Source organism: Variovorax sp. PAMC 28711, assembly GCF_001577265.1.
Lineage (GTDB): Bacteria > Pseudomonadota > Gammaproteobacteria > Burkholderiales > Burkholderiaceae_C > Variovorax.
The window spans coordinates 2279258-2394600 of record NZ_CP014517.1 but is presented as its reverse complement, the minus strand read 5'-3'; the positions used below and the strand labels follow the sequence as shown (position 1 = coordinate 2394600).

Annotated in this window: 97 protein-coding genes and 1 pseudogene (2 of these 98 running past the window's edge); 46 read left to right on the top strand and 52 right to left on the bottom strand. The window is 68.1% G+C overall.

What is annotated here, in order from left to right; genetic code table 11:
• The 3 genes in view from AX767_RS11745 to AX767_RS11735 are tightly spaced (at most 5 nt apart) and all read right to left on the bottom strand, a layout consistent with a single transcriptional unit that may run on beyond the window.
• A protein-coding gene (locus AX767_RS11745) for an NAD(P)(+) transhydrogenase (Re/Si-specific) subunit beta (RefSeq protein ID WP_068631510.1) crosses the window boundary here: on the bottom strand, nt 1–1018 show its 5' portion. It extends 407 nt beyond the left edge of the window; the window shows 1018 of its 1425 coding nt (coding positions 1–1018); the start codon lies at nt 1016–1018; its stop codon lies beyond the left edge, outside the window.
• A complete protein-coding gene (locus AX767_RS11740; protein ID WP_068631509.1) occupies nt 1015–1344 on the bottom strand; it encodes an NAD(P) transhydrogenase subunit alpha in 330 nt (109 codons plus the stop codon). Before AX767_RS11740 ends, AX767_RS11745 begins: the two co-directional genes overlap by 4 nt.
• A 5-nt stretch (nt 1345–1349) precedes the next feature.
• Nucleotides 1350–2480 (bottom strand): Re/Si-specific NAD(P)(+) transhydrogenase subunit alpha, encoded by a 1131-nt coding sequence (locus AX767_RS11735; RefSeq protein WP_068631508.1) that lies wholly within the window; start codon nt 2478–2480, stop codon nt 1350–1352.
• Nucleotides 2481–2922: 442 nt separating this feature from the next.
• Here AX767_RS11735 and AX767_RS11730 point away from each other — a divergent pair, with 442 nt between their 5' ends.
• From AX767_RS11730 to AX767_RS11710, 5 genes are read left to right on the top strand one after another with little or no spacing between them, the layout of a single operon-like run.
• Nucleotides 2923–3651: a response regulator transcription factor gene (locus AX767_RS11730; protein WP_068631507.1), complete on the top strand. Its 729-nt coding sequence runs from the start codon at nt 2923–2925 to the stop codon at nt 3649–3651.
• 8 nt (nt 3652–3659) lie between these two features.
• Entirely contained in the window at nt 3660–5246 is a 1587-nt protein-coding gene (locus AX767_RS11725) for a FecR family protein (protein ID WP_168164825.1), read from the top strand.
• Entirely contained in the window at nt 5246–7657 is a 2412-nt protein-coding gene (locus AX767_RS11720) for a CHASE2 domain-containing protein (protein WP_068631505.1), read from the top strand. The genes AX767_RS11725 and AX767_RS11720 overlap by 1 nt, the downstream gene beginning before the upstream one ends.
• 7 nt (nt 7658–7664) lie before the next feature.
• Nucleotides 7665–8102, top strand: a complete 438-nt coding sequence (locus AX767_RS11715; RefSeq protein ID WP_068631504.1) for a DUF4019 domain-containing protein — start codon at nt 7665–7667, stop codon at nt 8100–8102.
• Between the two features lie 2 nt (nt 8103–8104).
• Complete coding sequence (locus AX767_RS11710; RefSeq protein ID WP_068631503.1) at nt 8105–8593, top strand: NUDIX hydrolase; 489 nt, start codon at nt 8105–8107, stop codon at nt 8591–8593.
• A 10-nt stretch (nt 8594–8603) separates the two neighbouring features.
• Here the strand turns inward: AX767_RS11710 and AX767_RS11705 are convergent, their stop codons facing one another.
• On the bottom strand, nt 8604–10310 hold the full coding sequence (locus AX767_RS11705) for a long-chain-fatty-acid--CoA ligase (RefSeq protein WP_068631502.1): 1707 nt from the start codon (nt 10308–10310) through the stop codon (nt 8604–8606).
• Nucleotides 10311–10425: 115 nt separating this feature from the next.
• Here AX767_RS11705 and mnmA point away from each other — a divergent pair, with 115 nt between their 5' ends.
• Entirely contained in the window at nt 10426–11544 is a 1119-nt protein-coding gene (gene mnmA, locus AX767_RS11700; RefSeq protein WP_068631501.1) for a tRNA 2-thiouridine(34) synthase MnmA, read from the top strand.
• Between the two features lie 99 nt (nt 11545–11643).
• Nucleotides 11644–12072, top strand: a complete 429-nt coding sequence (locus tag AX767_RS11695; RefSeq protein ID WP_068631500.1) for a CBS domain-containing protein — start codon at nt 11644–11646, stop codon at nt 12070–12072.
• 10 nt (nt 12073–12082) lie between these two features.
• Here the strand turns inward: AX767_RS11695 and AX767_RS11690 are convergent, their stop codons facing one another.
• Nucleotides 12083–13093 (bottom strand): LLM class flavin-dependent oxidoreductase, encoded by a 1011-nt coding sequence (locus tag AX767_RS11690; RefSeq protein ID WP_068633621.1) that lies wholly within the window; start codon nt 13091–13093, stop codon nt 12083–12085.
• A gap of 44 nt (nt 13094–13137) precedes the next feature.
• On the bottom strand, nt 13138–14769 hold the full coding sequence (locus AX767_RS11685; RefSeq protein WP_068631499.1) for an FxLYD domain-containing protein: 1632 nt from the start codon (nt 14767–14769) through the stop codon (nt 13138–13140).
• A 170-nt stretch (nt 14770–14939) separates the two neighbouring features.
• On the opposite strand from AX767_RS11685, the gene AX767_RS11680 reads away from it, so the two are divergent.
• A complete protein-coding gene (locus tag AX767_RS11680) occupies nt 14940–15776 on the top strand; it encodes an alpha/beta fold hydrolase (RefSeq protein ID WP_068631498.1) in 837 nt (278 codons plus the stop codon).
• Between the two features lie 36 nt (nt 15777–15812).
• On the opposite strand, the gene ssb is transcribed toward AX767_RS11680, so the two are convergent.
• Nucleotides 15813–16331 carry a single-stranded DNA-binding protein gene (gene ssb, locus AX767_RS11675; RefSeq protein WP_068631497.1) on the bottom strand — a complete coding sequence of 173 codons (519 nt, stop codon included), beginning with the start codon at nt 16329–16331 and terminating at the stop codon, nt 15813–15815.
• 110 nt (nt 16332–16441) lie between these two features.
• Between ssb and AX767_RS11670 the strand changes: the two genes are divergently transcribed.
• From AX767_RS11670 to AX767_RS11645, 6 genes are all read left to right on the top strand, one after another.
• Nucleotides 16442–17809: a chloride channel protein gene (locus tag AX767_RS11670; RefSeq protein WP_068631496.1), complete on the top strand. Its 1368-nt coding sequence runs from the start codon at nt 16442–16444 to the stop codon at nt 17807–17809.
• 49 nt (nt 17810–17858) lie between these two features.
• Nucleotides 17859–20900 carry an excinuclease ABC subunit UvrA gene (gene uvrA, locus AX767_RS11665; RefSeq protein ID WP_068631495.1) on the top strand — a complete coding sequence of 1014 codons (3042 nt, stop codon included), beginning with the start codon at nt 17859–17861 and terminating at the stop codon, nt 20898–20900.
• Nucleotides 20901–21079: 179 nt separating this feature from the next.
• Nucleotides 21080–22075, top strand: coding sequence for a taurine ABC transporter substrate-binding protein (gene tauA / locus AX767_RS11660; RefSeq protein ID WP_156481032.1), 996 nt, complete (start codon nt 21080–21082; stop codon nt 22073–22075).
• A gap of 34 nt (nt 22076–22109) precedes the next feature.
• The gene (locus tag AX767_RS11655; RefSeq protein WP_068631493.1) at nt 22110–22898 is read left to right on the top strand and encodes a taurine ABC transporter ATP-binding protein; all 789 of its coding nucleotides are present in this window, start codon (nt 22110–22112) and stop codon (nt 22896–22898) included.
• Entirely contained in the window at nt 22891–23745 is an 855-nt protein-coding gene (locus AX767_RS11650) for an ABC transporter permease subunit (protein ID WP_068631492.1), read from the top strand. Before AX767_RS11655 ends, AX767_RS11650 begins: the two co-directional genes overlap by 8 nt.
• A 98-nt stretch (nt 23746–23843) precedes the next feature.
• Entirely contained in the window at nt 23844–24923 is a 1080-nt protein-coding gene (locus AX767_RS11645; protein ID WP_068631491.1) for a sensor histidine kinase, read from the top strand.
• Between the two features lie 31 nt (nt 24924–24954).
• Here the strand turns inward: AX767_RS11645 and pdxR are convergent, their stop codons facing one another.
• Nucleotides 24955–26487, bottom strand: coding sequence for a MocR-like pyridoxine biosynthesis transcription factor PdxR (pdxR, locus tag AX767_RS11640; RefSeq protein WP_068633619.1), 1533 nt, complete (start codon nt 26485–26487; stop codon nt 24955–24957).
• 170 nt (nt 26488–26657) lie between these two features.
• Here pdxR and AX767_RS11635 point away from each other — a divergent pair, with 170 nt between their 5' ends.
• From AX767_RS11635 to AX767_RS11560, 16 genes and pseudogenes are all read left to right on the top strand, one after another.
• Nucleotides 26658–27056: a nuclear transport factor 2 family protein gene (locus AX767_RS11635; protein WP_082754996.1), complete on the top strand. Its 399-nt coding sequence runs from the start codon at nt 26658–26660 to the stop codon at nt 27054–27056.
• A 21-nt stretch (nt 27057–27077) separates the two neighbouring features.
• Nucleotides 27078–28478, top strand: coding sequence for an NAD(P)/FAD-dependent oxidoreductase (locus AX767_RS11630; protein ID WP_068631490.1), 1401 nt, complete (start codon nt 27078–27080; stop codon nt 28476–28478).
• Between the two features lie 101 nt (nt 28479–28579).
• Nucleotides 28580–30172 carry an ABC transporter substrate-binding protein gene (locus tag AX767_RS11625; RefSeq protein ID WP_068633615.1) on the top strand — a complete coding sequence of 531 codons (1593 nt, stop codon included), beginning with the start codon at nt 28580–28582 and terminating at the stop codon, nt 30170–30172.
• 9 nt (nt 30173–30181) lie between these two features.
• Nucleotides 30182–31156, top strand: a complete 975-nt coding sequence (locus AX767_RS11620) for an ABC transporter permease (RefSeq protein WP_068631489.1) — start codon at nt 30182–30184, stop codon at nt 31154–31156.
• A 1-nt stretch (nt 31157) separates the two neighbouring features.
• Nucleotides 31158–32042, top strand: a complete 885-nt coding sequence (locus AX767_RS11615; RefSeq protein WP_068631488.1) for an ABC transporter permease — start codon at nt 31158–31160, stop codon at nt 32040–32042.
• A gap of 1 nt (nt 32043) precedes the next feature.
• Nucleotides 32044–33060 carry an ABC transporter ATP-binding protein gene (locus tag AX767_RS11610; RefSeq protein WP_082754995.1) on the top strand — a complete coding sequence of 339 codons (1017 nt, stop codon included), beginning with the start codon at nt 32044–32046 and terminating at the stop codon, nt 33058–33060.
• Nucleotides 33057–34142 (top strand): ABC transporter ATP-binding protein, encoded by a 1086-nt coding sequence (locus AX767_RS11605; protein ID WP_068631486.1) that lies wholly within the window; start codon nt 33057–33059, stop codon nt 34140–34142. Before AX767_RS11610 ends, AX767_RS11605 begins: the two co-directional genes overlap by 4 nt.
• Nucleotides 34139–35593, top strand: a complete 1455-nt coding sequence (locus AX767_RS11600; RefSeq protein WP_068631485.1) for a M81 family metallopeptidase — start codon at nt 34139–34141, stop codon at nt 35591–35593. Before AX767_RS11605 ends, AX767_RS11600 begins: the two co-directional genes overlap by 4 nt.
• Before the next feature lie 4 nt (nt 35594–35597).
• Nucleotides 35598–37250 carry an amidohydrolase gene (locus AX767_RS11595; protein WP_068631484.1) on the top strand — a complete coding sequence of 551 codons (1653 nt, stop codon included), beginning with the start codon at nt 35598–35600 and terminating at the stop codon, nt 37248–37250.
• Complete coding sequence (locus tag AX767_RS11590) at nt 37247–38245, top strand: CobW family GTP-binding protein (protein ID WP_068631483.1); 999 nt, start codon at nt 37247–37249, stop codon at nt 38243–38245. The genes AX767_RS11595 and AX767_RS11590 overlap by 4 nt, the downstream gene beginning before the upstream one ends.
• A complete protein-coding gene (locus tag AX767_RS11585) occupies nt 38242–39192 on the top strand; it encodes an EamA family transporter (protein ID WP_068631482.1) in 951 nt (316 codons plus the stop codon). Before AX767_RS11590 ends, AX767_RS11585 begins: the two co-directional genes overlap by 4 nt.
• A gap of 160 nt (nt 39193–39352) precedes the next feature.
• Nucleotides 39353–40522 carry an ABC transporter substrate-binding protein gene (locus tag AX767_RS11580; RefSeq protein WP_068631481.1) on the top strand — a complete coding sequence of 390 codons (1170 nt, stop codon included), beginning with the start codon at nt 39353–39355 and terminating at the stop codon, nt 40520–40522.
• A 19-nt stretch (nt 40523–40541) separates the two neighbouring features.
• Nucleotides 40542–41462 (top strand): branched-chain amino acid ABC transporter permease, encoded by a 921-nt coding sequence (locus tag AX767_RS11575; protein WP_068631480.1) that lies wholly within the window; start codon nt 40542–40544, stop codon nt 41460–41462.
• Entirely contained in the window at nt 41459–42397 is a 939-nt protein-coding gene (locus AX767_RS11570; RefSeq protein ID WP_068631479.1) for a branched-chain amino acid ABC transporter permease, read from the top strand. Before AX767_RS11575 ends, AX767_RS11570 begins: the two co-directional genes overlap by 4 nt.
• The gene (locus AX767_RS11565; protein WP_068631478.1) at nt 42394–43149 is read left to right on the top strand and encodes an ABC transporter ATP-binding protein; all 756 of its coding nucleotides are present in this window, start codon (nt 42394–42396) and stop codon (nt 43147–43149) included. The genes AX767_RS11570 and AX767_RS11565 overlap by 4 nt, the downstream gene beginning before the upstream one ends.
• Before the next feature lie 86 nt (nt 43150–43235).
• Nucleotides 43236–43859 (top strand): annotated as a pseudogene (locus AX767_RS11560) (ABC transporter ATP-binding protein); the annotation flags it as partial.
• Between the two features lies 1 nt (nt 43860).
• On the opposite strand, the gene AX767_RS11555 reads toward AX767_RS11560, so the two are convergent.
• Nucleotides 43861–44736: an acyl-CoA thioesterase gene (locus tag AX767_RS11555; RefSeq protein ID WP_068631476.1), complete on the bottom strand. Its 876-nt coding sequence runs from the start codon at nt 44734–44736 to the stop codon at nt 43861–43863.
• A 101-nt stretch (nt 44737–44837) separates the two neighbouring features.
• On the opposite strand from AX767_RS11555, the gene AX767_RS21905 reads away from it, so the two are divergent.
• Nucleotides 44838–45740: a hypothetical protein gene (locus AX767_RS21905; protein WP_237288422.1), complete on the top strand. Its 903-nt coding sequence runs from the start codon at nt 44838–44840 to the stop codon at nt 45738–45740.
• Nucleotides 45741–45751: 11 nt separating this feature from the next.
• Here AX767_RS21905 and AX767_RS11545 read toward each other — a convergent pair whose 3' ends face one another.
• Both AX767_RS11545 and AX767_RS11540 read right to left on the bottom strand, forming a co-directional pair.
• Complete coding sequence (locus AX767_RS11545) at nt 45752–47128, bottom strand: FAD-dependent oxidoreductase (RefSeq protein ID WP_068631475.1); 1377 nt, start codon at nt 47126–47128, stop codon at nt 45752–45754.
• Nucleotides 47125–48105 (bottom strand): Bug family tripartite tricarboxylate transporter substrate binding protein, encoded by a 981-nt coding sequence (locus AX767_RS11540; RefSeq protein ID WP_068633611.1) that lies wholly within the window; start codon nt 48103–48105, stop codon nt 47125–47127. Before AX767_RS11540 ends, AX767_RS11545 begins: the two co-directional genes overlap by 4 nt.
• Before the next feature lie 90 nt (nt 48106–48195).
• Between AX767_RS11540 and AX767_RS11535 the strand changes: the two genes are divergently transcribed.
• A complete protein-coding gene (locus AX767_RS11535; RefSeq protein WP_068631474.1) occupies nt 48196–48648 on the top strand; it encodes an acyl-CoA thioesterase in 453 nt (150 codons plus the stop codon).
• Nucleotides 48649–48692: 44 nt separating this feature from the next.
• Nucleotides 48693–49040 (top strand): DUF4189 domain-containing protein, encoded by a 348-nt coding sequence (locus tag AX767_RS11530; protein ID WP_168164824.1) that lies wholly within the window; start codon nt 48693–48695, stop codon nt 49038–49040.
• Nucleotides 49041–49057: 17 nt separating this feature from the next.
• On the opposite strand, the gene fahA is transcribed toward AX767_RS11530, so the two are convergent.
• The 3 genes from fahA to hmgA are packed head-to-tail and all read right to left on the bottom strand — an operon-like array spanning nt 49058 to nt 52629.
• Entirely contained in the window at nt 49058–50335 is a 1278-nt protein-coding gene (gene fahA / locus AX767_RS11525) for a fumarylacetoacetase (RefSeq protein WP_068631472.1), read from the bottom strand.
• A 10-nt stretch (nt 50336–50345) separates the two neighbouring features.
• Complete coding sequence (locus tag AX767_RS11520) at nt 50346–51308, bottom strand: Bug family tripartite tricarboxylate transporter substrate binding protein (protein ID WP_068631470.1); 963 nt, start codon at nt 51306–51308, stop codon at nt 50346–50348.
• Between the two features lie 13 nt (nt 51309–51321).
• A complete protein-coding gene (hmgA, locus tag AX767_RS11515; protein WP_068631467.1) occupies nt 51322–52629 on the bottom strand; it encodes a homogentisate 1,2-dioxygenase in 1308 nt (435 codons plus the stop codon).
• A 94-nt stretch (nt 52630–52723) separates the two neighbouring features.
• Between hmgA and AX767_RS11510 the strand changes: the two genes are divergently transcribed.
• Entirely contained in the window at nt 52724–53527 is an 804-nt protein-coding gene (locus AX767_RS11510) for an IclR family transcriptional regulator (protein WP_068631465.1), read from the top strand.
• Here the strand turns inward: AX767_RS11510 and AX767_RS11505 are convergent.
• The 7 genes from AX767_RS11505 to AX767_RS11475 all read right to left on the bottom strand — a co-directional run bounded on the left by AX767_RS11505 (nt 53517) and on the right by AX767_RS11475 (nt 60844).
• Nucleotides 53517–54986: a DUF1501 domain-containing protein gene (locus AX767_RS11505; RefSeq protein WP_068631463.1), complete on the bottom strand. Its 1470-nt coding sequence runs from the start codon at nt 54984–54986 to the stop codon at nt 53517–53519. The genes AX767_RS11510 and AX767_RS11505 overlap by 11 nt on opposite strands.
• Nucleotides 54987–54996: 10 nt before the next feature.
• Entirely contained in the window at nt 54997–56844 is a 1848-nt protein-coding gene (locus AX767_RS11500) for a DUF1800 domain-containing protein (RefSeq protein WP_068631461.1), read from the bottom strand.
• A gap of 200 nt (nt 56845–57044) precedes the next feature.
• Nucleotides 57045–57869 (bottom strand): orotidine-5'-phosphate decarboxylase, encoded by an 825-nt coding sequence (pyrF, locus tag AX767_RS11495; protein ID WP_068631459.1) that lies wholly within the window; start codon nt 57867–57869, stop codon nt 57045–57047.
• 9 nt (nt 57870–57878) lie between these two features.
• On the bottom strand, nt 57879–58652 hold the full coding sequence (locus AX767_RS11490; protein ID WP_068631457.1) for a uracil-DNA glycosylase family protein: 774 nt from the start codon (nt 58650–58652) through the stop codon (nt 57879–57881).
• Nucleotides 58649–59149 (bottom strand): ribosomal protein S18-alanine N-acetyltransferase, encoded by a 501-nt coding sequence (gene rimI / locus AX767_RS11485; protein ID WP_068631454.1) that lies wholly within the window; start codon nt 59147–59149, stop codon nt 58649–58651. The genes AX767_RS11490 and rimI overlap by 4 nt, the downstream gene beginning before the upstream one ends.
• The gene (gene tsaB, locus AX767_RS11480; RefSeq protein ID WP_068631453.1) at nt 59146–59844 is read right to left on the bottom strand and encodes a tRNA (adenosine(37)-N6)-threonylcarbamoyltransferase complex dimerization subunit type 1 TsaB; all 699 of its coding nucleotides are present in this window, start codon (nt 59842–59844) and stop codon (nt 59146–59148) included. Before tsaB ends, rimI begins: the two co-directional genes overlap by 4 nt.
• On the bottom strand, nt 59837–60844 hold the full coding sequence (locus AX767_RS11475) for a DMT family transporter (RefSeq protein ID WP_068631451.1): 1008 nt from the start codon (nt 60842–60844) through the stop codon (nt 59837–59839). The genes tsaB and AX767_RS11475 overlap by 8 nt, the downstream gene beginning before the upstream one ends.
• A 32-nt stretch (nt 60845–60876) precedes the next feature.
• On the opposite strand from AX767_RS11475, the gene dacB reads away from it, so the two are divergent.
• Nucleotides 60877–62277, top strand: a complete 1401-nt coding sequence (gene dacB, locus AX767_RS11470) for a D-alanyl-D-alanine carboxypeptidase/D-alanyl-D-alanine endopeptidase (RefSeq protein ID WP_068631449.1) — start codon at nt 60877–60879, stop codon at nt 62275–62277.
• A gap of 16 nt (nt 62278–62293) precedes the next feature.
• Here dacB and AX767_RS11465 read toward each other — a convergent pair whose 3' ends face one another.
• The 3 genes from AX767_RS11465 to purE all read right to left on the bottom strand — a co-directional run bounded on the left by AX767_RS11465 (nt 62294) and on the right by purE (nt 65124).
• Nucleotides 62294–63292: an L-threonylcarbamoyladenylate synthase gene (locus tag AX767_RS11465; RefSeq protein WP_068631447.1), complete on the bottom strand. Its 999-nt coding sequence runs from the start codon at nt 63290–63292 to the stop codon at nt 62294–62296.
• A gap of 111 nt (nt 63293–63403) precedes the next feature.
• On the bottom strand, nt 63404–64513 hold the full coding sequence (locus AX767_RS11460; RefSeq protein ID WP_237288642.1) for a 5-(carboxyamino)imidazole ribonucleotide synthase: 1110 nt from the start codon (nt 64511–64513) through the stop codon (nt 63404–63406).
• A gap of 65 nt (nt 64514–64578) precedes the next feature.
• Nucleotides 64579–65124: a 5-(carboxyamino)imidazole ribonucleotide mutase gene (purE, locus tag AX767_RS11455; protein ID WP_068631443.1), complete on the bottom strand. Its 546-nt coding sequence runs from the start codon at nt 65122–65124 to the stop codon at nt 64579–64581.
• 48 nt (nt 65125–65172) lie between these two features.
• On the opposite strand from purE, the gene AX767_RS11450 reads away from it, so the two are divergent.
• On the top strand, nt 65173–66093 hold the full coding sequence (locus tag AX767_RS11450) for a tetratricopeptide repeat protein (protein ID WP_068631441.1): 921 nt from the start codon (nt 65173–65175) through the stop codon (nt 66091–66093).
• Nucleotides 66094–66101: 8 nt separating this feature from the next.
• A complete protein-coding gene (locus AX767_RS11445; RefSeq protein WP_068631439.1) occupies nt 66102–66557 on the top strand; it encodes an META domain-containing protein in 456 nt (151 codons plus the stop codon).
• Here AX767_RS11445 and AX767_RS11440 read toward each other — a convergent pair.
• The 10 genes from AX767_RS11440 to pyk all read right to left on the bottom strand — a co-directional run bounded on the left by AX767_RS11440 (nt 66549) and on the right by pyk (nt 79890).
• Nucleotides 66549–68003 carry a Dyp-type peroxidase gene (locus AX767_RS11440; protein WP_068631437.1) on the bottom strand — a complete coding sequence of 485 codons (1455 nt, stop codon included), beginning with the start codon at nt 68001–68003 and terminating at the stop codon, nt 66549–66551. The two genes, AX767_RS11445 and AX767_RS11440, sit on opposite strands and share 9 nt — an antisense overlap.
• Nucleotides 68000–69742, bottom strand: coding sequence for a hypothetical protein (locus tag AX767_RS11435; protein ID WP_068631435.1), 1743 nt, complete (start codon nt 69740–69742; stop codon nt 68000–68002). The genes AX767_RS11440 and AX767_RS11435 overlap by 4 nt, the downstream gene beginning before the upstream one ends.
• A 9-nt stretch (nt 69743–69751) precedes the next feature.
• On the bottom strand, nt 69752–70966 hold the full coding sequence (locus AX767_RS11430) for a cytochrome P450 (protein ID WP_068631433.1): 1215 nt from the start codon (nt 70964–70966) through the stop codon (nt 69752–69754).
• Nucleotides 70967–70973: 7 nt separating this feature from the next.
• The gene (locus tag AX767_RS11425; protein WP_082754992.1) at nt 70974–73973 is read right to left on the bottom strand and encodes an ATP-binding protein; all 3000 of its coding nucleotides are present in this window, start codon (nt 73971–73973) and stop codon (nt 70974–70976) included.
• Nucleotides 73974–74054: 81 nt separating this feature from the next.
• Nucleotides 74055–74705, bottom strand: coding sequence for a Crp/Fnr family transcriptional regulator (locus AX767_RS11420; RefSeq protein WP_068631429.1), 651 nt, complete (start codon nt 74703–74705; stop codon nt 74055–74057).
• Between the two features lie 33 nt (nt 74706–74738).
• A complete protein-coding gene (locus AX767_RS11415; RefSeq protein WP_068631427.1) occupies nt 74739–75359 on the bottom strand; it encodes a helix-turn-helix transcriptional regulator in 621 nt (206 codons plus the stop codon).
• A 117-nt stretch (nt 75360–75476) separates the two neighbouring features.
• The gene (locus AX767_RS11410; RefSeq protein ID WP_068631425.1) at nt 75477–76382 is read right to left on the bottom strand and encodes a phosphoribosylaminoimidazolesuccinocarboxamide synthase; all 906 of its coding nucleotides are present in this window, start codon (nt 76380–76382) and stop codon (nt 75477–75479) included.
• Between the two features lie 109 nt (nt 76383–76491).
• Complete coding sequence (locus AX767_RS11405) at nt 76492–77379, bottom strand: fructose bisphosphate aldolase (protein ID WP_335338829.1); 888 nt, start codon at nt 77377–77379, stop codon at nt 76492–76494.
• Between the two features lie 74 nt (nt 77380–77453).
• Complete coding sequence (locus tag AX767_RS11400; protein WP_068633609.1) at nt 77454–78353, bottom strand: alpha/beta hydrolase; 900 nt, start codon at nt 78351–78353, stop codon at nt 77454–77456.
• 88 nt (nt 78354–78441) lie between these two features.
• On the bottom strand, nt 78442–79890 hold the full coding sequence (gene pyk, locus AX767_RS11395) for a pyruvate kinase (RefSeq protein ID WP_068633607.1): 1449 nt from the start codon (nt 79888–79890) through the stop codon (nt 78442–78444).
• A 195-nt stretch (nt 79891–80085) separates the two neighbouring features.
• Between pyk and AX767_RS11390 the strand changes: the two genes are divergently transcribed.
• Nucleotides 80086–81183, top strand: coding sequence for a fatty acid desaturase (locus AX767_RS11390; protein ID WP_068631421.1), 1098 nt, complete (start codon nt 80086–80088; stop codon nt 81181–81183).
• Here the strand turns inward: AX767_RS11390 and AX767_RS11385 are convergent, their stop codons facing one another.
• Genes AX767_RS11385 through def form a run of 6 tightly spaced genes read right to left on the bottom strand, consistent with a single transcriptional unit; the run spans nt 81184 to nt 85435 of the window.
• Complete coding sequence (locus tag AX767_RS11385; RefSeq protein ID WP_068631419.1) at nt 81184–82377, bottom strand: phosphoglycerate kinase; 1194 nt, start codon at nt 82375–82377, stop codon at nt 81184–81186. It abuts the gene before it with no gap.
• Nucleotides 82378–82397: 20 nt separating this feature from the next.
• Complete coding sequence (locus tag AX767_RS11380; RefSeq protein ID WP_068631417.1) at nt 82398–82736, bottom strand: AzlD domain-containing protein; 339 nt, start codon at nt 82734–82736, stop codon at nt 82398–82400.
• Nucleotides 82733–83470 (bottom strand): AzlC family ABC transporter permease, encoded by a 738-nt coding sequence (locus AX767_RS11375; protein ID WP_068631415.1) that lies wholly within the window; start codon nt 83468–83470, stop codon nt 82733–82735. Before AX767_RS11375 ends, AX767_RS11380 begins: the two co-directional genes overlap by 4 nt.
• The gene (fmt, locus tag AX767_RS11370) at nt 83470–84420 is read right to left on the bottom strand and encodes a methionyl-tRNA formyltransferase (RefSeq protein ID WP_068631413.1); all 951 of its coding nucleotides are present in this window, start codon (nt 84418–84420) and stop codon (nt 83470–83472) included. The genes AX767_RS11375 and fmt overlap by 1 nt, the downstream gene beginning before the upstream one ends.
• A gap of 5 nt (nt 84421–84425) precedes the next feature.
• Entirely contained in the window at nt 84426–84917 is a 492-nt protein-coding gene (locus AX767_RS11365; RefSeq protein ID WP_068631411.1) for a hypothetical protein, read from the bottom strand.
• The gene (def, locus tag AX767_RS11360; protein WP_068631409.1) at nt 84914–85435 is read right to left on the bottom strand and encodes a peptide deformylase; all 522 of its coding nucleotides are present in this window, start codon (nt 85433–85435) and stop codon (nt 84914–84916) included. Before def ends, AX767_RS11365 begins: the two co-directional genes overlap by 4 nt.
• Nucleotides 85436–85597: 162 nt before the next feature.
• On the opposite strand from def, the gene AX767_RS11355 reads away from it, so the two are divergent.
• From AX767_RS11355 to AX767_RS11345, 3 genes are read left to right on the top strand one after another with little or no spacing between them, the layout of a single operon-like run.
• Complete coding sequence (locus AX767_RS11355; protein WP_068631407.1) at nt 85598–86809, top strand: LysM peptidoglycan-binding domain-containing protein; 1212 nt, start codon at nt 85598–85600, stop codon at nt 86807–86809.
• Between the two features lie 19 nt (nt 86810–86828).
• On the top strand, nt 86829–87965 hold the full coding sequence (gene dprA / locus AX767_RS11350) for a DNA-processing protein DprA (RefSeq protein ID WP_068631405.1): 1137 nt from the start codon (nt 86829–86831) through the stop codon (nt 87963–87965).
• Nucleotides 87966–88025: 60 nt separating this feature from the next.
• Nucleotides 88026–88544, top strand: coding sequence for a DUF494 family protein (locus AX767_RS11345; protein ID WP_068631403.1), 519 nt, complete (start codon nt 88026–88028; stop codon nt 88542–88544).
• 9 nt (nt 88545–88553) lie between these two features.
• On the opposite strand, the gene AX767_RS11340 is transcribed toward AX767_RS11345, so the two are convergent.
• The 5 genes from AX767_RS11340 to AX767_RS11320 all read right to left on the bottom strand — a co-directional run bounded on the left by AX767_RS11340 (nt 88554) and on the right by AX767_RS11320 (nt 98109).
• Nucleotides 88554–90989 carry a DUF1631 family protein gene (locus AX767_RS11340; RefSeq protein ID WP_068631401.1) on the bottom strand — a complete coding sequence of 812 codons (2436 nt, stop codon included), beginning with the start codon at nt 90987–90989 and terminating at the stop codon, nt 88554–88556.
• A 73-nt stretch (nt 90990–91062) separates the two neighbouring features.
• Nucleotides 91063–92016, bottom strand: coding sequence for a protein translocase subunit SecF (gene secF, locus AX767_RS11335; RefSeq protein WP_068631398.1), 954 nt, complete (start codon nt 92014–92016; stop codon nt 91063–91065).
• An 11-nt stretch (nt 92017–92027) separates the two neighbouring features.
• The gene (gene secD, locus AX767_RS11330; protein WP_068631396.1) at nt 92028–93917 is read right to left on the bottom strand and encodes a protein translocase subunit SecD; all 1890 of its coding nucleotides are present in this window, start codon (nt 93915–93917) and stop codon (nt 92028–92030) included.
• A gap of 67 nt (nt 93918–93984) precedes the next feature.
• Nucleotides 93985–94314 carry a preprotein translocase subunit YajC gene (gene yajC / locus AX767_RS11325; protein WP_068631393.1) on the bottom strand — a complete coding sequence of 110 codons (330 nt, stop codon included), beginning with the start codon at nt 94312–94314 and terminating at the stop codon, nt 93985–93987.
• Between the two features lie 186 nt (nt 94315–94500).
• Nucleotides 94501–98109, bottom strand: a complete 3609-nt coding sequence (locus tag AX767_RS11320) for an indolepyruvate ferredoxin oxidoreductase family protein (RefSeq protein ID WP_068633605.1) — start codon at nt 98107–98109, stop codon at nt 94501–94503.
• 181 nt (nt 98110–98290) lie between these two features.
• On the opposite strand from AX767_RS11320, the gene AX767_RS11315 reads away from it, so the two are divergent.
• Nucleotides 98291–98773, top strand: a complete 483-nt coding sequence (locus AX767_RS11315; protein ID WP_068631391.1) for an Lrp/AsnC family transcriptional regulator — start codon at nt 98291–98293, stop codon at nt 98771–98773.
• Between the two features lie 12 nt (nt 98774–98785).
• Nucleotides 98786–100408: an MFS transporter gene (locus AX767_RS11310; RefSeq protein ID WP_068631389.1), complete on the top strand. Its 1623-nt coding sequence runs from the start codon at nt 98786–98788 to the stop codon at nt 100406–100408.
• Between the two features lie 6 nt (nt 100409–100414).
• On the opposite strand, the gene ltnD is transcribed toward AX767_RS11310, so the two are convergent.
• The 4 genes from ltnD to mltA form a co-directional block, all read right to left on the bottom strand.
• Nucleotides 100415–101299 (bottom strand): L-threonate dehydrogenase, encoded by an 885-nt coding sequence (gene ltnD, locus AX767_RS11305; protein ID WP_068631387.1) that lies wholly within the window; start codon nt 101297–101299, stop codon nt 100415–100417.
• A gap of 61 nt (nt 101300–101360) precedes the next feature.
• Entirely contained in the window at nt 101361–103988 is a 2628-nt protein-coding gene (mdeB, locus tag AX767_RS11300; RefSeq protein ID WP_068631385.1) for an alpha-ketoglutarate dehydrogenase, read from the bottom strand.
• A 17-nt stretch (nt 103989–104005) separates the two neighbouring features.
• Nucleotides 104006–106081 carry a PhoX family protein gene (locus AX767_RS11295; protein WP_068631383.1) on the bottom strand — a complete coding sequence of 692 codons (2076 nt, stop codon included), beginning with the start codon at nt 106079–106081 and terminating at the stop codon, nt 104006–104008.
• Between the two features lie 96 nt (nt 106082–106177).
• Nucleotides 106178–107320: a murein transglycosylase A gene (mltA, locus tag AX767_RS11290; RefSeq protein WP_068631381.1), complete on the bottom strand. Its 1143-nt coding sequence runs from the start codon at nt 107318–107320 to the stop codon at nt 106178–106180.
• Here mltA and AX767_RS21595 point away from each other — a divergent pair.
• The 3 genes from AX767_RS21595 to AX767_RS11280 all read left to right on the top strand — a co-directional run bounded on the left by AX767_RS21595 (nt 107319) and on the right by AX767_RS11280 (nt 108937).
• Nucleotides 107319–107474: a hypothetical protein gene (locus tag AX767_RS21595; RefSeq protein WP_168164823.1), complete on the top strand. Its 156-nt coding sequence runs from the start codon at nt 107319–107321 to the stop codon at nt 107472–107474. The genes mltA and AX767_RS21595 overlap by 2 nt on opposite strands.
• Before the next feature lie 198 nt (nt 107475–107672).
• The gene (locus AX767_RS11285; protein WP_068631379.1) at nt 107673–108326 is read left to right on the top strand and encodes an OmpA family protein; all 654 of its coding nucleotides are present in this window, start codon (nt 107673–107675) and stop codon (nt 108324–108326) included.
• Between the two features lie 71 nt (nt 108327–108397).
• On the top strand, nt 108398–108937 hold the full coding sequence (locus AX767_RS11280; RefSeq protein WP_068631377.1) for an OmpA family protein: 540 nt from the start codon (nt 108398–108400) through the stop codon (nt 108935–108937).
• A gap of 21 nt (nt 108938–108958) precedes the next feature.
• On the opposite strand, the gene AX767_RS11275 is transcribed toward AX767_RS11280, so the two are convergent.
• The 3 genes from AX767_RS11275 to AX767_RS11265 all read right to left on the bottom strand — a co-directional run.
• A complete protein-coding gene (locus tag AX767_RS11275; protein ID WP_068631375.1) occupies nt 108959–109582 on the bottom strand; it encodes a response regulator transcription factor in 624 nt (207 codons plus the stop codon).
• 23 nt (nt 109583–109605) lie between these two features.
• Complete coding sequence (locus tag AX767_RS11270) at nt 109606–111561, bottom strand: two-component system sensor histidine kinase NtrB (protein ID WP_156481126.1); 1956 nt, start codon at nt 111559–111561, stop codon at nt 109606–109608.
• Nucleotides 111562–111634: 73 nt separating this feature from the next.
• Nucleotides 111635–115343, bottom strand: the 3' portion of a protein-coding gene (locus AX767_RS11265) for a YhdP family protein (protein ID WP_068631372.1). 341 nt of this gene lie beyond the right edge of the window; 3709 of the gene's 4050 nt are visible here — the last part of the coding sequence; its start codon lies off the right edge, out of view; its stop codon occupies nt 111635–111637.

The window sequence follows — 115343 nt, the reverse complement described above, 5'->3', positions numbered from 1 at the left end:
CCTTCACCGCATGCTGCGCGCGGGCGACCGCGAGGCCGTAGCCTGGCACGATCACCACGGTCTCGGCGTTGCCCAGCACGAAGGCCGCGTCGTCGGCGCTCCCGCTCTTGACCGGGCGCTGTTCCTTGGCGCCGGCCACGGCTGTGGTCGCATCGCCGCCGAAGCCGCCCAGGATCACGTTGAAGAACGAGCGGTTCATCGCCTTGCACATGATGTAGCTCAGGATCGCGCCCGAGCTGCCGACCAGCGAGCCCGCGATGATCAGCATCGCGTTGTTCAGCGAGAAGCCGATGCCCGCAGCCGCCCAGCCTGAGTAGCTGTTGAGCATCGACACCACCACCGGCATGTCGGCGCCGCCGATCGGGATGATGAGCAGCACGCCGAGCGCGAAGCCCAGCGCGATCACGAGGCAGATGTCCATCCAGCTTTGCGAGTGCCAGAAGCCGAAGACGAAGAACGCGGCCGCGAGGCCGAGCACCGCGTTGAGGATGTGCTGGCCCTTGAACTGCACCGGCGCGCCCTGGAACAGGCGGAACTTGTATTTGCCCGAGAGCTTGCCGAACGCGATGATCGAGCCGGTGAAGGTGACCGCGCCGATGAAGGCGCCGAGCGCGAGTTCGATGCGGTTGCCACCCGGGATCGGCTCGTTGTGCGCCGAGATCTGGAAGGCCCAGGGCTCGGCAACCGCCGCCACCGCGATGAACACAGCCGCCAGGCCGATCATGCTGTGCATGAAGGCGACCAGTTCCGGCATCTTGGTCATCTCGACGCGCTTGGCGGCGATGGTGCCGCCGGTGCCGCCCACGAGCAGGCCGAGCGCCACCCAGCCGAGGCCAGTGAAGTTGCCGCCCGAGAGTTCGACGATCAGCGCGGCCGTGGTGACGGCCGCGATCGCCATGCCGGCCATGCCGAACAGGTTGCCTCGGATCGAGGTGGTCGGATGGCTCAGGCCCTTGAGCGCCTGGATGAAGAAAACGCTGGCAATCAAATAGAGCAGCGTGACGACATTCATGCTCATTTGGCCGCCTCCTTCGCTGCGGCCGCCGGCGCCTTCTTCTCTTTCTTCCTGAACATCTCGAGCATGCGTCGCGTGACGAGGAAGCCGCCGAACACGTTGACCGCCGCCAGCGCCACGGCCAGCACGCCCATGGTCTTGCCGAGCGTGGTTTCGGTGAGCGCGGCGGCCAGCATGGCGCCGACGATGACGATCGCGGAGATCGCGTTGGTCACGGCCATGAGCGGCGTGTGCAGCGCAGGCGTGACGGTCCAGACCACGTGGTAGCCGACGTAGATCGCCAGCACGAAGATGATCAGGTTGATGACGGTATGGGAAACGGGATCCATGGTGCTTACTTCCTTGTGACTTGGCCGTCTTGCGTCATGCGGCACGCGGCCACGATGTCGTCCTCGAGGTCGATCTTGAGCGCGCCTTCCTTCGTCACGATGAGCTTGAGGAAGTCGAGCACGTTGCGTGCATAGAGCGCCGAGGCGTCGGCCGCCACCAGCCCCGCGAGGTTGGTTTCGCCGACGATCGTCACGCCGTGCTTCACCACCGTCCTGTCGGCTTCCGACAGCGGGCAGTTACCCCCCACGCCGTCGACGCCCTTGCCGGCCGCGATGTCGACGATCACCGAACCCGGCTTCATCGACTTGACCATGTCCTCGGTGATGAGCGTCGGCGCGGCACGACCCGGGATCAGCGCCGTGCTGATCACGATGTCCGCGAGGGCGACGCGTTTGGCGACCTCGACCTGCTGGCGCGCGAGCCAGCTCGGGGGCATCGGCTTGGCATAACCGCCGACGCCGACCGCGGCTTCCTTCTCCTCGGGCGTGTCGTACGAGACCTCGATGAACTTGCCGCCCAGCGACTCGATCTGCTCCTTGACGCTCGGGCGCACATCGCTCGCCTCGATCACGGCGCCCAGGCGCTTGGCGGTCGCGATGGCTTGCAGCCCGGCGACGCCGACGCCCAGGATCACCACGCGCGCGGCCTTCACCGTGCCGGCCGCGGTCATGAGCATCGGGAAGAAGCGCTGGTATTTGTCGGCCGCGATCATCACGGCCTTGTAGCCGGCGATGTTGGCCTGCGACGACAGCACGTCCATGCTCTGCGCGCGCGTGGTCCGCGGCGCGGCTTCGAGCGCAAAACCCGTCACGCCAGCGGTGGCCAGACGTTGCAGGCCAGCGGCGTCGAACGGATTGAGCATGCCGATGACCACGGTGCCGGGCTTCATCAGCACCGCTTCGGAGTCGCTGGGCGTGCGCACCTTCAGCACGATGTCGGCCGCGAAAGCGCCGCTGGCATCGGTGATCTCGGCGCCCGCCGCCTGGTAGGCGGCATCGGTGACGCTGGCCGCCACGCCTGCACCCGATTGCACACGCAAGGTGTGCCCCGATGCCAACAGCTTCTTGATCGTCTCGGGAGTGACGGCCACTCGTGTTTCGCCAGCCGCGGTTTCAGCAGGCACGCCTATCAGCATAGAAGTCTCCTCAGGGCAGAGGCCGCCTCGGGACGGGGGCCGTCTTGATTGCGGGCCGAGCTTACCGCAAGCGGCCGGCAATCCGTGTCGCGCAAATTCTCCGCGTCGTCCGGTCCGCAGTGCCCGCCGCGTCTGGGTAAGACGCTATCAAATTAATAGCAAATTGCGCGTGTGTTCGGCGTTTGCGGCGTGCGTGCGCGTCGCCACGACCAGCCAGCAGCCACGGCACGCCCGCCCGCCGCCGAGCGCAAGACCGCGCAAATGTCCTCGAACAAAAGTTACCGATCTATACTTAAGTGGGTCTTTCGCACAGTTAAAGACACTTGTTGACCTTAGTCGCGCAAATCCGTGCACTAGTTGACAGTTACGTGCTCGCCAGAGGATGGGCAGTTTTCGACTGCCCCCATAGACTCACGCTCTCGGTAATTAAAAAGGGGATGGAATGCGTATTGCCGCGCTTGACGACGAGACGGGCCAGCTCGAACTGATCCAGCACACCATGGGCGGTATCGGCCATGAATGTCACGGCTTCAGTGACGGCCGCTCGCTGCTGCGCGAACTGCGGCAGCAGACCTACGACCTTCTGATCCTCGACTGGAGCCTGCCCGACGTGCAGGGGCCGAATGTGGTCAAGTGGATTCGTCAGGACCTCAACAGCCGCCTTCCCATCCTTTTTGTGACGAACCGCCGTGAAGAAGCCGACATGGTCGAGGGATTGTCTGCCGGCGCCGACGACTTCATGGTGAAGCCGATCCGGATCGCCGAACTCGAGGCCCGCGTCAAGGCGCTGCTGCGGCGGGCGTACCCGTCACAACACGAGGCCGAGCTCGTCTTCGGGCCATACCACTTCTTCCCGCACTCACGCACCTTGCAGGTGAACGACGAAGTCGTCGAACTCAAGCACCGCGAATACGAACTGGCGCTGTTCCTCTTTCAGAACCTGGGCCGCCTGTTGTCGCGCGAACATTTGCGTGAAGCGGTCTGGGGACTGGGCGCCGAAACGCCCTCGCGCTCGCTCGACACCCATATTTCGCGCCTGCGCACCAAGCTTGAACTCCGACCCGCCAACGGCTTCCTGCTGTCGGCCATCTACGGCCTGGGCTACCGGCTCGAAGCCATCGAACCCGACACGCTGCTCGGGATGCCGGGCGCGACTGCCGCCGCCACATGATCGGCGGGATGCCACGGCGCAGCCTGTGCGTTGCGGTCGCGCTGTGCTGGGCCCTGGCCGCCTTCGGCGCCGGCGCGCAGCCCGCCGCCCAACCGAAATCGCGCGCCAAAGCCATCCCGCCTGTCACCGCACAGGTTGAATTCGTGCAGGGCGGCACGGTCACTCGCGCCCCCGATGCCCCCATCAAGAAAGGCCGCCGTGGCGCACCGCCTTCACCGCCGCCTGTCGCTGCCGCCTCCGCAGTGACCACCGGCACGGTGCTCACCGAAGGCGCGCGCATCGAAGTGCCGAACGACGGTTACCTGCGCCTTCGTCTTGCCGACGGCTCCATCGTCCGCGTGCTCGCGGGTTCCGACGTCGAACTGCGCAGGCTGCGGCGCAAAAAGGGCACCGACCATTACGAATCGATCATCGACGTGCGGCGCGGCAAGGTCGAGTCGGAAGTGGCGCCCCAGAAACCAGGTCGCGTCTTCGAGATCCATGCACCGGGCGCCGTCGCCAGCGTGCGTGGCACCCGCTTCGATGTGTCAGTCGACCCGGAAGGCCGCGTCGGCACTTCGGTGTCGGAAGGCAAGGTCTCGATGCAACCCAAATCGGCGAGCCGGCGCCAAGCCGCCCCCGCAACGCTGGTGCCTGCCGGCCAGGGCGTGGTGCTGGGCACGGACGGCCGACTCGGCCAGCGCAGGGCGCTGCCCGCAGCGCCCGACCTGTCCGGCATTCCGGCGCAACTCAACGACGCCAGCTTGCTGCTGCTCGACCTCGCCACGGTGTCCGACGCGGGCGGTGGCTACGAAGTGCGCGTGGGCCGGGACGACGCCCTGACGCAGGTCGTGCGCAACGGCATCTTCAAGAATGGCCGTGTCGAATTCATCGCGCTGGACGACGGGGCCTACACCCTGGGCGTGCGCGCGCTCGATCCCGAAGGCCTCGCCGGGCCGGAGGCGCGCCGCCCCCTCACCGTGCACGCGCGACCGGTGCCGCCGCTCTACCAAAGCCCGCAACCCGGCGCCCGCATCGTGAGCGACGGGGGACAACTGATCTGCTCGCAGACGGCCGGTGCCGAGTGGGCCCATGTGCAGGTGGCGCGCCAATCCGACTTTTCGCGACCCGACATCGACCAGCCGCGCCTCGAGGTGTGTCGACTCGGCCTCGCGGCATTGCCGCTGGGCGACTATTTCTGGCGGGTCGCCTCGGTGGCCCGCAGCGCGGACGGCAGCGTGCGCCACGGCCCGTTCGCCACGCCGCAGCGCTTCTCGGTGGTGGCCGCACCGACCGTGGGGCAGGTCGATGTGATGGATGGCAGCGAGAATCCGACGCTTTCCTGGGCCGCTGCCGCGGGCCAGACCTTTCGCGCGCAACTGGCGCGCGACGAGGCCTTCACGGCGCTCGTGCTCGAAGCCGACCTCGCCCAGCCGTCCTGGGCGCTCAAGGGCCTGCCGCGCGGCAACTACTTCGTGCGCCTGCAAGCCCGGGATGCCTCGGGGCTGGCCGGGCCGTTTTCGCCGCCGCGCAAGGTGCGCATCGGCGGCGTGGTGCAGACCTCGACCGGTGGCGGGTTGATCAGCAGCGATGGCGAGTTGATCAACCGACCCTGATGGCCGCCGTCCCGCCTCGCATCCCGCAGCCGAACGACGACCCGTTCGACCCGCTGCCGCGCAAGGGCTGGCGGCGGGTCCTGCGACGCCGCGGTCCGTGGGCCTTGCTGGCCACCGGGCTCATCGCGCTCGTGACCGCACTGGTGCTGACGCAATCGCTCCCGCGCGTGGACCGCATGCTGCAAGACAACGCGCGCGCGGCGATGGGTCAACCGCCTTCGGACAACATCGTGATCGTCGCGATCGACGAGAAGACGCTCGCCGCCGTGGGCCGCTGGCCGTGGCGGCGCGCCTTCCACGCCGAGGTGCTGCGCCGCATCAGCACGCAGTCGCCACGCTGCATCGGCATCGACCTGCTGATGAGCGAACCCGACGCCGATCATCCGGGCGACGACGCCGTGCTGACCGATGCCATCCTCGACAGCGGCTGCGTGGTGCTGCCGATGGCGTTGCAGACACGTGGCCTCCAGGCCCAGCAGGAACTGGTGCCGATGCCCGCGCTGGCCGCGGCGGCAACGGCCATCGGCCACGCGCACCTGTCGATCGACGAAGACGGCATCGCGCGCAGCGTCTACCTGCGGGAGGGCTTTGCCGGTCGCACCTGGCCGCACTTCACGCGGGCGCTGCTCGAAGCCGGTGAGAGCCGGGAAGATGCACTGCCGCAGCCCGCGCTGCCCGGCGGCCTGGGCGTGACCAGCGATCCGGCCCACCCGTGGTTGCGCAGCGAGCACGAACTGATCGTCTTCACCGAACACAAGCCGGTGAAGACCGTGTCGTACATCGACGTGCTGCAAGGCGATGTGCCGCCCGACACCTTCAAGGATCGCTACGTGCTGATCGGCGCTACGGCGGTGGGCCTGGGCGACGCCTACGCCACCTCGGCGCCCGACGCGCATGGCCTGATGCCGGGCGTGCAGATCTTTGCCGATGTGCTGCAAGGCCTGATGACCGACCGGCGCGTGTTGGTCGCGAGCCCCTGGCAAGACCTGGTCTTCAATCTCGCACCGCTCATCGTCGCGTTGCTCGGCCTGCTCTGGCTGCGGCCGGTGTGGGTGATCGCGCTGATCTGCGCGATGCTGGCGTTGCGCGTCGGCATCCACATCCTGCGGCCCTGGGTCGGCTTGCAGTTCGCGCCCGCCGCGGGCTTTGCCGGACTGATGCTCGTCTACCCGCTCTGGAGCCTGATGCGGCTGAGCGCCGCGGTGCGCTACCTGCGCTGGGGCACCGAGCAGCTGTCGCTCGACTTCGGCGGCATGGCATTGCCGAAAACGACGCGCTACGTCGGCGACTTCCTGGACCGCCAGATGGCCATCACCGCCGCGGCCGGCCAGCGCATGCGCGACCTGCACCGCTTCGTGCGCGACGGCCTCGACCACCTGCCCGACCCCACGATGATCCTGAACAACCGCGGCGGCGTGATCATCGCGAACCTGGCAGCGCAAGCCCATTGGCGAACCGACGCGCCCGGCCTCCTGGGCCAGGACGCGCACCACCTGCTCGCTGACATCAAATGGCGCACCACCGGCGCGCCGATGATGCCGCCCGGTGCGCTGCTCGGCGAGCTGGACCCGATCATGGGCGAAGGCGAAGACCAACAGAACCGTTCGCTGCTCATGCGCTGCGTGCCCTTCTTCGACGCGGGCAACCAGCACGCCGGATGGATGATCGCGCTAGTCGACATCACCAAGATGCGCCGCGCGCAAAGCCAGCGCGACGAGGCGCTGCGCTTCATCTCGCACGACATCCGCGAGCCCAGCGCGTCGATCCTCACCACGCTCGAACTGGCGCGCACGCGACCCGAGGCGTTCACGACCGAGCAGCTGTACGGCCGCATCGAGCGCCATGCGCAAACCGGGCTGGAACTGGCCGACGGCTTCGTGAACCTGGCGCGCGCCGAGGCCCAGGTGTTCCGCGCCGAGCCGCTCGATCTGGTCGACCTGCTGCAGCAAACCATCGACGACGCGTGGGCGACGGCGCGCAAACGCCAGGTGCGCGTGCTGCTCATCACCGAACTCGACGAGGCACTGTGCATTGCCGACCGCAGTCTCCTCACGCGCGCGCTGACCAACGTGCTGAGCAATGCGCTCAAATACTCGCCGGCCGGACTCGATCTGCGCTGCTTTGTCACGGACGGCGGCGCTGTGTGGCGCGTCGGCGTGCAGGACCAGGGGCCCGGCATTCCGCCGGAGCTACAGTCGCAACTGTTCCAGCCGTTTCACCGACTGCACCGCGACAGCCACCCGGAAGTCCACGGTGTCGGCCTCGGCTTGCTGCTGGTGCGCACGGCGACGCAGCGGCACGGCGGAACGATCGAGATCGACAGTGCGGCCGGCGCCGGCTGTACCGTGACGCTGGTGCTGCCCAAGCCGACCACCGCGGAACTCAAAGCTTTCATCAACGACACGGAGTGAAGAAGAAATGACCCGAACCCTGACCAAACTGCTGGTGGCCGGCGCCCTTTTGCTGAACGGCTGGCACCTCGCCGCGGCGCAGGACGTCGATCCGAGCGACATGGTGCGCGGCGGCTTGCAGGTGATCCAGATGATCGACCAGAACAAGATGGGCGAGCTCTGGGACGGCGCCGCGCCGGGGGCCAAGCGCCGCGTGACGCGGGTCGACTTCACCGCCCAGGTGGTCAAGGTGCGCACGCCGCTCGCCGCGGCACAGCAGCGCATCTGGGTCGCGATCAATCGCCAGGTGGTCACCGATGCCGATCCCGACCTGGCCGGCCAGTACGTGAGCGTCGAATACGAGACCCGCTTTGCCGGCAAGCCGAATGCCACGGTGCGCGAACTGGTCAGCTTCCACTACGACCGCGACGCCACCTGGCGCTTCTCCGGCTACGTGATTCGCTGACCATGGCCGAGCGCTGGAAGCCCAACGTCACGGTGGCTGCGGTCATTGAGCAGGATGGACGCTTCCTGCTCGTCGAAGAGCACACGAGCGACGGACTGATGCTCAACTCGCCGGCGGGCCATCTCGACCCGGGCGAGACGCCGGCCGAGGGCTGCGCCCGCGAGACGCTCGAAGAAACGGCGCACCACTTCACGCCGACTGCGCTGATCGGCGTCTACCTCGCGCGCTCGCCGCGCAAGACGCATGGCGAGAACGTCACCTACCTGCGCTTCGCTTTTGCCGGCATGCTCGGGGCTTTCGAACCCGACCGCGAGCTGGACGAAGGCATCGTCCGCACCGTGTGGATGACGGTCGACGAAGTGCGCGGCAGCGTCGCGCGCCATCGCAGCCCGTTGCTGCTCGAATGCATCGAGGACTATCTGGCCGGCCAGCGCTATCCGCTGGACCTCATCCACACCGATTCCTCGGTGGCAACGCTACAACAACGCTAGACGGTTCGGCTCAGGCCTCGGCCCGTTTGCGCGACTCCTCGTCGACCAGGTCTTTCTTGGACAGCTTGCCGACCGCCGTCTTCGGCAGCACGCTGCGCACTTCGAGGAAGCCGATCATCTCGTGCTTGCCCAGGCGGTCTTTCAGGAACGCCTTGAGCGTGTCGAGGGCGAGCGGCGCGGCACCGGCCTTCAGCACCACGAAGGCTTTCGGCGACTGCCCACGGTAGGCGTCGGGCACGCCGATCACGCAGACCTCGGCCACGTCCGGATGTTCGTAGATGGCCTCCTCGAGCACGCGCGGATAGACGTTGAAGCCGCCGCACAACAGCATGTCCTTGGTGCGGTCGACGATGTACAGAAAGCCGTCGGCATCGAATTTCGCGACGTCGCCGCTCTTGAAGTAGCCGTCGGGCGTGAACGACTCCGCGGTGGCCCGCGGGTTGTTCCAGTAGCCCTTCATCACGTTCAGCCCCTTCACGCAAAGCTCGCCCGGCTCGCCGGTCGCGACCTCCTGGCCGGAGCCGTCGAGCGCCAGCAGCTTGATGCGGATGCCCGGCAACGGCATGCCGCACGAGCCGGCCTTGCGGGCCCCGCGCGCCGGCGTGAAAGTGCCCGACGGCGAGGTCTCGGTCATGCCCCAGCCTTCGTTGAGATGGCAGCCGGTCAGGTCGAAGAAGCGCTGTTCCACCTCGACCGGCAGCGGCGCGCCGCCCGAACCGCAGAACTTCAGCGAACGCAGGTCGGTCTCGCCCACCTTCGGGTGCGACAGCATCGCCGTGTACATGGTCGGTACCCCGGGAAACACCGTGATCTTCGTGTCCGCGATTTCCTTGAACACCGCGTCGACATCGAACTTCGTGTGCAGCACCAGCGCTGCGCCGAGGCGCATGCCGAGCAGCATTGCCGCGCTCAGGGCGTAGATATGGAAGAGCGGCAGCACGACCAGAAAGCGCTCGACACCTTCTTCGAGCACCGGCGGCTCGCCCCGGGTCGATTCGACGTATTGCGCGCTCGCCGCACCGAGATTCGCGTGCGTCAGCATCGCGCCCTTGGGCAGGCCGGTGGTGCCGCCGGTGTACTGCAGCACGACGATTTCTTCCTTCAGGTCGCCGAGCGGATGGCGCTCGACGTGCTCTCCGTCGTTGTCGAGCAGTTGGGCAAAGGACATGTGTTTGTCGTCGGTCGGCACCGGCGCCAGCAGGCCCGCGCCTGCGAGGTGCGCGCGCACCGGGCCCGGAGCGCCGCTGTAGTCGGACAGGTTGCCGACGATGAGTTTCTGCAGCCGCGAGCCGGCCAGGATGCGGTCCATCTGCGGGTACATCGCGGCGAGATCGAGCGTGACGAGAAGGTCGGTCTGGCTGTCTTCCACCTTGTGCGAGAGCACGCGCTCCGCATCGAGCGGCGAATAGTTGACGACCACGCCGCCCGCCTTGATGACACCGAAGAACGCGATCGGGTACTGCGGCACGTTCGGCAGGAAGAGGCCGACGTGCACGCCCGGCTTCACCCCCAGCGCCTGGAAGCCCTGGGCGGCGCGGTCGCTCAGCTCGCCCAGCTCGCGGTAGGTGATGACGCGGCCCATGAACTCGATGCACGGCCGGTCCGGCCAGCGCGCGACGGCGTCATCCAGGAACTGCGAGACAGGCTTGAGCGCCAGTTCGGCGTCCCAGCACATGCCGGGGGGATAGGAACTCGTCCAGGGAGTCGCGGTGGGCATGGGGGTGTCTCCTGTGCTGGTGGATGCGTGACGCTCGACGACTTTAGCGTCGGGCGTCCGAGGGATTTCCCGCGTTCAGGCACCGGGTTGTCAGGCCGGGGACAATCACCAACTCATGAAAAAGCAGCGCATTGTGGTCGGTCTGAGTGGCGGAGTGGACTCCGCGGTGACGGCGCACCTGCTCAAGGAACAAGGGCACGAGGTCATCGGCATCTTCATGAAGAACTGGGAAGACGACGACGACAGCGAGTTCTGCAGCTCGAACATCGACTTCATCGATGCGGCCAGCGTGGCCGACGTGCTGGGCATCGAGATCGAGCATGTCAACTTCGCAGCCGACTACAAGGACCGCGTCTTCGCCGAATTCCTGCGCGAGTACCAGGCCGGCCGCACGCCGAACCCCGATGTGCTGTGCAACGCCGAGATCAAGTTCAAGGCCTTTCTCGACCACGCGATGCGCCTCGGCGCCGAGAAGATCGCCACCGGCCACTACGCACGCGTGCGGCTCAACGAGGCCACGCAAAAGCACGAGTTGCTCAAGGGCCTGGACCCATCGAAGGACCAGAGCTATTTCCTGCATCGACTGAACCAGGCGCAGTTGTCGAAGACGCTGTTCCCGGTCGGCGAACTGCACAAGACCGAGGTGCGGCGCATCGCCGACGCCATCGGCCTGCCGAATGCGAAAAAGAAGGATTCGACCGGCATCTGCTTCATCGGCGAGCGGCCGTTTCGCGAGTTCCTCAATCGCTACATCAGCAAGGCGCCGGGGCCGATCAAGGACGCGCGCGGCCGCGTCATCGGCGAGCACCAGGGCCTGAGCTTCTACACGCTCGGCCAGCGCCAAGGCCTGGGCATCGGCGGCGTGAAGGAGCGTGGCGCGCAACGCGGCGGCGGCGATCACTCGCCATGGTTCGTCGCGCGCAAGGACATCGCGGCGAACACGCTGTGGGTGGTGCAGGGGCACGACCATCCGTGGCTGCTGTCACACACGCTCGAAGCCGATGACACCAGCTGGGTCGCGGGCGACGCGCCTGCCGCGGGCGGCTACGGCGCCAAGGCGCGCTACCGGCAGGCCGACGCGGACTGCGCGCTGTCCGATGGCGCCGCGGGCCGGGTGCGCCTCGATTTTCCTGCGGCGCAATGGGCCGTGACGCCCGGCCAGTCGGCCGTGCTGTACGCGGGCGAGGTGTGCCTGGGTGGCGGCGTCATCGCCAGTGCCAGCGCCGCACCCTGACGGCGGGGCTTTTCTGACGACGCCATCGGCCTTGCCTATGATGGTCGGGCGCGGCGCTTGCATGCACCGCATCCAACCCTTCAGAGGAGTGCCCACGCCATGAAACCCGTCTCCGAATTGCTCAAGAACCGCGGCCCTGCGTTGTTCCACATTTCACCGGATGCCACCGTGTTCGAAGCGCTCCAGGTGCTGGAACGCCATGGCGTCGGCGCGCTGCTCGTGATGGTCGACCAGACGCTGACCGGCGTGGTGTCCGAGCGCGACTACACGCGCAAGGTGGCGCTGCAGGGCAAGAATTCGAAGGAGGTCAAGGTGGCGGAGATCATGACGGCCAACGTGATCACCGTCAGCCCCGCGACCCGCACCCGCGCCTGCATGACGCTCATGAGCCAGAAGCGGATTCGCCACCTGCCGGTGGTCGACGGCGACCAGGTGGTCGGCATGATCTCGATCCGCGACCTGATGGACGACATCATCGAAGGCCACGAGCAGACCATCGAACAGCTCACCAGCTACATCCAACAGTAGCGCGCGAAAACTACACGGTCGACAGCGCCGGCTGGCCCGCTTCGTCGCGGATGCCGGCCAGCAATTCGTAGGAGCGCAGCCGCGCCGCGTGGTCGAACACCTGTGAGGTGACCATCAATTCGTCGGCGCCCGTGCGCTCGACGAAGGCCCGCATGCCGGCGCGCACCGTCTCGACCGAGCCCACCGCCGAACACGACAGCACCGAGTCGAGCAGCGCGTTCTCCGCCGGACCGACCGTGCCGCGGTAGTTCTTGACCGGCGGCGGCAGTCGCCCGGGCCGGCCGCTGCGCAGGTTCACGAAAGCCTGCTGCCATGAGCTGGCGCGGAAGTTCGCCTCCGCGTCGGTGTCGGCTGCGAACACGTTGAAGCCGAGCATGACGTGCGGTTTCTGCAACTGCGCGGAGGGCTTGAAGGTTTCACGATAGATGCGGATCGCCTGCATCATCTGCTGCGGCGCGAAATGCGACGCGAAGGCGTAGGGCAAGCCCAGGTGCGCGGCGAGCTGCGCGCCGAAGGTGCTGGAGCCGAGGATCCAGATCGGCACTTCGAGCCCCCGGCCCGGCACCGCCATCACCGGCTGGCGCGGCGATTTCGACATGAAATCCATCAGCTCGACCACGTCCTGCGGGAACTGGTCCGAATCGGACTGCAGATCGCGCCGCAGCGCTTGCGCCGTGCGCTGATCGGAGCCCGGCGCGCGGCCGAGGCCGAGGTCGATACGGCCGGGGTAGAGCGATTCCAGCGTGCCGAACTGCTCGGCGATCACCAGCGGCGAATGGTTGGGCAGCATCACGCCACCGGCGCCGATGCGAATGGTCCGGGTGCCTGCGCCGACATACGACAGCAGCACGGCAGTCGCCGCGCTGGCGATGCCCGGCATGCCGTGGTGTTCAGCCAGCCAGTAGCGGGTGTAGCCGAACTTTTCGCCGTGCTGAGCGAGCGCGAGCGAGTTGCGAAACGATTGCGCGGCATCGCTGCCTTCGCAAACCGGGGACAGATCGAGGATGGAAAGAGGAACCATGTCCCGATCTTGGCCCGAACCGTCGATTTCCAAGGCCGAAAGGGCTATTCGGTCTGGTAGAGCGTGCCCACGCTGGCGAAATCGGCGCCGAGCTGCTCGATCTTCAACTCGAAGGCCGCGCGCTCATCGGGCGCCAGCACCGGCAGGTTTCTCACCTGGCGAAAACCCGTCAGCCTTCCGCTGCGATCGCGCAACGTGACCCAGAGCCGCGTGCGACGCACCACCGCCGTGCCGGTGTTGCGCACTTCGCCGCGCACCTCGACCATCCGCTGCGCAAAACCCTGCGCCGCCATCGGGACTGCGACGGTCGCGGGCAGGCGCCGCCCCGTGACCCGGATCTCGAGTGGCGCGCGCGCGCCCGGCAACGGGCGCCGGCCGACCGGCAGATCGCTGCCCAGGCGCTCGAAGCGGTCGGCATCGAGCAACACTGGATAGCGCTCGCCGGGGTAGAGGTACACCGGAGCGGCGATGCGCAAGACGCTGTCGGGCTCACGTCCCTCGAGCCGCGCGATCAGGGCCGTCGGGGCGACCAGGATCGATTGCCGGGCGTGGTTGACCAGCTCGGTCAGCACCATCGGGCGCCGGTCGCCGGCGCGCGCCACCATCCGCACTGCGGGCTCCAGCCGCGCGGTGTCGGCCCGCGTTTCGTCGTCGGCGAGCAGCGCCTCGACGGTCGCCGGTTGGTCGAGGGACAGCGCTTCGGGCGCCTCGTCGGTACGGACCACGCGATCGGGCGCCACCACGTCGACCGAATCGCCCGCCGGTGCTGGCACGCGGTAGCCGATCCGGTAGTCCCAGGCGGCAATCGCGGCGCCATTGCCGAAGCGTTCGATGCGCACGTCGATGGCAGCTTCTTCGCCTGGCTTGATCTCGCCCAATTGCGCGGTGCCGAAGCCGATCACCGCGCCCGTCGCGTCATAGACGGTGACCAGCACGTCGCACGACTCAACCGCCGTGTCGTCACGTCCGACGACACGGCCGACAAGGCGCACCACGTTGGCCTGCCGGACCAGCCGTGGCCGCGACAGCCGCAGCCGGGGGCCTGTCACATAGCGCTGCGCCACCTGGCGCCCTTCGGCCTGCACTTCCTGCCGCGTGCTGGTGGCGTCGCGCGGCAAATCGATCAGCACCGGCGCCGACTCGCCCGGTGCCAGCACGCCGCCGGCCACGCGTTCGCTGGCCTCGCCGATCCGGCGTTCGCCGCGAAAGAACACTGCGGTGACGAGCGGCGCTTCCACCGGCTCGCTCCCCTCGTTGCGCGCCATCGCCCACAGGCCGGGCCGAGCGGGGTGCTGACCCTTGTCGGTCACGACCATGCGCAACCCGTCCAGTTTCAGGCGATCGACCGACGCGCCCTGCTGCACCGCCTGCGATGGCCTGCCCGGCGCACGATGGGCGTCGAACCAGGCGTAGGAAAGCGCGGCGCCGACCAGCAACACGATCGTCGCGAGGATCGCGAAGTCGGCGAGGCGATCGCGGCGCTGCTGACGGGCCATCGCCAGTTGACGCGCCGCTTTCTGCTCGCGAAAGCGGAGGTCGAGTTGCAGACGAACGGCAGCCTCGTCGACCGTGGCGATCGAACGACAGTGTTTGCAGAGGTATTGGCGGGGTGCGATGCGCTTGAGCACATCGCCGCCGCACTCGCCGCAGCGGAGCGAATCAGGATCGAGGACCATCAGAGAGCCGTGAATCTACAGCGCGAATTCCCGACCCCCAAGGAAGGATTGCCGCAACTCGCGGTCTCAAACGTCAATGAAATGTGCGAGCGCTGGCGCGAACCCGACGAGGGCGCAAGTGCAATGAATGAGTGCAACACTGGACCTCCCAAACACAACGAGGAAGCTTCATGAGCACAGTCACCACCCACGACGGCGTCGAGATCTTCTACAAGGACTGGGGCCCGAGCGACGGCCAGCCCATCATGTTCCACCACGGCTGGCCGCTCTCGAGCGACGACTGGGACACGCAGATGCTGTTCTTCGTGCAGCAGGGCTATCGGGTGGTGGCGCATGACCGTCGCGGACATGGCCGGTCGGCCCAGGTGAGCGAGGGCCACGACATGGACCACTATGCCGCCGACGCCTTCGCGGTGGTCGAGGCGCTGGACCTGCGCAATGTCTTTCACGTCGGCCATTCGACTGGCGGTGGCGAAGTGGCACGCTATGTCGCCAAGCACGGTCAACCGAGCGGGCGCGCCGCCAAGGCCGTGCTGGTGAGCGCCGTGCCGCCGCTGATGCTCAAGACCGCCAGCAATCCCGAAGGCCTGCCGATGGAGGTGTTCGACGGCTTCCGTGCTGGCACCGGCGGCAATCGGGCGCAGACATTCCTCGATGTGGCCTCGGGCCCTTTCTATGGCTTCAATCGCGACGGTGCCAAGGTGTCCCAGGGCGTCATCCAGAACTGGTGGCGGCAGGGAATGATGGGCAGCGCCAAGGCGCACTACGACGGGATCAAGGCGTTTTCGGAGACCGACCAGACGGCCGACCTGCAGGCGATCACGGTGCCGACGCTCGTCATGCACGGCGATGACGACCAGATCGTGCCGATCGCGGATGCCGCCCTGAAGTCGATCAAGCTGCTGAAGAACGGCACGCTCAAGGTCTACAAGGGCTTCCCGCACGGCATGCTGACCACGCACGCCGACATCATCAACCCCGACCTGCTCGCGTTCTTCAAGAGCTGAACGTCGAACGGCTGCCGGCGCGCCGGCAGCCCTGCTTCAGAACGGAATGTCGTCGTCCATGTCGTCGAAGCCCGACGACGACTTGGCCGGCGCCTGGCGCGGGGCCGGCGCTGCGGCGCGGGGTGCCGCGGCAGGCGCGCGCGGGGCGTAGCCGCCGCCGCCACCGCCTTGCGAATAGCCGCCGTCGTCGTCACCGCCACCTTGCGGCCCGCCCATGCCCTGGCGGCTGCCCAGCATCTGCATCTGGTCGACACGGATGTCGGTGGCATATTTTTCGACGCCGTCCTTGTCCTGGTACTTGCGCGTGCGGATCTGGCCTTCGACATAGATCTGTGAACCCTTGCGCAGGTACTGTGCGGCAATCTCAGCGAGCCGGCCGTTGAACACGAGCCGGTGCCACTCGGTCGCTTCCTTCATCTCGCCGCTCTGCTTGTCCTTCCACTTGTCGGTGGTGGCCAGCGTGGCATTGCAGATCTGGTCTCCGCTCGGGAAGGTTCTGGTTTCTGGATCGCGGCCAAGGTTGCCGACGAGGATGACTTTGTTGACCGATGCCATGTGCACTGCCCCTGATAAAGGAATGGAAGGGAAGGAAAAAGAACCGACGATTATCCACGCCGGGTGCCAGCGGGGGCGGCAGGCGCCGCGGAACGTTCAGAATCACCGCGGTGAACCGCGAACCCGACTTCCTCCAGAACCTGCGCGCCGAACTCTCCAGCTTTCGCCTGTGGGTCGACCGCGCCATCGTGCTGGGCTACGCGGTGGCCGCCGGGCTCTTCGTGGTCGGCTTCACCATGGCCAGCGAATGGGCCTTCGCCCTTTTCCAGTCGCTGTACGGCAAGCATCCTTGGGCGGTGCTGCTCTGGACGCCGGCGCTCACGTCCGCCATCGTCTGGGTCACGCGCCGCTGGTTCCCTGGCGCCTCGGGCTCGGGCATCCCGCAGATCAAGGCGGCGCTCGACCCCGATCTGCCGCCGGAAAAGCGCGGACTCTTCGCGTCGCTTCGCCTTACGCTCGCCAAGATCGGCCTGGGCGTCGCGGGCTTCCTGGCCGGCCTCTCGATCGGCCGCGAAGGCCCTTCCGTGCAGGTGGCCGCCGGCGTGATGCAGCACGCCAAGCGCTGGCTGTCGCCGCACAGCACCATCGACACGCGCTCGCTGCTCGTGGCGGGCGGCGCCGCCGGCATCGCCGCGGCCTTCAACGCGCCGCTGGCGGGCGTGGTCTTCGCCATCGAGGAACTGTCGGGCCGGCTCGAGGCGCGTTCCAGCGGCGTGATCATCACGGGCATCGTGCTGGCCGGCCTGGTGGCGGTCTCGGCCTTCGGCAACCTGAGCTACTTCGGCGTGATCCATGTCACGCCGGTCGGCTGGAACCTGCTCGGCCCCGGGCTGCTGGTGGCACTGGCGAGCGGCGTGGCGGGCGGCATCTTCGCGCGACTGATGATCGCGTCGCTCACCGGCGCGCCGCAGCGGCTGAACCAGTGGCGGGCGCGCTACCCGGTGCGCTTCGCGGCCGCGGGCGGCCTGCTGATCGCCGTCATCGGCCTGGTGAGCGGCGGCGTCACCTTCGGTGCCGGGTCGGAGGCGGTCAAGCAGATGCTGGCCGGCCACGACGAGCTGACGCCGCTCTACACGCTGCTGAAGTTCATCGCGACCTGGCTCACCGCCTGGGTCGGGGTGCCCGGCGGCATCTTCGCGCCGTCGCTGTCGATCGGCGCGGGCATCGGCGACGGCATCGCGCATCTGGCGGGCGCCGACCTCGGCCCGGCGCTCATCGCCATGGGCATGGCCGGCTTCCTGGCGGCGGTGACGCAGGCGCCGCTCACGGCCTTCATCATCGTGATGGAAATGGTCGACGGCCATTCGATGGTGCTCAGCCTGATGGCCAGTGCCATGCTGGCGAGCCTGGTTTCGCGCATGATCAGCCGCCCCTTGTACGAGGCGCTGGCCGAGCACCTGGTGGGTGCCGCCATGGCGCAGACGCCTGCGACAAAGCCTGCTGCCGACAAAGTGCACCTGCCGCCCCCACCGCCCTGAAACGCCTGCGCGTCTATCATGTCCGGTTGCCCAGAACGGACTGCCCTCAGTGAATTCGCCCCCCGACGACGCCTACCTCGGCGCCCTGCTCGCGCAACAGCGCATCAGCATCCGCGGCGCACGCACGCACAACCTCAAGAACATCGACCTTGACATCCCGCGCAACAAGCTGGTGGTGATCACCGGGCTGTCGGGCTCGGGCAAGTCGAGCCTCGCGTTCGACACGCTGTATGCCGAGGGGCAGCGCCGCTATGTCGAAAGCCTGAGCGCGTATGCGCGGCAGTTCCTGCAGCTGATGGACAAGCCCGACGTCGACGTCATCGAAGGGCTGTCGCCCGCGATCAGCATCGAGCAGAAGGCGACCAGCCACAACCCGCGCTCGACCGTCGGCACCGTCACTGAAATCCACGACTACCTGCGCCTGCTCTACGCCCGCGCCGGCACGCCCTATTGCCCCGATCACCACCTGCCGCTGCAGGCGCAGACCGTCTCGCAGATGGTCGACGCGGTGCTGGCGATTCCCGACGAACCGCGCCTGCTGATCCTGGCGCCGGTGGCGCGCGAGAAGAAGGGCGAGTTCCTCGAACTCTTCGCGGAAATGCAGGCCGCCGGCTATGTGCGCTTCCGGGTCGATGGCGCCACCTACGAATACAACGACCTGCCCAAGCTCAAGAAGACCGAGAAGCACGACATCGACGTGGTGGTCGACCGGCTGCGCGCGCGGCCCGACATGCAACAGCGCCTGGCCGAAAGCTTCGAGGCCGCGCTGCGCCTGGCCGAAGGCCGCGCCATCGCGCTGGAGCTCGGACAAGAAGGCGTCGCCGACAAGGAACACCTCTACAACGCCAAGTTCGCCTGCCCGATCTGCCACTACTCGCTGGCCGAACTCGAGCCGCGCCTGTTTTCGTTCAACTCGCCGGTCGGCGCTTGCCCGAGCTGCGACGGCCTCGGGCATCGCGAGTTTTTCGACCCGACCCGCGTGGTGGCGTTTCCGTCGCTCTCGCTGGCGAGCGGCGCGATCAAGGGCTGGGACCGGCGCAACGGCTACTACTTCAGCATGCTGGAGAGCGTCGCCAAGCACTACAAGTTCAGCATCGACGCGCCGTTCGAGTCGCTTGACGTCCCGCTGCAGAACGCGATCCTGCAGGGCTCGGGCGAAGAAGAAATCAAGTTCAGCTACACGATGGAAAGCGGCCAGCAGGCCGGCAAGAAGCTCTCGCGCAAGCACCCCTTCGAAGGGATCATCCCGAACATGTCGCGGCGCTACCGCGAGACCGATTCGGTGCTGGTGCGCGAAGAGCTCGCGCGCTTTCGCAACATGCAGCCCTGCCCCGATTGCGGCGGCACGCGGCTGCGGCGCGAAGCGCGCAACGTGTTCCTGGTGAGCCAGCCGGGCGACGACGCGATCGAGCCGACGCGCACGCCGATCTTCGAGATCAGCCACGTCACGTTGCGCGAATGCCTGGCTTACTTCCAGACGCTGAAGCTGCGCGGCTCCAAGGCCGACATCGCCGACAAGATCGTTCGCGAGATCGGGCTGCGCCTGAAGTTCCTGAACGACGTCGGCCTCAACTACCTGAGCCTGGACCGCAGCGCCGAGACGTTGTCGGGCGGCGAGTCGCAGCGCATCCGGCTCGCGTCGCAGATCGGCTCGGGGCTGACCGGCGTGATGTACGTGCTCGACGAGCCGAGCATCGGCCTGCACCAGCGCGACAACGACCGGCTCATCAGCACGCTCAAGCATTTGCGCAACATTGGCAACAGCGTGATCGTGGTCGAGCACGACGAAGACATGATCGCGGCCGCGGACCACGTGATCGACATGGGCCCCGGCGCGGGTGTGCACGGCGGCCGCGTGATGGCGCAAGGCACCTACGCCGAAGTGCTGGCCAACCCGGAATCGCTGACCGGCCAGTACCTCTCGGGCGCAAAGAAGATCGAGGTGCCGAAGCACCGCACCGCGTGGTTGCCGGTGGTCGCCAGGCCGGCGTTCAACGAGGGAAAGAAGGCGACTCGCTTCGCACCGAGCCCGGCGGCCGAGCGCCGCGCGGCGCGCGAGGCGGCGCATCTCGCTTCGCAGAGTGACCTGCAGGAAATCCGCGTGATCGGCGCGACCGGCAACAACCTGCAGAACGTGAGCGTGGCGTTCCCGGTCGGCTTGCTCACTTGCGTGACCGGCGTTTCGGGCTCGGGCAAGTCGACGCTCGTGAACGACACGCTGTACGCGGCCGTCGCACGCACGCTGTACCGCGCGCACGAAGAGCCTGCGGCGCACGAAACGATCGAAGGCATCGAGTATTTCGACAAGGTCATCAACGTCGACCAGTCGCCCATCGGCCGCACGCCACGCAGCAACCCCGCGACCTACACCGGCCTCTTCACCCCGATCCGCGAGCTGATGGCCGAGACCAACACCGCACGCGAGCGCGGCTACGGCCCGGGCCGCTTCAGCTTCAACGTGGCCGGCGGCCGCTGCGAAGCGTGCCAGGGCGACGGCGTCGTCAAGGTCGAGATGCACTTCCTGCCCGACGTGTACGTGCCATGCGAGGTGTGCCACGGCCAGCGCTACAACCGCGAAACGCTCGAGGTGCAATACAAGGGCAAGAACATCGCGCAGATCCTCGACATGACGGTCGAGGTGGCGCACGAGTTTTTGAAGGCCGTGCCGACCATCGCACGCAAGCTGCACACGCTGCTCGACGTCGGCCTCAGCTACATCAAACTCGGCCAGTCGGCGACGACGCTTTCGGGCGGCGAGGCGCAGCGCGTGAAGCTCGCGCTCGAACTCAGCAAGCGCGACACCGGCCGCACCCTCTACATCCTCGACGAACCCACCACCGGCCTGCACTTCGCCGACATCGAGCTGCTGCTGAAGGTGCTGCACCAGCTGCGCGACGCGGGCAACACCATCGTGGTGATCGAGCACAACCTGGACGTCATCAAGACCGCCGACTGGCTCATCGACATGGGCCCCGAAGGCGGTGCCGGTGGCGGCATGGTGGTGGGCGAAGGCACGCCGGAAGACATCGCGGCGAACGAGGCGAGCCACACGGGCAAGTACCTGAAGCGGCTGCTGCCAGCGCCAGAATGATGCGCACCGCCTGAGTGCAAACGGCCGGCCACGCACCACAACGAAAGCATGCCGGCCGCCACTGGCCCCAACCACGGCGTGGCGCTGGTACTTACCGGGCGCGGCGCTTGCCTGCAGAGTCGGCATCAGCGCGGCATCTCGACGATGCCGCATTCCAGATGTCGATCTCAGGAGCTCCCATGAAATTCATCCAGTGTCTGTCGGTGGCCCTCGTGGCCTGCGTGTTGAGCGGCGGCGCCGCGGCGCAAACGAAAGAAGTGACCTTTGCGCACCAGGACATGCTGGTGCCGTTGCGCCTGGTCATGGAATCGGGCGAGGTCGAGAAGGCCACGGGCTACAAGATCAACTGGCGCATGTTCTCGGGTGGCGGCGACGTGATCCGCGCCATGGCATCGGGCGACGTGCAGATGGGCGAAGCCGGCTCCAGCCCGCTGACTGCGGCCGCGAGCCAGGGCCAGGACATCCAGCTCTTCTGGATCTCGGCCGACATCGCCGACGCCGAGGCGCTGGTCGCGCGCAACGGCTCGAACATCGCAAGCCTGAAGGATCTCAAGGGCAAGAAGGTCGCCACGCCTTTCGTGTCGACCGCGCACTACCAGCTGATGGCCGCGATGAAAATGGACGGCGTCGACGGCAAGAGCGTCAACGTGATGAACATGCGCCCGCCCGAGATCGCCGCCGCCTGGGAGCGCGGCGACATCGACGCCACCTTCATCTGGGATCCCGTTCTCTCCAAGATCAAGGGCAACGGCAAGGTCATCGCCACCTCCGGCAGCATCGGCAAACGCGGCGCGCCGACCTTCGAGGGCATCATCGTCAACAAGCAGTGGGCGGCTGCCAACGAACCGTTCATGGTGGCTTTCGTGAAGGCGCTGAACCGCGCCAACGACGAGTACAAGGCCTCGGGCAAGAGCTGGACGGCTGACTCCGTGCAGACAAAAGCGATGGCCAAGTGGACCAAGGCGAACCCGGCCGACGTCGGCCCGGCGATGGCGCTCTACACCTTCCCGACGCTGGCAGAACAGGTGTCGCCCGCCTGGCTCGGTGGCGGCGCCGCCAAGGCCATGGCCGCCACCGCGGCCTTCCTGAAAGAGCAGGGTCGCGTGCAGGAAGTGAAGCCCGACTACAGCGCGTTCGTGACCACCGCCTATGTGCAGAAGGCGATGGCGAAGTAGGCCCCGAGCAACCCCCGCGCAATCAAGGCACGCCATGCCCACGCTCGACATCCGCGACCTCGAGGTCCACTACGCCATCAAGGGCGGCTCGCTGCAGGCGCTGGCGCCTGTGAACCTCACGATGCACGACGGCGACTTCGTGGTCGCGCTCGGCGCCTCGGGCTGCGGCAAGAGCACGCTGCTCAACTGCATCGCCGGCTTCCTGCCGCCGTCGAGCGGGGATATCCTGCTCGACGGCCAGCCCATCGCCGGACCGGGTGCCGACCGCGGCGTGGTGTTCCAGAAGCACGCACTCATGCCATGGCTCAACGTGCGCGACAACGTGGCGCTCGGCCTCCGGCTTGCCGGGATGGACAAGCCGAAGCGCGAAGCCGTCTCCGACGCCAAGCTCGCGCTGGTGGGGCTGGAGAAGTACGGCGACCGCGCCGTCTACGAGCTGTCGGGCGGCATGCAGCAGCGCGTCGGCATCGCACGCGCGCTGGCCAGCGATCCGGCCCTGCTGCTGATGGACGAACCGATGGGCGCGCTCGATGCCTTCACGCGCGAGACAGTGCAGGAGATCCTCCTGCACGCCTGGCAGCAGTCGAACAAGATGGTGTTCTTCATCACGCATTCGGTGGAAGAGGCGCTGTTCCTCGGCACGCGACTGATCGTGATGAGCCCGAGCCCCGGCCGCATTTCGCATGTGTATGACGCCGTGCCGTTCTCGCGGCAATTCCTCGCGCACGGCGACGCGCGCAAGGTGAAGTCGGAACCCGAATTCATCCGCATGCGGGAAGAAGTGCTCGCCATCATTCACCAGCGGGAGGCCGCCCATGTCTGAACTTGCCATCGACGCCGGAACCCCGGTGGCGCCCGCCGTCGTGTCGACGCCGCCCAGGACCACGCGCTTCAAGGTGCCGGGCGAAGGCAACAGCGCGGGCATCAGCGTGATCACCGTGCTCGTGCTCATTGCCGTGTGGTTCGGCGTGACCAACCTCGGCTGGGTCAAGCCGATCTTCCTGCCCACCCCGCAGGCGGTGTTCCAGCAGTTCTACGAATACCTCACCGGCCAGGCCAACGACAAGCCGCTGTGGCAACACTTCCTGGCGAGCATGCTGCGCGTGTTCTCGGCCTTCGCGCTGGCCTGCGTGACCGCGATCCCGATCGGCATCGCGATGGGCATGAGCCGCGTGATGCGCGGCATCTTCGACCCGCCGCTGGAGTTCTACCGGCCCCTGCCGCCGCTGGCCTACCTGCCGCTGATCATCATCTGGTTCGGCATCGACGAAGTGCCCAAGGTGCTGCTGATCTTCTTGAGCTGCTTCGCACCGCTGGCGCTCGCCGCGCGCTCGGGCATGCGCAGCGCGTCGCAGGAGCAGATCAACGCCGCGTACTCGATGGGCGCGAGCTACCTGCAGGTGATTCGGCACGTCATCCTGCCCTCGGCCATGCCCGACATCCTGATCGGCATGCGCATCGCCATCGGCTTCGGCTGGACCACGCTGGTCGCCGCCGAGATGGTCGCCGCCAACGTCGGCCTGGGCCAGATGGTGCTGAACGCATCGAACTTTCTGCGCACCGACATCGTGATCATGGGGATCATCGTGATCGGCGTGGTGGCGTATCTGTTCGACTTGCTGATGCGGTCGGTGGAGCGGAAGGTGGTGCCTTGGAAGGGGCGGATGTAGTCGCCGGCACCTGCGCCGGTTCGCAAGCTGGCTAGACTCACCAGCGCGGGCGCCCGGCCCGAGTCCCCGCCCGACGCGGCGAACCGAGCCCAAGAACCATGCAGCTGTTGCCGACCGAGCAACCCACCGCCGCTGCGCAACAGCGCGATTACATCCTCGCGTTCGCCGCCGTGCTGGCCGCGCTGGGACTGCGCTACCTGCTGAACCCGCTCTTGGGGCAGCAGGGGCCCTACCTCATCCTCTCGCTCGCCATCGTGGTGGCTGCGTTCTATGGCGGCTTCGGGCCAGCGCTTTTCGCCACGGTGGTCAGCACCTCCATCGGCACCTACTTTTTCATCGGCGACGGCCACTGGCAAGACTTCTTCGAGACCCAGAACATCAGCCGGACCCTTCTGTTTCTGGTCATCGGACTGAGCATCGGCGTCATCGGCGGGCGCCTGCGCGCGTCGCGCCATGCACTGGCTGACAGCGTGCGCCAGCTGCGCGCCAGCAACCGCGCCAAGGACAACGCCATGGCCACGCTGGGCCACGAGATCCGCAACCCGCTGTCGGCCCTGCACACCGCGCAGGAAGTGCTGCGCCGCGCGCCCGACGATGCGAAGCGCGTGGTGTGGGCCAGCGAACTCATCGGGCGGCAAGTGCTGCAAATGAAGCGCATGGCCGACGACCTCGTCGACCTCTCCGGCGTGATGCGCGGCGAGTTCAAGATCGACTCACAGCCGATCGACCTGCGCAAGGTGCTCGCGCAGGCGCTGGAACAGAGCGGGCCGCTCATCGAGAAGAAGGGCCATCGACTGCACACCGACCTGGGCACGGAGCCGGTGGCGGTACTCGGCGACGCGACGCGCCTCGTGCAGGTGTTCGCGAACCTGATGAACAACGCGGCCAAGTACACCGACCCGGGCGGCGACGTGACGCTGGTCTTGCGCACCACCGCCGCACGCAAGGTGGCCGTGACCGTGAGCGATAACGGGATCGGGATGCAGTCGGAGTCGATCAACGACCTCTTCGAACCCTTCGTTCAGGCGCCGGGGGCGGCGTCGAATGCAGAGGGTGGGTTGGGCCTTGGGCTGGCGATCGTGAAGAAGATCGTGGAGCGGCATGGCGGCGACGTGTCGGCTGCGAGTGCGGGGCTTGGGATGGGAAGCGCCGTGACCGTGCTGCTGCCGTTGGCCTAAGGCCATCGCGAACGGCACCGGGCGAGGACCGTTACCCCCGCTCCCGCTCCCGCTCCATCCCCCTCACCGCATCCCGCAACGCCCGGATCCCCGGCTCGATCTGCCCCAAATCGATCGATGACAGCCGCAACCGGAAGTACGGGCACGGCCGCGGCGGGTTGGCGAAGAACACATCGCCGGGTTCGATCAGCACGCCGTGCTGGCGGGCGCGCAGCGACAGGGCTGCGCCGTCGAGCCAGTCGGGCGTTTTCACCCACACCGAGGCGCCGCCCTGGGCCGGCTGCGATTCGCATTCGGGCAGGTGCGCGGCCAGCGCCGCGGTGACAGCGTCCATGCGCTGGCGCAGCACCTGGTTCACGCGGCGCGCGTGCGAGTCGTGGTGCCCGAGCGAAAGAAACAGCGCGTACGCATGCTGCAGGAATGCGCTGGGGTGCCGCACCATCGCGTGGCGAAGCACACGCAGCTCTTCGATCAATTCCTTCTGCGCCACGATGTAGCCGAGCCGCAGCGCGGGCGACAGGCTCTTGCTGAGCGAGCCGATGTAGATGACGCGGCCGGTCTTGTCGAGGCTCTTGAGCGCGGGCGTCGGCTCGCCGGCGTAGAGGTTCTCGGCCTCGTAGTCGTCTTCGACGATCACGAAGTCCTGCAGCGCGGCCTTGCGCAGCAGCCATTGGCGGCGCTCCAGGCTCAGCGTGTGCGTGGTCGGGCTCTGGTGCGACGGCGTGACGAACACGTAGTCGAGGTCAGGCAAGGCATCGACCACCAGCCCTTCATGATCGACCGGGATGCCGATGAGCTGCGAGGTGCGCAACGAAAACGCATTGCGTACATGCGGGTAGCCAGGCTCCTCGAAGCCGACGCGCGTGCCGCGATCGAACAGCGCCTCGGCCACCAGGTAGCACGCATGCTGGGCGCCGACGGTCACCAGGATTTCTTCGGGTCGCGCGAACACGCCGCGCTTGGGCAACAGCCGCGTGCGGATCTGCTCGATCAGGTCGGGCATGTCGTCGGTCTCGAAGTCGGGCGTCCAGTTCGGCAACTGCGAGCGCGCGAGGCTGCGCACACAGCACTCGCGAAAGTCTTCGGTGGGAAAGAGCTGCGCGTCGTGCGTGCCGTAGACGAAGGGATACGCGAATTCGCGCCACTGGTCGGGCTTGGACAGCGTGGGCTGCTGTCGCAACGAGCGCAGCACGCGCTGTTGCCATTGCGGCGCTGCGCCGGTGGCGGCGCCCTCCGCGCTGAAGGGGTCGACGATGCGATCGGCTTGTGCAATCGACAGGGGCCGTGCACCGGATTGCACGAACACGCCCGAACGCGGGCGCGATTCGAGATAGCCCTCGTCGACCAGCTGCTGGTACACCGCGGTCACGGTGTTGCGGCTCAGGCCGAGCACCTGCGCCAGATCGCGCGACGACGGCAATGCGGCGCCAGCGGCGAGCCGACCGTCGAGGATCACCTGCACCACCTTGAGCCGCAAGCGCGACTGCAGCGGCAACCCGGTGTGGTGGTCGAGCGCGAAAAGTTGCGCCCACAGCGGCGTGGTCGAGGGCGGCTTCGCGCTCACCGATGCGCCTTCCACACGACGCCGCACGCACCCGAATCGGGCGTGCGGACATCGACGGTGCATGCGGTGAACGATCTGGCTTTCACGATGGGGCGGGACTGGCTCTATGGGTTGGGAAGGGCCGAGCTTAACCTTTGGTCAACCTCGAAACACCGCAGCTGGAGCCCTCTTTGAACCCCGTCGCCACCCCCGTCACCACCGCCGTGCTCGAAGCCTTTTCGGACGCATGGAACCGCCACGACCTGCCCGCGCTGATGTCCTTCATGCACGCGGATTGCGTGTTCGACACCGCCGCCGGCCCCGAGACTTTCGGCACGCGCCACACCGGCCACGAAGCCGTCGCCAAGGCCTTCGCCGCGGCCTGGACGAACTTTCCCGATGCGCAGTGGCGCGACGGCAAGCACCTCGTCATGGGCGAGCGCGGCATGTCGGAGTGGACCTTCACCGGCACCGCGCCCGACGGCACGCGCAGCGAGTCCGACGGCGTCGATCTCTTCACTTTCAAGGACGGAAAGATCCTCGTCAAGAACGTATTCCGCAAGGCCCGTCCGATGTTGCCGGCCGCCTGAACACACGCCAAGGAACCGGCCATGAGCATCAGCACGCCCCGCGAACTCTTCGCACCCTACGACCCGGCCTACGACCCGCTGGTGTCCGACGGCCCCGGCCACAACCGCGACTACGCACCGACCTACTGGGCCGCCACCGCCGGCCCCGCACCCGACGACGACGGCCCGGTGTCGGGCGACATCGATGCCGACGTGGTGATCATCGGCTCGGGCTTCACCGGCCTCGCGACGGCGCTGTTCCTGGCGGAAGAACACGGCATCAAGGCCGTGGTGCTCGAAGCCAACCGCGTGGCCTGGGGCTGCACCAGCCGCAACGGTGGCCAGGGCCAGAACGCCAGCGGCCGGCTCTACCGATCGCAGTGGATCGAGCGCTGGGGACTGCCGACGGCCAAGCGGCTCGACGCTGAAATCCGCTACGGCTTCGAGACCTTCAAGGCGCTCGTGGCCGATGCCGATTGCGACCCGCAGCCGGGCGGTCATCTCTACATCGCGCACCGCGAAAAGAAGATGGCCTTTCTCGAGAACGAAACGCGCGTGATGCGCGACCAGTTCGGCTACGACGCCCGCATGCTGAGCAACGACGAGGTGCGCGGCCAGTACTGCAACGACCAGGACGCGCACGGCGCCATGCACGAGGCCGAAGGCATCTGCGTGCATCCGCTCAAGCTGGCCTACAGCTACCTGAAGCGCGCGCGCGCCGGCGGCGCCAGCGTGCATCCGTCGAGCCCGGTGATCGGCTGGGAAACGAAGAACGGCGTGCACCACCTGAAGACGCCGGGCGGCACGGTGCGCGCCCGCGCAGTCGGCATCGCGACCGGCGCGTACACCGCACCCGGCCTGCACCCGACGCTCAAGAACCGGATGTTTCCGGTGCTGTCGAATTCGATCGTCACGCGGCCGCTCACCGATGCGGAACTGAAGGCGACCAACTTCCTCACGCACGAAGCCATCACCGACACGCGCACGCTGCGCTTCTATTACCGCCTCCTGCCCGACAAGCGCGTGCAGATCGGCAGCCGCAGCGCCATCACCGGGGCCGATGCGAGCCGCGACGCGCACTACAAGCTGCTGGTCGAGGGGCTGGAGCGCAAGTTCCCGCCGCTGAAGGGCATCCCCATCGACTACTCATGGTGGGGCTGGGTCGACGTGGCGCACGACATGATGCCGCGCATCGTGCAGCCCGACGCGAAGCAGAGCGTGTTCTATGCGCTGGGCTACGGCGGCAACGGCGTGTCGTTCTCGGCGCACGCGGGCAAGCGGCTGGCGCAACGCATCGCGGGCCATGACGACGTCGCTTTCGACCTGCCGATCTACGACAGCCCGCTGCAGTTTCCGCGGCAGGGCGAATGGGCCGCGCCGTTCCGCCGTTTCGGCCAGAGCATGTTGTACCGCTGGTACGCCCTGCGCGACGAAGTGCTCTGACGCACTGGCCCCATCGATTGCCACGCTCTGGCCCCATCTGCGGCCGCGCGATGGAACGCATCTTGCGAAACCGGTTTCAGTTCTTCAGGAGTACCTCAATGATTTCCAGCCTTCGCTTCAACCGCCGCGTCCTTTGCCTCGCGGCCTCGCTCGCCCTCACCGCAGGCGCCCTGCCGACGGCGGGCGCCCAGGAAATCAAAAAGGGCGGCACGCTCGTGATCGGCTCCACGCAGGCACCGCGCCACCTCAACGGTGCGGTGCAGTCGGGCTTGGCGACCGCGCTGCCGTCGACGCAGCTCTTCGCGAGCCCGCTGCGCTTCGACGACAAATGGAACCCGCAGCCGTACCTCGCCGAGAAGTGGACGCTGGCGCCCGACGGCAAGTCGCTCACGCTCAATCTCCGGAAGGACGCCGTCTTCCATGACGGCAAGCCGGTCACCTCGGCCGACGTCGCGTTCTCGATCATGGCGATCAAGGCCAACCATCCGTTCACCACCATGCTCGGCCCGGTCGAGAAGGTGGAAACGCCCGACCCCTACACCGCCATCATCCGCATGAGCGTGCCGCATCCGGCCATCGTGCTGGCCATGAGCCCGGCGCTGTGCCCGATCCTGCCCAAGCACATCTACGACGACGGCAAGGACCTGAAAACGCACCCGCGCAACGCCGAGAACGTGGTCGGCTCGGGCCCGTTCAAGCTGGTCGAGTTCAAGGCCGGACAGCGCATCGTTCTGGAAAAGTTCGACAAGTTCTTCCTCGCCGGCAAGCCCTACCTCGACAAGGTGATCTTCAGCATCAGCCCCGACGAGCAGGGCATGCTGCTGGGCCTGGAACGCGGTGACTTCCAGATGCTGCCGTACATGGCGAGCTCGGTGAACCTGCGCCGCGTGAAAGCGAACCCGAACCTCAACATCACCGACAAGGGCTACGACGGCATCGGCTCGATCAACTGGCTGGCGTTCAACCTCGAGCGCAAGCCGGTGTCGGACGTGCAGGTGCGCAAGGCCATCGCCACCGCGATCGACAAGAACTTCATCACCAAGGCGTTGATGGGCGGCTTCGCGACGCCGATCGACGGCCCCATCGTGCCGGGCAGCCCGTTCGCCGAGCCCGACCTCGTGAAGTACCCGCTCGACCTGAAGAAGGCGAACGAGATGCTCGACGCCGCCGGCTACAAGGCAGGCGCCGACGGCAGCCGCTTCAAGCTCACCATCGACTACATCCCCGGCACCGACGAGCAGCAGAAGAACGTGGCCGAGTACATGCGCTCGCAGCTCAAGAAGATCGGCATCACGGTCGAGGTGCGTGCCTCGGCCGACTTTCCGACCTGGGCCAAGCGCATCGCCGCGCACGACTTCGACATGACGATGGACACCGTCTTCAACTGGGGCGACCCGGTGATCGGCGTGCACCGCACCTACCTGTCGACCAACATCAAGCCGGTGATCTGGACCAACACGCAGTCGTACAACAACCCCAAGGTCGACGAGCTGCTCAACAGCGCCGGCCAGGTGCTCGACCCGGTCAAGCGCAAGGCCTACTACGCGACCTTCGAGAAAATCGTGACCGACGACGTGCCGATCGTCTTCATCAACGGTGCGCCGTACCACACGGTCAGCCTGAAGAAGGTGGCGAACGTGCCGACCACGATCTGGGGCCCGGCGTCGCCGCTGGACGAGGTCTGGTTCAAGTAAGCCGCGGCCATGAACGCCCTGCGCTTTATCGCCAACCGCCTGCTGCAGGCGTTGCTGCTCATCGCCGCGGTGGTGGTGCTCAACTTCGCGCTGGTGCATGCGGCACCGGGCGACCCGGTCGAGACGATCGCGGGCGCCAGCGGCGGCATGACCGAAGAGATGAAGGCCGAGCTGCGCCAGAGCTACGGGCTTAACCAGCCCTTGCCGGTGCAGCTCGGCGTGTACCTGGCCCGCGTCGCGCGGCTCGATCTCGGCTACTCGTACTTCTTCAACCTGCCGGTCTCGGGCCTCATCGGAGAGCGCATTCCGGCGACCTTGCTGCTGGTGCTGTGCTCGGTGGTGTGGGCCTTCCTCGCCGGCACCGCGCTCGGCGTGCTGGCGGCGCGCAAGCCCAACGGCTGGCTCTCGCAGGCCATCACGGTGCTGTCGATGGTCGGCTTCGCGGCGCCGGTGTTCTGGAGCGGGATGATGCTGGTGATCCTGTTCGGCTCGGTGTTCCCGATCTTCCCGATCTCCGACATGCGCGCAGTGGATTCGAGCGGCGGCGGCTGGCGCGACGTGCTCGACGTGGCGCATCACCTGGTGCTGCCCTCGGTCACGCTCGGCCTGGTCTACCTCGCGCAGTACAGCCGGCTCGCGCGCGCCAGCATGCTGGAAGTGATGGGCGCCGATTTCATCCGCACCGCACGCGCCAAGGGCCTGGCCGACCACGTCGTGCTCTACAAGCACGCGCTGCGCAACGCGGTGCTGCCGGTGATCACGGTGCTGGGCCTGCAGTTCGGCAACGTGATGGCCGGCGCGATCCTGGTCGAGACGGTGTTCAACTGGCCCGGCCTCGGCCGGCTCGCCTTCGAAGCCGTGCTGCGCCGCGACTACCCCACCGTGCTCGGCGTGCTGCTGTTCGCATCGGTGGTCGTGCTGGTGATGAACCAGCTCACCGACCTGGCCTACCGCCTGGTCGACCCGCGCATCAAGGCACGCTGACATGGCTGCAACGCTTCCCCTTTCCGTCGTCTTGCCCCCCAAGGCACCGTCGCCCATCGCCGAAGCGCTGCGCATGTTCGCGCGCAATCCGTCGGCCGTGGTCGGGCTGGTGCTGCTCGGCGTGATCGTGCTGCTGTCGGTGTTCGGCCCGATGCTCTATGTGGCCGACCCGTTCGAGATTCGGGCCGCGCCGCTCACGCCGCCCGGCACCTCCGAGGCCTGGTTCGGCACCGACTACCTCGGGCGCGACGTGCTCATTTCGCTGCTGTACGGCGGGCGCGCCACGCTGCTCGTCGGGGCCGTCGCGGCGCTGCTCTCGGTACTCATCGGCATCACGATCGGCGCCTTCGCGGGTTACTACGGCGGCCGCGTCGACGGCGTGCTGATGCGCGTGACCGAGTTCTTCCAGGTACTGCCGGCCCTGCTCTTCGCGATGGTCGTCGTCACGCTGTTCTCGCCCTCGCTGGTCACCGTCACGCTGTCGATCGGCCTGGTCAGCTGGCCCGGCACGGCGCGGCTGGCGCGCGGCGAATTCATGCGCTACCGCGACATGGAATTCGTGCGGGCCGAGCGCTCCATCGGTGCGGGCAACGCCCGCATCATCTGGAAGGTGATCCTGCCGAACGCCTTCGCGCCGCTCATCGTGTCGGCCACGCTGGCGATCGGCGCGGCGATTTTGTTCGAGGCCGGGCTCTCGTTCCTCGGCCTCGGCGACCCCAACCAGATGAGCTGGGGAATGATGATCGGCTCGAGCCGCCAGTACGTGCTGTCGTGCTGGTGGGCCGTGGTCTTCCCCGGTGCGGCGATCTTTCTCACGGTGCTCGCGGTCAGCCTCATCGGCGACGGCCTGAACGATGCACTCAACCCGAAACTCCGGGAGCGTTGACATGACCACCCTGCTCAAAGTCGAAGACCTGCAGGTCGAGTTCAAGACGCGACGCGGCCAGGCGCTGGTGCTGAACGGCGTCGACTTCACGCTCGAGGCCGGCGAGACGCTCTGCGTGGTCGGCGAGTCGGGCTGCGGCAAGAGCATGACGGCGCTTGCGCTGCTCGGGCTCATCCCGATGCCGCCGGGCCGCGTGCGCAGCGGGCGCATCCTGTTCCAGGACGAAGACCTGCTGCAGGCCACGCCCGAGCGCATGCGCGAAGTCCGCGGCAACCGCATTTCAATGATCTTCCAGGAGCCGATGACGTCGCTCAACCCGGTGTTCACGGTGGGCGACCAGATCGCCGAATCGCTGCGGCTGCACCGCGGCATGGACAAGAAGGCGGCGCGCGAACGCGCCATCGCGATGCTGCGCCAAGTGGGCATTCCGGCGCCCGAACGGCGCATCGACGAGTACCCGCACCAGCTCTCGGGCGGCATGCGCCAGCGCGTGATGATCGCGATCGCGCTGGCCTGCGAGCCCGACATCCTCATCGCGGACGAGCCGACCACGGCGCTCGACGTCACGGTGCAGGCGCAGATCTTCGACCTGCTGCGCGCGCTGCAGCGCGACAAGGGCACCGCCATCATGCTGATCACGCACGACATGGGCGCCGTCGCCGAAATGGCCGATCGCGTCATCGTGATGTACGCCGGCCGCGTGATCGAACAGGGCACCACCGACGAAGTCATCGGCGACCCGCAACACCCGTACACGCGCGGCCTCATCGCCTGCCTGCCGGAGCTCGGCAGCAGCCAGCTCGACGCGCGCGTCGAGCTGCAGGAAATCGCCGGCGTGGTGCCGTCGATCTGGGAGCTCGGCACCGGTTGCGCGTTCCGCCAGCGCTGCCCGCATGCGCACGCGCACTGCAACGAGCAACCGCCGCTGATGCGCGCGCACGACGGCAGCCGGCACGCCGCGGCCTGCTGGTTGCTGCAGGACATCCAGGCACCGCAACACGAGGCATTGGCCGCATGACCGCATTGACTTCGCCACCCGCACCGCTGGCACCGGTGCTGCTCACCGTCACCGATCTCAAGGTGCACTTCCCGCGCGCCGCGGGCCTGTTCAAGACGCCGGAGGTCGTGAAGGCGGTCGACGGCGTGTCCTTCGAAGTGCGGCGCGGCACCACGCTCGCCATCGTCGGCGAATCGGGCTCCGGCAAGACCACCAGCGCGCTGGCGGTGATGCGGCTCGCACCGATCACCGAAGGCAGCGTGCGGCTGGGCACCACCGACCTCAGCCTGCTGGGCGACGACGCCATGCGCGAAGCGCGGCGCCGCCTGCAGATCATTTTTCAGGATCCGTACTCGTCGCTCAATCCGCGGCAGCGCGTGGGCGATGCGGTGCGGGCGCCGCTCGACCTCATGAAGATCGGCACGAAGGACGAGCGCGCGGCCCGGGTCGACGAACTCTTCACCGCAGTCGGCCTGCGACCCGAGCAGAAAAACCTGTTCCCGCACCAGTTCTCGGGCGGCCAGCGCCAGCGCATCAACATCGCCCGCGCGCTCGCCACCAACCCGGAACTGGTGGTGTGCGACGAGCCGGTGTCGGCGCTGGACATCGCGATCCGCGCGCAGATCCTGAACCTGCTGGTCAAGCTGCAGCGCGAGCTCGGCCTCACCTATCTTTTCATCTCGCACGACATGGCCGTGGTCGAGCACATCTGCGACGAGATCGCGGTGATGTACCTCGGCCAGATCGTTGAGCGCGCGCCGCGCAAGGCCTTCTTCGGCCGGCCGCTGCATCCGTACAGCGTGGCGTTGATGTCGGCCGTGCCCGACGTGAAGGGCGGCCGCGCGCGCGCCGCGCAACGCATCCAGCTGACCGGCGATCCACCGAGCCCGATCTCGCCGCCGCCGGGCTGCCGCTTCGCCGGACGGTGTCCGGTGGCCGAGCCGGCCTGTGCCGAAGCGTTGCCGCCACTGGTGCAGGTGCAGCCCGGCCATTGGGTGCGCTGCCGTCGCGTCGAAGTGGTGGACGGCCAGCCGGTGGCGCCGCTGCGGCTGCCGACGATCGTGCCGATGTCCGCCACGCCACGCGAGGCGGTTGCCGCATGAACCAGCGCTTCGTCATCGCGCGCATGCAGCACGAGACGAACACGTTTTCGTCGCTGCCCACGACGTTGCAGAGCTTCATGCCGTCCGACCTGACACGCCGTGGCGGCAACTCTGCACTGGCGGCGTTCATCGACATCGCCGAGGCCGAGAACGCAGAAGCGGTGATCCCGATCGCGGTCACGGCGCTGCCGGGCGGCGTCGTCGAAGCGGCTGCCTTCGACCACATCGCAGAACGCATCCTGGCCGCCGTGTCGGCCGGATGCGATGCGCTGTTTCTCGATCTGCACGGCGCCATGGTCGCGGCGCACACCGACGACGGCGAAGGCGAACTGCTGCGCCGCATCCGTCGCATCGCACCCGACTTGCCGATCGCGGTGGCGCTCGATTTCCACACCAACCTGTCGGAAGACATCGTGCGCCACGCCACGGTCATCGCCGGCTACAAGACCTATCCGCACGTCGACATGTACGACACCGGGCGGCTGGCCGGACAGATCCTCGTACGCGCACTCAAAGGCGAGGTGAAACCGGTGATGGCCTGGGGCTGGAAGCCGATGCTCACCCACATGCTGCGGCAGGCGCCCGACGACGGCCCGACCGGCGAGATCGTCGCGCTCGCGCGGCAGGCGGAGGCCGACGGCAGCGTGCTCGCGGCCACGCTGCTCGGTGGTTTTCCGCTGGCCGACACGCGCTTCACGGGGCTCGGCGCCGTGGTCGTCGCCGATGCCAACCACGGCGCGGCGCAAGCACTGTGCGATCGCATGCTGGAGATCGCCTGGACCCGCCGCGAGGACTACGTGTACCGCGAAGAGCCGTTGGCGCAATCGATCGCCCGCGCCAAAGTCGCGGCAGATGCCGGCACGAAGCCGGTGCTGCTGATCGACCACAGCGACAACGCGGGCGCCGGCGGCGGGCAGGACGACATGACGGTGGTGCGCGAGATCCTCGCGCAGCAACTCGACGACGTGGTGGTCGCCGGCATCTTCGATCCGGTCGCCGTGCAGGCCATGGCCGAGGCCGGTGTCGGCGCAACGCTCACGCTGCCGATCGGCGGCCGCACGGATGTGCCGTCGATGGGGCTGGTCGGCCAGCCGCTGCAGCTCACCGGCGTGGTGCGGCATCTGGGCGACGGCGAGTACGTCACCGATGGGCCGATGTCGACCGGCGAGACGCGCGAGCTCGGACCCTCCGCGGTGCTGGACACCGGGCGGGTGCAGATCATCGTCAACTCCCGGCGCGGCGAACCGATCGACCTGGGCGTCTTCACGCACGCGGGGATCGATCCGCTTCGCAAGAAGGTGCTGATGATCAAGTCGCGCATTCATTACCGTGCGGCCTACCGGCCGCTGGTGGGCGAGATCATCGAGTGCGCGGGCAACGGCGCCTGCACCTCGAACTACGACCTGCTCCACTTCTCGAAACTTTCATCGCCGATGTACCCGATCGACTGACTCCATGACCGACACCACTGTTTTCCAGGCCCGCAAGATCCTCACCATGAACCCGATGCAGCCGGAGGCCACGCACGTCGCGGTGCGCGACGGCAAGGTGCTCGCAGTCGGCGACCTCGCACGCATGCAGGCCTGGGGCGCGTTCACGCTCGACACCCGCTTCGCCGACAGCGTGCTGATGCCGGGCCTGGTCGAAGGCCACTCGCACCTGATGGCCGGCGGGCTCTGGCAATTTCCGTTCGTGGGCTTCCATGCACGCACCGCGCCCGACGGCAAGGTCTGGACCGGCTGCACGAATTTCGAGACGGTGATCGAGCGACTCTGCGCCATCGAAGCCACGATGGACGACCCCGCCAAGCCGCTGCTCGCGTGGGGCTTCGATCCGATCTTCTTCGGCAGCGAGCGCATGACGGTGCAGCACCTCGACCAGGTGTCGACCACGCGCGCCATCGTGATCCTGCATGCGAGCCAGCACCTGATGAACGTGAACACCGCGGCGCTGGCGCAGGCCGGCATCACGCGCCACACCGAGATCGAGGGCATCGCGCATTTCCCCGATGGCGAACCCACCGGCGAGCTGCAGGAATTCGCGGCGATGTTCCCGATCACGCGGCTCACCGGCAACATCTTCCGCGTGGCCGGTGCGGGCGCCGAGAGCCTGCGCCTGTTCGGCCAGATGGCGCAGCACGCGGGCGTGACCACCGCGACCGACCTGGTCAACGACCTGTCGGACCACAGCCACGCCGGCCTCGCGGAAGTGACGGCCGAGCCCGACTTTCCGGTGCGTCTGGTGCCGGCCTACATCAGCATGGTCGAGGCGCTGAGCATCGACGCGGGCGCCGCGCGCATCCGCGATCGGCAGGCCAACGGCAGCAACGACAAGCTGCACTACGGCCTGGTGAAGATCGTGGTCGACGGCTCCATCCAGGGCTTCACCGCGCGCGTGCGCTGGCCGGGCTACTTCAACGGCGCGCCGAACGGCATCTGGATCCAGCCACCGGCGCAGCTGAAGGCGGCGATCGCGCAGTTCCATGCGGCCGGCTTCCAGCTGCACATCCACACCAACGGCGACGAAGCGACCGAGCTCGCGCTCGACGCGATCGAGGCCGCGCTCGAAGCGCACCCGCGCGCCGACCACCGCCACACGCTGCAGCACTGCCAGATGGCCGACGCCGCGCAGTTCGCGCGCATGGCCCGCCTGGGCATGTGCGTGAACCTGTTCGCCAACCACCTCTACTACTGGGGCGACGCGCACCGCGACCTCACCATGGGCCCCGACCGCGCGATGCGCATGGACGCGTGCGCCACCGCGCTCGCGCACGGCGTGCCGCTGGCGATCCATTCCGACGCGCCGATCACGCCGCTGGCGCCGCTGTTCACCGCGTGGTGCGCGGTGAACCGCCTGACCTCCACCGGCAAGAAGCTCGGCGATGCGGAATGCATCTCGGTGGCCGACGCGCTGCATGCGATCACCATGGGCGCCGCGTTCACGCTATCGATGGACCACCTGGTCGGCTCCATCGAAGTCGGCAAGTACGCCGACTTCTGCGTGCTCGGCCAGGACCCGCTGGCCGCGCCGCCCGAGGCGCTGAAGGACGTGCCGGTGCTCGGCACCGTGATCGGCGGCCGGGCGGTGCCCCTGCCGCAGACCGCATGACGGCCGGTCGCATCCCGCTGCTAGTGATCGGCGGCTTTCTCGGCAGCGGCAAGACCACGCTGCTGCAGGACATGCTGCAGAACAACGACGGTAGCCGCCTCGCGGTGCTGGTCAATGATTTCGGCGCGGTCAACATCGATGCGGCGCTGGTGCGCTCGCGCGGCGCCGACATGGTGAACCTGGCGAACGGCTGCGTCTGCTGCCAGACCGGCGGCGACCTGACCGACGCGCTGATCCGCGTGATCGAGCGCACGCCGCGGCCCGACGCGATCGTGATCGAGGCCAGCGGCGTGTCCGACCCGTGGCGCATCGCGCAGGTCGGCCTGGCCGATCCGGCGCTCGCGCTCGATGGCGTGGTGGTGGTGGTCGATGCGGCTTCCGTGCGCGCGCACGCCGACGACCCGCTGCTGGCCGACACGGTGCAGCGGCAACTGCGCGCCGCCGACCTGCTGGTGCTGAACCAGTGCGACCGCGTCGACGGCCCCGCGCTGCAAGCGGTGCGCGACTGGCTCGACGCGCAACTGCCCGGCACGCCGCGCTTCGAGACCTCGTTCGGGCGCGTACCCGCCGCCCTGCTCGGCGGCCCGTTGCCGGCGCCCACGCCGGGCCACGACGGCGCATCGGCCTGCGGCCCGCACTGCACGGCGCACGATCACGGCCATCCGCCGCATCACGATCACGGCGAGGTGTTCGACAGCTGGTCGACCACCGGCGACGGCCCGTACGACGCCGACGCGTTGCGCGCGCTTTTGCGCGCCATGCCGCCCGGCGTGCTGCGCATGAAGGGCATGCTGCGCACCACCACGCAAGGCTGGGCCGTGCTGCAGTTCGCGGGCCGGCACGGCTCGCTGCGGCCGTGGCCGACCGGGCAGCCGCTGCCCGCGGACGACGTGCCGAACGCCATCGTCGCGATCGGCTTGCGCGGCCGGTTGCCGGTGCCCCTGCTCGCGCAGGCACTGGCGGCCGCGTGCGACGCACAGGCGGTCGGCGCATGAGGGCCGCAGCCGCGCTGCCGGTTCCCATGGTGGGCCGCGACCTCGTCGCTGCGCTCGGCGTGGTGGTGATCTGGGGCCTCAACTTCGTCGCGATGAAGTACTCGCTGCGCGACTTCACGCCGTTCCAGCTCGGCACCTTCCGCTATGTGTTCGCGGTGCTGCCGCTGCTCCTGTTCGTCAAGCGGCCGAGCCTGTCGTGGCGCTGGCTGGTGCCGGCCGGGCTCGCGCAGTTTGGCCAGTTCGGCCTGTTGTTCGTCGCGCTGCAACTCGGCATGACGGCCGCGCTGGCGTCGGTGCTGATGCAGACGCAGGTGTTCTTCACCACGCTGCTCGGCATGGTGCTGCTGCACGAGCGGCTGAGCGGCCCGCTGCGCGCCGGCCTCGCGCTCGCGGCGATGGGGCTCGCCTGCTTCGCGCTCAACGTCGCCACGGCCGGCAGTGCGCCGTCTGCGGCGGGCGGCATCACGCTCGCCAGCCTCGTGCTGAACCTGTTCGCCGCGCTGATGTGGGCCGCGTCGAACGTGATCGCCCGCCGCGCGCAGGCCGCGCAGCCGGGCTACGACCCGCTGCAGTTCGTGGTGTGGATGTCGCTGGTGCCGATCCTCCCGTTCGCGTTGATGGCCTGGTGGTTCGACCCGGTGGCCTCGCGCTGGGCGTGGACGCACGCGAGCGTGGGTGCGTGGGTCGGCGTCGCCTATCTCGGCTGGTTCGCGACCATCGCGGCCTATGCGCTCTGGACCTGGCTGCTCAAGCGCCATCCCGCCAACCGGGTCGCGCCGTTCAGCCTCGGCGTGCCGGTCATCGGCCTGGCCGCCGGCATGCTGCTGCTCGGCGAGCGCGTGTCGCCGTGGCAATGGGCCGGCAGCGCGTTCGTGGTCGCGGCGCTGGCGGTCGTGATGTTCGGCGGGCGCCTGACTGTGCGCCTCGTCGGCGCCATGCGGCGCTGAATCCATCGCACGCCTGAAGGGCATCGCCTTCTACAGGAAAAAACAGAGCTGGCACTATTCGTGCAAGCGCCGTTGACAGCCGATTGTTTATGGTTAAAGTATTTAGCTGTAAACGGTCTATGTCCACATTGTCTGTCTTCCTTCTTGCCGGAGAGCCCTTATGACCCCTTTCAAGAAACTCCTCTGCGTGGCCGTTCTCGGCTCCGCGATGTCCGTCATGGCGGCCCCCGTCAAGGTCGGCATCGCGCTCGACGTGTCGGGGCCTTTCGCTGCACTCGGCGCCGAGGCGCGTGACGGGTTCGCGCTGGCGATCAAGCAGCTCAACGGCAAGCTCGGCGGGCAGGACGTGGAGTTCATCCAGGCCGACATGGCGGGCAGCCCCGACCAGGCCAAGCAGCTGGTCGACCGGATGATCCAGCGCGACAAGATCGACCTGTTCACCGGCCCGATCGGCTCCAACATCGCGCTGGCCGTCGGCCCGACCTTGTTCGCGGCCAAGGTGCCGTATCTCTCCGCCAATGCCGGCCCGAGCCAGTTCGCCGGCGCGCAGTGCAACGCCTACTTCTTCGGCACGGCCTACCAGAACGACCAGTTCCATGAGGCGGCCGGCAAGTTCGCACAAGACCGCGGCTTCAAGCGCACGGTGCTGATCGCGCCCAACTATCCCGCCGGCAAGGACTCGCTGGTCGGCTTCAAGCGCCAGTTCAAGGGCCAGGTCGCCGAAGAGCTGTACACCAAGCTCGGTCAGATCGACTACGCGGCCGAACTCGCGCAGATCCGCGCGGCCAAGCCGGATTCGATCTACTTCTTCCTGCCCGGCGCAATGGGCATCAACTTCATCAAGCAGTTCGTCGGTGCCGGCCTGTCGAAAGACATCACGCTCGTGACCAGCGGCTTCTCGGCCGACGAAGACGTGATCGGCGCCGTGGGCGACCCGATGCTCGGCCTGTTCAACACCTCGCATTGGGCGCACGACATGGACAACGCGGCCAACAAGGCGTTCGTCGCGGCCTTCAAGAAGGAATACAACAACCGCTACCCGTCGCTCTACGCCGCGCAGGCCTACGACGCGATCCTCGCGATGGACGCCGCGGTCAAGCAGGCCGGCGGCAATGCGCAGAACCGCGAAGCCGTGATCGCCGCGCTCAAGAAAGCCAACTACGCCTCGACGCGCGGCGCCTTCAAGTACGCGAACAACCATTACCCGATCGAGAACTTCTACCTGCGCGTGATCGGCAAGGACGCGCAAGGCAAGATCACCAACAAGACGGTCAGCACGCTGCTCACCAACTACGGCGACACCTACGCGCAGAACTGCCCCTTGAAGTGATCGCGGCGGCGACTGCCCGATGAGTGGCATCCTCGTTCTCGAACAGCTGCTGAACGGCCTCGGCTACGGCCTGATGCTGTTCCTGCTGGCGGCGGGCCTCACGCTGGTGTTCGGCATCATGGACGTGCTGAACCTGGCGCACGGTTCGCTCTTCATGTCGGGCGCCTACGTGGCGGCCGAAGCGCACACGCGCACCGGGTCGTTCACCGCGGCAATCGTCATCGCGGTGCTCGTCACCGTGGGGGTCGCGCTGCTGCTCGAAGTGCTGTTGATGCGCCGCCTGTATTCGCGTGATCATTTGGCGCAGGTGCTGGCGACTTTCGGCGTGATCCTCGTGGCCGACGACATCGTCACGATGGTGTGGGGCCCGTCGCCGGTGATGGCGCCGACGCCCGCGGCGCTCTCGGGCCCGGTGCAGCTCATGGAGGGCTTGCCCTACCCGGCGTACCGCCTCGTCATCCTCGGCGGCGGCATCGTCGTCGCCATCCTTTTGTGGCTGCTGGTCAACCACACGCGCATTGGCATGCGGGTGCGCGCGGGCGCGTCCGACCGGCCGATGGCCGAGCTCATGGGCGTGCGCGTGGGCCGCATTTTCAACGGCGTGTTCTTGCTGGGCGCAGCGCTTGCCGCACTGGCCGGCGCGCTGATGGGGCCGATCGTCGCGGTGCAGGTCGGCATGGGCGAGCAGATCCTGATCCCGGCGCTGGTGGTGCTGGTAATCGGCGGCATCGGTTCGGTGCGCGGCGCCTTCGTGGCTGCACTGCTCGTGGGCGTGGTCGACACCGTCGGCCGGGCGTTCGTGCCGATGCTGCTGCGCGCGACCTTGCCGCCTTCGACCGCGGCCGACCTCGGCCCGCTCTTCGCGGAAGTGGCGATGTACGCGCTGATGGTGGGCGTCCTCCTCTTCCGTCCTTCAGGTCTTTTCTCGGCGCGCGCATGAAGAAGTCTTTCATCGGCATCGCCGTGGCGCTCGTGGTGCTGGCCGCCTTTCCGCTGGTCGCGCCGCTGCTGGGCCTGGAGTTCTACGTCGGCTTCGTGCGGCGCGTGCTCGTGGTGGCGCTGGCGGCGGCCAGCCTCAATTTCATTCTCGGGTTCGGGGGCATGGTGGCGCTCGGGCACGCCGCGTTCATCGGGGTCGGCGCCTACACCGTGGTCGCGCTGAGCGACGCGGGCGTGATGTCGGCATGGGTGCTGTGGCCCGCCGCCGCGCTGGTGGCCGGCGGGGTCGCCGCGCTCATTGGCACCGTGGCGCTGCGCACGCGCGGCATCTACTTCATCATGACCACGCTGGCGTTCGCGCAGATGCTGTACTTCGTCGTGGTGTCGCTGCGCAAATACGGCGGCGACGACGGCTACACGCTGATGGCGCGACCCACGCTGCTGCCCGGCCTCGACCTTGGCAACGAGCCGACCTTTTACTGGGTCGTGCTCGCCATCGTCGCGCTGGTGCTGACCTGGCTGCACCGCGCCACGCGCTCGCGCTTCGGCCATGCGCTGATGGGCATTCGCGACAACGAGGTGCGCATGCGCGCGCTCGGCTACCCGGTGTTCCGCCTGCAGCTCGTCGCGTTCGCGGTCGCCGGTGCCATCGCCGGGCTGGCCGGTGCGCTGCTCGCAGGTGGCAACGGTTTCGTGAGCCCGGCGACGATGCACTGGACGCAGTCGGCCACGTTGCTGGTGATGGTCGTCATCGGCGGGCTCGGGCGCAGCTGGGGCGGTCCGATCGGCGCGGTGGTGTGGCTGCTGCTCGAAGAAGTGCTCAAGCAATACACCGACCACTGGCACCTGCCGCTCGGGCTGCTGCTGATCGCGGTGGCCTTGTGGGCGCCCAAGGGCCTCGCGGCCCTGAGCCGCAGCCGAAAGGCCGTCGCATGAGCCTCTTTCGCATCGATGGCCTGGTGAAACGCTTCGGCGGTTTGCTGGCGACTGACCACGTCAGCCTCACGGTCGAGCGCGGCGAAGTGCATGCGCTGATCGGCCCGAACGGCGCGGGCAAGACCACGCTGGTCAATCTCATCACCGGCCTCCTCGCGGCCGACGCGGGGCGCATCCTGCTCGACGAGAAAGACATCACCGGCTTCAAGGACCACCAGCGCGTGGCGGCCGGCATGTCGCGCTGCTTCCAGGTGACGCGCGTGTTCGCGAAGGAAACCGTGCACGACAACCTGATGCTCGCGGCACAGGCGCACGCGGGCAGCAGCCTGCGCTTCATGGCGCCGCGCGCGAACGAACGCGCGCTGGTCGATCGCGCCGTGGCGCTGGCCGAACGCGTCGGCCTCACCAGCGAGCGCGACCGCATCGCCGGCACGCTGCCGCACGGTGCGCAACGCGCGCTCGACGTGGCGCTGGCGCTGGCGGCCGACCCCAAGCTGCTGCTGCTCGACGAGCCGATGGCGGGCATGGGTCCCGACGAATCGGCGCGCATGGTCGCACTCATCGAGTCGCTGCGCGCGGACATGGCGATCCTCCTCATCGAGCACGACATGGACGCCGTGTTCCGCCTCGCCACCCGCCTCACCGTGCTGGTGCAGGGCAAGGTGCTGATGACCGGCACCGCCGACGAGGTGCGCGGGCATCCGGATGTGCAGGCGGTGTATCTGGGCACCGAAGCGGAAGGCCATTCATGAGCGACGTACTGCTCGAAGGAACCGGCATCGAAGCCGGCTACGGCGCGAGCCAGGTGCTGTTCGGCATCGACGTGCGCGTGGGCGCGGGTGAAGTGCTGGCGCTGCTCGGCCGCAACGGCATGGGGAAAAGCACGCTGCTCAAGGTACTGACCGGCACGCTCAAGCCGATGCGCGGCAGCGTGCGATTCGGCGGCGCCGACATCGGTGGCACGAAACCCGATGCGATCGCGCGCCGCGGCGTGGCGATCGTGCCCGAAGGCCGGCACGTGTTTCCCAACCTCAGCGTCGACGAGCACCTGCGCGCCTTCGCACGACCGCGTGACGGCTCGCCGCCGCGCTGGACGGTCGATGCGCTCTACGGCCTCTTTCCGCGACTGGCCGAGCGCAAGGGCCACGCCGGCAACCAGCTGTCGGGCGGCGAGCAGCAGATGCTGGCCATCGCGCGCGCGCTGTCGACGCATCCGCGCCTGCTGATCCTCGACGAGGCGACCGAAGGCCTCGCGCCCGTCATCCGCGAAGAGATCTGGCGCTGCCTCGCGACGCTCAAGTCGGAAGGCGAAGCGATCCTGGTGGTCGACAAGTACGTTCAGCGCCTGCTGCCGCTGGCCGACCGTCACCTGATCCTCGAGCGCGGCCGCGGGGTGTGGACCGGTGATTCGGCCGCGCTGGATGCCGACCGCACGCTGTGGGCGCGCTACCTCGGCGTGTGATTCAGCGCAGCACGCGCAGCATGCCCTCTTGCGCGGTCGACGCGACCAGCGTGCCGTCGCGCGTGAACACGCTGCCGCGGCACAGGCCGCGCGCACCGCTCGCGCTCGGCGAGTCGATCACGTAGAGCAGCCAGTCGTCGAAGCGGAACTCGCGGTGGAACCACATCGCGTGGTCGAGGCTTGCGGCGCGCACCTTGCCGGTCATGAAGGTCAGGCCGTGCGGCACCATCGCGGCGCGCAGCAGGCCGTGGTCGGACGCATAGGCCAGGAGCGCGCGGTGGATGACGGGTTCGTCCGGCAGCGGCGACACGGCGCGCATCCAGATCGCGCTGCCGCCCTCGCGCGCCACCGGCGCAAGCAGGTCGTCTTTCTCGACCCGGCGGTATTCGATGCCGTGCGGCTCGATGCCCTTGACCTGCCAGCGCACGGGCAACTTGTCGCCAAGCGCGACGCGTTGTTCAAGTTCGCTCGGCAGGCCTTCGGGCCCGTCTTTTTCGGGCATCGCGAGCTGGTGTTCGATTCCGTCCTCGACCGTCTGGAATGACGCCGTCATCTCGAAGATGATCCGGTCCTCCTGTCGCGCCAGCACGTGCCGCGTGGTGAAACTGCGGCCGTCGCGCACGCGGTCGACGCTGTAGTCGATGGGCGCGTGCTCGCCGGGCAGAAGGAAGTAGGCGTGCATCGAGTGCATCGGCCGGTCGGGCTCGACGGTGCGGCTGGCCGCCATCACCGCCTGGCCGAGCACCTGGCCGCCGAACACGGCAGGCGTTCCGATGTCTTCGCTCTGGCCGCGAAAGCGGTCTTCTCCCACGGGTTCGAGGCGCATCAGGGTCACGAGGTCGTCGACAAGGCAGGCAGCGGTGGGGGCGTCGGTCATTTGCGCCAACCTTAGCAAAAGAGGCGCCAGGCGGCTGTCGCTTTGGAATCCGTGAAAATGCCGCAGCCTTCCGGCCATCGATCCTCTGGAGTTCCGACTTGATGCTGAAAACACCCCTGCCTTTCCTCGCTGTCGCTGTCGCTGTCGCCGTGCTCGTTGCGGGTTGCTCCTCGGCGTCGAAGACCGCCGCACCCGCGTCCGCCGCTGCCGCGGCACCGGCGCCCGCGGCGCCCGTGGCACCGCCACCGCCGCCCGCGGTCGAAGGGCTGGACTACCGGCAACTCACCGACGCCCTCGGCGAGGGCAACGAGAAGGGCCTCAAGGCGGACCTCGTCGGCAAGACCACGACGCTCACGCTTGCGAAAGCAGGCCGCGGCGCACCGGCGGGCACCTATGCCGTCGAAGAAGGCGACGCGACGTTCTTCCGCTGCCGCGCGATGGCGCCCGGCTTCAGCGGCGGCACGGTGACCACGAAGATCCGCGATTACCGCTTCGTGCCGAAGAGCAAGCAGAAGATCGTCGACCTCGATCGCTGCGCCGTCGCCGTCGAACCGGCGCGACCCGCACCAGTCGCTGCGGCAGCGCCTGCGCCGCAACCCACCGCACCCTCGACCGTCGGCGCCGGCAAGGCCGGCATGGACGCACGCGGCACCGTGGTGGATTCGTCGAAGGTGGAAGCCGGCAGCGGCCGCACCGTGAAAGGCCTGAACGATTTCGAAGGCGAGATCACGGGCAACCCGGCACCGAACAGCAAGTTCACCAAGCTGCAGATCGGCATGACGACGCGCCAGGTGCAGGACCTCATCGGCCCCGCGACCGACCAGGGCGCCTACATGACCGGCAAGGCGTGGATTCCGTTCTACTTCGGCGCTGACCGTCACCGCTTCGAGATGACCTACAAGGGCCAGGGCCGGTTGATCTTTGCGGGCGGTGGCATGGGCGACTTCTCCAGCGGCAACCTGATCTGGATCATCCACAACCCGAACGAGTCGGGCTACCGCTGATCGGCTCGTCGCTAGCGGTCGAGGTCGGCGCCGTCGGCCTGCAACGTGCGTTGTAGCGCCGGCACGTCGATGTCCATGAAGCGGCCCACCGCACCGGTCGCCAGCGTGGCCGCAGCGGTGCCCGCCGCCTGCCCCATCACGAAACACCCGCCACTCGCGCGCGCCGCCGACTGACCTTCGTGCGTCATCGACGCGCAACGCCCGGCGACCAGCAGGTTGCTCACCGTGCGCGGCACCAGCATGCGCCAGGGCAGCTGGTTGAAGGTGCGCGTCTCGTCCCGTGGGAACGCCCATTCGATGCGGCCCTCGGCGTGCATTTCCATGGGCCACGCGTTGATGCCGATGCTGTCCTCGAAGCGCGCGGATGAAAGGATGTCTTCGCCCGTGAGCGCGTACACGCCCTCGATGCGCCGCGTCTCGCGCAGGCCCACCTGCGGCGCAATTTCCACGATGGCCGATTGCTCGAAGCCCGGCACCTCGGCCTTCAGGAAACGGAAGTACTCGGCGACCTGACGCCGGCCTTCGAGCTCGCCATCGCTCAGCTCCTGCGCATCGACACCGTTCATCGCCTGGCCCGCGGCATTGCGAATCTGCGTGACGTTGGCGCGCCATTCGCGCGGGTCGATGTTGGGCCGCAGGATCGCGCCGTCGCGCGGGAAGTCATAGACGCCCGGCCGGCTTTCGCGCGCCTCTGCCATCAGCGCGTTGATCGCCTTGAACTCGCCGACCGCAGCCAGCGCGCGCGGCGCATCGACCTGGCCGACGCGAAACATCGTGGTCGGATACAGACCGCTGCCGTGGCCGTCGCCGACGGTGAAGGGCACGCCGGCGAAGGCGGCCACGTCGGCATCGCCGCTGGCATCGATGAACGCCGTCGCGCGGATCGCCTGGCGACCCGATTTCGTTTCGACCACCAGCGCGGCGATGCGCTCGCCATCGCCACCCTTTTCACGAACGACCGCCGCCGCCCACGCATGGAACAGCAGCGACACGCCGGCACTCTGCAGCAGCTGGTCGGCCGCCATCTTGTAGACCGACGTGTCGTACGAGCGCACGCGGATGCGTCCCTGCATGCCGTCCTGCGGCGTGTTGAGGCCGCCCATCGCGTCGATGCGCGAGAGCAGGTCGTCGGCCACGCCGTGCACCAGCTGCTGCATCTCGCCACCGCGCTTGCCGTACAGCCCCGCGAAATTGGTGACACCGCCGGCCGTGCCCATGCCACCGAGGAATCCGTAGCGCTCGACCAGCAAGGTGCGCGCGCCATGGCGCGCCGCGCTCACGCTCGCCGCGATGCCGGCCGGCCCGCCACCGACCACGACCACGTCGTATTCGCCGAAGACCGGCAGGCTGCGCGCCGGCTCGTCGATGGTGGGGGCTTGCACGCTCATTCGATCTTGATGCCGCGCTTGGCGATGATGTCGGCCATCGTCGCGCTCTCCTGCTTGATCCGCGTCTTCAGGCCCTCGGACGAGGTGCCCACGGCCTGCCACCCCTGGTTGAAGAGCTGCCGGCGCACGTCGGCGTTCTGCATGATCTTCGGCATCTCGATCGCGAGGCGCTCCTGCGCTGCCTTCGGCAAGCTGGCCGGGCCGATGAGCGCGGTCCACACCTCGAGCTGGAAGTCCTTCACGCCGGCCGCTGCGAGCGAATCCGCCTCGGGCATCAGCACGCTGCGCCCGCTGGTGGTGAGGCCAATCACCTTGAGCTTGCCGCCCTTCGCCTGCGGCTGCGCGATGCCCGGCGGCACCAGCGCCATCTGCACCTGGCCGCCGATGATGGCGGTGACGGCTTGCGGATTGCCCTGGAACGGGATATGCACCGGCGTGAAGCCCGGCACCTTCGACTTCAGCAGTTCCATGCCCAGGTGGCCGACCGAGCCGGTCCCGACCGAACCGTAGTTCCAGCGGTCGCCGGCTTGGCGCGCCGCATCGAAGAACGCCGCGCCGTCAGGGGCCGACGGTTGCGCCACCAGCACCAGCGGCGCGGTCGCGATCAGCGTGATGTAGCTGAAGTCCTTGCCCGGGTCGTAGGGGAGGCGCGGGTACAGCATCTTGGCGGAGGTGAGGTTGCCGTTGATCACAACGCCGAGCGTGTGGTCGTCGGTGGACTTGGCCACCTGGTCGGTCGCGATGTTGCCGGAGGCGCCCGGCTTGTTCTCGATGATGACCGGCTGGCCGAGCGCATGGCCGAGCGGCTCGGCGATGGCGCGGGCCGCCATGTCGGGCGTCGAGCCGCCGGGGAAGCCGACGAGGATGCGGATCGGCCGGGTCGGCCACGGTGCGTTCTGCGCCAGCGCCGCAGGCGAACAAGCCGCGGCGAGGACGGCCAGGGTGGCGACGGCAAAAGCTCTCTTGGAAGGATGCATGGCGGACAGGCTGAGGTTGGACAAACCAGCAGTCTAGGCGCAGTCGCTGGGGAATAATCTGCTGCTCCCGCGTGCTCATCGGAAACCCTCATGTCCTCCATCACCTTGCGATTCCTCGCCGAACCCAACACCGTCAACTTCGGCGGCAAGGTGCACGGCGGCACCGTCATGAAGTGGATCGACGAGGCCGGCTACGCGTGTGCGACCCGCTGGGCCAAGCGCTACTGCGTGACCGCCTTCATCGGCAGCATCCGCTTTCACCATCCGATCATGATCGGCGACCTGGTCGAAGTCGAAGCCCGCCTGGCCTACACCGGCAAGACCAGCATGAACATCTCGGTCGAGGTGCGCAGCGGCGACATGAAGGGCGGCGAGATGACGAAGACGACCGAATGCCTGGTGGTGTTCGTGTCGGTCGATTCGCATGGCCGGCCGATGCCGGTCGTCACCTACGCGCCGGGCACGCCCGGTGAAATGGCGCTGGCCGAGCGGGCCCGCGCACATCTCGATGCCGCACGCGCTGCGGCGAGCCCCGAAGTTTGACCATGCGGGCGGGCGCGCTGACGCTCCTGTGCTGGTGGTCGGCAATGGTCGTCCTTCCTGCCCATGCACAGTCCGCGCAGTCACCGAGTTGGGGCGCGATCGCCTCGGTGTACGGCGCCCAGGGCTACGCCTTCAACCATCCGTCACGTGCCGCCGCTGAAGCCGCAGCACGCGCGCAATGCGATCGCGCCGCCCGCCGCCCGGGTGCCTGCGCCGTCACCGCGTATTTCAACCGCTCCTGCGGCGCGCTCGCCACCGGTAACTATGGCGAATGGGGCGCCGCCACTGCGCTGACGGCGGACGCAGCGACCCAGGCGGCTGTCGGTCAGTGCGACGCGCATCTGCCGACGCAGCCGTGCAAGGCGGTGGTCACCGTCTGCTCGCCGCGTTGAGTGCCCGACCCGGGCGCTCAACCCCGTGGGGCCACGACCGTTCCGCTGACTTCGCCCAGACCGATGCGCGTCGCGCCCGCGCGCTCGCAGTAGCCGCGCAGCGTGAGCGTGTCGCCGTCTTCGAGGAAGGTGCGGCGCTCGCCGTTGGGCAGCGTGATCGGCTGCTTGCCGCCTTGCGTGAGTTCGAGCAGCGAGCCGGCCTGCTCGGGCGTGGGGCCCGACAACGTGCCCGACCCCAGCAGGTCGCCGGGCTGCAGGTTGCAGCCGTTCACCGTGTGGTGCGTGACCAGTTGCGCCGCTGTCCAGTACGCGGCTTGCGTGGTATTGCCGCGCGTGAGGCGCACGGCGGGCGCGCCGGCGTCGCGCATCTGCGCGGTCTGCAGCCAGACCTCGAGCGTGATGTCGAGCGCACCGGCGGCGCGGTTCGATGCATCGTCGAGGTACGCCATCGGCTGCGGGTCGGTCGCAGGGCGCTCGAACTTCGCGCGGAACGGCGCGAGCGCCTCCATCGTGACGATCCAGGGCGACAGCGTGGTGGCGAAGTTCTTCGCGAGGAACGGGCCGAGCGGCTGGTATTCCCAGGCTTGCAGATCGCGCGCCGACCAGTCGTTGAGCAGCGTCACGCCGAACAGGTGGCGCTCCGCGTCGCCGATGACGATGGGTTCGCCGAGCGCGTTGCCCCGGCCGATGAGAAAGCCGAGCTCGAGTTCGTAGTCGAGCCGCTTCGACGGGCCGAAGCTCGGCTCGACCGCATCGGGCGCGCGCGTCTGACCCTTCGGCCGCTTGAAGACCTGCCCGCTCACGCCGATCGACGAGGCGCGGCCGTGGTAGCCGATGGGCACCCACTTGTAGTTGGGCATGAGCGGCTGGTCGGGGCGAAAGAGCTTGCCGACCGTGGTCGCGTGGTGGATGCCGGTGTAGAAATCGGTGTAGTCGTGGATGCGGCACGGCACCGTCAGCTCGACGGACGATTGCGCATACAACGCGAGCTCCCAGTCGCCCTTCTTGGTACTGCCTTCCGCGAGACCTTCGGACAAGGCCTTGCGCAAGGCGGCACGCTCTTCGGGCGTCGCGGCCATCAGGCGGTTCATGTCGGCGTGGTCGACCAGCTTGGCCGCGTCGAGGTCCAGCACCTGGTCGCCGATCGCGACGCCGATGCGAAACGGCTCCTCGGTGTCAGCCGGCCGGAAGCGCCCGAAGGGCAGGTTCTGGATCGGGAAGTCGCAATCCGCCACGTTGGCGGAGTCGACCCAGCTGCGCAGCTGGGTGTCGTGGGTGGTGTCGAGGATGTTCATGGGCGTGCTTTCAATCGGCCGACATGCCGGCCTTTTTGGCGACATCGCCAAGGCGCTGGTATTCGGATTGGGTGAGCTTCGTCAGTTCGTCGGCCGACGAGCCGCGCGGCGAGAAGCCGGCCTGCACCAGCTTGTCCTTCACCTCGGGCAACGCGAGCGCTTCGACGAAGGCCTGGTTCAGCGCCTTGACGATCGGTGCCGGCAGGTTGGCGGGGCCATAGACGCCGAACCACGGGTCGAGCGCGTAACCTTTCAGGCCGGCCTCGGCCATCGTCGGCACGTCAGGCAAAGAGGGCGAGCGCGACGGCCCGGCCACCGCCAGCGCGCGCAGCTTGCCGGCCTGGATCTGCGGCAGCGAGGCGGGCAGGTTGTCGAAGGCGACGCCTACCGTGTTGCCGAGCAGGTCGTTGATGAGCGGACCGCTGCCTTTGTAGGCGACGTGCGTCAGTTCGGTGCCGGTGGTCTGCGCGAACATCACGCCGGCCAGGTTCATCGAGGTGCCAGCACCGGCAGTGGCGTAAGGCAGACCAGGACTCTTCTTCGCTGCAGCGACCAGATCGCTCACGCTCTTGATCGGCGATGCGGCTGGCACTTCGAGCACGATGGTCGAGGTTCCGAGCAAACTGATCGCGGTGAAATCCTTGCGCGGATCGAAGGCCATCGACTTGTAGATGTGCGGGTTGAGCGCGTTGGTCGAAATGGCGCCGAAGCCGATCGTGTAGCCATCGGGCGCGGCCTTGGCCACCGCGTCCATGCCGATGTTGCCGCCCGCGCCGCCGCGGTTGTCGATGACCACGGGCTGACCGAGCTTCTCGGACACCTTCTGGCCGACGGTCCGCGCGACGAGGTCGGTGGTGCCGCCCGCGGTGTAGGGCACGACGAAACGGATCGGCTTGGCCGGATAGTCGGCGGCGTGCGCGGCGCTCGACAGTGCGAGTGGCAGTGCGAGCAGGAGAGCGGTGAATGCTTTCATGGGTGATGTCCCTTCAAGGCGTTGTTTTGAATTGATCGGGCAGGCCCGCCCAGCAGTCGGCGTAGTTGGGGTCGAGCGCGGGGCTTTGCATCGCCCAGCCGCTCGGGATGAAACGGTAGCGGCTCTCGAACATGAAGGCCAGCGTGTGGTCGAGCTTCTGCGGTTTCAGGTCGGCGTGGCTGGCCTTGTCGAACGCCTCTTCGTCGGGGCCGTGCGGCACCATCATGTTGTGCAGGCTCGCGCCGCCGGGCTTGAAGCCGCCGGGCTTGGCGTCGTACTGGCCGTGCACGAGCCCCATGAACTCGCTCATGAGGTTGCGGTGGTACCAGGGTGGACGGAAGGTGTCTTCCATCACCAGCCAGCGCGGCGGGAAGATCACGAAGTCGCAGTTGGCCGTGCCGGGCGTGTCGCTCGGCGAAGTGAGCACGGTGAAGATCGACGGGTCCGGATGATCGAAGCTGATCGAACCGATGGTCATGAAGTTCGCCGTGTCGTACTTCACCGGCGCGAGGTTGCCGTGCCACGCGACGACGTTGAAGGGCGAGTGCTTGGTCGGCGCGCGCCAGAAGTGGCCGCCCGATTTCTTGATGAGCTCGTACTCGGCGGGCGCCTCTTCGTATGCGGCGACCGGTGCCATGAAATCACGCGAGTTCGCCAGGCCGTTCGAGCCGATCGGGCCGAGCTCGGGCAAGCGGAATTGCGCGCCGTAGTTCTCGCAGACGTAGCCGCGCGATGCGCCCGCACCGGCTTCCGAATCGGGCAGCGCGACCTTGAACACCACGCCGCGCGGCAGCACCGCGATCTCGCCGGGCTTGACCTCGAGCACGCCCATCTCGGTCGTGATGACGAGGCGGCCCTGCTGCGGCACGAGCAGCATTTCGCCGTCGGCATTGACGAAGGCGCGGCGTTCCATCGAGCGGTTGGCCAGGTACATCAGCGAGCCGATGCCGACCTGCGATTCGACATCGCCGTTGGCCGCCAGCGTGTGCATGCCGTCGACGAAGTCGGCATCGACGTGGTCGAGCGGCATCGGGTTCCAGCGCATCGGCTCGGGGGGCAGCGCGATGGCGCGATCGGCGCCGCTGGTCCACTGCGCCTGCGCATACGGCTGGTAGCGGCCCGACACCACCGACGGCTGACGGCGGTACATCCAGGTACGGCGGTTCTCGTGGCGCGGCGCGGTGAAGGCGGTGCCCGAGATCAGTTCGGGGTAGAGATCGAAAGGCGCGCGCTGCGGGCTGTTGCGGCCTTGCGGCAGGGCGCCGGCGACGGCTTCGGTGGCGTGTTCGTTGCCGAAACCGCTCTGGTAATTCGGGGTCATGGTGGCTTGTCTCCACGGGAAAACAGAGCTGGATGGTAATGCCTTCATCTGCTATTGTCTAATTCATTCTCTTTAGACGAATACAAGAACGCACATGGCTACCGGCACCGAACGCGCGCAGCGCGGCATCCAGAGCATCGAGGTCGGCGGCGAACTGCTGCGCGCGCTGGTGCATGCCGGCCGCCCCATGGCGCTGAAAGACCTGGCGCGCGAAGCCGACATGACGCCGGCCAAGGCGCACCCCTACATGGTGAGCTTCGGCCGGTTGGGCTTGATCGAACAGGACGCGGCCAGCGGCCACTACCGGCTCGGCCCGCTCGCGCTGCAGCTGGGGTTGATCAGCCTGCAGCAAGCCGACCCGGTGCACATCGCGACGCCGCTGATCGCCGACCTCGCGCAGCGCTTGGGCCACACCATCGCGATGGCGGTGTGGGGCGATCGCGGCGCGACCATCGTGCGCATCGCGGAGTCGCCGTCGGCGGTGCACGTGAACCTGCGCCACGGCACGGTGTTTTCACTGACAAGCACCGCATCGGGCCGGCTCTTCGGCGCCTACCTCGAAGCGGGCAAGGTGCAGGCCTTGCTGGAGGCCGAGCGCCGCCGCAGCGCGCGGCCTGCCGCCGGCATGCCCGATGCGCCACCGCTGCCGAGCTGGAAGGCGTTCGAAGCGCAGCTCGCGGAGGTGCGCGCGCACGGCCTGAGCCGCTCCGAAGGCGAGATCATCCCGGGCATCCACGCGATGTCGGCGCCGGTGTTCGACCACACCGGCGCGATCGTGCTCGCGCTGATCGCCATCGGCCCGGCCGGCATCTTCAGCACCGCGTGGCACGGCGAGATCGCCAAGGCGCTCAAAGGCTGCGCCAACGCGGTGTCGCAGCAGCTCGGCGTCAGGCCATGAAGCCGACGTTCTTCGGGTAATCGATGCCGTTGGTGGGCGTGCCGAAATTCTTCAGGTTCGGCAGGATGCTCGGCAGGTCGACCGCGGGCACGCCGAACCAAGTGGCGAGCGTGGCGGCGTACTGGTCGACCGAGGTGGTCGGGATGAGCCGACCCTGGCCGACATGGCCTTCGTAGCCGACCTTCTTGGAATCGTTCTCGATGCTGACCACGGGCGGCGTGCCGTAGAGGTTCTTGCCCTTGACCGCGCCGCCCAGCACGAAGTGGTGGTTGCCCCAGCCGTGGTCGGCGCCATCGCCGTTGGAAGCCAGCGTGCGACCGAAGTCGGACGCGGTGAACGTGGTCACGTTGTTGGCCTGGCCCTGCACGCCCATCTGCTTGTGGAAGGCCGTCATCGCGTCGCTCAGTTGGGTGAGCAGCTGCAGTTGGTTCGACAGCAGGTTGTCGTGCAGGTCGAAGCCGCCCATCGACACGAAGAACACCTGGCGTTTGGCGCCGAGCGTGCTGCGGCCGCGGATCAGCCGCGCGACCATCGCGAGCTGGCGACCCAGGTTGGTGTTGGGGAACGTGTTGGCGGGAAACGCGGGGCTCGCCGCGCTGTCGTCGCCGATCGCGCTGGTCACCTTGACCTCGGCGTCGATGGCGCGCGCAGTGACGCGGTTGTATTCGTTCTCCAGGTTGTGCGTGCGTGCCTGCTGGATCAGCGTCGCCATGGCCGACTTGACCGTGGACGAGCCGTAGACATTGCCGTTCGCGCTGCCGATCTTGACCGCGCCGTTCGTGCTCACCTGGTATTGCAGCGCCGAGTCGCCCGACAGGAACACCGCGTTGCCTGACACCGAGATGCAGGTGAAGAGCGAATTGGTGTTCTGCTTCTGGTCGAGCACGATGTCGCCGATGTTGCCGCCCCAGCCGACCGTCGAGCCTTCGGGCGACGACGACTGCCAGGTCGACTGCTGGTCGTTGTGCGAGAACAGTTTCGGCGGCACCGGGTACAACTTCCTGTTGCCGTTGTTGAACTGGGCCCGCGTGAGCGGCACCACCAGCGGGCCGACGTTCAGTTGCACCGCGAGGCTGCCTTCGTTGTTGTAGAGGTCGGCCAGCCCCTGCATGCCGGGCGCCAGGGCGTATTGGCGCCCATCAGAGCGGACCGGGCCGTTCAGCAGCGGCAGCAGCGCGGCCTTGGGCAGCGCGATGCCGCCGGTGCCCGAGCCGCCGCGGATCGTGCTGTAGGCGGTGTAGCTCGGGTCGTCGTACGTGACCACGGTGTTGGCATAGTCGCAACCGCCATAGAGAAACACGCAGACCAGCGCCTTGTAGTCGGTGGCGCCCTGCGCGGCGGCTTCGCCCATCGCCGCGAGATTGAGCGCGAAGGGCAAGGCGGTGCCGGCCATCGCAAGCTGGCCGGAGCGGCGCAGGAAAGCGCGGCGGGTGTGCGCGGCGGGATCGATGAGGTACATGGTGGCCGCCTTATTTCTGGATGAGGTATTCGGCCGAAGCCAGCACCAGCAGCACGGCGGCCGTGACGCGGTTGAGCTTGACACCATCGGGGCTCCCGGCGGTCACGGCCGGCTGCACCAGCGCGCCGACGATCAGCGCCACCGTCGCGGCAGACAGCTCGTTGCCCGTCATGAGGAGATTGAGGCGCGCCACCAGCGCGGGCGGATCGAGCACCAGCGTTTTTTCCACCGTGTAGGTGGCCACGACATCCTTGTTGTTGAAGCCGTTCTGCAGGATGTTCTGCATGAAGTTGAGGTAGCCCCCGACGCTGGTTTCGTTCACCAGCTGGAACTCGGGCGCCACCAGCCGGGCGGCCGCCATCGCCGTCGACGGCGGCACATAGCCGGGCCGGAAGAAATTGAAGACCGAGGGCGAACGCAGCGGGCTCTGCCCGAGGCCGTTGTTGCCGGCGTCGCTCCGCGCGCCGATCCCCCAGGTGTCCAGCGTCGACTGGATGCCGAAAGTGCGACCCCACTGCACGAAGCGCAGCATCGGCTCGCGCAGCCGGCCGAAGTTGGCGTCGGTCAGGCCCGCGGGGCTGCGCGCTTCGTTGTCGAGCAGCACGGCGGCGAACACGCTCTTCATGTCGCCGCGCACGCCGGCGCCGTTGTCCACGAACACCGCTGCCACGCGCGCCACGTAGGCCGGGCTCGGGTTGCTCGTGACCAGCCGCTGGATCACCTGCTTGCAGATGAAGGGCGCCGTGTTGGGGTGCGCGACCAGCGTGTCCAGCGCAATCTTCAGTGCCTGCGCGCCGGGCGTGCTGGCGGGCACCGTGGCGCCGAGAAAATTGCTCGCGAGCGTCGAGTGGTTGCTGGCCGTGAGCACCATCGGCCGCCGGGTCCAGGCGCTGGACTCGATGGTGTAGCCCGGTCGCGCGACCGAATTCTTTTCGGCTTGCTTGATGTCCAGGTCGTAGCCCGTGAAGACGCGCGCGATATTGGTCACGTCGTCCTGTGTGTAGCTGTCCATCGGGGCGCCGTCGGCACCGGTCTTCGTCGTGCCATCCGGGTTGAGCTGGACCAACCCGAGCGTCATCAGCTGCATCACTTCGCGCCCGTAGTTCTCGTCAGGCTGGCGGCCGTTGTTGTTTTCCTTCTGGTTGCCGCGCGTGTTCAGGTAGAAGCCCATCGCCGGGTTCAGCGTCACGTCTTCGATCAGCTTGCGGAAGTTGGTGGTGACGCCCGCGACCATCGTGTCCCAGTAGCCGGCCATCAGGAGGTCGGGCCAGTTCGAGCCGATGTCGTTGGCCGACACCACGAAGATCTCGGAGAAGACCAGCGCCATGCGCTTGCGCACCGCATCGGTCGACTTCATGAGCTGCTGCCAGATCATGCTGTCCACGCTCGCCGTGCCCTCGGCCTTGCTGTTGAGCCAGTCCCAGCCTGTCTGCGTGGGCGCCATGTCCATCTGCTCGCCGAGCCACGGCAGATAGCCCTTGGCACGGACCGCCGCGATGTCGGCGTCGGATGCGGAAAACTGCGCCTGCAGCAGGAACCGCGCGGCCTCGGCATCCGTCTTGGCCTGCGTGTAGACATAGGTGCTGGCCGTCGCCGTGTTGTTGATGGCTGTGAGCGAGCCGGCCTGCACGGTCGTGTCGGTGCTGCCGGCCGCTGCTGTGCCGTTGGCGCCCGGGGCGCCGAACAGACCGAGGCCGCTGCCGCCTCCGCCACCACCACCACCGCAGGCGACCAGTGCACTTGAAGCGGCGAGTGCCGCGGCCAGCCTTCCATGCGTGCCCGGTGTTTCAGCGCCCTCGACGGCTGGCACGGCATCTTCGGTCGCGCGCACGCGACCGTCTTCGATGATTTCGACCATGGTTCCCTCGCTCCTCAGCGCTCTCGCACTTTGTGACTTTTTGTGACTTAGTTCTCGGACAAGGCAAAAGGCGTGCCTTGGTGCCGATCCGCGTCTGCTCAGAAATGTAAGGGCTGTCTGTAGGACTAAGGATGTAATTCAAAGTGACTTTTTCGTCACTTGGACACATGTCGGCGGTCGTCAACGGGCGCGAATTGTCGTTAAGGCTTCGCCGACTCGAGGCTGTCGCGCGTCTTGATGGCCTCGCGCCGCGCCGCGTCGGCAAAGTCGTCGTTTGGCGAGGCGTAGCAGATCGCGCGCGACGAATTGACGATGATCGGCGCGTCGCTGCGCCACCCGGCGCGCACCGTCGCCGCGGCGTCACCGCCCTGGGCGCCGACGCCGGGAATCAGCAGCGGCACGGTGGGCGCCAGCGCGCGAACGCGCTCGATTTCGGCCGGGTAGGTCGCGCCGACCACCAACCCCAATTGGCCGTTCAGGTTCCACGGCCCCTGGGCCAGGCGTGCAACATGTTCATACAGAAAAGGCTGCCCTTCGATGCCGGCCAGCCGCTGGCCCTGCAGATCGTCGCCGCCCGGATTGCTGGTGCGGCACAGCAGGAAAGCGCCCTTGCCTTCGTGCTGCAGATAGGGCGCGACCGAATCGAACCCCATGAAAGGCGAGAGCGTGACCGCGTCGGCGCCATAGCGTTCGAAGGCCTCCAGCGCGTACTGCTCGGCGGTGGACCCGATGTCGCCGCGCTTGGCGTCCAGGATGGTCGGCACGTGGGGCGCATGGCGGCGCATGTGCTCCATCAGGCGCTCCAGCTGGTCCTCGGCGCGGTGCGCGGCGAAGTAGGCGATCTGCGGCTTGAACGCGATGACGAGGTCGGCCGTGGCGTCGACGATGCGGGCGCAAAAGTCGTAGATCTTGCTGGCGTCGCCCTTCAGGCCCGCCGGAAATTTGGCGGGTTCGGGGTCGAGCCCCACGCACAGCAGCGAGCCGTTGCGGCGCTCGGCGGCGCGCAGCTTGTCAAGAAAAGTCATGGCGGGATTCTAGGAAGGCGCCGATTCGAGGGTGGCGGCCGCCAGACACAGGTCGGCCCAGGCGCGTCCTTTGTCGGCCGGATTTCGCAGCAGGTAGAGCGGGTGATAGGTCGCGACCAGCGGGACGCCGGCCAGTTCGGGCACGGGCACGGCGCGGCCTCGCAACTTGCCCAGCGGCTCTGCGCTCTGCAGCAGACTCTGCGCAGCGAGCGGGCCCATGGCCAGCACGATGCGCGGGGCCAGGGCGGCTGCGTGCGCCGCGAACGCTTCGTCGAACGCCAGCGCGCTGTCGGCTGCCGAGCCCGCAGCGGCGCGGTGGGTGCGCACGAGGTGAACAGGCGCGTCGCCGGCGTGCAGCTTCAATGCGCGCAGCATGTTGTCGAGCAGCCGACCGGCATCGCCGTCGAAGGGTTGGCCGTGACGGCCATCGGCTTCGGGCGGCATGTCGGCCACGATGAGCCAGCCTCCGGTGGCATCGCCTTCACTGCCGTAGAGACGGCGCGGGGTGTCAATGCGCACGGCGGACGTGCTGCGCGGCGCAGGGGCCGACACCGGCGCCGACTTTGTCGCGACCCGCGCGGCGACTGGCGCCGCTTCTGCGGGCACAGCGACCGTCCTGGCCGCCACGGGGGGTGCCTCGACAGCGGGCGGCGCCTCGGCCTGGGCCGCGGCATCGACAACGGCCGCGCTCGCCGCACTCGCCGTCGGCCACCACACCTTCACGCCCATTTCGTCGAGCATGGCGCGATGGCGCGCATCGAGATTCAGCGTGGATTCGGTCATTGGAGGGCGCCCCAGGCGCTGCCGGTTTCATCGAGGCGAAGGCTCATCACGATCGCGTTCTCGCGCTGGTCGCCGACATCCGGGTAGTAGCCCTTGCGCAGGCCGACACGGCGAAAGCCATGGCGGATGTAGAGGTCGAGCGCTCGCTGGTTGCTTTCGCGCACCTCCAGCCAGAGCCACTGTGCGCCCTGCCCGCGCGACCAGCCGGCCAGCGCTTCGAGCAGCAACGGCGCCCAGCCCTGGCGCTGGAACGCGGGTGCGACGGTGAGGTTGAGCAGATGCACCTCGTCCACGCCTTTCATGGCGACGAAATAGCCGATGAGCGCTTCGCCGCCGAGGAGCAATTGGCAGTGGTAGCCGGCGTCGAGCGAATCCGAGAAGTTGAGCGGCGTCCAGGGGTGGCTGTAGGCGGTCTTCTCGACCGCGCAGACCGCGTCGATCCGATCGACGGTCAGGGCTTCGAGGCGGGCTTCGAGGGGCTGGAGGACGGCGCTCATGCGGACGGTGTGGCAATGGCGGTGCCCGCCTTGAGGGCGGCCCGCTCGTCGGTGGTTTGCGCCACTTTATCGCGGACGTAGAGCGGTAGCGCATCCGCCGGCGCGACGCTGCGGCCGGCGGCCAGCAGGCCGGGTGCGAGCCGCAGCATCGCCTCGGCGGTCGGCAAGACCACGTGGCGTGCCGTCGCGGCTGACAGCCGGTCGCCATAGGCGGTGAAGGCATTGCCGGCGAGCGCGAATCCTCCGGGCACCACCAGCTGTTCGGGCGCCAGCAACAGCGCTTCGGAATCGGCGGGGCTCCCGTCGAAGGTGTACTGCGCCGCATAGACCTGGTCCATGCGCGCGTCGAGCACGGCGACCACGCGTGTCGCGCCGAAGCGCCGGTGCGCCGCTTCGGCCACCGCCTGCAGCGTGTCGACCGGCAGCAGCCGCACGCCGGCGCCGAAGCCCAGGCCCTGCGCCACGGCACACGCGGTGCGCAGCCCGGTGAACGAGCCTGGGCCGCGCCCGAAAGCGATGGCGTCGAGTTCGGCCAGCGTGAGCCCGGCTTCGCCGAGCAGTTGCAGCACCAGCGGCAGCAGCGTGGTGGACGACTGCGCGCCGCCCGCGCCACTGTGCGCGAACAGCGCATCGCCGTGCTGCACCGCGATCGAAAGGTGCTCGGTGCTGGTGTCGAAAGCAAGAAATTTAGGCATGGGATCGAAGGGCCGGCATCGCCGGTTTCTGCAGAACGACCGCCGCTTGCCGGACGCCGAAGAGGATGCCGCCGGTCACGAGCAGCAGCCCGGCAATCAAATTCCAGTGCATCGGCTCGCCCAGGAAAACGACCGCGCCGAGCGCCGAGAGGCCGGGCACCAGCGCGGTGATCATCGTCGTGCGCACCGGGCCGAAGTGCTGGATCATTTTGGTGAAGGTGATGCCCGAGACGACGACCGAGCCGACACCCTGGAACGCCATCTGGAAGGCCAGTTCGCCCCACGGCGCGCTGCCGATGTGGCTGGTCACCACGCCGAACGCGGTCAGCAACGCGTAGACCGGCACGAAGGTGAGGAACGCGAACACCGTGATCGCCACCGTCGCGCGCACCGCATCGAGCGCATGGCGGCGCGCCACCACGCTGTAGCAGGCCCAGCAGAAGGCGGCGCTCATGAAGAGCAGATCGCCCTGCCACACCGAGCCGCCATCGAGCGCATGCAGCAGGCTGTGGCCACCGACCAGCAGGTCGCCGAGCACGATCAGCGCCAGTCCGGCAGCGCGCGCCGGCGTGATGCGGTCGCGCAGCACCAGCGCGGCGAGCAGCGTGGTCCAGAGCGGCAGGCTGCCGGGCAGCAGCACCGACGCATGCGAGGCCGGCGCGAAGAAAAAGCCCGAATAGGCGAGCAACGCATAGGCCAGGCCGCCGAAGACGCCCGCGCTGGCTGTCACGCGCAGCGACAGCGGCGAGAGGCCGAACAGCGAATCCGCGCCCTGGCCCTCGCGACGGCCGCGTGCCACCAGCCAGGCGCCCCACGGCATCAGGACCAGGCTGGCACCGCAGATGCGCGCGAAGGCCAGGTCGAAGGGTGTGAGCGAACGTCCGGCCGAAGCACGCGCGATGACGATGAAGGCCGTCCACACCGCGACTGTGACCACGGCCGAGGCGATGCCGATCGCGCGCGGACTGAAACGGGGGGCGGACGGGGTCGCGGCGGGCATCCCGCCATTATCGAGGCCGGGATAATCCTGCGATGCGCCCTGCCTTCCTTGCCCTTTCCAGCCTGCTCCTGTGCGCCAGCGCGCTCGCCCAGCAAGCACTCCCGCCCGAAGTCGACGCCGCGCTCGCCCGCGCCAAGGTGCCGCGTGACGCGGTCACGATGCTGGTCGCCGACGCCGATGCGGTGCGGCCGCCGCGCCTGGCCTGGCGCGCGCAGGCGCCGGTGAATCCGGCGTCGATCATGAAACTGGTCACCACCTACGCGGCGCTCGACATCCTCGGCCCCGCCTTCACCTGGACCACGCCGGTGTACACCGACGGCGCGATCGTGAACGGCGTGCTCAACGGCAACCTGTACATCAAGGGCCAGGGCGATCCGAAGCTGGTGATCGAGCGCCTGTGGCTGCTGCTGCGGCGCATCCAGGGGCTGGGCATCCACACCATCGCCGGCGACATCGTGCTGGACCGCAGCGCGTTCGAGACGACCGAGGCCGATCCGAACGCGTTCGATGGCGAAGGCCTGCGTCCGTACAACGTCGCGCCCGATGCGCTGCTGCTCAACTTCAAATCGGTGGTGATGACCTTCGTGCCGAACCGCACGGCGCAGACCGCGCAGGTCAACTTCGAGCCTTCGCTCACCGGCGTCGCGATGCAGACCACGGTGCCGCTCTCGGCCGGCGACTGCGGCGACTACCGCAGCACGCTCGCGGCCGACTACGCCGACCCGGCGCGCATTCGCTTCGCCGGCAGCTACCCGGCGAGCTGCGGCGAAAAGGTCTGGGCCATCGCCTATGCCGATCCGCGCAGCTACGCGGCGCGCGCCGTCGGCGGACTGTGGGGCGAGATGGGCAGCCAGCTCAAAGGCACCGTGCGCGACGGTCGCGTGCCGGCGGGCCTGAAGCCGGTGTTCGAGGTGGCGTCGCCGCCGCTCGCCGAGGTGATCCGCGACATCAACAAATACAGCAACAATGTGATGGCGCAGCACGTGTTCCTCACGCTCGGCCTGCAGCAAAAGAACCGCGGCTCGCTCGACGGCGCGCGCGACACCATGAAGCAGTGGTGGAACAACCGCATCGGCACCGGCGAAGGCCAGCCGGTGTTCGACAACGGCTCGGGGCTGTCGCGCCAGGAGCGCATCACCGCAGGCGAGCTCGCCAAGATGCTGCAGGTCGCGTGGCGCTCGCCGGTGATGTCGGAGCTCATGTCCTCGCTGCCCGCCTTCGGCGTCGACGGCACCTTGAAGCGGCGCGCCCTCAAGTCCGGCGGCGCCGCGCATCTGAAGACTGGCACGCTGCGCGATGCGGCAGGCGTGGCGGGCTACGTCGACGGTGCGAGCGGCCGGCGCTACATCGTCGTGGCGATCGCGAACCATGCGAACGCTGCCGCAGCGCGGCCGGCGTTCGATGCGCTGGTGGACTGGGCGACGCAGGATTAGAGGTTCAGCGCCCGCGCTACGCCGCAGCGCGCTGCAACCGATCGCGCACGCCTTCCCACTCTGCATCGAGCGGCGGCATTTCCACCCAGATCAGCTTGACGCCCTGCGCGTCGAATTCACGCAGCACCGCGAACAGTTGTTGCGCGCTGGCGGCGGCGTCGTCGGGCATGCGGCGCTGCACGATGCGCGACGACCGGCTGCGCAGCAGAGTGCGCGACCAGATCGCGATGTGCGCCGCGTTGGCGCCCAGCACGTCGAGCCCCGTCTGCATGGCCTTGGCGTCCATGAGCCGCAGCCTGGCCGTCGGCGCGTAGTGCGATTCGAGCGTGCCCGAGGCGCGGGGCGCGGGCTCCGAGAGCGCGTCCTTGCTGCTCAGTGTTTCGCCACAAGCCGCTTCGATCTGCGCACGGGTGATGACGCCGGGGCGCAGCAGCACCGGCGCGCCGCGCGTGCAGTCGACGATGGTCGATTCGATGCCGACCGCGCACGGCCCGCCGTCGATGACCATCAGGCCGTCGCCGAATTCGTCGTGCACATGCTGCGCGGTGGTCGGGCTCACGCGGCCGAAACGGTTGGCGCTGGGGCCGGCCAGGCCCGGCACGCCGATCTCGGCGCAGGCTTCCAGCAGCGCCTGCGCGACCGGGTGCGCCGGGCAGCGCAGGCCGATGGTGTCCTGCCCGCCGGCTGCCGCGGCGCCCACGCCGGGCTGGCGCGTGACGATGAGCGTCAGCGGTCCCGGCCAGAACGCGGTGGCGAGCGCTTGCGCGAAAGGCGGCAGCGGCTGCGCGAAGCGCGACAGCGACTGCGTGCCGTGCGCGCCGGCCGCGATGTGCACGATGAGCGGATGGTCGCTCGGCCGGCCTTTCGCCGCGAAGATGCCGGCGACAGCGGTGTCGTTGCTCGCATCCGCGCCGAGCCCATACACCGTCTCCGTCGGGAACGCGACCAGCCCTCCGGCCCGCAGCACGCGCGCAGCCTCGGCGATGGCATCGGGCAAATCCCCGTTAAAAATCACTGCATCTCCTGTCGTGGAACACCGCGGAACCGGCTTTGCCGGGCCGCCGGTGTTGCCCCCGGTAGGGGGTTGGCGAAGCGACACGCAGTGCGCGGAGACTGGGGGCGAGCATTATTCCGACAGCGGGATCGGCAGGCCAAGCAACGCAGCCGCGAAATCCGCAGTGCTGCGCACGCTCGCGATGTCGGCGCCGGTGATGTTGAGGTGGCCCATCTTGCGGGCGCGCCGCGCCTCGGTCTTGCCATACAGGTGCAGGTGCACGCCGGGCAGCGCGAGCACGTTGGCCCAGCCGGGCTCCATGGCCGGCGCATCGGGGCCGGAGAACCACAGGTCGCCGAGCAAATTCAGCATGACGGCCGGGCTGTGCTGCCGCGGCGGGTTCAGCGGCAGGCCGGCCATGGTGCGCACCTGCAGCTCGAATTGGGAGATGTCGCACGCGTCCATCGTGTAGTGGCCGCTGTTGTGCGGCCGCGGCGCCATTTCGTTGACCACCAGCGTCTCGTCGGCCAGCACGAAGAATTCGACGCACAGCACGCCGACGTAGTCGATGCCGGTCGCGATGCGCTTCGTGGCGTCGATCGCGCGCTGCGCCAGCGCGGCCGGCATGTTCTCTTCATGCACTTCGGTCACGGCGAGGATGCCGTCGCGGTGCAGGTTGCGCTGCACCGGGAAGTTGACCATCTGGCCATCGTGTCCACGCGCGACGATCACCGAGCACTCGTAGTCGAGCGGCATGCGTTTTTCGAGCACGCAGGCCACGTTGCCGGAGGCGTCCCAGGCCGCGGCGAGTTCCGCGCGCGTGGCCACGCGTTGCTGGCCCTTGCCGTCGTAGCCCAGGCGCGCCGTCTTCAGGATGCCGGGCAGCAGCGCATCGGGCACGGCTTCGAGGTTCGCGGCGGATTCGATCACTGCGTACGGGGCGCAGGCCACGCCGCAACGCCCGAAATGCGCCTTCTCGGCGATGCGGTCCTGCGCGATCGCAATGGCGGGCGCGCCGGGCGCCACGGGCCGGGCGCTCGCGAGGTGTTCGAGCGCCGAAGCGGGCACGTTCTCGAATTCGGTCGTGACCGCGTCGGCGAGGCCGGCCAGCCGGGCCAGCGCGTCGACATCGGTGTAGTCGCTGTGGATGTGAAAGTGGCTCACGCGGCCCGCCGGGCTGTCGGCGTCGGGGTCGAGCACGGCCGTGAAATAGCCCATGCGTTGCGCCGCGTGCGCGAACATGCGGCCGAGCTGGCCGCCGCCGAGCACGCCGAGCGTGGCGCCCGGGAGGACGGGCAGGGTGGCGGTCACAGCGCACCCCCGCCCTGCGGGGAAAACGGGGAAATTGCGCTTGGCGACTCGGCCGGCGGCAGTGTCATCGCTTCGGCGGCGGCGGTCTGCGCCGTGCGGAAATCGTCGAGCTTCGCGCGCAGCGCCGGGTCGTTGACGGCCAGCATCGCAACGGCGAACAGCGCCGCGTTGGCGGCACCGGCATTGCCGATCGCGAAGGTCGCGACCGGCACGCCCTTGGGCATCTGCACGATGCTGTAGAGCGAATCGACGCCTTGCAGGTGGCGGCTCGCCACCGGCACGCCCAGCACCGGCACGGTGGTCTTGGCGGCCAGCATGCCCGGCAGATGGGCCGCGCCGCCGGCACCGGCGATGATCGCGGCGAGCCCGCGGCCGGCTGCTTTTTCGGCGTAGGCGAAGAGTTCGTCGGGCATTCGGTGCGCCGAGACCACCCGGGCCTCGTGGCGAATTCCGAATTGCGTGAGAATCTCGACCGCGTTGCGCATCGTCTCCCAATCGGAGCTCGAGCCCATCACCACACCGACCTGAATGGTTTCGTTCATGGTTCCAATTTTAGGTTTAACCCCCTTCCGAATCCGATTGCGCCCACGATGATCGACATCACTCTCGAAAACTTTCAGTCCGAACTGGTCGACGGCTCGCTCACCACGCCCGTGCTGCTCGACATCTGGGCCGAATGGTGCGGCCCCTGCAAACAGCTCGGTCCGGTGCTCGAAAACCTCGAAACCGAGTACGCCGGCCGCTTCACGCTCGCCAAGCTCGACGCCGACAAGGTGCCGCAGATTTCGCAGCAGCTCAGCCAGATGTTCGGCGTGCGCAGCATCCCGTTCTGCGTGATGTTCAAGGACGGCCAGCCGGTCGATGGTTTCGTCGGTGCGATCCCGGCGGCCGAGATCCGCACGTTCCTCGACAAGCACGTGCCGGCGGCCGAACAACTCGAGGCTGCAGCCGAAGAAGAAGCTGCACACGAGGCGCTGGCCGAGGGCGACACCCTGGGCGCGCTCGAAAAGCTCCAGCACGCCGTCGCGACCGATCCGGCCAATGACGACGCCCGCTTCGACTGCGTGAAGCTGCTGCTGCAGGAAGGCCGCACCGATGAGGCCAAGGTCGTGTTCGCGCCGGTGATCACCCAAACCACGCTGGTGCGCCGCTTCGACGCCCTCCAGCGCTGGATGAACGCCATCGATTTCGCGGCGCCGCCGGCCGGCGAGCTGCGCCAGGCCGCCGAGTTCGAGGGGAAGATCGCCGCGAACAAACGCGACTTCGACGCCCGCTTCGGCCGCGCGCAGGTGCTGATGGCCGAGCAGCGCTGGACCGAGGCGATGGACGAACTGCTCGACATCCTGATGCGCGACAAGGCCTGGAGCGACGACCTGGCGCGCAAGACTTACATCGCCATCCTGGACATCATCGAGCCGCCGAAAGTGAAGGTCGCCGACGGCCAGATCCCGCCGGACGATCCGACGGTGGCCACCTACCGCCGCCGCCTGAGCAGCGTCGTCCTGAGCTGAGGTTCGCCATGCGCATGCACTTTCTGCCGTTCTCCCGCTTCCTGCTCGCCGCCACCTTCGCGCTGGGCATCACCGCCTGCGGCAGCGGCATCAGCCTCGACGAACCGATTGAGGGGCCGGTGTGGTGGCTCACGCGCTTGAACGACCAGCCGGTCGCACCCGGCGGCGAGCCGCAGCGCGATGCGCAGGTGGCGTTCGACCGCAGCAGCGGACGCGTCAGCGGCGCGGGCGGATGCAACCGCATCTCGGGCACCTTCACGCGCACCGGCAGCGCGCTGCGCATCGGCCAGCTCGCGTCCACCCGCATGGCGTGCGCCGACCCGGCCCGCGGCGACATCGAGGCGCAGTTCGTCCAGGCACTGCAGACCACGGCGTCCTACCGGCTGGCGGGGCCGGGCCGGATGAACCTGCTCGATGCCAGCGGCCGCACGGTCATCGTGCTGAGCAGCGCGCCCTCACGCTGAGGAGGGCGGTCCCGCGGCAATGAAGGCCAGCGCCGCCAGACCGGGCAGAAAGAAGTAGCCGCCGCCGACGACAGTGGTGAAGCGCGGCAGACCGCCGATCCGCAGGCCGACCGGCAAGCCCTGCACCGTGAAGCCGCGGCCGGGCGCCGTCCCGAGGATCGGATCCTCTTCGTCATGCAGGCCGCCGAAGCGCGGTCCGCCGATCCAGCTGCGCTGAATGAACTCGAACTGCCGGTCCAAGTCGGCATTGAGTGCGATGAACATCAGCCCCTGCCCTTGTCCGATCTCGCAGGTGCTTTCGGTGGCGCCCGCTTCGGCGTACACGCGCCCGCGCCGCAACAGGCGATGCAGCCGGGCGCTCGCGACGCCTTCCTGCGGCGAGCCGGACAGCGCATCGCGCGGGTTGGCACGCCGCACATGCGCGCCGCGCGGGCAACCGAAACCGTCGGCGTCGTCCTGCAGGTAGCGAAAGCCGTCCAACCCCGTCTGGCTGCCACCGAGCGCCGCCAGCGAGCGACCGTCCCGGCGCCGGCCCATCATCCGTTCGGCAATGTCGGGCACCGGGCAAGTCGCCTCGAAGGCCCGGAGGACGTCAACGTGCTGCGCGATCTGGCGCACCGCCATGTAGCTGCCGTTGCGGCCGAAGCGCGCGAACGGCCGCGACGGGGCCGAGGCCCAGGCCAGGCCCGGGCAGTACGCAGCCTCCCGGTATTCGTTGGCATGGCCGAGCACGAACTCGCCGAGTGCGACGCGCCGGTCGTCGAACAGCGCCTTGCCGGCCTGCCGACGGGCGCGGATTTCGGCCTGCGACCAGGCGATGCCCTCGGGCACCGGCTGGCTCAACCCGTCGCGAAAGCCGAAGGGCTCGCGCGATCCGGGTTCCGGCTGCGTCGGCGGATCGATGGAGGCCGGACAGGTCGCCACCACGTGCGCCCGCAAGCCCCAATCCGCCAGCAACGCCGGATCGAGATGGCGCGACGGCGTGGCCTCGTCGGCCCAGAAGTGCGCGACCAGCAAGTGCACCGCTTCGGTGTCGACATCGCCCCATCGCCACGGCGATACCGCATCGCCATCCAGCAGCTCGCGGCGCACCGGCTCCGCCATGCCGCCGCGAAACGCGCTGGGGAAAGGATTCGCCTCGGCGTCGGCAAGCCCGAGCGCGGACAGGCCGGCATGGCTGAAGGCGACCGTCACCGATTCGGTCAGCCGCGTTTTCTGCCCTTCCGCGGGTGCCGCCGCCTGGCCCGCGACATGCGGCCGGCGCACCGCGTCCAGCGCGTGCACCAGGCCTTGCGCGAGGAGGCCGGCGAGCCAGCAGCGGACCCGCGCCGCATCGTCGACCTGCAGCAGCAGGTAGTGGCCGCGACGCAGCCGCGTGAAGCCGGTGCCCACGAGGGCCTGGATGTCGTCGAAGGCTTCTTCGAGCCCGGACAGGGTGTCGCTCATGATTCCAGCGCCCTCGCAATCTGGTCGTCGTGGACGGCGCTGCGCCGGCCCTGCAGCGCCACGCGCAACCGGGTCGCGCGCACGATGTCGTCGTTCGACAGGCAGTACGCCTCGAAGCGATGGAGGTGCGGCACCATGCTGTCGCGCGCATAGGACTTGAACGCCTGCTCGCACTTGCAGCCGCAAAACATCTGCAGGCGCGTCGGCGGGAAACTGCGCGGCGTCACGACGCCCGGCTGGTCGTCACGCGCCGCGTTGCGGGGCCGCAGCTCGGTGTTGCGCCAGACCAGGTTGACGCCCTGCGACGCACCGCGGATGAAGCCGTCGAGGTAGCCGCCGAAGCCGCCATCGAAGTTGCTGCAGAACAGTAGCCGTCGGCCACCGTCGATCACGTGCCAATGGCCGAACTTGATGCCGCCGGCATGGCCCAACCGCCCTTCCGTGAAGACGAGCTCGCCCAGCAGGTTGATGAGCCAGAGCCAGAAGCGCACGCGGCGCAACGCGGCCTTGCCGCGGATGTCGGTGAGGCTGATCATGTGGCCCGTGCGCAGCGCGGTCGCCGCCTCGCACGCCTGCAGGCTCGGATGCACGCGGTGGAGCGGCACGTCGGGCAGCGCCACCGGGCGGTCGGCTTTCGCGATGCGTTCGGCGAGCGCGGCGGCCACTCGCTTGATCGCACCCGGCCCCCACTGGAGCCCCGCGCCGACGACGCACGCCGCGCCTGCAGCCAAGACGACGACAGTCCGCAAGTTGGGTGAAGCCACGGCGTTCCAAGGCGGAAGACCGCAGGCGGCGCCGCGCATGACGGCGAACATCCACGCAGTCAGCGCCACAGTCGCCGCCAACAGCACCGCGCCGACCAGCACCGCCGCGACGATCGGAAAGAACGGCGGGCCGCGCAAGGTGGATGCGGCGCACAGCAGCAGCAAGAACGCGGCGGACAGGCCGATGGCGAGCACCGCGAGGCCGCCGATCGCGGTGAGTGCACCCAGGCACGCGGGCAGCCGGTGGTCGCCGGACGCAGCCCCGCCCGATGCCGAGAAGCCGACACCGCTCCACCACTGCACCGACGCCAGCGCGACCGCGCCGAGCCCCATGAGCAGAACCAGCAGCACGAGCAACGGCACGACCAGCCGGACCGACAGCAGCGCGATCCGCACGCCATCGGGCCGGTTGCCGTGCCGCCAGAACGAGCGCCGCGGCAGCTCGGCCGTCCACGCGCCGCCGGCCTCACGCGCCCAGGCCGTCATCTCGTCCCCGAGCGCAGCGCAGTCCGGCACGCGGTCGGGCGGCAGGCTGCGAAAGGCGGCGCCGGCCTCGCGAAAGAAGGCGTTCTCGCCGCAGACCTGCGCCACGTCGCGGTCGCGGTTGCCGACGAAGCCGCAGGCCGCTGCGTTCGCATGCTGCGCGAGAAAGGCGTGCAACCAGTCCCGCTTCGAATGCGTCGAGGCGCCACGCGGTCCCGGCCAGTGCGCGCCGTAGAGCCGCCACAGCACGCCGAAGCCGTGCAGCAGCATCAGCCCGACCAGCTCGGGCGTCGGCACGCCTTCGTCGACGACGACTTCGAACAACAGCGACGCCGGGGCATCGGGCCGGTCCGGCACCGCGGGCAACAGCGCGAGCGTCGCGAAATGGATGCGGCCGATGGCGCGGCACATGCGGTCGATGCGGCGCTGCACGCTCGACGACACCTCGGGCACGCCCGGCGTGATGAAGCACATCATCTGCTCGCGTGCCATCGCGCGGCCCTAGTCCCGGAACGCCAGCCGGGCCGACGCGATGCTCGGCCCGTCGTAGCAGAGGCGCCGCCACCACGGGTCGGCCCATGTCACGCCGGGCAACTGGAGCAGCCCGATCAAGGCGCTCACCAGCATTTCGACGACATGCTCGCCCGCGATGCAGTGCCGGCGGCCGCCGCCGAAAATCATGAGCCGGTCGTGCGGGTGCACGAAGACGCGGTCAGGGTCGTAGGTGTCGGGCGGCGATCCGGCATGGGCCGCGGGATCGAACAGTGCGCCGATGGTCAGCACCGTCAGCGGCACGCCGGCCGGGGCGCGCGCCGCCCCATCCGCGCCGTAGCGCACGTCGCGCGGCACCTCGCGTTGCAGGATCGGAAACGGCGGCCGGAAGCGCAGCAGTTCGAGCACATGCTGCCCGAGGCGATCGCGCAGCGGCGCATCGCGCCAGGGGTCGGTGCACTGCCCGACGGCGTCGGCGAGCGCGCGCAACACCTTCGGCCGCACCAGCAACTCCTGCATCAGCAGCGCGCCGCTCTGCACCGTGGCCGGATGACCGACCCACATCATGCCGACGGCGTTGCGCGCCACCGCGTCGCGGTGCGTTGCGCCTTGCAGGCCCCACGCGGCCTGCAAGGCGGGCAGGTGCGCGTGCGTCCACGCCGTGAGTTCGGCGGCGCTTTCCCGGGCGCGGCGCTGCACCGCCTCGGTCGCCACCCCGCCGACGATCAGGTGCGCGCCGATGTTGCGCAGGTGCACGAACAGCGGATCGCCCGCCGGCAACGACGGCAGGGCCGCGCCGAACGCCCCGCCCATCGCCTGCCACGCGATCGGCGCCATGTAGTCGCCGATGAGGTCGAAGCGCCGCGCCGGCCCGGCGCGCAGCGCCTGGACGAGGCGCCGGCTTTCGGCTGCCGAGCGCATCGCGAAATCGTCGGGCGGCGGCAACTGGCGCAGGAGCAGCGCGCGCTCGCACGCGTGCCGCGGTCCGGACGCCATGCCGATCGCGAACTCGCCCGCCACCAGGTTCGGCCGCTGCGCCGAATTGGAAAAGGCCAGTGGCCGCTGGAACACGCCGGCCACGTCGTCGCGCGCGGCCACGATGTGCAGCCGGCTGCGCATCGCCGGACGGTTCCGGATGAAGGTTGCGAGCGCGCGCAGGGCCCGCGGCTGGTGAATCGCTGCGCTGACGGCCTCGTAAGCCGCCCACCGACCGAAACGGGCCAACGCACCCTCAACCATGAAGGCGCGCCATGCCGCAGTCGTGCGCAGCTGCCTGGGCCTGCTGCGTGTGCAGCGCCGCGTCGTGCGCGCGGCCTGCTTCGCCTTCGATGCCGGCGAGCAGTTGCAGGGCGCGCGCCTCGTGGCCGCGCTGTTCGAGCGCGCTGGCGGCTTCGCAGGCCGTCCGCGCCGCGACGATGGCCTCTTCGGCACGGCCGGCCGTCTGCAGCGCGATGGCGAGGTTGAACGGAAAGTAGAACTCGTTGTAGCGCCCGCCCGACAGCGAGATCTTCGCGGCGATGGCCGGCTCGAGCAGCGCCAGGGCCTGCAGCGCCTGGCCGCTGCGCGCCATCGCACCGCCGAGGTACGCCACGATGGCCGGCTGCATGTTCGACAGCTCGTGCACGCGGCACAGTTCGAGCGCCGACCGCAGCAGCGTGACGGCGTCGCCGGCGCGGTGCTGGGCGAGCATCAGTTCGGCCTGCACGAAGTCGACCAGCACGCGCGAGAAGGCGTGGTCTTCGGCGGCCAGCTCGCGGTAGGCGGCATCGCACGCGGCCTGCGCGGCGACGAACTCGCCCTTCCAGATCAGCGTGTCGGCCAGAAAGGTCTTGACGTTGATCGACGCGATGACGGCCCAGCCTGCCATCAGGCGACGACCCCGCAGTTCGACCGCGAATTCGCGCTCGACCTCGGCGGCATCGGCGCCCGCCACGGCATAGCGGCCGAGCCCGTGGTTGAGCATCATGCGGGCCTGCATCGCGGCCATCTGCAGGCTGCGGCTGCCGGCCGCCAATGCCACCGCGCCGGCGTTGGCGGCGGCTTCAAGGCCTTGCCGATAGCTGCCGCGCGTCCACAGCACGACGGCGAGTTGCAACGCCACCGCCGCCTGGCGACGCGTGTCGCCGAGCGTGCGCGTGATGCGCTCGGCCCGTTCGAGATTGGTGACGATGGCATCGAACAACCCGACCGCCATCTGCGCGCCCAGCGCCTCCATGCGCAGGGCAAGCTCGCAGGTCAGCATTGCCGCTTCGGGTTCCACGCGCCGGGCCGCTTCGAGGCCGAGCGAAAAAACGCGCAGTGCGTCGCGGTTGTCGGAGCGCGCAATCGACCGCGTCATCGCGCGCTGCGCGTATTCGGCGGCCGACAGCCACTGCTCGCCGTTGTAGGCATGGTGCGCGAGCACGGCCGGGTTTTCGGAAGGCGGGTCGCCGCCGCGCAAACGCAAGGCGTCGAAGGCGGCGCGGTGCAGCTGGCTGCGACGCGCTCGGGTCAGCGTCGCGGCCACCGCCTCCTGCACCAGCCCGTGGCGAAACGCATACGCACCCGAAGCGCCGGCACCGGCCGACGCGGTGATCAGCCCGCCCGACATCGCCTGCCGCAGATGGCTTTCCGCTTCGGCCTCGTCGATGTTGCGCATGGCGGCCACCACGCCCGAGAGCAGCGGTTCGCCCACGATGGCCGCGGCCTCCAGGCTGGCCTTGGTGTCGGCCGGCAAGCGGTCCACGCGCGCGCCGATGACCGCCATGATCGACGCCGGCACGCCGAGCGGCGATGCGCCCGACGTGGCGCGGTAACCGCCCGGCAGGCCGAGCAGACTGCCGCCGTCGACCAGTGTCATCACCATCTGTTCGAGGAAGAACGGATTGCCGTCGGCGCGGTCGAGCAACGCGGTGCGAACGGCGTGCAGCGATTCGTCGCCGCCCAGCAGCGCCTGTGCGAGTTCGACCATGCGCTCGGAAGGCAGCGGACCGATCCAGTGCTCCGCGAACCACGGCGCGTCGCTCCAGCGGTGCACGTAGTCCTGCCGGTAACTCATGAGCACCAGCAGCGGCTGCGACTGCAGCCGGCGCGCCAGCATTTCCAGCAGGCGCAGGCTGCCGCGATCGGCCAGAAACACGTCGTCGATCGCAAGCACCAGCGGCGCGCTCCGGGTCCGTTCGCGCACCAGCCAGGCGAAGGTGTTGGCGATGCGCTCGCTGCGTTGCAGCGGCGAGAGCGCGCGCCAGGCGTCGCCGGCGTCGCCGGCATCGAGCAGGTCGGTGAGGGCGGCGCTGTGCAGGTTGGCCGGCTCGGCCGAGGGGTCGCCACCCAATCCGAGCAGCACCCGAGCCAGGTCGGCGACGAGCCCGTACGGCACGTGGCTCGCATAGCCGCGCGCGGTGACGGGCGCCACCGCGAATCCGTTGGCACGCAGGTGGGTCGACAACTCGGCGATCAGGCGCGACTTCCCGATGCCGGCCTCGCCGCGCAGGCCGACCGCGCAGAACGCGCCGGCGCGCACCCGCTCGGCGATCGCCTTCAGGTCGTCGATCGCCTCCGTGCGGCCGACCAGCGGGCCGAGATAGCGCCGACGTGCCAGCGGAGCCGCCGCCGATCCCTGCTGGCCGACGGTGATCTCGTGCACGTCGACCGGCGCGCTGAAGCCGCGAAGCTCGCGCTTGCCCAGCAGCCGCGTCTCGATCTGGTCGCCGACCAGCTGCATGGTGTTGCCGCTGACATGCGCCGTGCCCGGCGATGCAAGTTGCTCCAGCCGCGACGCGAGGTGAATCGGCGGCCCGTCGACGCGGTAGGGCGTCGACATGTCGGCCCCGCCCGGACCGGCGATCACCTCGCCCGAATCGATTCCGATGCGCACCCGCATGGGCGACTCGGCGGTGGTGTGGGCTTGCATCGCCTCGAGCATCGCGCTGGCGGCCAGGCAGGCGCGCAGCGCGTGGTCCTCTTGCGCGAGGGGGGCGCCGAAGAGCGCCAGCAATTCGTCGCCGCGCCATTGCATGCGGGTGCCGCCGTACGCCTCGACGGCCTCCGACATGAGGCGGTAGGCGGTGTCGAGGTAGGCCTGCCCGGCCTCGGCCCCGGTCTGCACGACCTGGGCGGTGGAATCGCAGAGGTCAGCGAGCAGGACGGTGACCTGTTTCAGCTCGCGCTGCGCATCCAGCAATGCGCCGCACTGCCAGCAAAAGCGGTGACTGGCCTCGCGTGGCGTTCCGCAATTTGCACAAGCGTTCATCCGCACCTCTGTGTTTTCGGGCACGCCGACTCTAGCGAGTCGGACCGTCTTGTCTATCCACCAAAAAGAGGATCCGCCGCGCTACCAGCGGGCGGGAAGCGCCCGCAGCAGCACGATGCAGCGCTGCTCGACGGCGACATAGCCGCCCTTCTCGAGGTCCTTGAGCAGGCGGCTGACCATTTCGCGCGACGAGCCGATCTCGCCGGCCAGCGCCTGGTGCGTCAGGCGCTCGGCGATGCGGCGGGTGCCGTCGACCGCCGGCTGCGCCCGGTCTTCGAGCACACGTTTGAGGCGGCTGTAGACGTCGAGCAGCGCCATGCTGCGCGCACTCTCGGTCGCGAGCCGGGCGCGGCGGATCAGGCGCGTGATCAGCCCCAGCGAAAATTCCGGGTCGGCGGCGATGTGGCCCAGCACGCTCGCGCGCGTGACGACCGCACAGACGGTGGGCTCCAGCGCTTGCACGCTCGCCGAGCGCAGGCCGCCGTCGAGCGACATCTCGCCGACGTATTCGCCCGGTCCGTGCACGCCAAGCGTCACTTCGCGGCCGCGCGCATCGGACACGAACGCGCGCAGCCGGCCCGTCAGGACGATATAGATCGAATCGCCGAGGTCGCCTTCCTGGATCAGCAGGCTGTGGGTGCGAAAGTGGCGTTGCGTGCCGCACTCGGCCAGCCGCAGGAGCGACGGCGGCAGGGCGTCGGTGAGGTCGGCGCGCAGCGCGGCAGGAGGCATCCGGCCACTATACGGCCCGCCCCGGCGGCTCCGTTACTCGTGAGCGACAAGGCGCAGCGCCGACACCACCTGCGGCATGCGCGAGACGCGGTGCACGATCTCGCGGATGCTGGTGCTGCCGGTTTTCTGCCGCACGTTCTTGATGTGGGTGCGCACGGTCGACAGGCGCACGCCCTGCACGCAGGCGATCTCGTCGGCACGCTGGCCGGCGCACAGCTGGGCCAGCACGTTCTGCTCGGAGCGCGTGAGCCCCTTGGATCGCGCGAACATCTGCATCGTGAGGCTCTCGCAGCCGTGGCGACGGCTGCACATGACCAGCACCGTGTCGACCGGCCCGCCGTCCGCCGCATCGAGCGGCACGAAAGCGAGTGACAGCGGATCGCTCGCGTGCGCCAGTTCGACGATGCTGCGGCAGCCGCGCTCGGCGTCTTTGAGGGCCTGACGCAACGCGCGCTGACCCGCTGCGCCGGTGCACGCCAGCACACCGTCGACATTGCGCATCGCGTGGCCCGACGACAGCGCGTGGCGCGCCGGATGGTTGGCGTGCAGGATGCGGCCAGCGAGGTCGAGCACCAGCAGGCCATGGTCGATTTCGTCGAGCACCCGGGCCAGCATGCCGGGCTGCATCGAAAGGTCCGCCGTCGATGGGTTCATCTCTCGCTCCTGTCCTTTGGGGATGCGAGAAGTGTGAACAAATGCACACTTCGAAAAGCGTGACTATTGCCGGCCGGCTTGTGACTTATTCACCTTTTCGGGCGGCTCGCCCGACGCTCAGCCGGTGAGGCGTTCGAGCGCTTCGCGGTACTTCGCGGCGGTCTTTTCGATCACTTCGGCGGGCAGGCGCGGTGCAGGCGGCGTCTTGTCCCAGGGCTTGCCATTGATCTTCGTGGCCTCCAGCCAGTCGCGCACGAACTGCTTGTCGTAGCTCGGCGGGTTGGTGCCGGCGGCAAGCGCGGCTTCGTAGCCCTCGATCGGCCAGTAGCGCGAGCTGTCGGGCGTCAGCACCTCGTCCATGAGCACCAGGTTGTCGGCTTCGTCGAGGCCGAACTCGAACTTGGTATCGGCAATGATCATTCCCTTTTCGAGGGCGATCGCCGCCGCGGTTTCGTAGATCAGGATGCTGATCTCGCGAATCCGCTGCGCCAGCGTCGGGCCGACGACCTCGACCATGCGGTCGTAGCTGATGTTCTCGTCGTGCTCGCCGGCCGCCGCCTTGGCTGCGGGCGTGAAGATCGGGCGCGGCAGCTTGCTCGCGTTGGTCAGGCCTTCGGGCAAGGGCACGCCGCACACCGCCCGGTTTTCCTGGTATTCCTTCCAGCCGCTGCCGGCCAGATAACCCCGCACCACCGCTTCGACCGGGATCGGGCGCAGACGCTTGACCAGCATCGAGCGGTCAGTGACCTGCGGCGCCTCTTCCGCCGTGACCACGCTCTCGGGTGCCTCGCCGGTGAGGTGGTTCGGGCACAGATGGCCGAGCCGGTCGAACCACCAGAGCGCCATCTGCGTGAGGATCACGCCCTTGCCAGGAATCGGCTCGCCCATGATCACGTCGAACGCGCTCAGCCGGTCGCTGGCGACCATGAGGATGCGGTCGTCGCCGACCGCGTAGTTGTCGCGCACCTTGCCGCGCGCGAGCAGGGGCAGGCTTTGGATGGACGAGGTGTGGACGGTGGTCATGGCTGAGACAGGATGAAATCGGGACGGAAACGAGACGGATGGCTCTGATTGTGCGCGCAGAAAAAAGCCACCGCGAGCGGTGGCCGGTGCTGCGAAAGGGTCACGCGCTTCAGGTGTTCGACGCCTGGTAGATCGATTCGATCGCCTTGTCCAGCGCCGCGTTGAAGTCGGCATCCGACTGCTGGGCGCTCAGGCCCTCGGTCAGCGCGCGGCTGAAGCTGGCGATCACGCCGGGGTTCTTGGCGAGCATCGCGTTCGAGTCGTCGCGGCTGTAGCCACCCGACAGGGCCACCACGCGGACCACCTTCGGGTGCGCGACCAGCTCGGCGTAGAAGCCGTCGACCGTCGGGATCGACAGCTTGAGCATGACCTTCTGGTCGGCGCCGAGGGCGTCCAGTGCCTTCAGCAAGGCCGCCTTCAGCAGCGCTTCAGCTTCCTTCTTGTCGGTGGCCTTGATGTTGACTTCCGGCTCGATGATCGGCATCAGCCCGGCCGCGAGGATCTGCTTGCCGACGACGAACTGTTGCGCCACCACGGCGTCGATGCCCTTGGCATTGGCAGTGTTGACCACCGAACGCATCTTGGTGCCGAAGATGCCCTTGGCCACCGCTCGCTTCAACAGCGCGTCGAGCTCGGGCATGGCCTTCATGAGCTGCACGCCGTCGGCTTCGTCGGCCAGGCCCTTGTCGACCTTGAGGAAGGGGACGACCTGCTTGTTTGCCCAGAGGTAGGTGGCGGCGTCCCGGCCCTCGAACTGGCGGTCCATCGTCATCTCGAACAGGATGGCGCCCAGCACGCGCTGGCCGTTGAAGGCGGGGCTCGCGACGATGCGGCTGCGCATGGCGTGGACCTGGTCGAACATTTCGGCATCGCCCTGGTAGGCGGTCTCTTCGACGCCGTAGAGCTTGAGCGCCTTCGGCGTGCTGCCACCGCTCTGGTCGAGTGCGGCGATGAAGCCCTTGCCCGTGGTGACCTTGTCCAGTTGTTCCTGATTCACTGCGTTGTCCTTGTTCGTTTTCGTGTCCGTCGACATGGCGGTATGGGGGTAGCGCAAGATTGTATCGGCGGCCTCTATCGCCCCGCCGGCAGCCCGACGAAGGCCAGCACGGGCGGCAGCACCGGCCCGCCGAGCCACTGCAGCGGCTTGGCGACATTGCCGATCAGCGTGATGTGGCTCAGGTCGTCGTATTCGTGCGTCTCGACCGACACGCCAGCCGCACGCAGCTTCGTTGCCATCTGGCCGGTGTTGCGCACCGGATTCACCAGCTTGTCCTTCGTCGCGGCCAGCAGCAGCGTGCGCGGCGCAGCGGCTGACGCATGTGCCAGGGGCTGCGAGTCCGGTGGGGTGTCGGGCCAATTGAAGGCCACCTGGGCTTGCGGGTTTTCGATCGGCAGGAAGTCGTAAGGGCCCGCCAGGCCGATCCAGCCGGCGAACTGCTTCGGACTGCCGCCGACGGCGCCGAGCCACCGCGCATCGAGCGCCAGCATGGCCGCGTTGTAACCGCCGGACGAATGGCCCATCACATAGACCTGCTTCGGGTCGGCCCCCAGCCGTGCGGCGTTGTCGAGCGCCCACTTCGCCGCCAAGGCGCTGTCCTGCACGAACACCGGGTACTTGAAAACCGGCGAGAGGCCGTAGTCCGGGATCACCACCACCGCGCCGCGCGACGCCAGGGCCTCGCCGACGAACTTGTAGCTCGCGCGATCGCCGTTACTCCAGGTGCCGCCGAAAAAGAACACGACCAGCGGCTTGGCGCCGTTGGCGGCCATCGAGGCCGGCAACGGCGTGTACACGTCGAGCCGCTGCCGCGGGGCCGCGCCGTAGCCGATGTCGCCCTCGAAACCGTAGGTGCTGCTCGGCGTCAGGCCATTGACGATCTTGATGGGCGAACAGGCCGTGAGCAGCGCGGCGCCCGCGAGGGCAGCCGCAGCGAACAGCCCGCCGCGTGGCCGGGGAAAAAGAAGTTTCATGAAAGCCATACGAAGTGCAGACCGAAATGGTTTCGGGAGCATGCGCATGGCCCGCGGTCGCGTCGGTAGGACGCGACCGCCGCCTGGCCTAGCTCGCCCGGCAGATCTTCAGCATGTTGGTGCCGCCCGGTGCGCCCATGGGTTCGCCGCAGGTGATCGCGTAGACGTCGCCGGTCTGCACGATGCCGCGCTTCTTCAGATGGGCTTCAGCCTGCTCGAGCGCGGTGTCGCGGTCGGTCTGCGAATCCATCAGCAGCGGGCGCACGTTGCGGTACAGCGCCAACTTGCGCTGCGTGGCGAGGCGCGAGGTCAGCGCATACATGGGGATGTGGGCGCGATGGCGGCTCATCCAGAGCATGGTCGAGCCCGATTCGGTCAGGGCGACGATCGCCTTGGCGCCCAGGTGATGTGCGGTGAAGAGCGCGCCCATGGCGATCGACTGGTCGATGCGCGTGTAGTTCTTGCCGCTGAAATCGGCATCGAGTTCGAGGTCTTCGGCGGCCTCCGCAGCCTCGCAGATGCGGCTCATTTCCTGCACCGTCTCGAGCGGGTATTTGCCCGACGCGGTCTCGGCGGAAAGCATCACCGCGTCGGTGCCGTCGAGCACCGCATTGGCCACGTCGCTCACCTCGGCGCGCGTCGGCACCGGGTTGGTGATCATCGATTCCATCATCTGCGTGGCGGTGATGACGACCCGGTCCATCTCGCGCGCCATGCGGATCATTTTCTTTTGCAGCGCAGGCACGGCAGCGTTGCCCACCTCGACCGCGAGGTCGCCGCGCGCGACCATGATGCCGTCGCTGGCGCGGATGATTTCTTCGAGCTTGGGGATCGCCTCGGCGCGTTCGATCTTGGCGATCAACCCCGGCCGGTGGCCGTATTCGGCCGCGGCCACGTTGCACAGCTGACGCGCCATTTCCATGTCGGTCGCGTTCTTCGGAAAGCTCACCGCCACGTAATCCGCCTGGAAGCTCATCGCAGTCTTGATGTCTTCCATGTCCTTGGCCGTCAGCGCGGGCGCGGTGAGGCCGCCGCCCTGCTTGTTGATGCCCTTGTTGTTCGACAGCTCGCCGCCGAGCTTCACGGTCGTCAGAACCGTTTCGCCCTTGACCGCATCGACGATGAGCACGATCAAACCGTCGTTCAGCAAGAGCCTGTCGCCGGGCTTCACGTCGCGTGGCAGGTCTTTGTAATCGAGGCCGACGCCGTCGATATCACCCAGTTCCGTGCGCGCCGCATCGAGCACGAACTTCGCGCCCGGCAGCAGGAACACCTTGCCTTCGGCGAACTTGCCGACGCGGATCTTCGGGCCCTGCAGGTCGGCCATGATCGCCACCTCGCGGCCCGTCTTGCGCGCCGCCTCCCGGACCATCACGGCCCGCGCGATGTGGTCGGCCGCGGTCCCGTGGCTGAAGTTCAGCCGCACCACGCTGACCTTGGAGAGGATCATTTGCTCGAGGATCTCCGGCGTGTTCGAGGCGGGGCCGAGCGTGGCGACGATCTTGGTGGCGTGACGGGGAATGCGGGTGTGGTCCATGTCGGTCTCCTGTTTGTTCATTCTGACGCCGCAGCGTTTGAGGACAATTCTCACATGCGAAAATGACATCGCACGATACGACAGGGGCGGCCGGCCGATACCCCGCGGCACCGAGACCCGTCATACGAGAGTCCCACGATGACTCCGGCACGGCGCCTGGCGCCGTGGGTCCTGTTTTCTTTTCCATTCCCGTCCATGACGAACCCGATCGACACCGCACTGCCCGAGCCCTTGCACCCCGACGAACCCTTGCCGCACCGCAAGGTGATCCGCTCCTGGTTGCTGCCGCTGGCCGAACGCACGACCGTGCGCGCGCTGGTGCTGCTCGCCATCGACTACGCCCTGTTCGGCGCCTTGCTGTCGGGCGTCGTGATGCTGAAGTCGTTCTGGCTCAAGACGCTGTGTGGCCTGGCCGCCGGCTTCGTGATCGGACGCCTCTTCATCATCGGCCACGACGCCTGTCACCAGAGCCTGACGCCGCACCGGCGCCTCAACAAGTGGCTGGGGCGCATCGCCTTCCTGCCCTCGCTCACGCCCTACAGCCTCTGGGACATGGGCCACAACGTGGTTCACCACGGCTTCACCAACCTGAAGGGCGTCGACTTCGTCTGGGCGCCGCTCACGCAGGCCGAATACGACGCGCTGTCGCCGTCGCGCCGCCTGATGGAACGCGTCTACCGCAGCGGCTGGGCGCCGGGCGTCTACTACATGGTCGAGATCTGGTGGCACCGCATGGTGGGCCGCGACAAGACGAGCAACGCCGAGCGCCCCGTGTTCTCGCGCGACTGCGGGCTGATCGGCGGCTTCGCGCTGGCCTGGGTCGTGGCGCTGGTTGGCGCCGCACTGGTCACCGACCAGTCGATCGCCCTGTTGCTCGGCGCCGCCTTCGTGGTGCCGCTCCTCTTCTGGTTCGCGATGATCGGCTTCGTGGTGTACGTGCACCACACGCACGTCAAGGTGAGCTGGCACGACGACCGCGCCACCTGGCAGCGCGCCCAGCCTTTCGTCTCGACCACCGTGCACCTGACCTTCCCGATGCAGATCGGCGCGTTGATGCACCACATCATGGAGCACACCGCGCACCACGTGGACATGAGCATCCCGCTCTACAAGCTGAAGGCCGCGCAGGCCCGCATCGAGGATCTGCTGCCGAGCCGCATCGTGGTGCAACGCTTTTCGTGGCGCTGGTACTTCGGCACCGCGCGCCGCTGCAAGCTCTACGACTTCACCCGCAAGTGCTGGACCGACTTCCAGGGCCGGGCGACCAGCGCGCCGCGCGCCCTGCCCGCCTGATCAGCCGGCTGCGCGCTTCGTGAGGATCTCGAGGGCCGGCAAGGTCTTGCCTTCGAGGATTTCGAGGAAAGCCCCGCCGCCGGTCGAGATGTAGCCCACCGCCGGCTCGATGCCGTACTTGGCGATGGCCGCCAGCGTGTCGCCGCCGCCGGCGATGGAGAAGGCCTTGCTGGCCGCAATGGCGCGGGCGATGGTTTCGGTGCCGTGCGAGAAGGCCTCGAACTCGAACACGCCCACCGGGCCGTTCCACACGATGGTGCCCGCTTCGCGCAGTTGCGCGGCCAGCATGTCGGCGGTCTTCGGGCCGATGTCCAGAATCAGATCGTCGGCGTCGACCGCGTCGGCGGCCTTGACGGTCGCCGGTGCATCCGCGGCGAAGGTCTTGGCTGTGACCACGTCGACCGGAATCGGCACCGCCGCGCCGCGCGCGCGCATGGCCTCGATCACGGCCCTGGCTTCGTCGAGCAGGTCGGGCTCGGCCAGCGACTTGCCGATCGACAGGCCCGACGCCAGCATGAAGGTGTTGGCGATGCCGCCGCCCACGATCAGCTGGTCGACCTTGTCGGCCAGCGCCTTGAGGATGGTGAGCTTGGTGCTGACCTTGGACCCCGCGACGATCGCGACCAGCGGGCGCTTCGGCTGCGCGAGCGCCTTCGTGATGGCGTCGATCTCGGCGGCCAGCAGCGGGCCGGCCGAGGCGATCTTCGCGTACTGCGCGATGCCGTAAGTCGTGGCTTCGGCGCGGTGCGCGGTGCCGAAAGCGTCGTTCACGTAGATGTCGCAGAGCGCCGCCATCTTCTTCGCGAGCGCCGGATCGTTCTTCTTCTCGCCCTCGTTGACGCGGCAATTCTCGAGCAACACGACCTCGCCGGGCTTGACCTCGACGCCGTTGACCCAGTCGGCCACCAGCCGGACGTCGTGGCCGAGCAGTTCCCCGAGTCGCCTGGCCACGGGCGCCAGCGAATCGGCCGGCTTGAATTCGCCCTCGGTCGGACGGCCGAGGTGGGAGGTGACCATGACGGCGGCGCCGGCGTCGAGCGCAAGCTGGATGCACGGCACGGAGGCACGAACGCGGGTGTCTTCGGTGATCTCGCCGGCCTCGTTCTGTGGCACGTTGAGGTCGGCACGGATGAAAACGCGCTGGCCGGAAGCCTTGCCCTGCGCGCACAAATCGGTAAAGCGGATGACATTCATCCGTCCGATTCTAGAAGCGCCTACCAGCCCAGCCCCAGATGCAGCGGCAGGTACACCGCCATGCCCACCACCATGGTGCCGAGCACGCCGTGGCGCCAGAAGTAATAGGCAGCGCCCGCGACCGCGGCGTAGATGCGCGCGTCGTGCAGCGTGGTGACGAGATGGCCTTGCGTCATGACGATCTCGGGAATGACCACCGCCGACAGCGCCGCGACCGGGGCATAGTGCAGCGCGCGATGCGCCCACTCCGGCAGACCCCAGGGTCGGTCGAGAATGAAGAAGAAACAGCGCGTGAGCACCGACACGCCGGCCAGGCCGACGATGACGGCCAGCGTCCACCAGTCCGTCTCACCGTTCATTCGTCTGCCTCCGCCGGGTTGCGCACGAACTGCCGCTCGAGGCCGAAGCACAGCAGCACCGCCACGCCGATGCCCACCACGATGTTGAGCTTGAGCGGCAACGAATAGGCCGCCACCGCCGTGGCGCCGGCCACGGCCGCCGACAGCAGTCGCAGGCGGGTGGTCGCCATCGAACACAGGATGCCGACCAGGCTCAGCACCCCCGCGAAGCCAAGTCCCCAGGTTTGCGGAATGAGATTGGCCAGCACCACGCCGACGAGGCTGAGGCCCATCCACGCGCACCAGGTGATGAAGTAGCCGCCGGCCAGATAGGCCTCCTGGCCCAGCACGCCTTCGGGCGTGTCGGCCGGGGCGTCGTAGCGGCGCACGAACATCGCATAGCTCAGGTCGGCCGTGAGGTAGCCGTGCACCAGGCGCCGCCAGCGTGGCAGCGACATCAGGTAAGGCCGCAAATGCAGGCTGAACACCACGAAGCGCAGGTTGACGCAAAAGCCGGTCGCCAACACGACCCAGGCCGGCGCGCCCGCCACGAGCAACGGAATGGCCGCGAGTTGCGAGCTGCCGGCGTAGACCAGCAGTGTCATCGCGACCGCCTCGACCCCGCTCATGCCAGACTTGACCATCGCCACACCGGTCATCAGCCCCCAGGCGCCGATGCCGAGCGCGAGCGGCGCCATGTTGCGCATGCCTTCGCGGAACTCCGGGCGGCGGCGGATCGACGGCAGGAAGAACATCAGCCGAAGATCTGCCCGGGCTTCAGGTCGAAGCCGCGCAGGAAATCGGCGGCGCCCAGGCGTTTGCCGCCCGCGCGCTGCAGTTCAGTGACCACAACGATGGCGTCGGCGGCCGCCACCGCGATGCCGGCGCGCGTAGCCGCGAGGATCGTCCCCGGCATTTCTGTGGTCGGGCCGGGGTGAACGTGCGCCGCCCAGAGCTTCACTGCCTCGCCGTCGCGCAAGGTGCTGGCGCCCGGAAACGGGTCGAAGGCGCGGATGCGGCGCACGATGGCCGCCGCGTCCTGTGCCCAGTCGATCTGCGCCTCGTGCTTTTCGACCTTGTGCGCATAGGTCACGCCCTCGGCCGGCTGGGGCGTCGGCGTCAGGGTGCCGGCGTCGGCTCGCGCGAGGGCCTGGACGACAAGCCGCCCGCCGAGGTCGGCCAAGCGATCGTGCAGCACGGCGGTGCTGTCATCGCCGATGTCGAGCGCTTCGGTGAGGAGCATGGCGCCGGTGTCGAGCCCCGCGTCCATCTGCATGAGCGTGACGCCGGTCTGTGCATCGCCCGCCTCGACCGCGCGGTGGATCGGCGCGGCGCCGCGCCAGCGCGGCAGCAGGCTGGCGTGGATGTTGAGGCACCCCAGCCGCGGCACGTCCAGCACCCACTGCGGCAGGATCAGGCCGTAGGCGGCCACCACCATCACGTCGGCTTGCGCGGCCACGAGCACGTCACGGGCGGCGGCAGCATCGTCGGGGTATTTGCCGTCGAGGCGCAGGCTGCGCGGCTGCGCCACCGGCCAGCCACGTTCCAGCGCGCGCTGCTTGACGGACGAAGCCTGGAGCTTCAGCCCGCGCCCGGCCGGGCGGTCGGGCTGCGTCATGACCCGAACGATCTCGTGGCCCGCCGCCGCGATGGCGTCCAGCGCTGTCCGTGCGAACGCGGGCGTGCCCGCAAAGACGACTCGCAAGCCGCTCAAAAGGGCAACCGATCCCGCGTCAGTTCGTCGCCCGTGTGCCAATGCGACACCAGGCCCTGGCGATCGACATAGATATAGAGCAGGCGCGGCGCGTTCAGCACCTTGTAACGCCAGGTCCACACCCCGCCGTCGAACGACGCGACCTCGGTGATTTCGAGGGGACGGCCGTACGTGCGCAGGATGTCGGCTTCGCGCCAGACACCGTTCTGGATGTCCTGCGCAAACCAGCGTTCGTCGAGCACCTGGCGCACCGAAACGACCCGACCGCCGGCGTCGAGATCGACGTCGTTGACTTCGGTGCCTGCCGGCGCGCGCGAGTACTGAAGCCGTTCGCCACCGCCCGGCAATGGATAGACCGCCGTCGGCTGGCCCAGCTGCTGCAGCGCGTCGGCCCGGCTCGTGCCCGGCGCAATGCGTGTCGGCTCGGCGGCGCAGGCTGCGAGCGCGAGCACCAGCACCACTGCTGCCAGCCGGTTGAACGGCTTCAAGGCCGGCCTTCCTTTTGCTCTTCGCGTTGCAGCTTCAAGAGCTTGCTCTTGATGCGGTTGCGCTTGAGCGGCGACAGGTACTCGACGAACACCTTGCCCAGCAGGTGGTCCAGCTCGTGCTGGATGCACACGGCCAGCAGGCCGTCGGCTTCCAGCGTGCGCAACTCGCCGTCGAGGTCGAGCGCGGTGACCTTCACGGCGGTCGAGCGCTCGACGCCGTCGTAGATCCCGGGGACGGACAGGCACCCCTCTTCGTTCAGGATCTTGTCGTCGCTCGCCCAAACGATCTCGGGGTTGATCAGCACCAGCGGCTGGTTGCGCTCTTCGGAGACGTCGATCACCACGAGGCGCTCGTGCACGTCGATCTGCGTCGCCGCCAGGCCGATGCCGGCGGCGTCGTACATGGTGTCGAGCATGTCCGCCGCGAGCGCTTTGATGCGTGCGTCGACGCCCTGCACCGGCTTGGCGACCGTGTGCAGGCGTTTGTCTGGAAAGCTCAGGATGGTTCTTTTGGCCATGAAAACGAGAAAAAGTTGTGGGTATTTTCGCCAATTCCGCGACGCTGCGATGGGCCGTACCTTGATAAACGTTGCCCAATCAAGGGCTTCAGCGCAAAATTCGTTGCAAATTGTGAGGATTTGTTCGGCCCTTCCGGTGCCGTGCGTGCACACCATCAAACCATGAAAAAACTCCGAATCCCTGCCCGCTCGCGCCCGACCCTGCTGGCAACGCTCGCGGCATTCACGGTGCTCGGCATCGGTACGACGGCTTCGGCGCAGAACTTTCCCATCACACCGCAACAGCGCGCGATCGCCCAGCAGACCGCGCAAAACGGCATCCCGCTCAGCGAATTGGTCGCCACCGCACCGGACGAATACACGGTCAAGCCCGGTGACACGCTGTGGGCGATCTCCCGCCTCTACCTCAAGAGCCCGTGGCGCTGGCCCGAGCTGTGGGGCATGAACCTCGGCGAAATCGCCAATCCGCACCGCATCTACCCGGGCCAGGTGCTCTACCTCGACAAGACCGGCGGACGCGCCCGTCTCACGACGCGTCGCGGCACCGGCATGCCGGACGGCACCATCAAGCTGTCGCCGCGCACCCGCTACGAATCCCTGTCGGGCATGGCGCTGCCGACGCTCAACCCGAGCCTGATCGAGCCCTTCCTCGCCGAACCGATCGTGGTCGACGAAGACACGCTCAAGGTGGCGCCACGCATCGTGGCCGGCAACGACGATCGCGTACTGCTGGCCCGCGGTGACCGCGCCTATGCACGCGGCGAGACCGGCTCCCCGGTGGTCGAGGTTCCAGGTCCGATCAAGCAGTTCCGGATCTTCCGCAACGCCACGCCGCTGAAAGATCCCGCTACGGGCGAAATTCTCGGCTATGAAGCGCAATATCTCGGCCGCGCGACGCTGCAGCGCGGCGAGAGCACCGTCACCCAACTGACCGACGGCAAGGAAGTGACCAACGTCGTCCCGGCCACGATCGACATCGTGGCCGCCCGCGAAGAGATGCGCGCCGGCGACCGGCTGCTGTCCGAACCGCCGCGCCCGATGCAAAGCTACGTGCCACGCGCCCCGACGCAGCAAGTGGTCGACGGACGCATCGTGTCGGTCTACGGCAATGCGGTGCAGTTCGCGGCGCAGAACCAGGTCGTGGCCATCAACAAGGGCTTGCGCGACGGCATCGAGAGCGGTCAGGTGCTGGCCATCCTGAAAAACGGCGCCGTCATCGTCGACAAGACCAACGATGCCAAGGAAACGCTCAAGCTGCCGAACGAACGCATCGGTCTGCTGATGGTGTTCCGGCCGTTCGACAAGGTGTCTTACGCGCTCGTGCTCGAGATCAGCGACACGCCGAAGGCCGGCGACCTGCTCGTCAACCCCTGAGCTGATTTCGGTTTTTCGCGTGGAACGGGAGGAACTTGCCGGCTGGCTGCGGCTGACGCTGACGCCCGGCGTCGGCGATACCGCTGCGCGCAAGTTGCTGGCGGCTTTCGGGCTGCCGCCGGGCGTGTTCGCGCAATCGCATGCCGCCTTGCTGCAGGTGGTGTCATCCGCGCAGGCAATGGCACTCGGCCATCCACCGGAGGGTCTGCCGGCGCTGCTCGAACAGACCTGGCAATGGCTTCAGGCCACGGAACCGGACGGTGCCACGCGTCGCATCGTGACGCTCGCCGATGCCGGCTATCCGGCGTCGTTGCTCGAAATGGTCGATCCGCCGGTGATGCTCTATGTGATCGGCGCGCCCGCTTTCGATCTGACGCAGCTCGGCCGCGCGGTGGCAATCGTCGGCAGCCGCAATCCGACCCCGCAGGGTGCATCGAACGCGCGCGCGTTCGCGCAGGCACTGGGCGAGGCGAACATCACGGTGGTTTCGGGTCTGGCCCTCGGCGTCGACGGCGCGGCGCACCAGGGTGCACTCGATGCCGCGGCCAGCAACCCGTCGCGCCTCGCCACCGTGGCGGTGGTGGGCACGGGGCTCGACCGCGTTTACCCGGCACGCCATCGCGCGCTCGCCCATCAGATCGTGGCGCACGGACTCATCGTGAGCGAGTTCGCGCCCGGCACGCCGCCACTCAACCAGAATTTTCCCAAGCGCAACCGGATCATCGCGGGGCTTTCGCGCGGCACCCTCGTGGTCGAAGCGGCGCTGCAGTCGGGCTCGCTGATCACCGCGCGGCTCGCCGTGGAGCAGGGCAAGGAAGTCTTCGCGATTCCGGGCTCGATCCACTCGCCGCAATCGCGCGGTTGTCATGCACTGATCCGGCAGGGCGCCAAACTGGTCGAGTCGGTCAACGACGTGCTGGAAGAGCTTCGCTTCGATGACGTGACGGCATCGCAGGCGCCTGATGCGGACCCGGCGGTGCTGGACGATTCCGGGCTGCTGCGCGACCTGGGTTTCGATCCCGTGAGCCTCGACGCGCTGTGCGCCCGCACCGGCCATGGCGCCGCGACGCTGCAAGCCCAACTGCTCGAACTGGAACTGGACGGCCGCATCGCGCGGCTGCCGGGCGGGCTGTTCCAGCGCGTTGGGCGAGGCTGAGCAAGTCATCGTCGCCAACGCCCATCCCCTGAAGCGCGGCGGTGGGCTATATTGAGTCCCATGTTCGAAGTGCTTGTGTTCGTCTACGAAAACTACTGGCGCGGCGACGCGTGCCCTCAACTCGAGCAGCTGGGCCGCAAGCTCACGGCCCACGGCTTCGAGCCCGACGAAATTCGCGACGCGCTGCAATGGCTCGACGGCCTCACGCTGGCGACGCAGGGCATCCAGCTCACCCGAAGTTCCGAAGACGCCAACAGCTTCACCGTGGCGCCGCGCGGGCAGGGCGAAGCTGCCTTGCCGCAGGCCGCGGATTCGATGCGTGTCTACTCGACGGCGGAACAAGACCACCTGGGTGCCGAATGCCTCGGCTTCATCAGCTTTCTCGAAACCGCGAACGTGTTGTCGGCCGGGCTGCGCGAGATCGTGGTCGAACGCGCGATGGCCACGCCCGGCGACCCGGTCGCGCTCGACGAATTGAAGATCATCGTGCTGATGGTGCACTGGAGCACCGGCATCGAGCCCGACGCGTTGGTGCTTGACGAACTCAGCGACGACCGCGAAGGTCGCATCGCCCACTGACCGGCGGGGTCAGTTCAGCAGCCGCTCGGGATTGGCATCGAGCTTGGCCAGCGCTTCCCGCGTGGCGCGCACGGTGAGCGTTTCTTCTTCGGCCGGCACCAGCAGGCCGGCCTGCAGATAGGACGCCAGGCGCCCGGCCTGGATGAGAAAACTGCGCCCGTCGCTCGATGCGAACAGGTGCAGTTGCTTCCGATCGCTGCGCCACACGAACTGCACCTGGTTCACGCGGCCGTTGTGGTCGAGCATGAACCAGGTCCCCACCTGCAGTTCGTGCGCCCAGGCCAGCATGTCTTCGGCCACCTTGGTGCCGGCGTCGGGCACGATCTCGATCGACGCGGCGTCGACGCCGAGCAGGAGCTCGACACTGGCGGCGTCGAGCGGGAATTCGGCCGAGCCCTCGTCGCTGACGAAATCCTCGACGTGCGCGAGGCGCTTGGCCATGGCCTCGATCTTGGCGTGCGGAATGGCTTCGGTTTTCGACATGAAGGCGTCGGACAACGTCGCGCCGATGACCTTGATGTGTGCTTCCTGCGGATCGCCGACGATGCCGAGCAGGGTCATGCCCAGACGCAGCCGCTGGAGCAGCTGCGGAAGGTCCTGGATGACGCGCGTGCGGTCGTTGCGGTTCGGCTTGGCGCTCGCGGCCCACACGAGGTCGGAGGCCGCGCGCTTGAGCGTCACGGTCTGCTCGTCCTGCGCACCGTAGCGCAGGGCGGCGATGGCCAGCACCTCGGCCCACACCTTGAACAGGAATTCGCGAATCTCTTCCCGCACCGGCATGTCGTTGAGCATCTTGCGCAGCTCGATGGTGTACTGAATCGCCATCGTCTCCTTCTGCTCGACCTGCTGCGCCACGCTCATGAGGCGCTGGGTCGCGTCGCTCTGCGTCAGGTACTTGTTGAGGAAGGCGACGAATTCGTCGAACACCAGCTTGAACACACGCTGCCCGGTTTCCGGGTATTGCTCGATGACCTGCACCACGCGACGGATCTCGCCTTCGAGCGCGCTGCCCGAAATCGCGGCCGCATCGAAGCCCATCACGCACGATCCCATGCGGTCGATCAGCATGCGCGCGGGATGCTGCAGCGTGCCGAAAAACTCCGGCTCGGCGATCGCCACGCGCAGCACCGGCATCTGCAAGCGGGCGAACCAGACGCGCGCCGAAAACGGAATGCGCTCTTCGGCCAGGATGGCCTGGAACATCAGGGCGACGATTTCGACGGTGGCCTTGTCGGCGGTGGTCGGTGCCCGCTTCTTGAGTTCACTGGTGCGCCGGCGCAGGTCGGCTGCGCTTTGCTGCAAGGCGGTGGCGTCTTCGCCGACCACGTAATGCGAGGCCGCGAGCTGGTAGGCCGCCTCGGCATCCGCGATGGCCGCGACGAAGGCCTGCGAGCCTCCATCCCCGCCGCCCATGCCGGCATGATTGCCGCCGCCGTGGCCGCCCGCCACGTGCTGCACGCCGCCGCCAGCCGAATCGCTGCCGAGCCGCGCAGTCACAAAACGCTTGAGATTGATCAGCACGCCCTGCGCGCGCTGCCGTGCCATGAGCAACGGCGACCCGCCGGTTGCAGCCATGCCGGCGTCCTGGCCGCCGCCGTAGCCGAACTGCCCTGCACTGCCGCCCTCGCCGCGGCCTGCGCCGATGCCGATCGCGGCCGGCGCGAAGCTGCCGGGCGGCGCGCCCACCATGCCGCGACCGCTGGGCGTGATGTGGGTGGGCGGACGGGAGTTCGCGAAGCCGCCGGCACCGCCACCCGCACCACCGCCGAGCGGCGCAGCGCCCGACGCACCGCTCGAGCCGGTGCGCTTGACGAAGCTCTTCAGGTCGATTTCGGGCATCACGCCCTTGCCGATCAGGAACGCGTTGGCGTCCTTGTAGGCCGCAACCACCACATCGAGCAGCTTTTGCTGGATGGCGTCTTGCACCTTGGTCCAGAGCTGGCGCGACAAGCCCGCCGCCAGCCACTGTTCGACCAGCAGCGTCGCGAGCGTGTCCGGCTTGAGCACGTCCTTGCCGTCGAGTTCGCTGGTGCCCTCAAGGTGCTGGATGCGAAGGCGCAGATCGTTCAGCTCGAAGCTGGCCTTGCCCTGGATCAGCTGCGCCAGCCGCGACGAGAGGATGTTGTTTTCCACCACCTCGTCGCCCATCAGCTCGAGGCGCGAACTGGAATGGAGTGACCCGCCCGTGGTGGTCGTGCCCAGCGATTTGCGCCAGTGGAGCTGGGTGAGGTTCACCCAGTTGGCGGCGTGCCCCTGGAACGCGATGAAATCGTCCCGGTGTTCCTGCATCGCACGGGCGTTGCCGGTCAGGCTGGCCAGCGCGGTGAGACGCTCCTGGATCGCTACCGCCGCAGGGGCGGCAACGCCTTCGGTGGCGGCAACGAAACGCTCACGCGTCTCGCGCGCGAGCTGGAGAGATTGGGCCTGGGATCGCGCGGTGCTCATGAAGGGTCAGTGGGGCAGCCAATCGTAACGACAAATGCGAGCTTGCATCGAGATGCTTGCGCGCACAAGTCGTTCAGACGGTCGCGCCCGCGTTCGGATCCTCCGGATCGCCCTCGCGCTTGACCGGGCCCTTGATCAGGTCTTCCCGCTTGATGCCCAGCCACATGGCGATCGCCGCCGCCACGAAGCACGACGAGTAGATACCGAAGCAGATGCCGATGGTGAGCGCCAGCGCGAAGTAGTGCAGTGTCGGCCCCCCGAAAAAGAACATCGACAGCACCACGAGCTGCGTGGAGCCGTGGGTGATGATGGTCCGGCTGATGGTCGAGGTGATCGCGTTGTCGATGATCTCCTCGGTGTTCAGCTTGCGGTAGCGCCGGAAGTTCTCGCGAATCCGGTCGAAGATCACGACCGATTCATTCACCGAATAGCCCAGCACAGCGAGCACCGCCGCCAGCACCGCCAGCGAGAACTCCCACTGGAAGAAGGCGAAGAAGCCCAGGATGATGACCACGTCGTGCAGGTTGGCCAGCACGGTCGACAGCGCAAACTTCCACTCGAAGCGGAACGCCAGGTAAATCATGATGCCGAGCACCACCATGCCGAGCGCCTTGATGCCGTTGGTGGTGAGCTCCTCGCCGACCTGCGGCCCGACGAACTCGGTACCCCGCAGCGTCACGGTCGGATCGACCGCCTTCAGCGCGCCGAGCACCTGCTCGCTTTGCTGGGTCGCGTTCATGCCCTTTTGAGCGGGCAGCCGGATCTGCACATCGCGCGCCGTGCCGAACGCCTGCACCTGCACATCGGGGTAGCCGAGCTTGCCGACGATTTCGCGAACCTTTCCGGTGTCGGCGGCCTGCTGGTAGGCGACCTCCATCACCGTGCCGCCGGTGAATTCGACCGACAGGTGCAGCCCGCGGTGCAGCAGGAAGAACACGGCCAGCGCGAAAGTGGCGAACGAAATGATGTTCAGCACCACGGCGTGGCGCATGAACGGGATCGTCTTGTGGATGCGGAAGAATTCCATGGCCTGCTCTCTTACTTGGCTTCGGCCAGGGCGGTTCCAGCGGCATCCGTCTTGGGACGCCACACGGTGCCGATCGACACGCTCTTGAGTTTCTTCTTGCGCCCGTACCAAAGGTTAACGAGGCCGCGCGAAAAGAACACCGCCGAGAACATCGAAGTCACGATGCCGATGCAGTGCACCACCGCGAAACCGCGGATCGGTCCGGACCCAAAGGCCAGCAAGGCGACGCCGGCAATCAACGTCGTCACGTTCGCGTCCAGAATCGTGCCCCACGCGCGGTCGTAGCCAGCGTGGATCGCGGCCTGCGGCGAAGCGCCGTTGCGCAGCTCCTCGCGCACGCGCTCGTTGATCAGCACGTTCGAGTCGATCGCGACGCCGATCGCCAGCGCCATGGCGGCGATGCCCGGCAGGGTGAGGGTGGCCTGCAGCATCGACAGGATGGCCACGAGCAGCATCAGGTTCACCGCCAGCGCGATCGACGAGAACGCGCCGAACAGCGCGTAGTAGAGGCACATGAACACCATGATGGCGACAAAGCCGTACATGACGCTGTCGAAACCCTTCTTGATGTTGTCGGCACCCAAGCTCGGGCCGATGGTCCGTTCCTGGATGATTTCCATCGGCGCGGCCAGCGATCCGGCGCGCAGCAGCAAGGCGAGGTCGTTGGCTTCGACCACGTTCATCGACCCGGAGATCTGGAAGCGGTTGCCGAGCTCGCCGTTGATCGACGGCGCCGTGAGCACTTCGCCCTTGCCCTTCTCGAAGATCAGCATGGCCATGCGCTTCTTGTAGTTGTCACGGCTCACGTCTCGCATGATGCGACCGCCCTTGGCGTCCATCGTCAGGTCGACCTTGGGCTGGTTGCTCTGGCTGTCGAAGCCGGGTTGCGCGTCGGTCAGGTTTTCGCCGGTGACCAGCACCTGCTTCTTGACGATGACGGCGCGCCCGGTGCGGTCGAGGAATTTCTCGGAACCGAAGGGCACCGGACCGGAGCCGGTTTCGGCCGCACGGCCTTCGGCGGTCTCGTCGACCATGCGCATTTCGAGCGTCGCCGTGCGACCCAGGATGTCCTTGGCCTTGGCGGTGTCCTGCACGCCGGGCAGTTGCACGACGATGCGGTCGAGGCCTTGCTGCTGGATCACGGGTTCGGCCACGCCGAGTTCGTTGATCCGGTTGTGCAGCGTCGTGATGTTCTGCTTAAGCGCCGCGTCCTGCAGCCGCCGCGCGGCTTCGGGCTTGATGGTCGCCGTGAGCTTGAAGTCACCGCCGTTTTGCGCCGTGGTCGGCGTCAGGTCGGGGAACTGGTCGGTCACGAGAACGCGGGCCGCCTCGAGGCTGGCCGCATCGCGAAAACTCACTTCGATTGCCTGCCCGTTGCGGTTGACCGCGCTGCCGCGGATGCTCTTGTCGCGCAACGCGCTGCGCAGGTCGCTCGAGAAAGTTTCGGCTTTCTTGTCGATCGCGCCCTTCATGTCGACCTGCAGCATGAAGTCCACGCCGCCACGCAAGTCGAGGCCAAGGTACATCGGGTACGCGTGCAGGGCAGCGAGCCAGGCGGGCGAACGCGGTACGAGATTGAGGGCAACGGTGTACGGCGGGTCGGCCGGGTCGGGCACCAGCGCGCGCTGCATCACGTCACGGGCCTTCAGCTGGTCGTCGGTGGTCGTGAAACGGACGCGCAGCGAGGTCGCGTCGATCGTCTGCATGTCCGGCACCAGGCCGGCCGCCTTGAGCGCCTCGTCGACACGCGCCTGCGTCGCCGCATCGACCTTGACGGTCGACTTGGCCGCAGACACCTGCACGGCAGGCGCTTCGCCGAAGAAATTGGGCAGGGCGTAGATCAGCCCCACGAGCAACACGATCACGATGACCGCGTACTTCCAGACCGGATATCGGTTCATTCATTCACCTGTTCGTGAAACACCGCGGGGCTGGCGTCGCCCGCACACCGCGGCCTGCGGACGCGCATTACTTGATCGCGCCCTTTGGAAGCACTTGCACGACAGCGCTGCGCTGGATCTTGACTTCCACGCCGTTGGCGATTTCGATACCGAGATAGGTGTCGCCCAGCGAGGTGATCTTGCCGAGCACGCCGCCCGAGGTCGCGACTTCGTCGCCTTTGGCCAGCGCTTCGATCATGGCGCGTGCTTCTTTCTGGCGCTTCATCTGCGGGCGAATCATCACGAAATACAGCACCACGAACATCAGCACGAGCGGCAACATGCTGCCGAGCGACGACAACATGTCGCCACCGCCGGCGGCGGGTGCGGTTTGGGCAAAAGCAGAAGAAATGAACAAGGGAGTCTCCAACTGAGGAAAAGTAAGACGTGAACCGGACGGGCAGGTTCAGGGCTGCAGGACGCAGCCGCAGGACGCGACCGGGCCGCGCGCAGCACCGGGCATTGTATTCGTCGGGGGTGGTCGTCCGGGCGACTTACCCGCCACCCGGAACAGGACATTGACGGCGCCCGTCGGGGCGCCCGCTCAGGCCGCGATGGCCGCCGCCTCGGGATGGCGCCACTGCCCCATCAGCGCCACCCAGCGGACCCGCGCAGCCGCAAGGTTGCGGTCTTTCACGTGGCCGTAGCCGCGGATCTGTTCAGGCAGGCTGGCGATTTCCAGCGCGGTGGCGTGATTCGTCGGGTTCAGTCCGGCGATCACTTCCTCGATGCTCGCGCGGTACTCGACGATCAGCGCGCGCTCGCCCTTGCGCTCTTCGGTGCGCCCGAAGACGTCCAGCGCGGTGCCGCGCAGGCCCTTGAGCTTCGCCAGCATGCGGAAGCCCGTCAGCATCGCCGGGCCGAACTTCTGTTTTTGCAACTCGCCCTTGGCGTTTTTCTTCGCGATGATGGGCGGGGCCAGGTGGTAGTTGAGCTTGAAGTCGCCTTCGAACATGCCGTTGACGCGGTCGAGGAACGTCCGGTCGGTGTGCAACCGCGCCACTTCGTATTCGTCCTTGTAGGCCATCAGTTTGAAGAGATAGCGAGCGACGGCTTCGGTCACGCCGGTCTTGCCGGTCGCTGCGGCTTCGGCCTTGTGCACCTTCTCGACGAACGCGCGGTATTGCTCGGCGTAGCCGGCGTTCTGGTAGCCGGTCAGGAACTCGACGCGGCGTGCGATCAGCGTGTCGACCGTCTCGCGCTTCTTGAATTCGATCACCTGGCCCGGCGACACCAGCTTTTGCACCGCGGCCAGGTCGTGCGCCGCGCGGCGGCCCCATTCGAAGGCCGTCTTGTTGTTTTCGATCGCGACGTTGTTGAGGTCGATCGCACGCATCAGCGACGCGAATTCCAGTGGCACCCACCCGCGCTGCCACGCGTAGCCGAGCAGCATCGGGTTGGCATACAGGCTGTCGCCCATCAGCGCCACCGCGAACGCGTCGGCGTCGAAAGTGCCGAGCGCATCGACGCCGACGGCGCGCGCGATCTCGTTCGCGCAGTCGTCCTGCGGGTTGACCCAGTTGGCGTTGCGCACGAACGCTGCGGTCGGCGTGCTGTGCGTGTTGAGCGCGACGTGCGTGCGGCCTTCACGCATGCGCGCCAGCGTTTCGGCGTTGACCGCTACCAGCGGGTCGGCGGCCAGGATCAGGTCGGCTGCCGCGGTGCCGACGCGCGTCGTGCGGATCGCGTCCTGCGATTCGCCGATGAGCGCGTGGCTCCAGGTGGCGCCGCCCTTCTGCGCCAGGCCAGCTGCGTCCTGCGTGACGATGCCCTTGCCTTCGATGTGTGCGGCCATGCCGAGCAACTGCCCGATCGTGATGACACCCGTGCCGCCGACACCCGCGACGACGATGCCCCAGACCTGGTCGCGTGCCAGTTGCGGCACGACCGGCTCGGGCATCGCGCCCCAGACGGACGTATCGAACGGCGAATTGGCCTTGTTCTTCGACTTCTTCTTGAGCGCGCCGCCTTCGACGGTGACGAAGCTCGGGCAGAAGCCCTTGAGGCAGCTCGTGTCCTTGTTGCAGGTGCTCTGGTTGATCGTGCGCTTGCGGCCGAATTCGGTTTCGAGCGGCTCGACCGACAGGCAGTTGCTCTGCACGCTGCAGTCGCCGCAGCCTTCGCACACGAGTTCGTTGATGACCACGCGCACCGCCGGATCGACGGCCGTGCCGCGCTTGCGGCGGCGGCGCTTTTCGGTGGCGCAGGTCTGGTCGTAGATGATCGCGGTCGTGCCGGTGATTTCGCGGAACTCGCGCTGGATTTCGTCCAGGTCGTCGCGATGCCGAATCGCCACGTTGTCACCGGGCACCTTCACGCCGTCGTACTTCTCGGGCTCGTCGGTGACGACGATGACCTTCTTGGCGCCTTCGGCATGCAGACTCTCGGCGATCTGCAGCACCGAATGCCCCTCGGGCCGCTCGCCGACCTGCTGGCCGCCGGTCATGGCGACCGCGTCGTTGTAGAGGATCTTGTAAGTGATGTTCACGCCGGCCGCGATGCTCTGGCGGATCGCCAGCAGCCCGCTGTGGAAGTAGGTGCCGTCGCCCAGGTTCGCGAAGATGTGCTGGTCGGTCGTGAAAGGCTGCTGGCCGACCCACGGCACGCCCTCGCCGCCCATTTGCGTGAAGCCGATGGTGCTGCGGTCCATCCAGGTCGCCATGAAATGGCAGCCGATGCCGCCCATCGCGCGGGAGCCTTCGGGCACCACCGTGCTGGTGTTGTGAGGGCAGCCCGAGCAGAACCAGGGCTGGCGGTCGGCGCCCTGCACGCCGCCGACTTTCAGGACGTCCATCGAGCGCTCTTTCGCGTCGAGGATCGCCATCTGCGCATCGATGCGGGCGCGCATGTCGCTGCCGGCCTGGTCGAGGATGCCGAGCTTCTTCAGGCGCTGGGCGATCGCCTTGGCGATCAGCGCCGGGTTCAGGTCGGCATTGGCGCGCAGCAGCGTGTTGGCGGTCGGGTTCGACATCGACCATTCGCCGCCCGAGAAATCGCCGGCGTCGAGTTCGTTGAACTTGCCCAGCACGTTGGGCCGCACGTCGGCGCGCCAGTTGTAGAGCTCTTCCTTCAGCTGGTACTCGATGACCTGACGCTTTTCTTCGACGACCAGAATCTCTTGCAGGCCGGTGGCAAATTCGCGCGTGAGCTGCGCCTCGAGCGGCCACACCACCCCGACCTTGTGCAGGCGGATGCCGAGCTGGCGGCAGGTCGCGTCGTCCAGGCCGAGGTCCATCAAGGCCTGGCGCGTGTCGTTGTAGGCCTTGCCGCTGGCCATGATGCCGAAGCGATCGTTCGGGCCTTCGATGGTGTTGTGGTTCAGCCGGTTGGCGCGGATGTAGGCCAGCGCGGCGTACCACTTGTAGTGCATCAAGCGCGCTTCCTGCTCCAGCGCGTGGTCGGGCCAGCGGATGTGCAGGCCGCCGGGCGGCATCTGGAAATCGGTGGGGATGACGATCTCGACGCGCTCGGGGTCGATCATCGCGGTGGCGCTGGATTCGACGATCTCCTGGATCGTCTTCATGCCCGACCACACGCCCGAGAAGCGGCTCATCGCGAAGGCGTGGATGCCCAGGTCGAGGATCTCCTGCACGTTGGTCGGGAAGAACACCGGCGTGCCGCAGGCCTTGAAGATGTGGTCGCTCTGGTGTGCCGCCGTGCTGCTCTTGCTGATGTGGTCATCGCCCGCGACGGCGATCACGCCGCCGAACTCGGTGGTGCCCGCCATGTTCGCGTGCTTGAACACGTCCGAGCAGCGGTCCACGCCCGGGCCCTTGCCGTACCAGATGCCGAAGACGCCGTCGAACTTGTTGGTGCCCTGGGGCGAGAAGCCCAGTTGTTGCGTGCCCCACAGCGCGGTGGCCGCCAGCTCTTCGTTGACGCCCGGCTGGAACACGATGTTCTGCGCCTTGAGGTACTTGCTCGCCTTCCACAGCGCCTGGTCGTAGCCGCCGAGCGGCGAGCCACGGTAGCCGCTGATGAAGCCGGCGGTGTTCTTGCCGGCCTGCTGGTCGCGCAGGCGCTGCAGCATGGGCAGCTTCACGAGGGCCTGCACGCCGCTCATGAAGGCGCGTCCGTAGTCGAGCGAATATTTGTCGTCGAGCGTGACGGTTTCGAGGGCCTTGCGAATGTGCTCGGGCAGGGGGGCGTTCATCGTCTGTGTCTCCGGGTTGGCGTGGCCTGGTGGGCCTGGCTGGGCGACGTGCATTCGCCCGGGTAGGGGCAGCGCCCTCATGATGCGCCAGAAAGTGTATGCCCGGGTGCGGGACAGGTGCTTTCAGATATTGGCCGGGAAACCCTAGTTTTTGGAAGATCCTTTCTTAGAATCGCGCTTCATGGAAAGCCTTGATAAGTTCGACCTCGCCATCCTGAAAGAACTCCAGACCGATGGCCGCCTCACCAATGCCGAGCTGGCACAGCGCGTCGGCCTGTCGGCCGCGCCCTGCTGGCGCCGCGTGCGGGCGCTGGAAGACTCCGGCTTCATCAAGGGCTACTACGCCGAGATCGACCGCCGCAAGATCGGCCTGGGCGTGCTTGCCTTCGTGCGCCTGGACACCGAGCGCGCCAACAGCGAGGTGACGAAAAAGATCGAGGAGGCGATCCGCAAGCTGCCCGAGGTGATCGCCTGCCACTACATCAGCGGCACCGGCATGTTCGAGCTGCAGGTGGTCGCCGAAGACCTCGACGCGTTCTCGCGCTTCGCGCTCAACAGCCTGATGCACCTGCCCAACGTGAAGGACCTGCACACCAGCTTCTCGCTGGGGGAAGTGAAGGCGAGCCATGCGCTGCCGCTGGGACACCTCACGGCGAAGCGGTAACAATCGAGGCCGATGCCACCGATATCCCCCGAGGAGACACCGCTTCCCCCGCTGCGCGCCGAACCCGCGCGCATCGGTGCGCTCACGCCGCTCAAGTTGCCGGTGTTCCGCATGCTGTGGAGCACCTGGCTGATCGCCAACATCTGCATGTGGATGAACGACGTGGCGGCCGCCTGGATGATGACCACGCTCACCGCGTCGCCGATCTGGGTGGCGCTGGTGCAGACGGCCTCCACATTGCCCGTGTTCCTGCTCGGGCTGCCGAGCGGTGCGCTGGCCGACATCCTCGACCGCCGGCGCTGGCTGGTCGCGACGCAGTTCTGGCTGGCCGGCGTGGCGATCGTGCTGTGCGCCGCGGTGGCGATGGGCGGCATGAGCGCCCCGCTCCTGCTGGCGCTGACCTTCGCCAACGGCATCGGCCTGGCGATGCGCTGGCCGGTGTTCTCGGCCATCGTGCCGGAGCTGGTGCCGCGCATCCAGCTGCCCGCCGCACTCGGGCTCAACGGCATCGCGATGAACGCGTCGCGCATCATCGGCCCGCTGGTGGCCGGTGCGCTGATCGCGAGCGCCGGCACGCTGTGGGTCTTCGTGCTGAATGCGGTGATGTCGGTGGCCTCGGGCTTCATCGTGCTGCGCTGGCGGCGCGAGCACCAACCCAATCCGCTCGGCCGCGAAAAGCTCGTGAGCGCGATGCGGGTCGGCGTGCAGTTCGTGCGGCAGTCGCCGCGCATGCGGGCGGTGCTGGTGCGCATCTCGATCTTCTTCTTCCACTCGACCGCGCTGCTCGCACTGCTGCCGCTGCTGGCGCGCGGACTGAAGGGCGGCGATGCCGGCACCTTCACGCTGCTGCTGGCCGCGATGGGCGCCGGCGCGATCGTCGCCGTGCTCTACCTGCCGCGGCTGCGCCAGGCCTACGAGCGCGACCAGCTGGTGCTGCGCGGCACGATGGTGCAGTCGGTCGCGACGGCGGTGATGGCCTTCGCGCCCAACGTGTACGTCGCGGTGCCGGCCATGCTGTTCGGCGGCGCGGCGTGGATCACGGTGGCGAATTCGCTCGCGGTGTCGGCGCAGCTCGCGTTGCCCGACTGGGTGCGCGCACGCGGCATGTCGATGTACCAGATGGCGATCATGGGCGCGACGGCCATCGGCGCTGCGATCTGGGGCCAGGTCGCGACCGTGAGCACGCTGCAACTGAGCCTTTGCATCGCAGCGGTGAGCGGCACGCTGCTGATGCTGGCCGCCCTGCGTCACGTGCTCGACCACGGCACCGACGACGACGTGAGCCCGGCCGAGGCCGGCTGGAGCACCGCACCGGCGCACCCCGCGCCGGGCGCGGGGCGCGTCGTCATCACGGTCGACTATGTGATCGACCCGGCGCGCGCTGCGGCCTTCCACCTCGTGATGCATCAGACGCGGCGCACGCGCTTGAGCGAAGGCGCGATCGGTTGGGAACTGCTGCACGACATCACGCAGCCCGCGCGCTATGTCGAGCAGATCGTCGACGAGTCATGGACCGAGCACCTGCGCCGCTTCAACCGCGCGACCGCGGCCGACCTGGCGCTGCGGGAACGGCGCCTCGCGTTCCATCTGGGCGAAGAGCCGCCAGTGGTCACCCGCTACGTCGTCCAACGGTAAGGGCGCCTACGCCTTTTTCTGCGGCAGCTCGATGCCCGGAAAGATCTTGATGACCGCGCTGTCGTCTTCCTTGGCGAAGCCGGCGGTCGAGGCCTGCATAAACATCTGGTGCGCGGTCGACGACAGCGGCAGCGGAAACTTGCTGGCGCGCGCCATGTCGAGCACAAGGCCCAGGTCCTTCACGAAGATGTCGACGGCTGAGAGCGGCGTGTAGTCGGCGGCCAGCACGTGCGCCATGCGGTTCTCGAACATCCAGCTGTTGCCCGCGCTGTGCGTGATGACGTCGTAGAGCGCCGCGGCGTCGACGCCTTCGCGCAGGCCCAGCGCCATCGCCTCGGCGGCGGCGGCGATGTGCACGCCGGCCAGCAGCTGGTTGATGACCTTGACCTTGCTGCCCGCGCCGGCCTGGTCGCCAAGGCGGTAGACCTTGCCGGCCATGTCTTCGAGCACGCTGCCAACCTTCGCGTACGCCGCCGGCGTGGCCGCCGTCATCATCGTCATCTCGCCGCTCGCGGCCTTGGCGGCGCCGCCCGAGATGGGCGCATCGATGTACAGCAGGCCCATGCCGGCAAGCCGCTTTTCGAACGCGATCGACACGTTCGGGTCGACCGTCGAGCACATCACGAACACGCTCCCCGACCGCATCGCGGGCGCGATCTCGTCGAGCACGACTTCCGTCTGCGCGGCATTCACGACCACCGACACGACCACGTCGCAGGCCGCGCCGAGTTCGGCCAGTGATGCGCACGCGGTGCCGCCGTCGCGCGCGAAGGCGTCGGCCACCTCCGTGCGCACATCGAATACATGCGGCGCATGACCGCTGCGGCGCAGCGACTGCGCCATGCCGTTGCCCATGGCACCGAGGCCGATCAATCCAACGGTCAACGTCATCGTGGTCCTTCGAAAGTGGACACCCATGATCGCGCAAAGCCGGCGCGGCCGACTCAGGGTTTCAGCGCATCGCGTGGCGCGCCGCACGCACGATGGCCACCGCGTCGACGCCGAAGAAATCGCGCAATGCGGCCCGCGTGTCGCTGCGCCCGAAGCCGTCGGTGCCCAGCGTGAGATAGCGCCGACCTTCGGGCAGGTACGCGCGAATGCTCTCGGGCACGGCGCGCACGTAGTCGGTGGCGGCGACGATGGGGCCGGCACTGGCGGCGAGCTGCTGGGCGACGAAGGGATTGGACGCCGGCTCGCGGCGCAACGCGGCCTGCTCGGAGGCCGCCCCGTCGCGCGCGAGTTCGCTCCAGCTGGTGACGCTGAACACGTCGACCGCGACGCCCTCGGCCGCAAGCTGCTGGGCCGCCTTGACCACCTCGGTGAAGATCGCGCCCGACCCCAGGAGCGTGACTACGGCGGCGCCCATCGCGTCGCCGTAGCGCCCGAACCGATAGCAACCGCGCAGCACGTCGGCATGCGCTTCGAGCGGCAAGCTCGGCTGCGCGTAGTTCTCGTTCATGAGGGTGACGTAATAGAAGACGTCCTTCTGCTCGACCAGCATTTCGCGCATGCCGGCGTCGACGATCACTGCCATCTCGCCCGCGAAGGCGGGGTCGTAAGCCTTGCAGTTCGGGATGGTCGCGGCCACCAGATGGCTGGTGCCGTCCTGGTGCTGCAGGCCTTCGCCGCCGAGCGTGGTGCGGCCCGAGGTCGCGCCGAGCAAAAAGCCGCGTGCGCGCTGGTCGGCCGCGGCCCAGATCTGGTCGCCCACGCGCTGGAAGCCGAACATCGAGTAGTAGATATAGAACGGCAGCATCGCGAGGCCGTGCACGCTGTAGCTGGTGGCAGCGGCCGTCCAGCTCGCGATGGCGCCGGCCTCGCTGATGCCTTCTTCGAGGATCTGCCCGTCGGTTGCCTCGCGGTAACTGAGGATGGTGTCGATGTCTTCCGGCGCGTAGCGCTGGCCCACGCTCGAATAGATGCCGACCTGCTTGAAGAGGTTCGCCATGCCGAAGGTGCGCGCCTCGTCGGCCACGATGGGCACCACGCGCGGGCCGAGCGCCTGGTCTTTCAGCAGCGCGCCGAGGATGCGCACGAACGCCATGGTCGTGCTCATGTCCTTGCCGTCGGCGGCCAGCGCGAACTGCGCGTAGGCCCCGATGTCGGGCACCGGCACGACCTCGCACGCGGTTTCGCGCCGCGGCATCGAACCGCCGAGCGCGGTGCGATGGTCTTTCAGGTACTTCATCTCCGCGCTGTCTTCGGCCGGCTTGTAGAAGGCGAGCGAGGTGGCCTGCGCGTCGGTGAGCGGCAGGTTGAAGCGGTTGCGAAATCCGATGAGGTCGGCGCTCTCGAACTTCTTGTGCGAGTGCGTCGTCATCTTTCCCTGGCCCGCACCCATGCCGTAGCCCTTCTTGGTGTGGGCGAGGATGACGGTCGGCTGGCCGACGTGCGCGGCGGCCGCAGCGTAGGCGGCATGGATCTTCACCAGGTCGTGGCCGCCGCGCTTGAGCCGGTCAATTTGTTCGTCGGTCATGCCCTGCGCAAGCTTCTTCAGTTCGTCGTCCTGGCCAAAGAAGGTGTCCCGGTTGAAGCGACCGTCTTTCGCGGCGAAGGTCTGCATCTGGCCGTCGACGGTGTTGGCGAAGGCGCGCGCCAAGGCACCCGTGGTGTCGCGCGCGAAGAGGCCGTCCCAGTCGCTGCCCCACACCAGCTTGACCACGTTCCAGCCAGCGCCCGCAAAGAGCTTTTCGAGCTCGTCGATGATGCGGCCGTTGCCGCGCACCGGGCCATCGAGGCGCTGCAGGTTGCAGTTGACGACCCACACCAGGTTGTCGAGCTTCTCGCGCGCGGCCAGGGTCAGCGCGCTCATCGATTCGGGCTCGTCCATCTCGCCGTCGCCGAACACGCCCCACACCTTGCGCGGGCTGCAGTCGAGCAGCTGCCGGTCGGTGAGGTAACGCATGAAGCGCGCGTGGTAGATCGAACTGATCGGGCCGATGCCCATCGAGCCGGTCGGGAACTGCCAGAAATCCGGCATCAGGTACGGATGCGGGTAGCTCGACAGGCCGCGCGCGCCGCTGCCCCGCGTGAAGGCCGGCGCGGTGAGCTCCTGGCGATAGTGCGAAAGATCGTCTTCGCTCAATCGGCCCTCGAGGAACGCCCGAGCGTAGACACCCGGCGCGCTGTGCGGCTGGAAGAACACGAGGTCGCCGCGGTGCGCATCGCTGCGTGCGTGAAAGAAATGATTGAAGCCGGTTTCGAACAGGTCGGCCGCGCTCGCGTAGCTCGCGATGTGGCCGCCGAGTTCGCCGTAGGAATGGTTGGCGCGCACCACCATCGCGAGCGCGTTCCAGCGCATGAGCGACGCGAGCCGCTCTTCCATGGCGAGGTCACCGGGAAAGGCGGGCTGCGCGTCGACCGCGATGGTGTTGACGTAAGGCGTGCAGAGCGCGGGCTGCCAACCGATGCGATGCGTGCGCGCCGACTCGGCCAGCGCGTCGAGGATCTGGCGCGCCCGCACCGGGCCGTTGGCCGCGACCAGCGCCGCGAAGGCGTCGCGCCACTCGGTGGTTTCTTGCGGGTCGGGGTCGACGGCGTCGGCCAGGGCGACGAGGTGCGGGGCAGAGTGGGCGTTCATCCGCCCACTGTAGAGCGTCAGGCTTTCTTGGTGCCCAGGGAGGGCTGCACCGGGTCCGCCGTGAGATAGCCCACGGCCGAACCGAAGCGGTCCTTGTAGTTCGCGCGCACCAGCGGATCGAGCGTGGCCTGCACCTTGCCATGGATGCTGCCCCAGTCGCCCGCATGCTGGAAGTTGCTCATGATGTAAGTCCAGCCGTTGAGCTCGTCGACCGCATGCAGGCCGGTCGATTCGCCGCCGGCCGGAATCGACATCACGCGCGCGAGCGCCTTGGTGTCGACGTTGTAGGCCCAGAGAAAGTTGTTGACGTGGCTGCTGCTGTCCTCGCCGATGAAGAGCGTGCGCATCTTCTCCGAGAATTTGAGGTTGTCGGGGTTGCCGATCTTGTCGGGATTCGAGGTATTGCCCAGCGCGTCGGCGGTGATGTCTTCGCCCACGATCAGCGCGCGGGTCTGTGCCGGCACCCATTCGCTGTCGATCGCGGCACCGTCGCTGTCCTTGAGGCCGCCGACCAGGTTGTGCGCCATCACGCCGCCGGCGGTGAGCTTCTTGGGCAGCGCGATGTTGGTGCCCGCAGTCCAGCCCTTGCCGCCGCTGACCATCGAGTCCTGGATGTTCTGCAGCGCGGAGTACGCGACCTTGTCCTTGATGTTGACCGTCGTGCCTTCCATCTTGGTGAAGGCCATGCTCGCGCCCTTCAGGTTGGCGTAGCGGTGCGTCTCGAGGAACGCGGCGGCCTTGTCCATGCCCGCCTTCACGCGAACCCAGTTGGCCTTGCCGTCGCAGTACATCAGCGTGTAGCTCGAATCGACCGGCGTGACGGGCGTCAGCGGCGTGGCATCGGCCGTGCCGTTCTGCACCGCGTAGACCACGTCGAGGATGTCGGTGGCCTTGAGCGTGTTGGCCAGCTTCTCGATCTCGGCGCTGGTCGCGTGGCCGAGCTTGATCCACGACATCTTCGTGGCGGCGGCGGCCGGATCGATGGAGTAGCCGGCGTCGTAGCGCGCTGCATACAGCGTGCCGGCCGACAGGTCTTTCGCCTTGTCGGCGACGAACATGAAGAAGCCGCCGTTGGTGTAGTCGTCGCCCATGATGGCGGTGCGCATGTCGGGCATGACCTGGATCAGCTCGTGCGAGATGCGGCCCATGCAGTAGTGCTTCTTCACGCTGCCGGTGCCGTCCGGATTGACCGTGATCTCGGGCAGGTGGCCGTAGTGGTACGGGTTGGCGACGGTCTCGCTGCCGAACACGTTCCTGCTGTAGGCGCGGAACATCGTGTTGGTGGCGGCCGTGTAGGCGTCGGGTTCGTACTCTTCGCTCGAGAGGTGCGTGTTCCACGGCGACAGGCTCGCGCCGCAGGTGATCCACAGGCCGTGTGCAGACGACATGTCGACGTTGTGGTACTTCACCAGGCTGAGCTTGCCGGTGGTGGGGTCCTGGTCGAGCGTGAGCACTGCGATGGGCGACGGCAGCGTGCCGTAGGTGCTGTTGCCGGCCTGGTCGCGCGTGGTGTATTCGAACTGCACGACCGCGAACACGGCCTTGCCCTTGAGGCCGCCCACCGTCGGGTTCGCGAGGGCGAGCAGCGAGGTGCCGTCCGGCGAATCCGAGAAGAACTGCCGCTCCTTGCCGGCGACGGAAGCGTCGACGATGGGCTGGTTGTACGCATCGACGTAGCCGCCCGCCAGGACAGTGCCTCCCTTGCCGTCGGGCACGAGGTCGCCGGTCACGAAGAAGGGCTGGTAGGCCAGCTTGAAGTCGGTCGCGCTGCCGTCGTCGTAGGCGATCTTCAGCATCGAGCCCACGGTGGTCGTCGCCATCGCAGCGGGCGTGGCCAGAGTGGGTGCGGCCATGCCGGTGAAAGTGGCCGACACATAGTTGGCCGCAGCCGGTGCTGGCGCGGGTGCCGGGGCAGCACCGGGTACAGGGGCCGGGGCAGGCGTCACGGCACCGCCGACGATCGGAAAGCCCCCGCCGCTACCGCCGCCGCCGCATGCGGTCAGCAGCGCGGCGCCACCGAGCGGCAGCAGAGGAGCGGAAAAGAGCTTGAGTGCCTGGCGGCGCGAGGCGCGGAACGCGGTGGAGTCGGACATTGGTTTTCTTCGTGGGGTTGGAAACAACCCGGCATCTTGAAAACCGCCGATGACACGGTCATGCCAACCGCATGACCGTTCAATGACAGTCGCGCGTTACTTCGGCCAGAGCGCCCACAGCCGCAGCGGTTGGTTCACCGCGGCCGCGATGCGCCCGGCTTCCAGTCCGGTGCCGGCGAAGTAGTCGGCCCGCACCGCACCGGTGATCGCCTTGCCGGTGTCTTGCGCCACCACCAGCTTCTGCAGCTGCACCGTCGGCCCGTTCGACGCGAGCCAGACAGGCGTGCCGTACGGGATGCTGTCGCGGTCAACGGCGATCGAGCGGCCCGGCGTGAGCGGCACGCCCTGCGCGCCGCGCGGGCCGGCCGAGGCGTCGACCTCGTCGAGCGCCTCTTCGCGGAAGAACACGTAGCGCGGGTTGCTCCACATCAGTTGCGGCACACGCTGCGGGTTCTGCGCAGCCCATTCCTTGGTGGCATCGGGCCATGGGTTGATCTTCGTCACGCCTTGGCTCAGCAGCCATTGCTGGATGCTCCGATAAGGCTGGTCGTTGGTGCCCGCAAAGGCGACGCGCACCGTGCGCTGCACGCCGGCGTCATCGGTGATGCGCAAGCGGCCCGAGCCCTGGATGTGCAACATCATGGCGTCGATGGGGTCGGCCAGCCAGGCGATCTCGCGACCCCGCAACGCGGCCTGCGCTTCGGGCAGTGTCTCGATCTGCTGGCGGGTGAACCAGGGCTTGCGCGCCGCAAAGCCGGCCGGCACCGCATAGAGCGGCACGCTGAACTGCGCGCTGGGGCGACGGGCCGCGTCATACACCGGCTCGTAGTAGCTGGTCAGCTGGCCGTCGCTCTGGCCGGTGAGCGATTCGATGCGATAGGGCTGCAAGCGGTCGGCGAGCCACTGGCGTTGCGTGTCGCCATCGGCGATGGCGAGGCGTCGAACGTCCTGGCACAACGGCGCGAAGGCGGCGTTCGGGCGCGCGCAACTGGTGATCAGCGCGACCCACCCTTCATGCAGCGGATCGGCGCCGAAACCCGGCAACTCCGACCAGTTCACCGGCACCCAGCGGCTCTTGGGATGCGCGAGCGATCCGGTCAACGGACCCAGCACGGGCGGCAGGCTGATGCCCGGGGTCGTCGGGGGGGCATCAGGCACGCGCGGGCCGAAAGAGCAGCCGGCCAGCGTAGCCACTACGATCGCGGGCCCGACCAGCCGCCACAGGAGTCCTTTTTTCATGGGTCTGATTTTGCTTGAAGCCCTTCTGGCAGGCGTGCTGTTTGTCCTCATCATCTGGTGGACCATGTTCTCGGGACGCAAGGGCGGGGAGCTGCCGGACGACCCGGAAGGAGACGCCCCGCGCCGACCCCGAGACAAGCCGCCCGAATCGTGAATTCCGCACGTAATCGGTCGGCACGGTGCGCTGTGGGACAAGCCGCCGATTGCTATTGATTCGATAGCAAAGTTTGCCCTGTGCGTGGGCGCTGCAGACAGTTTTCCTAGGCAACCCGTCAAGTGGCGGCACGCGGGGAGCGCCCGATTCGACCGGGATAATGACCGTCCACCTGTCTCAACCTCGAAGGGAATCACCATGAAAAAACTCGTCCTCTCCAGCTGCGCATTGGCCGTCCTCCTCACCGGCTGCGCCGGCGGCATGACCGACACGCAACGCACCACCGGCATGGGCGCCGGCGTGGGTGCACTGGGTGGCGCCGCCATCGGTGCGGCCACCGGCAACAGCCGCACTGCCGCCATCGGCGCCGGCGTCGGTGCAGCCGCCGGCGCACTCGGCGGCTACCTGTGGTCGCAGCGCATGGAATCGCAAAAGCGCCAGATGGAACAGGCCACGCAGGGCACCGGCATCGCCGTGACCCAGACCGCCAACAACGAACTCAAGCTCGCGATCCCGAGCGACGCCGGCTTCGACACCGGCCGCGCCGCCATCAAGCCTGCGCTGGCACCGGTGCTCGACCAGTTCGCCAACGGCCTGCGCAACAACGCAGCCGCCGAAGTGCGCATCATTGGCCACACCGACAACACCGGCACCGACGCCATCAACAACCCGCTGTCGGTCGAACGCGCTGCCAGCACGCGCGACTACCTGATCGCCCGCGGCGTGCGCTCGAGCGCGATCCAGATCGACGGCCGCGGCTCGCGCGAACCGGTCGCCAACAACGGCACCGATGCCGGCCGCGCACAGAACCGTCGCATCGAGATCTACGTGGGCGAGCGTCCACAGAGCTGATGCGCTGGTCTTTTCAGAGAAGCTGACGTCAGATCAGCATTTTCCGTTTCGTTTCAATCAGGGAGAGAGTCATGAGAAAGTTCATCGCTGCGGCGGTGGTGGTCGCCACGTTCGGCGTCACCGCCTGTTCCAGCCCGCCACCGCCACCGGCCGCGGTCGTCCACACCAACAGCTGGACGCAACGGCTCGCCAAGCTGAAGCTCGACCTGGAGGCTGCCACCCAGGGCTCTGGCGTCGCCATCCAGAAAACACCCGACAACCTGCTGAAGGTCGTGATCCCGGACGAGCTGTCGTTCGACGTGGGTCGCTCCACCGTGAAGCGCAACCTGGCCCAGGTGCTGGACCGGATCGCTGACGGCCTTCGCGGCGCGACGACCGCCTCGGTGGTCGTCATCGGCCACACCGACAGCACGGGCGGAGAGAAGAACAACGAGCGCCTTTCGGTCGCCCGTGCCGAGAGCACGCGCGACCATCTGGTCGCCAAGGGCGTGGCACCCGCCACGGTCCAGACCGAAGGCCGCGGCGAGCGCGAGCCGGTCGCGGACAACGGCACGGCTGCAGGCCGCGCGCAGAACCGCCGCATCGAAATCTTCGTCAGCGAAAAGCAGTAAGGGGCGCGTCGGCCGGTCGCCTCATTCGCGCAGGAGATTGGCGAGTTCAACGGCCGACTTGACGTCCATCTTTTCGAACACGCGCGCGCGGTGGACTTCCACCGTGCGCACGCTGATCGACAACTGATCGGCGATCAGCTTGTTCGGCAGGCCCTCGATCACGAGCCGCATCACGTCGCGCTCGCGCTCCGTGAGTTCGGCGATCCGTCCGTTCAGTTCGCGCCGCCGGCGTTGCAGCGCGAGCGCACGCAACGACACGCCCAGCGCATGCTCGATGCGGTCGACGAGTGCGTTGTCCGAGAACGGCTTCTCGCAAAAATCGAAAGCGCCGCGCTTGACCGCTTCCACCGCGGTCGGCACATCGGCATGCCCGGTCAGGAAGATCACCGGCATCGCCGTGAGCAACCCGCGTTCGGCCAGCCGGTCGAACAGCACCAGGCCGCTGGTGCCCGGCATGCGCACGTCGAGCAGCAGGCAGCGCGGCCGGTCGGGCAGGGGCGACGCATCGAGCCGCTCCTCGAACGCCGCGGCGCTGGCGAAGTGTTCGCTGTCCAGACGGCGCGAGCGCAGCAGCCAGGCCAGCGCCTCGCGCACGCTCGCGTCGTCGTCGACGATGAAGATCAGGGCATCAATGAGCGGTTGCATGCGGCGATTCTTGCGCGCTTTTTTCAGCCCGCGGGCAGGGTGAACCGAAACACCGTACCGCACGGCCGATTGGGCGCGAACATGAGCGCGCCGCCGTGCTGCTCGACCACGGTGCGGCACAGGCTCAGGCCGAGTCCCATGCCATCGGCGCGTGTGGTGAAGAACGGGGTGAAGAGTCGCCGCTGCACCTCGTCGCTGATCCCGATGCCGACATCGGTCACCGAAAACTCGACCCACCGGCGCGCCTCGGCCGCGCGGCCGCTGCTCGGGCTGCTGGCATGCGCCACGCGCAGCTGCAGCACGCGATCGGTGAACTCGGGCACGTCCATCGCCTGCATCGCGTTGCGCGCCAGGTTGAGCAGCACCTGCTCGACCAGCGTGCGGTCGCACAGCACGGCGGGCAGCGGCGTCTCCAGCACCGTGTCGATGCGCACGCCCAGCTTGCGCGCCTGCAGTTGCACCAGCGGCAGCACGGCGTCGAGCAGCGCGCGCGGCGCGACCGCTTCGCGCGTGCGGTCGCGCCGGCGCACGAAGTCGTGCACGCTGCGGATCACCTTGCCCGCGCGGTCGGCCTGCTCGGCGATGCGGCGCACGGCCATCGCCACCTCGGCATTCACCGGGTTCACCGGTGCAGAGGCGCCGTCCTGTCCGTCTTCCAGAAGGTTGAGCGACCCGCTGGCGTAGCTCGCGATGGCAGCGAGCGGCTGCGTCAGTTCGTGGCTCAGCAGCGATGCCATTTCGCCGACGGTTGCGAGCCGCGCGCTGGCCTGCAGGCGCTCCTGGCTGGCGCGCGACAGCTCCTCCACGCGGCGCTGCTCGCTCACATCGATGAAGGCGCTCATCCAGCCGGTCTGCACGCGCTGCGCGTTGCGCAAGGGCGCCTCGAAGATCAACACCGGAAAACGCGAGCCGTCCTTGCGCATGAAGACCGACTCGAAACCTTCCCGCGGCGGCATGCCACCGGCCAGCCGCAAGGCCTGGCGTTGCCGGTATTCGTGAGCCAGCTCGGTCGGCCAGTATGGTGCGCCGGACGCATCGGTCATGAGCTCCTCGGCGCTGAAGCCGACCATGTCGCAGAACGCCGGATTCACATAAGTGATGCGCCCGTGCAAGTCGCGTGCGCGCAGGCCGGTGATCACCGAGTCTTCCATCGCCTTGCGAAAGGCCAGCGTGTCGGCCAGCTCGCGCTCGGCGCGCAGCCGGCGCCGCGTGTCGCGCGCGAGCAGCACCAGCACCGACACGAGCGCAATCGATATCGCCGTGACCAGGCCGGTCAACAGATTGGGAAACAGGTCGGGCGCGGCGCGCCAGCCGTCCACGCGCAGCAGCACGGTGACGCCGGGCAGGTCGACCAGTTGCTGCGCAGTGAAGACGCGCGTGCCGGCCCGGCGCTGCACGCCGATGACGGCCAGCCGCGTGCCGTCCGGCTCGGCGAAGGCCACCTCCTGGCCACGCGCCAGCGAGGGGCCGAGCAGTTCGACCAGCACGTCGCGCAGCGAGTAGGTCGCGACCAGGTAGCCGCCGCCGCCGATCGGCACGCACAGCTCCATCAGCTCCAGGCCGCCGCCTTCGCGCAGCGGGACGTAGTGGCTCGGCGAGTAGGCCGGGGCACCGAGCTTGCGCGCTGCGGCGCAGGCCAGCGCGACGTCGCTCTGGTCCGGGCCGCGGACGTCTTCCGCGAACATGCGGGTGCGGTAGGGCGTCTCGAGCGTGGCGAGCGTTTGCAGCGCGGGGCTGCGCCATTCGAGGCGCACCCACTCGCGGTGCGCGCGCATCAGCGCAGCGGCCTCGGGTGGCCAGCGCCCGTCCTGCAGCCCGTCGGCCTGCAGGGCGCGCAGGCTTTGCGCGTTGCGCTGCAGGCCGCCGCGCAGGTCGGCCACGGCATCGGCGGTGTCGCGTTCGAGCGCCGCCTGCACCTGCTCGACCTCGTGCCGGCCCGCCAGCCACACGACGGTGACGAGCAAGGCCGACACCAGCATCGCCAGCAAGAGCCAGAGAAACCAGCGCTGCCAGTCGCTGCGCTCGAAGACAGGCGCCGTCACGGCGCTGTTTTCATGGCGGGGTCTCCGGCGGCTTGTCGGCCGCGCTCCTTCGCGCCACCTTCGTGATCTTGGGGTCGGTCCAGGTGCCTTCGATCTGGAACTCCTGCGTGGCAGCGGCCGACAGCGGCTTGCTCAGCACCCATTGCGCAAGGAACGCGCCCAGGCCGATGGCCGGGTTGATCGCGGTCGCGACCAGCGCCGCCGTGCCGGCCGTGATCTCGGGCACCACCACCACGCGCAGGTTCTGCGTTTCGCGGGCGATGTCGGCCGAACCGTCGAGCAGCGCCGCGGCGTTGACGCCCTTCATCTGCAGGTTGTTGGTGACCGCGGTGCCGTCCTTGATGCGCGCGTCGCCGCGGATGAAGTCGAACGCAAAGCCCTGGCTGAACACGTCGCGAAAATCGAGCGTGAGGCGGCGCGGCAGCGCTTGCAGGTTCAACACGCCGAGCAATTTGGCGAGCCCCGGATCGGCCTTCAGGAACTGGCCCTGCAGCACGTCGACCTTGAGTTGCCCGCCAAGGCTCGGATAGTCGAGCGACAGGGGCGAGCCGTGCCATTCGACATCGCCCTCCAGCCGACCGCGCCCACGCCGCAACACGTCCTTCATGCCGAAGCGGTTCAACAGCGCGCCCGCATCGACGATGTCGAGCTTGAAGCTCATGGCGGTGCGGCGAGGATCGCTGCGGCCCTGCCCAGGCACCGCGGCCCACACGCCCTGCGCGGTGAAGGTGCCGTCGGGCGTCGTGAAGCTGAGCTTGTTGAGCTGCCACTCGCGATTGGCGCCGCCCCGGTTCACCGCGTCGATTTCGGCGCGGCCCAGCCGCTTGCCGAGCAGCTCGAAATCGTCGACCACGATGTCGAGCGCGGGCAGCGTGTCGGGCTGTTCGTCGAGCAGCGACTCGACCTGCGACGCCTCGCTCGGTGCGATCTTGAGGCGGGCGAGGCGGGCATGCAGCCGGCCCGCCTGGGTGTGACGGTATTCGGCATAGCCGCTGAGTTCGGTCGCGTCGATGTTGGCGCGCCAGAGGGTGCCGTCGCGGGTGCCGCCGAGCACCACGTTGTGCAGCGTGCGGCCTGCCACCACGAGGTCTTCTGCGCGCACGGCGAGGAGCGTCGGCAGGTACGACAGTGTGTCGTCGGCATGGGTGGCGTTGGCTACCGCTTCGGGCGCATTGCCGGTGGTCTCGGTGAAGAGCGCCTGCCAGGTCGTCAGGTCGAGCCGCGGCAGGTTGATGTGGGCCTGCACGCCGCTGGTCGGGAGCACCGTCGATGCGGTCGCGTCGGGACCGATGCCGATCGCGCCGCGCAACACGCGTGCATCGTCGCCCGACACGTCGCGCACGTAGCGCGCGGCCACGATGTTGCCGAGGTCGACCGACAACTCGTCGTGCACGAGCGGCTGGCGGCCCGCGCGTGCTTCGCGCAACACCACCTTCTTCTCGACGCGCAGCGGCATCGCCTGCTCCGCGGTCTTGGCGACCGGCGCAGGCAGCTGCAGCGCGAGCCCCTGCAGGCTGCTCGTCAGCATGAACTCGGGGACGCCGTCGCGCATCGACACGGTCGCCGTGTAGGGCGCGCTGCCGGTCGCCTTGGCCGCAAGCCGCGCGAGCCAGTCGACCTCGCGGGCCGCGCGAAGGCCTTCTGCGGTGGCCGTGCCTTGCGCGCGGAAACTCAGTTCGGGCGTCGGGCCCGCGTAGGCGCCGCGGCCCTCCACGCGCACCTCGCCGCCGAGCCAGCGGGCCTGGACGCCCGCCAGCGCAAAACCGGCTTCCGTGAAATTGACCGTGCCGCGCGCCTGCGCAAAGGAAGGGGCCTCGGGCGCAAGCTGCAGCTCGTTGTCGAGCAGGACCACGCTGGCCTGCACCTTCGTCTTGTCCATGGCGCCAAGCGGCAGGTCGAGCTTGAGCCTGTAGTCGGCGTTGCCGGTGGCGCGCACGCGCGACATGGCGGCCCGAATGTCACCCGCGAGCGGCGCGCCGGCGTGCAGCACTTCACCGAGCGGGCCCCTGGCCTGCGCATCGACCTTGAGCAGCGCGTTGGCGTGCGAGAGGTCGGCGATCGACGCCTCGGCGCGCGTGATCTCCACGCCGGGTGCACCCACGATGCGCCCCTTCGCGTTGCGCACCAGCATGCCGGCGCGCTCGAACACCAGTTCGCCCGAAAGGCCGGTCAGCGCCGGCCAGTGGAGGGGCGGCGGCGTGGCTCTGGCGGCCGCGCCCGTGACGGGCGGCACATAGGTGTAGGTGACGTCGGAGACCTTGGCCGCGATGCGGAAATCGCCGTCGCGCGGGTCCATGAACGGCATGTCGTGCAGGTCGCCCTTGACGCGAAAGTCGACCACGCTCGCCGAGCCCTTGTTGACCGCCTCGCGCACGTAGTCGCGTGCGTCTTTCGGGATTTCGAGCGGCAGGTAGCGATGCACGCGCGCGCCGTCGGCGCGGGTCAGCTTGCCCTGCAGGTCCAGCACGCCGGGATAGCGCGCCCGCCCGCGCGAGGTGGCCGGATCGCTGGTGCGCCAGGTGGCTTCGGCCTCGCCGTCGGCATCTGCGTTCGAAAAGCGCGCCTTCGACACCTGCAGCTGCGCGTTCTCGCCGTCGATCTTCCATTGCAGCTGGGTCGTGAGTTGCTCGATCGGCACCACCGGCTCGTCGAACACGCCAGGCAGATCGAGCGTGCCTTTGGCCATCGACACCGTGGCGGTGCCGCCCGTCTGGCTGGCGTCGAAATCGGCGGTCGCCCCGCTGAAGCCCGGCGTGCCGATCCCGGTGGCGGCCGCTTGCGACGCCACGCGGAAGTTGCTGACGCGGCCCTTGGCCTGGTAGTTTTCAGGCGCGCCGAGCGAGCCCTGCCAGTTCGCGTCGATGCGCTCGAGCAGCCCGCGCGGCGCGTAGGCACCGATCGCCCGGTGCGTGGCGTCGCCGAGCGGCAGGCGATCGGCAATCAGCGCCAGCGCGGCGAGGTCGAGCCGGTCGGCGCGAAAGGCGCCGCGTTCGGGTGTGCGGCCCTGCGCCGGTGTGTGCTGAAGCCACAAATTTCCGCCTGGCCAGCGCAGGCCGTCGGCGGTGTCGAACTGCAGATCGCGGGTGGAAAAAGTGAGCGTCTCGTCCACCCGCTGTCCGGCAAGGCGCCCGGTCACGGCGCTCAAAACCAGCGGCTGCAAGCCCTTGTCGAGCGAGGTGTCGACGCGCGCCAGCCCGAGGTCGGCGGCACCGCCGTACGCCCTGCCGTTCTTCACGTCGGCCCAGAGCCGCACCGCGCCGCTGCCTTGCCGGATGCGGGCGTCGAGCGACACGTAGCGCCCGAGCCGGGTCACGTCGATGAGCGGCAGGTCGGCATACACCTCGCCGTTCCAGGTCTGCCAGTTGCCGGTGCGCACGGACAAAAGGGGCTGGCGGAACCGGCCGCGCAGGGTGAAACGATCGCCCCAGCCGGCCGGCGGCGTGGCGTCCAGGCGCATGGCGTGGCGGCGGCCGCCGTTGCGTGCGACGAACTCGACGTCGGTGAGCAGCAGCGGTTCGACCTGCCGGCGCTCGTCGGTCCAGCGCACGGTGCCGCCGCGGATCACGAACTCGCGCTGCGCGAAGAACCAGTCGGCGGAGCGCGTCTCGCCGCTGGTGTCGGTCGACACGTCGAGCCCGGCCACATGCAGCTTGCCCGCGGCGTCCAGCCGGACTTCAAGCTGCGGACTCTCGATGTAGAGCTGCTCGAAGCTGTAACGC

Bases quoted from the DNA above. Each gene is read 5' to 3' on its own strand.
- AX767_RS11740 (WP_068631509.1), bottom strand. From the start codon at position 1,344: ATGGATCCCGTTTCCCATACCGTCATCAACCTGATCATCTTCGTGCTG.
- AX767_RS11735 (WP_068631508.1), bottom strand. From the start codon at position 2,480: ATGCTGATAGGCGTGCCTGCTGAAACCGCGGCTGGCGAAACACGAGTG.
- AX767_RS11730 (WP_068631507.1), top strand. From the start codon at position 2,923: ATGCGTATTGCCGCGCTTGACGACGAGACGGGCCAGCTCGAACTGATC.
- AX767_RS11725 (WP_168164825.1), top strand. From the start codon at position 3,660: ATGCCACGGCGCAGCCTGTGCGTTGCGGTCGCGCTGTGCTGGGCCCTG.
- AX767_RS11720 (WP_068631505.1), top strand. From the start codon at position 5,246: ATGGCCGCCGTCCCGCCTCGCATCCCGCAGCCGAACGACGACCCGTTC.
- AX767_RS11715 (WP_068631504.1), top strand. From the start codon at position 7,665: ATGACCCGAACCCTGACCAAACTGCTGGTGGCCGGCGCCCTTTTGCTG.
- AX767_RS11710 (WP_068631503.1), top strand. From the start codon at position 8,105: ATGGCCGAGCGCTGGAAGCCCAACGTCACGGTGGCTGCGGTCATTGAG.
- AX767_RS11705 (WP_068631502.1), bottom strand. From the start codon at position 10,310: ATGCCCACCGCGACTCCCTGGACGAGTTCCTATCCCCCCGGCATGTGC.
- mnmA (WP_068631501.1), top strand. From the start codon at position 10,426: ATGAAAAAGCAGCGCATTGTGGTCGGTCTGAGTGGCGGAGTGGACTCC.
- AX767_RS11695 (WP_068631500.1), top strand. From the start codon at position 11,644: ATGAAACCCGTCTCCGAATTGCTCAAGAACCGCGGCCCTGCGTTGTTC.
- AX767_RS11690 (WP_068633621.1), bottom strand. From the start codon at position 13,093: ATGGTTCCTCTTTCCATCCTCGATCTGTCCCCGGTTTGCGAAGGCAGC.
- AX767_RS11685 (WP_068631499.1), bottom strand. From the start codon at position 14,769: ATGGTCCTCGATCCTGATTCGCTCCGCTGCGGCGAGTGCGGCGGCGAT.
- AX767_RS11680 (WP_068631498.1), top strand. From the start codon at position 14,940: ATGAGCACAGTCACCACCCACGACGGCGTCGAGATCTTCTACAAGGAC.
- ssb (WP_068631497.1), bottom strand. From the start codon at position 16,331: ATGGCATCGGTCAACAAAGTCATCCTCGTCGGCAACCTTGGCCGCGAT.
- tauA (WP_156481032.1), top strand. From the start codon at position 21,080: ATGAAATTCATCCAGTGTCTGTCGGTGGCCCTCGTGGCCTGCGTGTTG.
- AX767_RS11655 (WP_068631493.1), top strand. From the start codon at position 22,110: ATGCCCACGCTCGACATCCGCGACCTCGAGGTCCACTACGCCATCAAG.
- AX767_RS11650 (WP_068631492.1), top strand. From the start codon at position 22,891: ATGTCTGAACTTGCCATCGACGCCGGAACCCCGGTGGCGCCCGCCGTC.
- AX767_RS11645 (WP_068631491.1), top strand. From the start codon at position 23,844: ATGCAGCTGTTGCCGACCGAGCAACCCACCGCCGCTGCGCAACAGCGC.
- AX767_RS11630 (WP_068631490.1), top strand. From the start codon at position 27,078: ATGAGCATCAGCACGCCCCGCGAACTCTTCGCACCCTACGACCCGGCC.
- AX767_RS11620 (WP_068631489.1), top strand. From the start codon at position 30,182: ATGAACGCCCTGCGCTTTATCGCCAACCGCCTGCTGCAGGCGTTGCTG.
- AX767_RS11615 (WP_068631488.1), top strand. From the start codon at position 31,158: ATGGCTGCAACGCTTCCCCTTTCCGTCGTCTTGCCCCCCAAGGCACCG.
- AX767_RS11610 (WP_082754995.1), top strand. From the start codon at position 32,044: ATGACCACCCTGCTCAAAGTCGAAGACCTGCAGGTCGAGTTCAAGACG.
- AX767_RS11605 (WP_068631486.1), top strand. From the start codon at position 33,057: ATGACCGCATTGACTTCGCCACCCGCACCGCTGGCACCGGTGCTGCTC.
- AX767_RS11600 (WP_068631485.1), top strand. From the start codon at position 34,139: ATGAACCAGCGCTTCGTCATCGCGCGCATGCAGCACGAGACGAACACG.
- AX767_RS11595 (WP_068631484.1), top strand. From the start codon at position 35,598: ATGACCGACACCACTGTTTTCCAGGCCCGCAAGATCCTCACCATGAAC.
- AX767_RS11590 (WP_068631483.1), top strand. From the start codon at position 37,247: ATGACGGCCGGTCGCATCCCGCTGCTAGTGATCGGCGGCTTTCTCGGC.
- AX767_RS11585 (WP_068631482.1), top strand. From the start codon at position 38,242: ATGAGGGCCGCAGCCGCGCTGCCGGTTCCCATGGTGGGCCGCGACCTC.
- AX767_RS11580 (WP_068631481.1), top strand. From the start codon at position 39,353: ATGACCCCTTTCAAGAAACTCCTCTGCGTGGCCGTTCTCGGCTCCGCG.
- AX767_RS11575 (WP_068631480.1), top strand. From the start codon at position 40,542: ATGAGTGGCATCCTCGTTCTCGAACAGCTGCTGAACGGCCTCGGCTAC.
- AX767_RS11570 (WP_068631479.1), top strand. From the start codon at position 41,459: ATGAAGAAGTCTTTCATCGGCATCGCCGTGGCGCTCGTGGTGCTGGCC.
- AX767_RS11565 (WP_068631478.1), top strand. From the start codon at position 42,394: ATGAGCCTCTTTCGCATCGATGGCCTGGTGAAACGCTTCGGCGGTTTG.
- AX767_RS11555 (WP_068631476.1), bottom strand. From the start codon at position 44,736: ATGACCGACGCCCCCACCGCTGCCTGCCTTGTCGACGACCTCGTGACC.
- AX767_RS21905 (WP_237288422.1), top strand. From the start codon at position 44,838: ATGCTGAAAACACCCCTGCCTTTCCTCGCTGTCGCTGTCGCTGTCGCC.
- AX767_RS11545 (WP_068631475.1), bottom strand. From the start codon at position 47,128: ATGAGCGTGCAAGCCCCCACCATCGACGAGCCGGCGCGCAGCCTGCCG.
- AX767_RS11540 (WP_068633611.1), bottom strand. From the start codon at position 48,105: ATGCATCCTTCCAAGAGAGCTTTTGCCGTCGCCACCCTGGCCGTCCTC.
- AX767_RS11535 (WP_068631474.1), top strand. From the start codon at position 48,196: ATGTCCTCCATCACCTTGCGATTCCTCGCCGAACCCAACACCGTCAAC.
- AX767_RS11530 (WP_168164824.1), top strand. From the start codon at position 48,693: ATGGTCGTCCTTCCTGCCCATGCACAGTCCGCGCAGTCACCGAGTTGG.
- fahA (WP_068631472.1), bottom strand. From the start codon at position 50,335: ATGAACATCCTCGACACCACCCACGACACCCAGCTGCGCAGCTGGGTC.
- AX767_RS11520 (WP_068631470.1), bottom strand. From the start codon at position 51,308: ATGAAAGCATTCACCGCTCTCCTGCTCGCACTGCCACTCGCACTGTCG.
- hmgA (WP_068631467.1), bottom strand. From the start codon at position 52,629: ATGACCCCGAATTACCAGAGCGGTTTCGGCAACGAACACGCCACCGAA.
- AX767_RS11510 (WP_068631465.1), top strand. From the start codon at position 52,724: ATGGCTACCGGCACCGAACGCGCGCAGCGCGGCATCCAGAGCATCGAG.
- AX767_RS11505 (WP_068631463.1), bottom strand. From the start codon at position 54,986: ATGTACCTCATCGATCCCGCCGCGCACACCCGCCGCGCTTTCCTGCGC.
- AX767_RS11500 (WP_068631461.1), bottom strand. From the start codon at position 56,844: ATGGTCGAAATCATCGAAGACGGTCGCGTGCGCGCGACCGAAGATGCC.
- pyrF (WP_068631459.1), bottom strand. From the start codon at position 57,869: ATGACTTTTCTTGACAAGCTGCGCGCCGCCGAGCGCCGCAACGGCTCG.
- AX767_RS11490 (WP_068631457.1), bottom strand. From the start codon at position 58,652: ATGACCGAATCCACGCTGAATCTCGATGCGCGCCATCGCGCCATGCTC.
- rimI (WP_068631454.1), bottom strand. From the start codon at position 59,149: ATGAGCGCCGTCCTCCAGCCCCTCGAAGCCCGCCTCGAAGCCCTGACC.
- tsaB (WP_068631453.1), bottom strand. From the start codon at position 59,844: ATGCCTAAATTTCTTGCTTTCGACACCAGCACCGAGCACCTTTCGATC.
- AX767_RS11475 (WP_068631451.1), bottom strand. From the start codon at position 60,844: ATGCCCGCCGCGACCCCGTCCGCCCCCCGTTTCAGTCCGCGCGCGATC.
- dacB (WP_068631449.1), top strand. From the start codon at position 60,877: ATGCGCCCTGCCTTCCTTGCCCTTTCCAGCCTGCTCCTGTGCGCCAGC.
- AX767_RS11460 (WP_237288642.1), bottom strand. From the start codon at position 64,513: ATGTTCGCGCACGCGGCGCAACGCATGGGCTATTTCACGGCCGTGCTC.
- purE (WP_068631443.1), bottom strand. From the start codon at position 65,124: ATGAACGAAACCATTCAGGTCGGTGTGGTGATGGGCTCGAGCTCCGAT.
- AX767_RS11450 (WP_068631441.1), top strand. From the start codon at position 65,173: ATGATCGACATCACTCTCGAAAACTTTCAGTCCGAACTGGTCGACGGC.
- AX767_RS11445 (WP_068631439.1), top strand. From the start codon at position 66,102: ATGCGCATGCACTTTCTGCCGTTCTCCCGCTTCCTGCTCGCCGCCACC.
- AX767_RS11440 (WP_068631437.1), bottom strand. From the start codon at position 68,003: ATGAGCGACACCCTGTCCGGGCTCGAAGAAGCCTTCGACGACATCCAG.
- AX767_RS11435 (WP_068631435.1), bottom strand. From the start codon at position 69,742: ATGGCACGCGAGCAGATGATGTGCTTCATCACGCCGGGCGTGCCCGAG.
- AX767_RS11425 (WP_082754992.1), bottom strand. From the start codon at position 73,973: ATGAACGCTTGTGCAAATTGCGGAACGCCACGCGAGGCCAGTCACCGC.
- AX767_RS11420 (WP_068631429.1), bottom strand. From the start codon at position 74,705: ATGCCTCCTGCCGCGCTGCGCGCCGACCTCACCGACGCCCTGCCGCCG.
- AX767_RS11415 (WP_068631427.1), bottom strand. From the start codon at position 75,359: ATGAACCCATCGACGGCGGACCTTTCGATGCAGCCCGGCATGCTGGCC.
- AX767_RS11410 (WP_068631425.1), bottom strand. From the start codon at position 76,382: ATGACCACCGTCCACACCTCGTCCATCCAAAGCCTGCCCCTGCTCGCG.
- AX767_RS11400 (WP_068633609.1), bottom strand. From the start codon at position 78,353: ATGAAACTTCTTTTTCCCCGGCCACGCGGCGGGCTGTTCGCTGCGGCT.
- pyk (WP_068633607.1), bottom strand. From the start codon at position 79,890: ATGGACCACACCCGCATTCCCCGTCACGCCACCAAGATCGTCGCCACG.
- AX767_RS11390 (WP_068631421.1), top strand. From the start codon at position 80,086: ATGACGAACCCGATCGACACCGCACTGCCCGAGCCCTTGCACCCCGAC.
- AX767_RS11385 (WP_068631419.1), bottom strand. From the start codon at position 82,377: ATGAATGTCATCCGCTTTACCGATTTGTGCGCGCAGGGCAAGGCTTCC.
- AX767_RS11380 (WP_068631417.1), bottom strand. From the start codon at position 82,736: ATGAACGGTGAGACGGACTGGTGGACGCTGGCCGTCATCGTCGGCCTG.
- AX767_RS11375 (WP_068631415.1), bottom strand. From the start codon at position 83,470: ATGTTCTTCCTGCCGTCGATCCGCCGCCGCCCGGAGTTCCGCGAAGGC.
- def (WP_068631409.1), bottom strand. From the start codon at position 85,435: ATGGCCAAAAGAACCATCCTGAGCTTTCCAGACAAACGCCTGCACACG.
- AX767_RS11355 (WP_068631407.1), top strand. From the start codon at position 85,598: ATGAAAAAACTCCGAATCCCTGCCCGCTCGCGCCCGACCCTGCTGGCA.
- AX767_RS11345 (WP_068631403.1), top strand. From the start codon at position 88,026: ATGTTCGAAGTGCTTGTGTTCGTCTACGAAAACTACTGGCGCGGCGAC.
- AX767_RS11340 (WP_068631401.1), bottom strand. From the start codon at position 90,989: ATGAGCACCGCGCGATCCCAGGCCCAATCTCTCCAGCTCGCGCGCGAG.
- secF (WP_068631398.1), bottom strand. From the start codon at position 92,016: ATGGAATTCTTCCGCATCCACAAGACGATCCCGTTCATGCGCCACGCC.
- secD (WP_068631396.1), bottom strand. From the start codon at position 93,917: ATGAACCGATATCCGGTCTGGAAGTACGCGGTCATCGTGATCGTGTTG.
- AX767_RS11320 (WP_068633605.1), bottom strand. From the start codon at position 98,109: ATGAACGCCCCCCTGCCCGAGCACATTCGCAAGGCCCTCGAAACCGTC.
- AX767_RS11315 (WP_068631391.1), top strand. From the start codon at position 98,291: ATGGAAAGCCTTGATAAGTTCGACCTCGCCATCCTGAAAGAACTCCAG.
- AX767_RS11310 (WP_068631389.1), top strand. From the start codon at position 98,786: ATGCCACCGATATCCCCCGAGGAGACACCGCTTCCCCCGCTGCGCGCC.
- ltnD (WP_068631387.1), bottom strand. From the start codon at position 101,299: ATGACGTTGACCGTTGGATTGATCGGCCTCGGTGCCATGGGCAACGGC.
- mdeB (WP_068631385.1), bottom strand. From the start codon at position 103,988: ATGAACGCCCACTCTGCCCCGCACCTCGTCGCCCTGGCCGACGCCGTC.
- AX767_RS11295 (WP_068631383.1), bottom strand. From the start codon at position 106,081: ATGTCCGACTCCACCGCGTTCCGCGCCTCGCGCCGCCAGGCACTCAAG.
- AX767_RS21595 (WP_168164823.1), top strand. From the start codon at position 107,319: ATGGGTCTGATTTTGCTTGAAGCCCTTCTGGCAGGCGTGCTGTTTGTC.
- mltA (WP_068631381.1), bottom strand. From the start codon at position 107,320: ATGAAAAAAGGACTCCTGTGGCGGCTGGTCGGGCCCGCGATCGTAGTG.
- AX767_RS11285 (WP_068631379.1), top strand. From the start codon at position 107,673: ATGAAAAAACTCGTCCTCTCCAGCTGCGCATTGGCCGTCCTCCTCACC.
- AX767_RS11280 (WP_068631377.1), top strand. From the start codon at position 108,398: ATGAGAAAGTTCATCGCTGCGGCGGTGGTGGTCGCCACGTTCGGCGTC.
- AX767_RS11275 (WP_068631375.1), bottom strand. From the start codon at position 109,582: ATGCAACCGCTCATTGATGCCCTGATCTTCATCGTCGACGACGACGCG.
- AX767_RS11270 (WP_156481126.1), bottom strand. From the start codon at position 111,561: ATGCTGGTGTCGGCCTTGCTCGTCACCGTCGTGTGGCTGGCGGGCCGG.